Below are 115,343 nucleotides of genomic sequence, written 5' to 3' on the forward strand. Positions count from 1 at the left end.
GGTGCGAGAACGACGCGGTTCGACAGCGTGAGACTGCCCAGGGTGTAAGGGGTGAACAGAGTCTGTTTGGTCATCTGATGAATCTTCCGTGCCCGTGAATGGAGATCGGTGGGTGTGAAATTAGGATGATGATCGAAATCTAAACTGTCAACGGTTTTGATTATGGGCGACATCTATGTATCATCGGAGGCAGGAATTCCCGCTAAACACGAGGTATTGCACGTGAGAGTGACCAAGGCCCAGGCGCAGGCCAATCGAGAACACATCGTTGAGACGGCCTCAGAGCTGTTCCGTGAGCGTGGCTTTGACGGCGTCGGTGTGGCGGATCTCATGGCGGCTGCCGGTTTCACCCATGGAGGCTTCTACAAGCATTTCGGGTCGAAGGCCGACCTGATGGCCGAAGCTTCGGCCTGCAGTCTCGGCAAATCGTTGACAGGTGCCCAGGCGCTCGATGTCCCCGGTTTCATCAACGTCTATGTGAACAGAGAACATCGCGACGGACGCGGCAGCGGTTGCACCATGGCCGCACTGTGTGGCGACGCGGCACGTCAATCGGACGATGTGAAAGCCACGTTTGCCGAAGGCATTGAACGCACCCTGCAAACTTTGGGGGAAAAATATCCGACAGGGCCGGATGCTGGGGAGGGCGAGGGGAGAAAGAAAATGATCGACCTGCTGTCGCGTGCGCTCGGTGCAATCATCCTGTCACGCGCCTGTCCGGATGATTCCGCGTTGGCGGATGAAATCCTTGAGGTTTGCCGCGCCGAGATGCTTGCTTCGTTGCCGGTGTTGCCGGTCGATGAAGTGGAAACGCCGTAGAAGGGCCGATCCGCCCTGTTCGACGGCTTGAACGTCAGCCCGTTTCACACAGCCGTTTTTCGTGAATATGTACTCTATTGGTCACGATTTGTAAGACCTCGACAGGCTGAGTAAGCTACGCCCATGAATCAGCCATCGATATCTTCGCCCGGCCCACGTGGCCCAGTCGATCACGACATTCGTGATCAGATTGTCGCGGCAGCCAATGAACACTTCAGCCAATACGGCTATGGCAAAACCACGGTTTCCGATCTGGCCAGGGCCATCGGTTTTTCCAAGGCGTACATCTATAAATTCTTTGATTCCAAGCAGGCGATCGGCGAAGCGATCTGCTCAAATTGTCTGGGGCAAATGGTTGCAGCGGTCGAACAGGCTGTTAACGCAGAGGGGATTTCGCCGACCGAGCGTTTCCGCCGGCTGGTGAAGACCGTGATTGCCACGGGTGTGGACCTGTTCTTCAATGATCGCAAGCTTTACGACATCGCGGCATTCTCCGCAGCGGAGCGTTGGCCAAGTGCTCAGGTGTATGAGGAGCAGATCAAGCGCTTTATCTTCGACATCGTGCGTGAAGGGCGAGAGCTCGGAGAGTTCGAGCGCAAGACTCCGCTGGACGAGACCGTCGAGGCGATTCATCTGGCCCTGCGTCCCTTCGTCAACCCGTTGTTGCTGCAGCACAATCTCGATTTTATCGAGGTAGCGCCCACGCTGACCTCCAACCTCATTCTGCGTAGCCTGATGCCCTGACCTGAAAGCGATCTGGTGGTGCTGCTCAGCGTGCCGCTACAGGTTGTGATTCAGTGGGTTGCCAGCCCCCGCCCAGCGACTTGAATACCGCCACCGCCGCACGGGCCGATTCCGTCCGCGCCTGCGCTCTGGCGTCGGAGGCCTGCAGCAATGTTTCGTCGGCGTGCAGGACATCGATCAGGCTGGCTGTGCCTTTTTCATAGGCGGTGAACGAGGACTGGCGAGCTTGAGTCAGCGCCGCTTCGCCGCCGGTCAGGGTGGTGGTCTGGGTTCGCCGATGCACCAGTGAAGACAGCGCGTTCTCTACATCTTCGGTGGCACGCAGTACCGACTGGCGATAGGCCGCCAATGCTTCAGATTCCTGACCTTTGGCCTGATCGATCCGGGCGTTGATGCGTCCGAAGTCAAATAGCCGCCAGCGCAAACCCAGCACACCGGCCGACTGGCTTGCGCCGCCGGTGAAAAGATTGCCGCCGGATACGGCTGTCGCGCTGCCGAGCAAGGCGCTGAGTGAAAATTTCGGGTAGTACTCGGCAATCGCTTCACCGATACGCGCGTTGGAGGCCGCGAGGCGGCGTTCAGCCACGATCAGGTCCGGTCTGCGCCGCAGCAGATCTGCCGGTGTACCCAGCGCAGTCAGCGACGGCACATCGGGAATTTCGCCCTCACGTGCCAGTTGCGTGCGGTGAGTGCCGGGAGGCGTGCCGAGCAGCACGTCCATCGCATTCATGGCTGCCTCCAGACCGCTTTGCAGTACCGGAACGGTCGCCTCGACTTGCGACAACTCACCCTCGGCCTGGCGCACCTGATACTCCGCGGCCAGACCCTTGCCGTAAAGTAACCGGACCTTTTCCAGCAACGCGCGCCGGGTATCGACCTGCCGGTTGGCGATGTCCAGCCGCGCCTGCAATCCGCGCAGAGTGATGTAGATATCGGCCGTTTGCGCAGCGATCGCCAACCTCGTCGCCGTGACACCCGCTGCTGAGGCCTGATACTCAGCCAGTGCCGCCTCACGCCCGCGGCGCAGTCCGCCAAAGACATCGACTTCCCAGCCCGCCTCGAGATTGGCCTCGTAGGCATTGCCGTAACGGTCATAGCCAGGTGTTGAATTCAACACCTGGCCCAGTGGCGTCTCGACGGACTGATAAGCGCGTGCCGCCTGTGCGCTGATGTTCGCCGAGGGCAGCAGTGCTGCATTTGCGGCGCCCAGGCCGGCCTTGGCCTGGGTGACGCGCGCCGAAGCCTGTGCCAGATCCAGATTCTGCTGCAAGGCCTGGTCGATGAGGTCGGTCAGCAGCGGATCATTGAAGCTTTCCCACCAGGCGGCAAGGCTGTCCGGTGTCGATCCGGATCGCGGTTCGACAGCGGACTGCCCCAGGTAATGATCTGAAAGCGGGGCGTCTGGACGATGGTAATCCGGACCCACCGCACAACCTGCCATGAGGCTGGCGGTAACCAAAAGAGCAATCGGGCGCAGGGGAGGCATCGGCGTTCCTTAACGAGATTTTCGTGACCATATTACGTAATGGTCACAACGTGTCAATTAAGGCTTGAAAAGGCAATCACGGCATTAATGATAAAAGTGGAGCGTCGAATACCTCATGGAAAGTGACTGTTGACGACATTGGTCACAAGGATGAGAATATGATGGTCATCCTATTTCAGTAAGTGAACCTATGCGCCGGCTTCGAATTTCCCCTATTGCCGCATGCCTGTTGCCACTCGCCCTGGCGGCGTGCGGTGATTCCTCATCCGTTGCAGACCCGCGCACACAGGCGCCTCTGGTCAGGTTCACCGCCGTTCAGGCTGCGGTTGACGGTTCCCGCACCTTCACGGGGGTGGTGACGGCGCGCATTCAGGGCGATCTGGGGTTTCGCGTTTCGGGCAAGGTGCTTGAGCGTCTGGTTGACACGGGGCAGAGTGTCAAACGCGGTCAGCCGCTGATGCGGCTCGACCCCATCGACTTGGGGCTGCAGGCACGCGCGCAGCAGGAGTCGGTCATCGCCGCACGGGCCCGCGCCAGGCAGACAGCCGATGACGAAGCCCGCTATCGCACTCTGGTCAGCGCCGGCGCCATTTCCGCATCGGCCTACGATCAGATCAAAGCCGCCGCAGATACCGCCAAGGCCCAACTCAGCGCCGCTGAAGCGCAAGCGGACGTAGCTCGCAACGCTTCCGGTTATGCGGTGCTGGTTGCCGATGCCGACGGCGTTGTGGTGGAAACACTCGCCGAACCCGGACAAGTCGTCAGCCCTGGACAACCGGTGGTTCGACTGGCGCGGGCAGGGCAGCGCGAGGCCATCGTGCACTTGCCCGAGACCTTGCGCCCCGCAGCAGGATCCACCGCGCAAGCCACGCTCTATGGCGACGCCTCGGGTGCTGTTACCGCGAAACTGAGGTTGCTTTCCGATTCGGCAGATCGCACGACGCGTACGTTCGAGGCGCGCTACGTACTGGAAGGCGCGCTGGCCAATGCGCCGATAGGTTCGACAGTCACCCTCAGAATCGCCGAGGGTTCGACACCTGCCGCATCCTTGCAAGTGCCTGTTGCCGCGCTTTACGACGCGGGTCAGGGTCCTGGTGTGTGGATCATCGCCGGCACCCCGCCAACCGTGACCTGGCGAGCGGTTCAGGTATTGGGGTTGAGCGACGATTCGGCACGAGTCGCTGGCGATCTCCGGGTCGGCGAACAGATTGTGGCGCTGGGCGCTCACCTGTTACGCGAAGGTGAAGCAGTAAGAATGCCCGTGCCTGATGCGGCGACCGTTGCCGGGAGTCGTCCATGAGCGAGGGCCGATTCAACCTTTCTGCCATCGCCGTTCGCGAGCGTTCGATCACGGTCTTTCTGATTTTCCTGATCGCCGTTGCCGGCACCCTGGCGTTCTTCCAGCTGGGGCGTGCCGAAGATCCTCCGTTTACGGTCAAGCAGTTGACCGTCATCACGGCGTGGCCGGGGGCGACCGCACAGGAGATGCAGGATCAGGTCGCGGAGCCACTGGAAAAACGCCTGCAAGAACTCAAATGGTACGACCGCTCGGAAACCTATACGCGGCCAGGGCTCGCTTTCACGATGGTCTCGTTGCTCGATAGCACGCCGCCCTCGCAAGTGCAGGAAGAGTTCTATCAGGCGCGTAAAAAACTCGACGATGAAGCGATCAAGTTGCCGGCGGGCGTCATCGGGCCGATGGTCAACGACGAGTATTCGGACGTGACCTTTGCGCTGTTCGCCCTGAAAGCCAAGGGCGAGCCGCAGCGTCTGCTGGTCCGCGATGCGGAGTCCATGCGCCAGCGCCTGTTGCATGTGCCGGGGGTGAAGAAGGTCAACATCATCGGCGAACAAGCCGAACGAATATTTGTTTCCTTTTCGCATGACCGGTTGGCGACCCTGGGCTTGTCACCGCAGGACATCTTCGCCGCGCTGAACAGTCAGAACGCACTGACCCCGGCCGGATCAATCGACACCAGCGGGCCACAGGTTTTTCTACGTCTCGATGGTGCGTTCGACAAGCTGCAAAAAATCCGCGACACCCCTGTGATCGTGCAGGGGCGGACACTCAAGTTGTCTGATGTGGCGACGGTCGAACGCGGTTACGAAGATCCGGCCACCTTTCTGGTGCGCAATAACGGCGAAGAGGCGCTGTTGCTCGGTGTGGTGATGCGCGAGGGCTGGAACGGCCTTGATCTGGGCAAGGCGCTGGATGCCGAGACCGTCAGGATCAATGAGGAAACGCCCTTGGGCATGAGCCTCTCCAAGGTCACCGACCAGGCGGTGAATATCGACTCCGCCGTTGGCGAGTTCATGGTCAAGTTCTTTGTCGCGCTGCTGGTGGTCATGCTCGTCTGCTTTCTCAGCATGGGCTGGCGTGTCGGCGTGGTGGTCGCCGCTGCGGTGCCGTTGACCCTGGCGATCGTGTTTGTGGTGATGGCGGCCACCGGCAAAAACTTTGACCGTATCACCCTGGGGTCGTTGATTCTGGCGCTCGGGCTGCTGGTCGATGACGCGATCATTGCCATTGAAATGATGGTGGTGAAAATGGAGGAGGGCTACGATCGCATCAAGGCGTCTGCCTATGCCTGGAGCCACACGGCGGCGCCGATGCTGTCCGGAACCCTGGTGACGGCGATCGGTTTTTTGCCCAACGGTTTCGCTCAGTCCACCGCCGGCGAATACACCAGCAACATGTTCTGGATTGTGGGCATCGCTCTCATCGCTTCGTGGGTCGTGGCGGTGGCGTTTACTCCTTATCTGGGCGTGAAACTGTTGCCGGACATCAAGGCAGTCGAGGGTGGACATGCGGCGATCTACAACACGCCGCGATACAACCGCTTCCGCCGGGTTCTGACCCGGGTCATTGCGCGCAAATGGCTGGTCGCGGGCATGGTTATTACGCTGTTCTTCGTGGCGGCGGCAGGCATGGGCCTGGTGAAGAAACAGTTCTTCCCGACCTCTGACCGTCCCGAAGTCATGATCGAGGTGCAAATGCCCTACGGCACCTCCATCGAGCAGACCAGCGCCACGGCCGCCAAGGTCGAAGCCTGGCTGCGCCAGCAGGATGAGGCGAAAATCGTCACGGCCTATATCGGTCAGGGGGCGCCGCGTTTCTTCCTGGCGATGGCGCCGGAACTGCCCGATCCGTCGTTCGCCAAGATCGTGGTGCTGACCGACAGTCAGGAAGCACGGGAAACCCTCAAGTTGCGTTTTCGTGACGCGGTCGCTCAAGGGCTCGCCCCGGAGGCGCGTCTCAGGGCAACGCAAATCGTGTTTGGTCCTTACTCTCCGTTTCCGGTGGCCTACCGGGTGATGGGGCCTGATCCGGCCAAGTTGCGGGTGATCGCCGAGCAGGTGCGGGGCGTGATGCAGGACAGCCCGATGATGAGAACCGTGAACACTGATTGGGGGCCGCTGACGCCGTCGTTGCATTTCAATTTGGATCAGGACCGTCTGCAGGCTGTGGGGCTGACATCGACTGCGGTTGCACAGCAGTTGCAGTTCCTGCTCAGCGGAGTACCGATCACGGCGGTGCGTGAGGATATTCGTTCAGTGCAGGTCATGGGGCGGGCAGCGGGCGATATCCGGCTCGATCCACAGCAAATCGAAGGCTTCACCCTGGTCGGTGCGTCGGGGCAGCGGGTCCCGTTGTCGCAGATAGGCGAGGTCGATGTGCGCATGGAGGATCCGATCCTGCGCCGGCGTGATCGCACCCCGACCATCACCGTGCGCGGCGACATTGCCGAAGACTTGCAGCCACCGGACGTTTCCAGTGCGCTGCTGAAGCAACTGCAGCCGATCATCGAGAAACTGCCTTCCGGTTACCGGATCGAGCAGGCGGGTGCGATCGAAGAGTCCGGCAAGGCCGGCAAGGCGATCCTGCCGTTGTTGCCGATCATGATCGCCATGACCCTGGTCATCATCATTGTGCAGGTCCGTTCGATCTCGGCGATGATCATGGTGTTCCTGACCTCGCCGTTGGGCTTGATTGGCGTGGTGCCGACACTGCTGATCTTCAATCAGCCGTTTGGCATCAATGCGTTGGTCGGGTTGATTGCACTGTCGGGGATCCTGATGCGCAATACGCTGATTCTGATCGGTCAGATTCATCACAACGCGCAAGAAGGGCTGGATCCGTTTCACGCTGTCGTCGAAGCCACGGTGCAACGTGCGCGACCGGTGCTGTTGACGGCCCTGGCGGCGATCCTGGCGTTCATTCCCCTGACACACTCGGTGTTCTGGGGGACGCTGGCCTATACCCTGATTGGCGGCACACTCGTCGGCACCGTCATGACGCTGGTGTTCCTGCCCGCGATGTACTCGATCTGGTTCAAGATCGGTCCCGACGCCAGGGCGCCGACTGCAACAGTCAAACCGGTGTAGCGATTGGCGCCGGGAACATTCCGAGAGACACAGGGAGGCGGCAAGTCCCGAGAGCTCGCCGCCGTTCCTTGATTGCGGTTATCGATTACAGGGTTGAGATCGTACCGCCGTCGATACGGTGTTCGGAACCAGAGATCGATGCAGCCCGGGAGGATGCAAGGAAGACGATCAAGTCCGCAACCTCTTGGGGCTTGGCCGGCCTTCCCAGCGGGATTCCGCCTATCGATTCCATGACAATTCGTTTGCCGCCTTCGTAATCGGTTCCCGCTTGTTCAGCCAACCGCTCGGCAAACCTTACGGACGCCTCGGTCTCAATCCACCCCGGCGCGACACTCAGCACACGAACGCCCTTGGGCATTACTTCTTTTGCAAGAGACTTGCTGTAAGTGGTGAGAGCAGCCTTGGCGGCGGCGTAGGCGGTGGTGGACTCATACAGAGGCATCATGCGCTGGATCGAGCTCACATGGATGATGACGCCTGAGCCTTGGGCCAGCATGGATGGCAGTAATGCGCGGTCCAGGCGTACGGCAGGCATCAGATTCAGATTCAGTTCTGCCAGCCATTGCTCGTCACTGATGGCGGCAAAACCACCACCCGGCGTGTTTGACCCTCCGAGCACGTTGATCACGATGTCGACACCACCCCACATCTCGAGGACCGTCTGTGCGAGGTGAGCAACGCCTGTTGCGGTGGTCAGATCTGCACCGATATAGGTGACACCCTCCATCGGTGGTACTGACACGTCGCGCGCCGAGGTCGCCACCCTTGCGCCTGCCTTCACGAGAGTCTGAACGACTGCAGCGCCAAGGCCCATAGTGCCGCCGGTGACCACGGTGCGCAGGCCATCGAGTTGAAGGTCGAAGTTCATGCTGTTACCTCCAGCGATGCGATCAGGCCGCCTTCAAGACGAAAGCGGTACGACAGAACGGTCGGGCTGCCGGGGAAGTTGCCGCTAACCTTGGCGCGGACGAGTTGCGATCCGTCCTCTCGCTCAATGGTCAGGGGAACGGTGGTAGCGCTGTACTTGCGCGATGCCTCGGCCATGAGGCCCTTGATGGCATTGATACCCGCGTAGGTATGACCGAAGTCCGTCATGACGGCTTGCGCCGTGAAGCAATGCGCCAGTGCTTCGGGGTTATGTTCAGCCGCGAAGTAAGCGGCGATTGGTTCGGGCAGGGTCAAGACAGGCATGTTGTCGGCTCCATGGGGTCGGTGAAAGCCCTAGGATGCGTACCGGACAGAATTAATTGAATCGCCTAGAATCAGCATTGGTCATGTAGAGAACAATGCATAATGCGCGGATCCGAATTTGCTGAGCTAAAAGCCTTCGTGGCGATCGTCGAGCGCCAGAGCTTCGCTCGCGCGGCAGAGCATCTGGGGCTCTCACCCTCCGCACTCAGCCAGACCATTCGGCATCTCGAAGCTCGCCTTGGCGCACGTCTGCTCAATCGCACCACTCGCAGCGTTGCTCCCACGGCGAGTGGTGAGCTGCTTTACAGCCGTATCGCCCCCTTGTTTCAAGAGATGGCTGTTGCAGTCGCCGAAGCCAGTGAGGCAACAGGGCAGATAAGCGGCACGCTGCGTATCAATACGCCAGGGATCGCCGCCAGAACCCTCATTGCGCCTCGCCTGGCACGCTTCCATCAGGCCCACCCTGATGTGCTGCTCGACATTGTGGTGGACGACGCGCTGGCCGATATCGTGCGCGGCCGATTTGACGCGGGCATCCGTGTAGGTGGTCGGCTTGAGAACGATATGGTGGCCGTGCGCCTCACCCCGGACCTGGATATGGTCGCTGTGGCATCTCCGGACTACCTCGCACGTCGTGGCACGCCCCGGTCACCTGCCGAGTTGCAGGATCACGCTTGCATCAACTGGCGGTTGCAGATGGACGGCAGACCCTATCGCTGGGAGTTCCAGGAGCAAGGGCAGCCAATGGAGGTGGCGGTCGATGGCCCCGTCGTCACCAATCATCCCGACATCGGTATTGCTGCAGCCGTGCAGGGGCTCGGCATTGCGTACCATTTCAAGAGAGAAGGCGTGGGTGAGCTCCTGGCCGATGGGCGGTTGGTCCAGGTTCTCGCTGACTGGTCGATCTCGCGCCCAGGGCTGTTCCTCTATTACCCGAACAGACAGTATCGACCAGCCGCCCTGAGTGCGTTCATCGACTGTCTATTGGATCGCAACTCGTTTGATCGGCCCTGTGCCGAAAATCATCGGTGATAGGCGCCAGGTAATGGGATCGAGCATCTCAAACCGCGGCGGTAGCTTTGCAAAGAGTGTTCCCCACACCCGTTGAAGGTGCCCACGAAAGGCACCTTTTTCAGTTCCATCCCAATCTGGCCAGACTCAAAGCAAGTCTTCAGGCTGCATCGTCAAAATGATTTTCCCGACGTTCTCGGAAGACTCCATTCGTCGGTGAGCATCGGCAGCCCGTGATAACGCAAAGGTGCTATCGACGACAGGCTCAAGGCTTCCGGCCCCCTCAAAGCGATCAAGCCAGTGCTCGCGGAAGCGCTTGATCATGTCGTGCTTCTCCGGCTGCGTACGCGACTTCATCACCGTGCCGATGATTTGCAAATGGCGGTAAAGAATGTCCTCCAGCGCTACGGTCACGTTGCCGCCTGCGCCGAGGATGCCCACTTGAACCAGGCGACCGCCCTTTGCAAGGGACGCGATGTTGCGTGCGAAGTAGGGCGCCCCGATAAAGTCGATGATGACATCGACGCCGCGCCCCTGGGTTTTGGCAGCGATTACGTCAGCGAAATCCTGCGTCTTGTAGTCGATCGCCACGTCAGCGCCCAAATGCTCGACACGCGCCAACTTGCTGCCGTCGGTCGTCGCATACACCGTGGCACCCGTGGCGTAAGCCAGCTGCACCGCGGCAGACCCGACGCCGCCGGCGGCCGCATGAATCAACACTGAATCGCCGGCCTTGAGCCGAGCCAGATGCATCATCGCTTCATGGGCCGTGACGAAGACCTCGGGAATGGCTGCCGCGTGTACATAGTCAAGCTGCGCCGGGATGTGCATGGCCATGCGGTAATCGATGCGTGCCAGTTCGGCGTAGGCACCGCCACCGACCACGCCCATGATTCGATCTCCTGCTTCGAACCCCGTCACCGCGCTACCTTTCCCGATCACTTCGCCGGCGATTTCCAGACCGATGATCATTGAGTCGCCGAAATTCGGACGGCCGTACCCACCAGTCCGGTGAGTCAGATCCGCACGATTCACCCCGGCGGCATAGACACGTACCAGAAGGTCGTCAGGACGGACTTCAGGGCTGGCAACTTCTACGAGTTCGAGGACGTCTGGCGCACCAAACGCTCTGATGTCGATGGCTTTCATTCAGTTGTTCTCCTTTGCGCTGAACGTTGCGTTAGCGATCGCCGATGCGGTGATCGCGCCGGGGAAACCCACGTAAAAAGCCAGGTGGGTGATCGCTGCCGCCATTTCGTCCTGGGTCACACCGTTGGCAGCCGCCCGGCGTAAGTGAGCAGGCAACTCTTGCGAATGACCACCGGCAATCAACGCCGCCACGGTGATCAGGCTACGGTCGCGCGGGGACAGCGCCGGATCGCTCCAGATGAGTGGATAAAGCGTTGAGTCGACGAATTGCGACAGCTTTGGAGTGAACGCGCGCGCTGCTTCGCGAGGACTGCTGAAATTGATCCTGGACATGGGCGAGCTCCTTAAACCTGGCTGATGAATTTGTGGGTGAGATAGTGCTCGATACCTTCAATGCCACCTTCGGAGCCGTGACCGCTTTCTTTCATCCCGCCGAAGGGGAGCTCGGTAGCGACGATGCGGTATTGGTTGATCCCGATCATCCCGGCCTCCAATCCGTCCGCGACGTCAATGGCCGTGCGAGCGCTGGTAGTGAACGCATAGGCAGAGAGGCCGTAGGGCAGGCGGTTGGCTTCTCTCAAGCCATCAGCCAGTTCATCGAACGGCATCAGCACGGCGATGGGGCCGAAAGGCTCTTCGTGCATCACGCGGGCATCCATCGGCACATCCGCCAGAACCGTGGGTTGGAAGAAGTAGCCTTCGCCTGACAAGGCTTCACCACCGACCAATACCCGCGCACCTTTTTCGACGGCGTCGGCGACCAGTTCTTCCATCTTTGCCAATTGCCTCGGGTTGGCCAACGGTCCGACCTGGGTGTCAGGATGCAAGCCGTCGCCGATCCGCAGGGCCTGGGTCGCAGCGACAAAGTGATCAACGAAGGCTTGATAGGCACCACGCTGGATCAGAAACCGAGTGGATGAAATGCACACTTGCCCGGTGCCGCGAAAGCGGTTAGTGACGCCCTCAACGGCGGCTTTTTCAATGTCGGCATCTTCGAATACCAGCACCGGTCCGTGTCCACCCAGTTCGAGATTGGGGCAAGCCTGAGCAGATGCGCGTCGGCGCAATCCTGCACCGGCTCGGCTGGCGACGCTTCCGTCTGGGCGCATTGAACAAGAGCGGTCAGCGGCCATGGGCGTACAAGAAACCCGAGCACTGGGGCAGGGCGTCTGCGCTGCAGCGGGACGAGTTCGAGGAGCCGTGCTTCGATGATTAAGGCGATCGATATGGCCCTCAAACAATGGGCGCAGGAGCTGCACAGCGACGAGGTGGCCGCTGGTTACTCGGGCGGCAACATGGTTGCGATGATGATGGAAAGCGGCGGTCAGCTGGTGCGCGGACGGCGCGGGAGCCGAGTGCCGCTCGAGGCGTCTCTGGACATTGAGCGCATCGTCAAGAAACGCCTCGATCCTGAGTTGATGACGGTGGTGCAGGTGCATTACTTCCAGCCTGACGCGCCCTTGGCGGCACGTCTGACGCGCAGTGGCTGCACACGCAACGTCTACTATCAACGCTTGCATGACGCCCACATCGTGGTCGAGCACTTCCTCCTGGGGGAAGCGGCTTGATCGTGGGCATCCCTCTGGCTTACGCCGTCCCACCGACCCGCGTCCGTCCTACTGCTTTTGCAGCAATGGGACGGGCGCAGGCCCCGTCGTTGTTGGACTGTCCCACCGTCCCACCTTTTTTGCCTCCCACCCGTGTATGCGTAGCGGGCACAGGTACGCGCGTTCACGCGCACGCGTGCTTTTTAAATTTCTCTCTATACACGAGAAAAGAGAAAGAAAAGTAGGACGGTGGGGCAACGCCCCAATCTGCGGGGCTTTCAAACGTCCCACCTTGTTTTAGAGAAGTGGGACGTATGGGACGCCAGAAAAGCAAAAGCCAGCCGGGATAGATATTCACCGACATTCGTCAGCCGTTCACCAGACGTAAGCCACACATTCACCGGATGGCATTAAACCGGTCTTGCTGCCACCAGAATCGAGCTGTAAAAAGGGGCCATCTTCGATGGGTGCGACCGCAAAGCGCGGCAGGCCACCCACCACCCGACCCGGCCATAGCGCCGGGTCTTTTTGTTTAAGGGGCAGGGCAATGACGAACGAGCAACAGGCACTGGCAGAGATGCCGATCTGGTTGGTGATTGCCCTGTCATTGGTTGGCGGCGTATCCGGCGAGATGTGGCGCGCTGACAAGGACGGGGCAAGAGGCTGGGCGTTACTGCGCCGCCTCGCACTTCGCTCCGGTGCCTGCATTGTTTGCGGCGTGTCAGCGATGATGTTGCTGTTCGGCGCGGGCCTGTCGATCTGGACAGCGGGCGCCCTGGGTTGCCTGACCGCGATGGCCGGCGCGGATGTCGCCATCGGGTTGTACGAACGCTGGGTCGCCAAGCGGCTGGACTTGAGCGAGGTCGAGCCGAAGGCATGAGCCGGGCAGGCCGGGTAGGGCGCAGATTTCACGGGCCCTCCCCGAGGGCCGCCCCCTACACGGGTTAGCGAACTCGCGGAATCTCTCTAGCTGAAACGTGCGCAGGGATGTCCGTCTTTCCAAGGGGTAGGGACCAAGCAGTCGGTAGCCGCGTCGACCGTTCGGCACGTGAGACACAATCAAGCGCAACTTGGCTCATCAAATTGGGAACAATCTGATAGGAAGATTCTTACGATGCTTAGAGAATTGGAATTAGTACATATCGATTACCCCCTGACGGAAGGCAAGCTGATGACTCCTTTGCGTGACATCCAAAATTTTCAGCTAAAACTGATCGAATCAGCGTCGATTAGCGAAAGCTGCGCTGCGGACCTTTCAAGCATCTTGCGCAAACTCACGGCAGCTGAAGCTAGTAGCGTGCTCGAAATCATCGGTTTGTTACAAAGTGAGGCCGATAAGCTTCAAAAGCTGTCAAGAGACTTGACCGCCCAACGGTATACCGCGATTTTTTAATAAAAAATACGTATTCGCTCAGTCAACTAACGAATCATTTATTGACGACGAGCTTGAATCTCGATGTGGCAGTCAGAATCCACCGGGGACCCTGGGGATTTCCAAATGATACGGGGTCGGAAACCCGCGGGATCTTGTTAGTGGGAGGCCCGCCAGCTTACTGAAATTTCAATCATTGAAATCTTGAAAGGATTCATTGAAAAGCCGCTGAAAAGGAGGGCTTATGAGCACAGCTACGTACCTGTCAAAGAGCGCCTTCGCTGCGCACATCGGCCGATCACCGAGCTACATTACCTGGCTTAAGGAAAACGGGCGGCTGGTCTTGTCGCCCAATGGCAAGCAGGTCGACGTGCTGGCCACCGAAGCGTTGATCCGCGATACCGCCGACCCGAGCAAGGCTGCCGTCGCTGCTCGCCACCAACAAGATCGGCTTCAGCGGGATGTGTACAGTCACGTCGCAGCTCAATCCGAGCCGACGAACATGGCTGCGCCGCCGCCCACTGATCCTGCGCAAGGGCAGACTCCAGACTTTCAAAAAACGCGTGCGCATCGCGAGCACTACCTGGCGAGGATGGCTGAGATGGAGTTTCGCAAGGCGCAGGGGGAACTGGTGGAAATCAGTTTTGTGCAGAAAGCCGCTTTTGAAACGGCGCGATCGCTCAATCATTCGTTGATGAGTCTGTCGCCCCAATTGGCACCGCAGTTAGCTGCCCTATCGGATCCATGGGAAGTAGAGCGGCAGCTAACCGCTGCACTGCGCCAGCGGCTCAACGAGGCGGCTCAGGTGTCCAGCGACGACTTTGGCCTGACATTGAGTGAATGCTAAAAAGTATCCGCTGATTAGAGCTTATTCGGCTAGCCGAGTGAACACATAACGTCTGCTTTCGGCCTGTAGCGGTCAATCGACTCATCAGGTAGAGACGGCCCGGAAGCGGATGTCCATGATAGGTAGCTTTCAGCTCGAAATAGACTGCAGGCCGTTGAGGTCGGTTTCAGGCTGGAGCCGACTTCCACTCCCCTGATATGCCCGGCATTTCCATCAATGCAAATATTTTGCCGACGGTTGGGCCCAGTTGACTCTCCCTGCGTGCACCACGATCGATCCGGACGCTCTCAGGTTTTGTGATTCATAACCGCTTCCTCGGCTGTGGCTCGACCCCATATCACTCATCGTTGCGCGGCTACTCACGATGAACCGCAGCGATCACGCCGCACCCCGCGTCCGGTAGGTACGGGATGGTAGATATTAGTATCATAGGTAAAATAACCATTGACCCCGGATTGAGCATTAGCGCGAGTTTTCTGATGATTGCTGGAAATAGAGGAGCAAGGTGTCGACACGTCGTGAGTGATCTCACCCGGTGTGCCGAATTCTACGGTTTTCAACAAGCAGGTATTGTAATTCAAAGGTTGCCAGTGGTTGTAACTGGCAGAACAGCTGCGTGGTCTTAATAGCTGGTCACTGGAATTCAAGTACAGAGGCAGATCTGTCGCGCCTTGCCAAAGGTTTGGTTACGCGTCAGGTCGGTGCGGTTATTTTTGCATCCAGTACTCCGATTCCGGGCTGCAGTCCTGCACATGGTCGGTCAGCTTACGATGATTCTCTCGATGAGTAACCGTAGGTGGCGAGGGTGAAGCCGTTATTGGTGTCGGTGATTGTCTTTGCATAGATTGCGGGCACGCTGCCGCCCTAGGTAGTTTTGCGAATGCTTTGCAGGATGATCGCTTAACGTCCAGTGACATTGCGCCAATCGATGTGATTCTGGCGCGAGACCGGGTTCCGCCGATGCTGAAATTGGTTTTGGAGTAGAGTGCATATAAATATCTCATTGTTTCTAATAAGTCCGCCAAAGATTGCACCAGAAAACTTCAAAGTTTAATGACTCGTCCGAGATGATCAGCATTCTGCGATGCCTTCCGCTTTTCAAAAATCAGGGCTATCTGTTTTATTTATGCAGTTTCAAAGTATTAGTCTACATATAGGTCATTGTGAATCTTACGCTTGCGTTGGCCGTCCCGGCTTTAAGAGTTTCTCCGGATATCCTGACGTACGATGCAAGCAATGGAAAATCAGCGCTATCTTGGCCGGGAACATAGTTCTCGATGGTGTATTGATTTTTCATTTGAAGGAGCGTTCCGGTGCCGTTCATGAGCTTTATTCCCAATCCACCAGCGGTTGATTGTGGATCCAATGGAATGAAGCCTTCCTTTGGATCCTGTCCGGGAAGCGTGTCAAACGTGACTCTGACTGAATTGACTGCTTTGCCGCAACCTCTGACAAGAAGGTTAAACGGCACCGCTTTTGTGGTATCGCCGAATTTAGAAAGTTCATGTAGTTGGTAGTCGTCCCCCATTTTGACGTTGACGCTATCGACAGAGCAGGATGATGTGACCACCTTGATAGGATTCATTAAGTTAAAATTCACGAGGACGAAACCGTCGGCGGATTGCCAACGACCCAAAGGGCCCGCAGGAATAACCGTGCCAGGTTCTATTTCCCCAGTTTTTTTAATATAAAGCCTGTAGGGTCCATCATACCATACAACAGATACAACGCCCTTTTGAGGTATAATTAAATGTGGCTTGGCTGCAGAAAGTGGATATAAGGCTGTCCAGCCATCTATTACCACTCTAAATTCTAATCCCGGGATGTTCAGGGGGTATGTGTCCGATGCCGGGGTTGCGCCTCTTGAAGGATCTACTACAAAGCCTGTCGCTGTTCGTTGGTCGCAGGATGTTATTATATTTTCGCCTACTCCCACTTTAGCTATGTTCACAACGTTTACGTCAATACTGTCGGCAGCGACATCAACTGTGGCAGGGGCAGAGAAATTTATAGTCCGAGCCCCGGATTCAGTTGGTGGAGTTTTCTTGCTAATGTAGCAGTCGGCAAGTAATTCCGCACTGCTTAGCATTCCTATCAAAAGCAATAGAGCAGCTTCTTTTTTCATCGGGTTAATAGGTCTCTTTAGAATGGGGTTGGCATTTTTCGAATAATTTTCTTGATTTTGGCGGAGTGCCTTTTTTTTGTACATGAGAACTGTCTTGAGCTGTTTTTTAGCATGGCTGACAGAAGGCGAGTGGAGTTCAATCTAGATATCTTTGGATGTGCTGAACTGCAAAACAAGTTTCACGTCAGCCACGTTGCGTGCGATATGGGCGTATGTATGATCTATTGCAACCTAGGTGTGATTAAATAAGATTTTTCTGGTTTTCAGGGAGGGGCGAGTAGCCGCGCTCGCAATTATCGAGTGTGCGACGTGCCGTTCATCTACAAATTGTTTACGTTGGGTGACTGGCTGTATCTGGCAGTTCTCCCGCACTCTAATCCAGTACTCATGAATCGGAGTTGCGAGAGAGGTGTTATGAGGGGACCTTAGGCGTGCGTATCGACGCTTAGTGTCATTTGGATCAATGTTGCCTGCAGCGCGTGGAGGTTGCCAGCGCATACAGAAATTTGATTTTGAATCTCAATTGTTCTCTGAGTCTTCTCTTCCTCCGGCATATTCATTCTTTCGGTTTTGGCTAATTCTGCTTTGCGAGCTGCAAGTTGTTGCTGTATCTCGGTAATTTGTTTTTTTATCAGCTCGACCGCACTAATGGGTTGCTTGACCGCATTAACACCTTCCTCGCTGGAGTCAATTCTGAGCTTGTCGTCGTTTGTGGTTTTCTTCGTAAGTGATAGATGGTTTTGCGAGTCTGATTTTATAGGCTGGTTGTTCTCTGGCTTATTTTTATAGGTGTTTACGCTAATTGCGTTGATTTTTGGCATGGGTGATTCTCTCTGTCTATAGGGCGTTGTGACTATGGGTCTCAACAGTTGTGTGTGACTGCTCACTACGCCTTATAGTAATGAGGCTTTCAGATGTGGATATGAGAATTGTCTTGTTTTTAGGGGTTGCCCCGAGGTTGACGTCTCTCAGTCAAAACGCATTCGATCGGTCATCCGCTCCTGCTACGCTTCGATCAACTACAGTTACTTAATGTGATCTGATATATGCGATTTAGCGAATAATGCAAGTTTGAGGCGTGCGCCATGGTTTGACGCTCCAGAAACGACAAGGCTCTGAATCAATCAGAGCCTTGATGTTTAAGACTGACGAACCGAAGTTTATTATTTCGATATGTCTAGGCCTGCTGAGCAAGTAAGCCTGTAATGCTCATAATTCAGATCCTTCAATTTCTCTGGAAGCTTGTACGGAGCTGGGCAACTCTTTCCCTGCCACTTGATTGTGATGGTGCCTTCATCTTTGGTGACAAGAGCTAACGCCTTGCCGGTTGGGTCAGAAAGTGCCAGTTGTTTACCATCGGCGTCCATCAATACCGCTCCGAATGGAAGGGGATTGCCCCCCGCATCGTAGAGTTCGAACTGGATCCGTCTCCCTTTACTGCCTTCGAAGCGCGCGAGCACTACTGAACCTCGTCTCGGTACGAGTTGTTGCGTGGCGTTGTCCAACTCAATTTCACCGCCGAGATTTCGTGTGTCCAACGTCACCCAGTTCACCCGATAGGGCTGTGCGTTTGGCAGGACGGCATAGCCGTTGAGGCCGGTTTTTACGCCGGAGTAGCTGCTGACTTCTACCCCTGACATGCCAGGCACCTCTACCAGTGCGAATGTTTCGCCGACGGTCTGGCCCATGTTGATTCCCCCCGCGTGGGCCACGATCGATCCTGCCGCGCTCAGGTTCTGTGATTCATAACCGCTGCCTCGGCTGTAGCCCAATCCCAGATCACCCATCGCTGTCCGGGTACTCAGGCTAAGTGAGCCGGAGCGATCACCTTGCACGCTTCGCCCGGTCTGTACGGAGTAGTAGGTGTCACTGTCTTCGGTCAGATAACCATTGAGCCCGGCTTGCGTACTGGTGCCGGTATTCTGATGATTGCTGGAAATATAGGCGCGAGGCGCGCGAGGCGTCGATCCGAGCGGGAATGAGATCGAAACGCTCAATTGGGTGTCGTGAGTGGTGTCACCTCGTGTGCTGAATTCCTCGGTTTTACTCAAGCTGATGTTGTAGTTCAGGTCGCGCCAATTATTGTTGTAACCGGCAGAAAAGCTGCGCGAGCCACCGCGATCCCAATAGCGCTGATCACTGGCATTCAAATACAGCGAGCCGTACTGGCGCGCTTCGCCCAGGGTCTGGTTGACCGTGAGGTCGGTACGGGTTTTGGCGTTACCTGCGCGCCGCGTAGCGCCGGTGCTGGTGTCTTGAACGTGGTCGGTCAGCGTGCGGTAACCCTCGGTCGAATAACGATAGGCGGCGAGGGTGAAGCTGGTATCAGTGCCGGTGAAGGTCTTTGCATAGAGCGCGCGTACGCTGCTGCCCTGGGTCGTTTTGCCGAATGCCTTGCTGGACGATTGCGTGACGTCCAGTGACATCGCGCCAATCGAAGTGTTCTTCGCCGCACCGACTGAAAGCGCCTTGAAACCATTGCTCGCTTGAATGCCGGCAATACCTGTCAGGTTGCTGGTCAAGCCGTAGGCGAAAGTGCCGCCCAGGAAGGCCGGCTTGTCATAGCCTTCGCTGTTGTTGTTGAATTTGCCGCTCGACAGGCTGTACTTCAACTGTCCCTCGCGCACCATCGTCGGCAGGGCGGAGAACGCCTGTCGGGTGACCTTGCGCCGACCATCCGCCTCGACAATGGTGATCTCCAGATCGCCATTGGAACCCGATGGATAGATATCACTGATCTCGAACGGCCCCGGCGGCACGTTGGTGGTGTAAAGAATGTAGTTATCCTGGCGGACCTCGATCTTCGCATTAGTTTCAGCCACGCCACGAATGATTGGCGCATAGCCGCGCTCACTGTCTGCGCGCATGCCTTCATCAGACGCCACCTTGACACCTTGATAGCGCACGCTGTCGAACAGGTCTGAGTCGGAAAAGATTTCACCCGCACTCAGTTGCCCCTTGATCGCCGTGAGGTCGCGCTGGATGAACGTGCGGTTGCTGACAAACCGATTGGGCCGACCGGTAGAGCTGCTCAGGTTGGACTCGTTGCGCAAGCGCCAGGCACCGAAGTTGATGCCGTTGCGCAGCCCCAGATTATTGGAGATCTGCGTGGTGTAATCGGTTTTGCTGCGGGTACTGCTCAACTGATAGTTGATGAACCCGGCTGCCACCCCGTCGTCCCAAAGCTCCGGGTCTACATAGCCGCGCATGCCACGCGCCATGGCGGACTGCGGCACGCTTATATTGAGGCGCAGGCGGTTGGCATCGAAGCTGAGACTGGCTTGCTTGATCATCGCGGGGAGATCGTAGTGATCGGCAGGTTGTTGCTCATCAACTAGACCCTGCTCGCGCAGTTTGCGCATGTCCACACCCAGTTGCTGCAACAATTCCAGGGTGATGCGTGGCTCGACTTTGCCGTTGAGCGGGTTGGCCGCGAAATCAACGTCGCGGCGACCGACCAGCGTGCCGTTGCTGAACACGTCAACGCGATATTGGCCCGGCAGAACGCTGTTGGCATTCAACAAGGGTTGCAGATCGACCGCCGATGAACCTTCGAGAAACAAGGTATTGAAAGCTTCACCCGCGGCTGGGGCTTCGGAGCCTATGGCAAACCCACAAATGGCCATGTTGATGGCAAAGCACAATGGATGCAGGCAGCCCAACGCCGTTTTTTTTTTAAGGCGCGCAACGTGATGCTTTACACAACTTTCAGATGTGTGGTGTTGGGAGGAAAACATGCAATTTGCCTTATCAGTCCGTGTTGCTTCAACCGGAGTCCGGAACTTGTAAATAGCTTGTGAATTGGCGGGGTCGGGCAGGGAAGTTACTGGGGGGAAGCATCTTTCACGCGCTCAGCATGACTTTCGGTAGCACCGAGCGGTGCATCGAATCGTTGTTGTGCGCCGTAATCGTTAATAGCCGAAAAGGTCAGGCGTGGAGAACCGGGTGGCAACTCTTTCAAGTTGAACGACCGAACTTCGCCCGGAACGATCATTGTCGAATCAATCACCAACTCTGCTTTCTTTCCTGCAGCGACTTTCAGATCGGCCAGCGATACATGGTAATTGCTTTGATTTTTTACGTTCAGTGTCGACTTGCCCGCTTGAGTAACCAACTGCCATACAAGTTGCTCAGGCGCTTTCGCGGCGTCACCGGGTAGTCCCTGCGGGCGAAAGAAAACCTTGATGCGCTGACGCACCGCCAATTGCAGCGTGTTGACATCGGCAGCACTGGCCTGAGGGATTTCCTGGACGTTCAGCCACACCACTGACTCTTTGTCCGCAGGCATGCCACGGCCTTCATACAAGATCCTCAACAGTTGCTGTTGATTGGGCTCAAGCTTGGCCAGCGGTGGCGTTACCGCGAAAGGCGGCGCGCTGCCAGACGCGTCGCCGGCATCCAGCCACGATTGCGCCAGAATGGTTTGCCCGCCATTGCGCACGGTGACGTTGGCTTCTTTGTGCGCGCCATCGAAAATGATCCGGGTGGAACTCAAGGAAATGCTGGCGAATGCCGAGTGCGTCATCAACACTCCGGCAAGTCCCAGGCAAAGCGGAAAATAGCGACTTAACATAGTGTTCACCGATTAATTCAGGCTGGGAAGGACAGGGCACAGCGGCCCCGTCCAGGTATTGCGCGCTGCTTATTCGTATTCGAGAACGAACGGCAGAGTGGCGTTACCGGTACCGGCAGTAGCGGCGGTCTTGTCGCCGGTGGTGACGTAAGCAGCTGCGAACGACAGGGTGCCGTCGCCGCCAGTAGCGCCCTCGCCAGTCAGGCTGGTCTGTACTTTGGCAGTGGCTTCGGAGCTCAGGTCGATCAACTGGCCGTTGCTGTCCAACAGCGCGATACCTACGCCTTTGGCCGCATCAGTACCTTGCAGCTTGAGAACTTTCTTGCCATCAACCAGGCCCGAACCGCCGTTGACGGTTGGTTTGAACAGCATCGACACCTTGGTGCCGGCGTTGCAGTTCACTTTCAGGTTGAAATCGTTGGCAGCCACGCGACCAGCACCCGGGGCAGAATCGGTGCCCATGTCTTTGATCGATACGCTGCCCATGTCCACGGCAATCATCTTGTCGCTACCCGAAGCACCATCTACCGAGCACGCATCGTTGTTGATGACGCCAGTGAAACTGATTTGACCGCTGCCGCCCTTGACGGGTTTAGCTGCTTCTTCAGCCAGTGCACCAGTGGAGGCAGCCAGTACGGAAAGAGTGAGTACTGCGAAAGCGAACTTTTTCATGTTTATATCCGAAGTTATTGTGAAGTGCTGCATTGAAATGCCAGGCCATGTTAGGTTGATGATAGTGGTGGGTCTTTGAGATTTGTCTTAAACCGTAGCAAGTACGAACAAGTCAGCAATATCAAAGGTTTGCTTTTATGTTTTCAGTCGAATGTATGGCGGGCTAAATAAGACAATTCTCAAAGTCGCACCGGTTCTCTCCAGTTAATATTCGTGGACGCAGAAAATCTCAGTCAATGCAAAGTTTGCCGGCGATCTTTCTGTTTGAAAGATAATTCAGGGCTTTCGCTATTAATGGCTGATAGAAAGAGGTTCCGGTTTTGTGAACACGCTTCGTATATTGGTATTGGAAGATCACGCCTTCCAGCGCAGGGCTGCGGTCAGCGCGCTTAATGGTCTGGGTTACAAAAATATCTTTCAGGCGGCTGACGGCAAAGATGCGCTGGCTTTGATATCTCAGGCAGGGGGCGTGGACGTTGCGTTGTGTGACTTGAGCATGGCCGGGATGGATGGTTTGACCTTTTTGCGCCTGGCGAGAGAGGCTGGATTGATTCGTGCAGTGATCATCTGTAGTTCCCTGCCTGAAGACTTGTTGCGCACGGTTGATCGAATTGTAACGTTGCAGGGCCTGGAATTGCTCGGCAGTGTCGCAAAGCCACTGATGGTCGATGTGCTGGCGCCATTGCTCGCGCGCTATCGGCCGAACATTCAGGTCGATGCCAAAGTGGCGGAAAAACATCTCGATCAGCCTTCGGAGAGCGAAGTGCTCGAAGCGATACGTCGGCAGGAATTTCGAGCGTACTTCCAGCCCAAGTTTCATCTGCGCAGTGGTGAGGTGGATGGCGCCGAAGTGCTGGTGCGCTGGCAAAGCCCCAGTCGCGGGTTACTTTCACCGGGTATGTTCTTGCCAACGATCGAGCGTTGCGGGCTGCTTGATGAAATGTTTTTCAGCCTGCTCACGCAAGGTTTGAGCCTGCAACGTTTCGTGCAGTCGCACGGCAAACCGTTCAAGCTGGCATTCAATCTCGACGTGACGCAGATGGCCAACCCGAATCTTGTCGATCGGATCAAGGCGCTGTTGCGCATCCACGGCGCTTCCCCAGCCGGGCTGATATTCGAGCTGACGGAAACCGGCCTGCTGCAGATGCCCGAGATCAGCATGGAAAACATGGTGCGTCTGCGCATGCTCGGCTTCAGCCTGGCGATCGATGATTTCGGTGTCGGCTATTCTTCGCTGGAAAGACTGTGTCAGATGCCGTTCAACGAAATCAAACTCGACGCCGGCTTCGTGCAGAATTTCCAGCAGGCTCGCTACAGTGCAGTCATCCACGGTGCCCTAGCGTTGGCACGCGAGCTGGACATGCGTGTGGTCGCAGAAGGCATTGAAACCGCAGATCAAGTTCATCACTTGGCTCGGCTCGGTTGCCAGTGGGGGCAGGGCTTCTTCTATGCTCGACCAATGAATTGGGCGCATCTGGTCGATTGGCGTTTCGAGGGTCAAAAGTCGTCCTGGCGACGCGCAATAGGCGCGCCGGACGTGTGATGGGTGCGTGCGGCCTGAGTTTTGGGACAAAGCCCTATTTCGTCGCGTCTTCAAAACAATCATCATGTGAAGAGAAATCAATCAGATGCACCTGAAAGCTTCGGTGGTGCTCGGCATCTGCTGCAGTTACCAAGTTCTGATGATCCTCCAACTCTCCTCATCATGGAGCTGCGCATGCATTGGTCAGTCGTGAATCCGTTACGCGTTGCCATTCTTGATGATCACTCCCTCATACGTCTGGCCATGAAATCACGGCTGACTCGCGAAGCCGAGTTCAGTGTCGTGGGCGTGTACGGGAGCAGCGCGCAGTTGCTCGCCGGATTGCGCGAGATCGAAGTCGACCTGCTGATACTCGACTACAAGCTGCACGATGGGGAGCTGGATGGGCTTAACTTGATTCGCCTGCTGCGCAAGCAATATCCGGGCATGCGCATCCTCGTCTCATCCTCGGAAGAGCGCCCAGCGGTGGTGAATATGGCGATCGGAGCGGGCGTCAGTGGATTCTTCGGCAAGTCCCAGCCAGTCGATGATCTGATCACTGGCATCCGCTGCGCAGCATCCGGCCAGTTGTACCTGTCGTCGGCAATGGCCTTCGAGCTTGATGTGCTGCCTGTGTCGGTCGATGAGCCTGCTGGTGCCAATGATGACGGCGCAGCGCACAGCGACGATTTCCTGAGCAACCCTTTGCTGTCGCCGAAAGAGAAAGAAGTCTTGCGCTGCTGCCTCGAGGGTATGGGGGTGACGCAGATCGCTATGAAGTTCTCGCGCAGTCGTAAAACCATCAGTGGGCAAAAACAGGCCGCTTTCAAAAAGCTTGGCATTCGCGGCGATGCAGAGCTGTTCAAGTTGCAGCACAGCCTGACAGCCGACAACCAGGGATAACACGCTTATGTTTCATCTGTTGCGCGGTGTTTTGCTAGTCAGTGTGCTTTTCGTAGTCAGTAGCGGGTCGTTGTGGGCAGCAGAGCCGCGCACTCTGCAGGTGTTTGGTCGATCAGACTGCAAGGAGCTGCAGGTCGATCTGGATAATGAGGACTGGAGTTGGCTACGGCAAAAACGCAGCATCGTATTAGGATCGGCGCTTCCGGATTTCCCGCCTTATGTCATGACCGCAAGCGGTACACGCTATGAGGGTATTGCCGCCGACATCGCCTGCATTATTGGTCAGGCCCTGCATGTCGAAATTATCGTCAAGGCATATCCAGACCGTCGCGACGCGATGGCGGCGCTTGAACGTGGCGACATCGACATGTTGGGTAGCTCTAACAGTTTCGAGTTGATTGACGGCCTCGTCACGCTCAGCAAGCCTTATGTCGAAGATGTGCCGGCAATGTTCATGCGCGGCGATGATCGGCGACCGATGCCGGCCAATCTGGCCGGATTGCGTATTGCGGTCGCTGACGATTACCTGCCATCCAGTCAGTTGCATGGTTTGTATCCCAACGCCGAGTTCGTGCTTTTTCCGTCGAACGAGTTGGCACTGGCTGCGTTGGCGTTTGGCAAAGTCGATCTGTTTCTGGGCGACACGGTTTCCAGCAACTATCTGATCAATCTCAACTACTTCAACTATGTGCGCCTGCACTCTTTCGTCAAAACGCAAACCAGCGGTTTCAGCTTTGCCTTGCGCCGAGGTAATGATCAACTGTTGCGTCTGATCGACTCGGTCATTGAGTCGATGGGAGAGGGGAAGATTGCCGAAATATCCAAGCGCTGGTCCGGTGGGGGGGGAGCGCTGACACCCAAGCGTATTGACCTGACACCCGGCGAAGCACGCTGGCTTGAGCAGCACCCGGTCGCGCGGTTCGTCATCAATGACGATCAGGCGCCATTTGCGTTCTTTGATGGCGATGGCAACTTTGGCGGAATCGGCGCCGATCTGTTGGAACTGATTCAACGGCGCACGGGTTTGCAGATTGATGTCGAGCGCACCGACAGCTTTTCCAGCTTGAGCACGCGCCTGCTGGATGGCAGCGCCGATATCTCGTTGCTGACGCCAACCGTCTCCCGTGAAGTCGGTATGCGTTTCACCCATCCGTTCCTTGCCAGTCCCTTTGTGATCGTCACCACCAAGGACGCAGGCGGGCCTTCAAGCCTCCAGGAACTGCGCGGCAAGCGCGTCGCCGTCCCCGAAAGCTCGGCGGAGCGTGAGTTGCTCAAGGATTATCCCGACATTGAAATTGTCGACAGCGAGACAGTACTGGGTGCGCTGGCTGACGTGAAGGATGGGCGAGCGGACGCGATGATTACCACGCTGCACGGTGCGCGTTACTACATCGCTCATATCTACAGTGACAGTTTGCGTATCTCGAACATCGTCGGCATGAGCAAGGGCTTCCTCGCCTTCGCCGCCCGGCGCGCGGATACCGAACTGGTCAGCATTCTGAACAAGGCTCTGCTGAGCATTCCACCAGACGAACTCGACGTGATTCTCAACCGTTGGCGCCCCATCGCAGCGTTCTCGGGACTATCTTGGCGCGATTACAAGGTGTTGATCTACCAGATCAGCGCTGGCGCCTTCTTGATAATCATGGGATCGCTGGCGTGGAATTTCTATATCCGCCGGCAGATCCGCGAACGTAGTCGGGCAGAGCGCTTGCTCGGCGATCAACTGAAGTTCATGGGGGCGCTGATCAACGGCACGCCGCACCCCATTTACGTACGCGACAGGGAAGGTCGGCTTGTCACCTGCAATAACAATTATCTGCAGACGTTTGGCCTGTTGGAAAAGGACGTGATCGGCAAGACCGTGCTCGAAAGTGGCAAGCGCAATCGCCAGGAAGCGTTGCAATTTCACGACGACTATCTGCGCGTCATCGAGCGGGACGAACCTTACGAAGTGGATCGCACGCTGCACGTCGGTGATACCCGGCTGATCATTTATCACTGGATCCAGCCTTATCACGACACGACGGGCGAAGTCAGAGGTGTGATCTGTGGCTGGATCGACATCAGCGAACGCCGCGAACTGATCGAGGAGTTGCGTTCGGCGAAAGAGCTGGCTGACGAGTCGAGCCGTGCCAAAACCACATTTCTGGCCACCATGAGCCACGAGATCCGTACGCCAATGAGTGCCGTGATCGGCATGCTCGAACTCACTCTGAAGCGTGCCGAGCAGGGCCACTTCGATCGACCAGCGATTGAAGTGGCATACGACTCGGCGAAAGGCCTGCTGGAACTGATCGGCGATATCCTCGATGTGGTTCGAATCGAGTCTGGGCATGTCAGTCTTTCGCCGAAACGTGCCAACCTGCGCGAACTGGTGGAATCCGTGGCGCGAGTGTTCGACGGCTTGGCCAGGCAGAAGAGTCTGGTATTGAAACTCGATATCGACGCCACTGTCGGTTGCGACGTGCTGGTTGATCCGATGCGCTTCCAGCAGGTGCTCTCAAACCTGGTGGGCAACGCCATCAAGTTTACCGATACCGGGCATATCAGTGTCTCGATTCGCGGCCAGCGCCTTGCTGACGAACGTTTGCAAGTCGACCTCAAGGTCGAGGACACCGGCATCGGCATTTCCAGTGCCGATCTGCAGAATCTTTTCCAGCCGTTCTCTCAGGCCAATCACGGCCCCTCGAACAGGGGCGGCACTGGCCTGGGATTGGCGATTTCACGTTCGCTGTGCGAGTTGATGGGCGGGCGACTGAACATAACCAGTACTTTGGGCAAGGGCACGTGCCTGGAAGTATCGCTGTTCTTCAATATCCTCAGTCCGGTCGGCGGCAAGGTGCTGCCTGTTTCGGCCGTCCAGGACAAGCCAGTGCCGACGCTGCGGATTCTGGTGGTGGATGATCAGAGCGCCAACCGTCAGCTGCTGACTCAGCAGCTCAGCTTTCTTGGCCAGGCGGTGCGTGATGCCGCCGATGGAGCGCAGGCATTAGCACTGTGGCGTTCGGAACCGTTCGACATTGTGATCACGGACTGCAACATGCCGGTCATGAACGGCTACGAACTGGCCCGCACCATCCGCCAGGACGAACGCGACAGTGGTGGAGCGCCGTGTATCGTGCTGGGCTTCACAGCCAACGCGCAGCCGGAAGAAAAAGTGAAATGCCGTGAGGCGGGGATGGATGACTGTCTGTTCAAACCGATTAGCCTCAGCACCTTGTCGACCATGCTTGCCGGCTGGGAAAAAAACGTCGAAACCGAGCTAGTTGAGAGCCCGCCTGGGACGGGTATCAATGACCTGGGATCGATTCGCGAGCGTCTGAACGAGCTCACCGGAGGCGATCTCGACATGATGAAAGAACTGCTGCGCGAGGCGCTGTCGAGTTGTGAGAAGGATCTGGAGGAGCTGCATTCGCTGATACCGGAAAGCGATCCCGGTTTGTTGGCTGACCTGGCACATCGGATCAAGGGCGCGGCGCGCATTGTCGCCGAGCATCAGGTCATCGAGGCGTGTAACGACCTTGAGGCCGAGTGCGAAGCGCCGGTCATCGATCCACTGGATATCAATCGCACCGCGCTGAAGCTGGAGCATGCACAAGCTGATCTGATCAAGAAAATCAAACGGGTCGAGCTATGACCGTATTGGCGCAGGGCGCTGCTGATTGACCTTGCATTGAAGGGGGACGTTAAAGATCATTTTGAAACGGGCGATACCTTGGTTAATAACCATGGAGTTTCGCGATGATCATTCGACGTCCTTTATTGATTGCCTTTCTCTGCCTGCTTGGTTTCGACACCGTGAGCGCGGCCCAGTCTGCGCCCGTCAGCGGAGTGATTCGCTTCAGCGGACAGATTGTCGAGGCAAGTTGCATGGCGAGTGGTGCCAGCCGTGCCTCTGTTTCTGTCGAGCTGCTTGATTGTCCGCAGGCGAGCACTGGTCAGATTTTCTCGGTGACCAACGTCAGTGCGGTCGGGTGGGGTGAGCCGCGCCAGCAAGTGTTCGTGAAGATGATTGCCGATACCCACGAGCAGGAAAAATATTACGACCAGCGTTTACTGCTCACGGATAACAAGGGCCATCAGATAACGACAGGCAATTACATCGTGACGCTGACGCTGCCTTGATGGACTGAGAAGGAATGAGTTTGCGCTCCTTGTTTCAAGGTTACTGACAAAAAGGGGCGTTAATAATGAGAATTGTCTGGTTCGTATACGACCGTCCTGCGCGTCTGGCTTTGCGCCGCTCTCCACTGTTGCAAAAAACCTCCCTTCTAAAACCTTGAACCATGCCGTGCCCCGCTTGCGCGGGCTTGTCATAGCGGTGTGGTTTTTCTTTCAGCGATCCCTTCGTTATTTTGAGACAAGTCTCATATCGGACAGGCTGCCCCTTGGTTATTTTCTCGAAAGGAAGAATGGAGCTGCCAAAGGTGTCCGATGTTTCTTGAAAATAACCGAAGTCGATCCTTGCGGATCCTGATCGCCGATAACGACGTGCGTAGAGGCCAGTCGATTGAACAACAGTTCAACAAGTTGGGCTGTCTCAGTGTAGTGAACGTATGCACTTATCGTGACCTGAGAGTACTGACGTATTACTGCCCCCAACGGCTAAGCCTGGTCGTCGTCAATGCTGAGTTGCTCAACGAGATGGCGATGGATCCGCTCGATTTTTTTGGGGAAAACCCGCTGATTCGCCACCTGCTGATTTTCAACCCCAGTGATGATCATCAGTGGTCGAAGACCTTCTTCAATCCGCATCCGCAACGCTGGATGCGTCTGGTCTCGAAAATCAACCTGCCGCGATTGGCGGATTTTCTGATGCTGGCCGACCCGACGCTCAAGGAGCTGGCGGAGTCTGCTTCATCCGATTCCACGCTTCCTTCGGGCGCAATCCGCTAGCTTTTGCGCTTTCCCGTGCTAATCCGCTTGTGCTTTTAGGTGCTATTGCCCAGCGCCTGCTTTGCTGCCCACTCGTCTGCCCCATTGTCTTGAATACACTCTAAGGTAAGGCATCATGCTGCTTCGTAAACTCAATCTCGCTCCGCGTTCGGCGCTGTGTTTTGGCTTGTTCTGTCTCATGATTATCGCGATCGGACTGATCGCCTTGCAGCAAGTCGACTTGCTCAATAAGGCGGAGACCTACGTCGAGACGACCATCGTGCCAAGTATCAAGCTACTCGGACAACTGGATCGTGAACTCATTGAAATCAAGGGCAATAACGCCCGCTTGCGCAACCCTATCGAAACCCCTGAGCGCAAGGCCCAGGCCCTGATGGACATTCAGCAATCACGTCAACTCATCAAAAATCATCAACGAGCGCTCATTGATCTGCTGGCAACTGACGCTGGGCGTAAGTCGTTCGAGGAGTTCGCCAAAGCACAACAGGTCAATGACCAGGCGCAGGACCAATACCTTGAAATAGTGGCAAAAGGGCAGCTTGAAGCGGCCATTGCGCTGTCAAAGAATCAGATGCGTGCCGCCTCGGACGGCGTCCAGGTCGCGCTCAAGAAGCTGATTGCTCTCAATGAAATCGAAGCTTATGAAGCGGGCAAGCAGGCCGACAATGTCTACGAGCACACGCTGTTGATCGTCAGTGTGTTCATTATCATTGCTATCGGTGCTTCCTTGGCCCTGGCAGTGTTGTACACGCGCAGCCTGACGGTGCCGATTGCAGGCTCGCTGAGGGTAGCGGAATGCATCGCCGCCAACGATTTGAGCGAAACCATCGCGCTGGACGGTTCCGATGAGGCGGCGCAGATGCTTTCGTCGTTGGCCGCGATGCAGGCCAGTTTGCGTGATGCACTTATCATGATCCGTGACTCGTCCACGCAGTTGGCCGAAACCTCGGAAGTCATGCACGGGGTCACCGAAGATATTTCGCGTATCACTCAGCGTCAGAGTCATGAAATTGAAATGGCCGCCACTGCCGTGACGCAAATGAGTGCAGCGGTAGAACAGGTTGCGGACAACGCAGCATCGACCTCGCAACTGACGTCGGAATCCAGCGCCGCAGCCATCGCAGGTAAAACCCAAGTCAGCGAAACGGTCGCGGCAATCAATCTGATGGTTTCCAGCGTGCATAGCACCTCGGCAGAAGTGCAGGCGCTTTCTACGATGGCGAGCGATATCAGCAGCGTGCTGGACGTGATCCGAGAAGTCGCCGAACAAACCAATCTGCTCGCTTTGAACGCGGCCATCGAAGCGGCGCGGGCGGGTGAGGCGGGCCGGGGCTTTGCCGTGGTTGCAGATGAGGTGAGAGGGCTGGCTCAGCGTACTCAGAAATCGACCGAGGATATCGAGTCTATGGTCAGCTCTATTCAGTCGGGCACGAGCAGGGCAGTTTCTTCCATGAGCCACACCCGCTCTCAGGCTGAAAGAACACTCGAGATGGCCAACATCGCCGGCGAAGTGCTGACCGACATCACTGGCTCTCTGAATCTTATCAATGAACGAAACCTGTTGATGGCGACTGCGGCTGAAGAGCAGGCTCAGGTTGCGCGCGAAGTGGATCGTAGCCTGATCAGTATTCGCAACCTGTCTTGCGAAACTGCAGAAGGATCGAAACACACGGCGGTTGCATCGGCAGAGCTTTCGCAATTGGCGGCATCGCTGAATAAATTGACCAGGGAATTCAAGCTTTAAAGAGTGAGCAGCGAGCCCTGATCGCCAGGGCTTTTTGATTCGCAGTCAATCGTATTGTGCAGCGGGCGCCACCTCAGTTCTATGTTGGCGGTTCGGTTTGTGCCGTCAGTTGTTCAATGCAGGTAGCGAGTTGTTTTTCATAGCTTTCAAGCACCGCTTCGGCTTCAGCTTCGCGCTCATCACGCAAGCGAAAGAAGTCGTCGCGACTGAGCTGGTCCGCTACGAGTCGGATATTTTGCTCGATGATCGCGCACAGAGAATCTTCATCCTCTAACGCGGCGCTGATTTTCGCCGCGCGTTGAGTGTTTTCAAGCTCTGTCTTTGCCGTCTCGGCGGCTTTTGCCTGTTCCTTCGCTGTGAGCAGGTCGGTTTCCAGGGCCTGCTTTTGTTCTGCCAGACGCTTGAGTTCTGCGCTCATTGACTGGATGGTATCGGCGCGCTGTGTGAGCTGGATCTCCTGCTTTTGCACCACGGCCTTCAGTGGAAACAGATTGTTTAACTCATGACCGGCGGCGACAGTCATGGCGATCAGCGCCAGTGCCAGAATCGTCAGGCAGTAGATGGCTGCGTTGCTCTGGGGATTTGGGCTATTGAGGGTGTCGAGGGCTCTCACGGAATCGTTTCTCCTATCAAGAGTAGTCAGTGTAATGGCCGAGCTCCGCTACGGCTTTAAGACGAGTCTTAAATTGAGTTCTAGTTTTCCGGGTTGGTAAAAGACCGTTCGATAATGTGTCTGCTGTTCACTTGCCAGTTTTAATTGGCTGTTTTGAGTTGATATATAAGCTATGAGAATTGTCTTGTTTTTGAAAAAATAAACTTTTGCTCACGCGCTTTTTTTTCATTATCGTCGTGTTCCAGTTGGGGTTATTTACTGCCGATGAAATATTCGGGCTATCGTCAACCATCCAGTTATTTACATGCTGGGCAGGTTCAGAGAGATTGCTATGAGGTTATTCGATAAATTAATTTTCGGGCTCTTGTATATGCTGTCGTCAAAGGCAATGGCGGCGGTATGCGAGTTTTATCCCGACCAATCCAAGGGCAATCTCCAAGTTGTTCTTCCGGCCACGATCTCGGTGCCGCGGGACACGCCGAACGGCACGGTTATCTATGAAAGCCCAATCGTGACCCTGGGAGCCATTCCCAGCTCGTTCAGGTGCTCTGCGGTACACAATGAAGGGGTGCGCAATTCTGTGGGCACCACCGAAGCGGGCGCGCAGACTTTTCCCATTGGAAATACCGGCATCGGCTGGCAATGGGTTCGACCGCCATCGGGCAAACTATGGAAAGGCTTTCCGGGTGGCTCTGACGTTGCTGGCGGTTGGGGTTGGAATGGCAGTCAGCACATCTTGCGACTTGTGAAGACGGGGGAAATATCCGGTAGTGCGACGATACCCTCAGGCCAATTGGGGAACTTTGTCGCTGCTGAAATCGAGCCTTTGGCCATGAATACAACCGGCACGCGGGTCGTCTCACAGTCTTGTGAAACACCCGATGTGAAAGTTGATATGGGTAGCTATGACTTGAGCGATTTCCCCAAGAATGGTGCATATGCCAAGGAGCAATACTTTTCCCTCAATATGAAAAACTGTCCTACCGGAATAAACAACTTCCGATTTTCCTTTTCGCCCACTGCGGACAGCCCTATATGGGACGCTGGAAATGGCATGGTAAATCTGAACAGCACCTCAACTGCCAAAGGTTTGGCATTGCAGATGCGCTTCAGCGACGGGAAGTCACTCAAGCTGAATCAGAACTACATAGTGAAAGCGCCCACAGCGGAGGGCGGCAATGCGTTTGTTGACTTGCAAGCTCGCTTCGTGCGGATTGAACCCGCAAATTCACAAATGAGAGCGGGCAATGCCAATGCCGAAATTGCCTTTGTCGTTGAGTATCTATGAGGCGAAAAGCTTCTTTACCTCAGTCGCGATCATCGCAATTTCGAAAGGCTTGGGCAGCACCACGTCAAACTTTCAAAGAAAGGCATGAGAATCAGGTTACCGGCAATACGGGACAGGTCGTCGAAGCCGGAACACTTATGCATGTGCATGCATAAGTAGCAAACGGTGCTTATCAAGGGCACCGTTATTTATCGACCACTAGACCCGTTTCAAATCAAGTCTTCTGGCTGCATCGTCAGAATGATTTTGCCCACGTTCTCCGAAGACTCCATCCGGCGATGGGCGTCGGCAGCCCGTGCTAGCGCAAAGGTGCTATCGACAACCGGTTCAAGGCTTCCGGCACCCTCGAAGCGATCGAGCCAGTGTTCGCGGAAGCGCTTGATCATGGCGTGTTTCTCCGGTTGCGTGCGCGACTTCATGACCGTACCGATGATTTGCAAGTGGCGATAAAGAATGTCCTCCAGCGCCACCGTGACGTTGCCGCCACCGCCGAGAATCCCCACCTGAATGAGGCGGCCGCCGCTTGCAAGGGACGCGACGTTGCGGGCGAAGTAGGGCTCACCGATAAAGTCTATGATCACATCGACGCCGCGACCCTGGGTTTTGTCGGCGATCACTTCAGCGAAGTCCTGCGTCTTATAATCGATCGCTACGTCAGCGCCCAAATGCTCGACACGCGTCAACTTGCTGCCTTCAGTTGTCGCATACACCGTGGCGCCGGTGGCGTAAGCCAACTGCACAGCGGCAGACCCGACGCCGCCGGCGGCCGCGTGAATCAACACTGAATCGCCGGCCTTGAGCCGAGCCAGATGCATCATCGCTTCATGGGCCGTGACGAAGACCTCGGGAATGGCTGCCGCGTGTACATAGTCAAGCTGCGCCGGGATGTGCATGGCCATGCGGTAATCGATGCGTGCCAGTTCGGCGTAGGCACCGCCACCGACCACGCCCATGATTCGATCTCCTGCTTCGAACCCCGTCACCGCGCTACCTTTCCCGATCACTTCGCCGGCGATTTCCAGACCGATGATCATTGAGTCGCCGAAATTCGGACGGCCGTACCCACCGGTCCGGTGAGTCAGGTCCGCACGATTCACCCCGGCGGCATAGACACGTACCAGCAGGTCGTCAGGCCGCACTTCAGGATTGGCGACTTCGACGAGTTCAAGGACGTCTGGCGCACCGAATTCTCTGATGTTGATGGCTTTCATTCAGTTGTTCTCCGTTTCGCTGAACGTGGCGTTGGCAATAGCAGAAGCAGTGATGGCGCCAGGGAAGCCCACATAGAAAGCCAGGTGCGTGATCGCTGCCGCCAGTTCGTCTTGGGTTACACCGTTGCCAGCCGCGCGGCGTAAGTGGGCAGGCAACTCTTCCGAGTGACCAGCGGCAATCAATGCCGCCACGGTGATCAGGCTACGGTCGCGCGGGGACAGCGCGGGATCGCTCCAGATTTGCGGATAAAGTGTCGAGTCGACGAATTGCGCCAGCTTTGGCGTGAACGCGCGCGCGGCTTCGCGAGGACTGTTGAAGTTGATCCTGGACATGGGCGAGCTCCTTAAACCTGGCTGATGAATTTGTGGGTGAGATAGTGCTCGATACCTTCAATGCCACCTTCGGAGCCGTGACCGCTTTCTTTCATCCCGCCGAAGGGGAGCTCGGTAGCGACGATGCGGTATTGGTTGATCCCGATCATCCCGGCCTCCAATCCGTCAGCGACATCAATGGCCGTGCGCGCGTTGGAGGTGAACGCGTAGGCAGAGAGGCCGTAGGGCAGGCGGTTGGCTTCTCTCAAGCCATCAGCCAGTTCATCGAACGGCATCAGCACGGCGATCGGGCCGAAAGGCTCTTCGTGCATCACGCGGGCATCCATCGGCACATCCGCCAGAACCGTGGGTTGGAAGAAGTAGCCTTCGCCTGACAAGGCTTCACCACCGACCAATACCCGCGCACCTTTTTCGACGGCGTCGGCGACCAGTTCTTCCATCTTTGCCAATTGCCTCGGGTTGGCCAACGGTCCGACCTGGGTGTCAGGATGCAAGCCGTCGCCGATCCGCAGGGCCTGCGTCGCAGCGACAAAGTGATCAACGAAGGCTTGATAGGCACCACGCTGGATCAGAAACCGAGTGGATGAAATGCACACTTGCCCGGTCCCGCGAAACCGATTGGCGACACCTTCGATGGCGGCTTTTTCAATGTCGGCATCTTCGAATACCAGAACCGGTCCGTGCCCACCCAGTTCGAGGGTGATGGGCTTCACGCCTTCAGCCGCTCGTGCAGAGAGCAGGCGCCCGATGGGCACCGAACCGGTGAACGTCACTTTGCGGATGATCGGCGAGGCGATCAGATGGCTGGACACTTGATCCGGTACGCCAAACACCACTTGCAGCACACCCTTGGGCAATCCTGCATCGTCGAGTGCACGCGCCAGGGCCAGCGCTGTGGAGGGGCTTTCTTCACCTGGCTTGAGAATGACGCTGCAACCCGCGGCCAGCGCTGCCGCGAGTTTGCGTGCCGGGGTGATGGCCGGGAAATTCCACGGTGTGAATGCGGCCACCGGGCCGATGGCCTGGCGTTTGACTAGTTGCAGCACGCCTGGTCGATTGGCCGGGACCACACGGCCGTCGATTCGCCGGGCACTTTCGGCGAACCATTCGAAATACTCCGCCGCGCGGGTCACTTCATCCAGGCTTTCACCCAGCGGTTTGCCTTCCTCCAGGGTCATCTGCGCAGCAATCTGCGGTGCACGTTCGAGGATCAGGTCGGCGGCACGTTTGAGAATTTTTGCGCGTTTGTCGGGCACGGTTTGGCGCCATTGCTCGAAGCTCAGGCGAGTCACTGCCAGAGCGTGATCAAGGTCGTCTGCGGTGGAGAGTGGGACGCGTCCGATTTCCCGGCCGGTTGCCGGGTTAACAACGGCGGCAGTCTCGCGCCCTTCGGCGTTGAGCCATTCACCACCGATGAAAAGATAAAGCGGATCGTAGGAAGTCTTCATGATGTGGCCTTCAGTTGGTTGTGAGATTCGTATGAAGCTCGGTGCCTGATGGGCTGTGCCGCAGAGCCTGATCAGGAAGCTTGTGCAACCAAGTCTATGGAAGGAGGGCCCGTTGATTTAGTCGGGCCAAAGGGAATCATTGTTGTCTGCAGAGGTAATATCGGGCTGCGGGCCGACCGTGTAGCATCCTGAAAAAAGCGGTTATCACGGGTGTGCGCCAGATCCACAGGAAGGTCGCGATGGATAAGCTTTCGAACATGTCGGTGTACATAAAGGTTGTCGAGATGGGCAGTTTCACGGCCGTGGCCAACCATCTGGACTCCACGGTCGGTAACGTATCGCGTGCTGTATCTGCGCTTGAAAACGTGCTCGACGCACGTCTGTTGCAGCGCTCGACGCGGCGCCTGTCGGTCACCGATGCGGGGCGACGGTTCTATGAGCGCTGCACGAAAATTCTGGCTGATCTGGAAAGTGCCGAAGCCGAAGCCAGCAATGCGGCGCTGGAGCCTCGGGGAACACTGCGGGTGCATTGCGTCCCCGGGTTGGCTCGGCATCTGGTCACGCGGGCCGTGCTGGATTACCGCCAGCAATTCCCGGATGTGTCCGTGGATTTACTGCTTTCGCAACGCATGCCTAACCTGCTGGAAGACCAATTGGATGTCTCGATTCTGATCGCCCGAGCGCTACCCGATTCCGCATACGTCAGCCAAAAGATCGGTGTCAGCCATTGTGTTCTGGTGGCGTCGCCAGACTACTTGGCCCGGCATGCGCCTCTTGAGACGCCTGAAGATCTGCGTGATCACCAGTGTTTGCTGCTGGGTACGGTGGACTATGCGCGGGATGAGTGGCAGCTCAAAAGCAAGGCGGGGGACGCGACATTTATCCCGACAGGGCCGAGTTTCAGCGTCAACGATATGGATGCGATGGCGCTTGCCATTCGAGAGGGTGCCGGGATTGGCTTGCTGGCCGGTTTCACGGCCATCGACGATCTGCGCTCCGGCAAGCTGGTGCGGGTTTTGCCTGACTACCATACCTACGAGCGTAACGTATATGCCGTCTATACCTCGCGACAGTTCGTCGATGCAAAAATCACGCGTTTCATCGAAACGTTGAAAGATCAGGTTGGCAGTCAGCTGGCAGCCACGGCCAAAGCACTTATCGGTTGAAACGCTGCGGGGCAGAAAGTTATTTGCGCCTCGATGAAGCAACTTCCCGAGGCGCAATGATCGGCGAACAGGTTACTTAGCCCTGGCTGCACCGGCCCATGACCTTATAGGCCAGTACGTGTTGTTTGCCTTGTGAATCCTGGTAGGTCATGTGTGTCGGTACGACTGCACAAATATCCGGCACCGGGTCTTCAGAGATGACCTTGGCGACATCAAGGTGGGTGCCGTAGCCATATTGCTCGACCTGTTGATTCTTGGCATTACCGTCCTGTGCCGCTACCACAGAGCTGAAGCCCAAGAGTGCGACGATGATCATTGCAGTTTTCATGATGAGATTCCCTGAAGTAAGTGTGATCTTGCTGGCAGGACGAACTTTAGGCTCGAGGGGTTTGTGGAAACAGGAGCGAATCAGGGAAAGACTTTTCTACATTCCAAACACAATCGTCAGGTTTCGGACGTCAGAACGCTTGATTTTGGGACTGTCGGCTTTTGACTGAAAACCGCATGTTGAAGACAGCTGCCTCCCTCAGTTGCGAGGTGGAGGAACTAAATTTTTTGGGGGGCGCGCGCAGCCGTGTCGGAAGAGCAGGGGTGCGGAAATGACCGAAAAGATGCGCAAACCATCCTGAGGGAGAGGAGTCAAATTCCTGGATGCCAGAAACGACAAAGCCCTGAATAATCAGGGCTTTGTCGTACATAAGATGGCGGAGGCGATGGGATTCGAACTCATGGACCTGTTACAGTCGACGGTTTTCAAGACCGTTGCCTTAAACCACTCGGCCACACCTCCGTTGCGTTGCGGGCGCCATAATACCTGAATGAAACACACTGTCAAACTCTGTGCATGGCTTGTTACAGAGCGTCTGTTATGATCTTTGCGACTGAACGTTTCAAACCAACAGGAGTGTCGCCATGCGCGAACAGGATTACGCAGTTCACAACAGCGTGCAGGCTGAGCAGCTAGAGGTTAGCCGCGTCCTGCGCAACACTTACGGTCTACTGGCGCTCACCCTCGCATTCAGCGGTGTGATGGCGTTCGTGGCCCAGCAGATGCGGGTCGGCTATCCGAATATTTTCGTGGTGCTGATCGGTTTCTACGGGCTGTTCTTCCTCACCAACAAGCTCCGTGATTCCGCCTGGGGCCTGGTGTCGGCGTTTGCCCTGACCGGTTTCATGGGTTTCCTGCTCGGCCCGATCCTCAACCGTTACCTGGGCATGCAGGGCGGCGCTGAAGTGGTCAGCTCCGCGTTCGCGATGACCGCACTGGTGTTCGGTGGTCTGTCGGCCTACGTGCTGATCACCCGCAAGGACATGAGCTTCCTCGGTGGCTTCATCACCGCCGGTTTCTTCGTTCTGCTGGGTGCGACGCTGGCAAGCATGTTCTTCCAGATCAGCGGACTGCAACTGGCGATCAGCGCAGGTTTCGTGCTGTTCTCGTCGGTCTGCATCCTGTTCCAGACCAGCGCCATCATCCACGGCGGCGAGCGCAACTACATCATGGCGACCATCAGCCTGTATGTATCGATCTACAACCTGTTCGTCAGCCTGTTGCAGATCTTCGGCATCATGAGCCGCGACGACTGATCGCTGCACCGCTATAAACAGAAAACCCGCGAAAGCGGGTTTTTTGTTGCCTGCGAAAATGCGAGCAGGCGCTCAATTGATCTCGATGCTGCCGTCTGCCTGTTGCTTGTAAATCGTGTAGGGCAACAGCAACGTATCGAGCACTCCCGACACGGCTGCATCGACCAGCAGACCCGGCGTCGCGTTCTTGTAGTTGAACGCATCGACGTCATCCGGCTTTTCGGCGTGCAGCATGCAGAAATCGTACGTCACGCCACTGTAGATGCGCGGTACAGCGCCGCAGTAGGATTTTTTAGTCTTCAACTGGTCGGTGGAAGACTTATCGCTGAACGCCACGGTCTGCACCGTCCCGCACCCGGCCAGCATCAACATCGCCAGCATCATTGCCTGAATTTTCATACCGCCAATCCTTCGCCGGAAAAAACACAATCTACGCCGCTCACGCCATCGGCGGCAATCGTCGTTTCACCGGGGTCTTCTTGACGATCGCGGTATTGGTTTCCGCCAGCGTGTTCAGCCGGTCAAGCAGGGTGTCCAGCTGCTCCATCGAGCGCACATGCAGGCGCGCGATAAAACAGTCTTCTCCAGTGACCTTGTCACACTCGGTGAACTCGGGAATCGAAAGGATCTGCCGCTCCACTTCCTGCAACTGCCCCGGCAATGGCCGCACCCGGACAATCGCCTGCAACTGATAACCGAAGCACTTCGGGTCAATCTCTACTGTGTAACCCTTAAGCACACCACGCTCCTCCAGACGCCGCAGGCGCTCGGCCACGCTGGGCGAGGACAACCCGCTGATTTGCGCAAGGGCCTTGAGCGAGCGGCGCGAATCCTCCATCAGAGCTCCGATCAGGATCTGGTCGATATCGTCGGTCATACAAGAAACTCCCGCATTAGGCGAATGGCACAAACCACCCATGATAAAAAAGGCAGAAACCGAGTTTAGCCTGCTTTTTGCGCTGGAGAAGTTTCGGTCTCGCTTGGCATACTTTTGCCACACATTAAGGAGATTGATGATGGACAAAACAATCCGTCGCGGCTCATTCGAAATGACCGCCGCCATGCTGATATCCGGGACAATCGGCTGGTTCGTGCTGGTGTCGGGGCAACCGGTGCTGGACGTGGTGTTCTGGCGCTGCGTGTTCGGCTCCGGGACTTTGCTGCTGATCTGCGCCGCATTCGGCTTTCTGCGCCCAGGCATCCTGACCCGCACCACCTTCCTGCTGGCGGTGCTCAGCGGGGTGGCAATTGTCGGCAACTGGGTGCTGTTGTTCGCCTCGTATTCACGGGCCTCGATTGCCATCGGCACGGCGGTGTACAACGTGCAGCCGTTCATGCTGGTGGGGTTGGCGGCATTGTTTCTGGGCGAGAAGATCACCCTGCAGAAGCTGTTCTGGCTGGCGATTTCTTTCATGGGGATGCTGGCCATTGTCAGTGCCCATGGGGGGCAGGGCGAGGGTGGCAATGATTACCTGATGGGGATCGCGCTGGCACTGGGGGCGGCGTTTCTGTACGCCATCGCGGCATTGATCATCAAGCGTCTGACCGGCACACCGCCGCATCTGATTGCGTTGATCCAGGTCTGCACCGGGGTGTTGCTGCTCGCGCCATTCGCGCATTTTTCAGCGATGCCCGAGGCACCGAGTGCCTGGGCCAGTCTGGTGACGCTGGGCATTGTCCACACCGGTCTGATGTATGTGCTGCTTTACGGCGCGATTCAGAAACTGCCGACCGCATTGACCGGCGCGCTGTCGTTCATATACCCGATCGCGGCGATTTTCGTCGACTGGTTTGCCTTCGGCCACCAACTGCAAACTCTGCAATGGGTCGGCGTGGCGGCAATCCTGCTGGCAGCAGCCGGCATGCAACAGGGTTGGGGATTGAAGTCACGTCGTCTGCTCGCTCAGTGAATTCAGATCTCCTTGACCGCGGCTTTGAACAGTCCTCTTAGTTGTTGATTGCCGGCATCGACCAGATGGTTATCGTCGAAATACAACGGCACACCCTGCTTTGACCCCATGCAGTTACCGTCCGGACAAAGCAGCGGGGTCGGGTCCAGCACCTGTGCATTGCACCGTTTCGCCACAGTTTCAATGGCATCGTTGGCGATTCGGTTGCGTTGCTCGTAATCCTGCAACGGGATGGAAATATCGGCAGTGTCACCAAAAATGCGTTGATGCAGATTCAGGCCTTTATAGACGCTGAACGGCATCTCCGGGATTGGTTTGACGATGTAAACCGGATGGTTTTCGGCGATGGCGCACACGGTGTTCGCGTATTCAGCGACGTAGGCCTCGCTGAAAGACATTGGCTGCTGATCGGGAAAGCGAATCCGATAGCTGTTGTTACGACTCGGATCGGCATACAGCGCCGCTCTGCTGAACAGCACCACTGGAATTCCCGTGTATGAATTCTTCAATATTTGCAGTTTTTCGTGATTGAACGCCTGACATTTACGCTCGAGTGTTTTGTCGTGCATCTGGAAGTTCTGCAATGTCGGACAACCGCCCAGGGACCACGACAAAGCTGCTTGCGGATTATCCATCTGCACGGCAGCGGCGGTGGATTGCGCATGACTGTCGCCAAACAGAATGACTGACACCTCGCCGTTGCCCAGTTTGCAATCGGCTGCGCCATGGGCATTCGGGTGGCATTCCTGGGTATAGAGTTTGCTGGTGTACTCGGGTTGCCCGAAGTCGACAAAGGCAAAGCGCAGTGATGGGTGATTCTTGACCAGCGACGCCGTCGCGGCAGACACGACAACCATTCCGGTCACCCACGATGCATACCTGAAGAGCGTACCGCGTACCGACTTCATCGGCTTGATCCTGGATTCCACCAGGTAATACGACCCGGCACCCAGAACAAATGACAGCGACACTGCGCCCCAGACGTGTGACCAGCTATTGAGCAGGCCACAAGTGTAGAGAAGAACCACCAGTGGCCAGTGCCACAGATAAACCGAGTAGGAAATGGTGCCGGTCAATTGCAGTGGCTTGAACGTGCTGAAGACCGATCGGGTATTACCGTAGATCACCAGTACCGTGCCCACTACCGGTAACAGCGCCAGGTAACCCGGCCACAGATCCTGTTCCGAAAAACACAACACACTACCCAAGATGGCCAGCAACCCAACGCCTTCAGCAATAGATCCGTTGCGCTTGCTCAGTTGCAAGGGAAAGAGATACACCAGTCCGCCGGCAATCAATTCCCAGGCTCGGGTCGGCAGCATGTAGAAGGCAAACACCGGATCCGAGCGTGTGATGACAGTCGAGGCGGCAAAAGACGCAGCAGCCAGTATCAACAAGCTGTAGCGAGTCTTTTGTGCGCCCAGGCACTTGTAAAGCGCCATCAGCAGCAAGGGATACAGCATGTAGAACTGCCATTCGACTGACAGCGACCAGGTGTGCAGCAACCAGTTCTCGTGCAGCGGTGCGTCGAAGTAGCTGCCACCCTTGGCGAACATGAAGTTGGAACTGAACAGCAGGCTGCTTTTGATCGTTCTGATGACGTCGCGAAAGTCATCCAGCGGCAGAAAGACGAAACCGAACAGCAGCAGGGCGAGACACACCACTAGCAACGCCGGGATGATGCGTCGGGCTCTCGAGGCGTAAAACCCCAGTAACGAAAAACGCTGCTGTTCCAGACCGGTGAAGATGATGCCGGTCATCAGGAAGCCGGAAATGACGAAGAACACGTCTACGCCTGAAAATCCGCCGCCGAACCCTGGAACAGCAAAGTGATAGAGCACCACCGACAGCACGGCAAGCGCCCGCAAGGCATTGATATTCGTCCTGAATTGCATTGAAGCGTCCGTCCACGTCCATTGTGGAGGCGCATTGTAGAGAGTATGTCGAGTTTGTTACATCGGAAAAGTCTCAGATATTCCAGCGCGGCGCAGTCTTCGCCAGACGCTGGCGCATCTCGCCGATGTTGGCTGCCAGTTGTCGGGTCAGCAGACGGTAGCCATCCAGCGGGCTGTAAATCGGCGTGTCGAGGCTGGCGTCCGGCAATTCCACCGGACGTCCCAGTCGCTGGACCGCACCGGATTTCAACGCTCGGGCCATGCCGATCAATTGCACGCGAATGTGCCGGTGTTCGGCCTTGAGCGCCGCTTGCAGGTGCGTCATGGCGTCGGGGTCGTTGGCGTCCGGGCGGATGTTGCCGAGGATTTCCAGAGTGCTGATGCACATGCGCAGGTTGCGCTGGATAGCGTCCAGCTCGGTCATCGACACTTTGACTTCCTTGGACACAGAAGGCATCAGCGAACGCAGTTGCACCATCACCGCGTTCAGCCGGTTCATCAACTTCAAGTGTTCGTCGGCGGTCACCGGTTGGCCGCCGATGATCCGTCCGTACACCGTCGCGCAATCGCGCAGCGCGTCGGCCAGGTTGTAGCGCCACGAGTACACCGCGTACAGTGGCAGGGCGAACGAGAAGGCCAGGGCCAGGGCGATACCGATCAGGATATCGACCCCACGCCACAGCCCGTCGGTGATCGGGTTGTCGCCATGCCCGGCGACGATGAACACGGTGATGGCCGAGAGCAGGGCGGTGTAGCCGCCCTTGCCGATGGCGTGATACGAGAAGAATCCGCACACCACCGCCATCGCAAAATAGGTCAGCCACGGCATTCCCAGCCACGCCTGCTGCGCCACTATCAACAAACCGACGCCGGCACCGATCAAGGTCCCGGTGGCGCGTTCGGCGGCTTTCTTGCCGATGTTGCCGTGGTGCTGCAAGCCGCCGATCACCACCAGCATGGTCACCGACGCCCACTCGCCGTGGGGCAGGTTGATGCCGGTGGTCAGCAGGATCGTCGCCAGCAATCCCAGCGCGACCCGCACCGCGTGAATCGTTCGTGCATGGCGATAACGTCGATACGGGTCGAGCAATGGCCGCAGGATCCGCCGCAACAGCGGCGGCCAACGGTGGGGGCTGAAAGTGCTCAGCGCTGATTCCTCCTCAGAAGATGTAGTCGGTGGCGATGAAGTTCGAATCGCGCCCGCGAATGATTTCGCTGATCAGATCCTTGTTGGGTTCCTGGAACTTGGTCGCCACCAGCGTACGGATCGAAAACACTCGCAGCGCATCGTGTACCGACAGCGTGCCTTCGGCGGAGTTCTTGCGCCCGTTGAACGGGTAGGTGTCCGGGCCGCGCTGGCACTGGGCGTTGAGGTTGATCCGCCCGACCTGGTTGGCGAAGGTGTCGACCAGGCGGCCGACCGCCACCGGGTTGGTGCCGAAGATGCTCAGTTGCTGGCCGAAGTCCGATTCCAGCACGTAGTCGATCACGGTATCGAGGTGACGGTACGGCACGATCGGCACCACCGGGCCGAACTGTTCTTCCTGATAGACACGCATCTGCGGCGTCACCGGGTACAACACCGCCGGGTAGAAGAACGAGGCCCGCGCTTCGCCGCCATTCGGGTTGACCACCTGGGCGCCTTTGCTCTGCGCATCAGCCACCAGCCCATGCAGGTAATCGACCTTGCCTGACTCTGGCAGCGGCGTCAGCGAAACCCCGCTGTCCCATGGCATGCCTGGTTTGAGGCTGGCCAGTTTGGCGTTGAATTTCTCGATGAAGCTGTCGACCACATCCTCATGCACAAACAGGATTTTCAGCGCGGTGCAGCGCTGGCCGTTGAACGACAGGGAACCTGTGACCGCTTCGCTGACCGCGTTGTCCAGATCCACCTCGGGCAGGACGATCCCGGGGTTCTTCGCATCCAGGCCCAGCGCGGCACGCAAACGGTGTGGTTTCGGGTGCAGCTTTTTCAGGTCGCTGGCGGCCTTGTTGGTGCCGATGAAGGCGAAGATGTCGATCTTGCCGCTGGCCATCAGCGCGCTGACGGTCTCGCGGCCGCTGCCGTAGATCACGTTGATCACGCCGGTCGGGAAGCTGTCGCGGAAGGCTTCAAGCAACGGGCGGATCAGCAGCACTCCGAGCTTGGCCGGTTTGAACACCACGGTGTTACCCATGATCAGCGCCGGAATCAACGTGGTGAACGTCTCGTTCAGGGGATAGTTGTAAGGGCCCATACACAGCGCCACGCCGAGCGGGACGCGGCGGATCTGGCCGAGGGTATCCTGCTCCAGCTCAAAACGGCTTGACCGGCGGTCGAGTTCTTTCAGCGCATTGATGGTGTCGACGATGTAGTCGCAGGTGCGGTCGAACTCTTTTTCCGAGTCCTTGAGGTTCTTGCCGATTTCCCACATCAGCAGTTTCACCACGGCGTCGCGCTGTTGGCGCATGCGCCCGAGGAAGGCTTCGACGTGCTGGATGCGCTCGGCCACACGCATGGTCGGCCACAGGCCCTGGCCCCGGTCGTAGGCGCGGACGGCGGCGTCGAGGGCGGTGAGGGCGGTGTCGGCGTCCAGCAGCGGCGTGCTGCCGAGGATCACTTGTTCGTCGCCGTTGTCGCCGTGCAGATAGACTGGGCTGCGCACGGTGGCGAGCGGGCCGTCCCAGCGGCGCAACTGGCCATCGACCAGGTATTCGCGTTGCTCGACCTGACCGTCGAGGCGGTATTTTTCCGGGATGTCGCTGACAGAAGGGAACAGGTTGCCAAGGATGTTTGCTGTGGTCATGTCGCTACCCCGTAGAAGATGTCGGCGGGCCGATTGGAAAAGGCTTTACAGGTTATACGCCTGAATTCACTGAAATTTAAACCCGCAAATGTCACGGGAATGTCACGCAAGGCGTAAGCCCTGACTGGCCCCGGATGCCCCCCTCGCTGTCCCGCAATGCCCTCAACCCGCCGCCTTCGCTGCCTTAAGGTGTGATCACAACAATAAGCGGCACCTCACGCGAGGATCTTTATGCGGGCATCCCGATTCACCTGGCTGCTGATGCTGGCCGTTGCACTGGCCGGTTGCGGCGAAGACGCCAACTCCCCGACCTCATCCGGCATCGCCCCTGGGGCCATGCCCTCCGACCCGGCGCTGGCGCAGATCTACGCCAACAGCTGCCAGCTCTGCCACGCCAACCCCGCCGCCAATGCGCCGCTGACCGGTGACCGCAAGGCCTGGGAACCGCGCGTCCAGCAGGGCGCCGACACGCTGCTCGACCACGCCATCAACGGCTACAACGGTATGCCGCCGATGGGCCAGTGCGTCGAGTGCTCGGAAGACCAATTCCTTCAGTTGATCGGCTTCATGGCCGACCAGCCGCTCCCACAATAAGGACCCTGGCATGCCGATAGATCTGACACGCCGGCAGTTGTTGCAACGGGCAAGCATCGTCGGCGCGTTCAGCGCGCTGGCTTCCAATCCGGCGCTGGGCCAGTTGATGCGCGCGCCGCGGCTGATTCCCTGGCGCAACTGGTCGGGCGGGCAGAGTTGCCTGCCGGCGGCGCGGGTGGCGCCGAAGAATCTCGATGAGCTGACGACGGTCATTCAGCAGGCACCGGGCAAGATTCGTCCGGTCGGTTCGGCGCATTCCTTCAGTGCGCTGGTGCCCACCGATGGCACGTTGCTGTCGTTGAGCTATTTCAATGGTCTGCTCGATCACGACCCGAAAACCCTGCAAGCCGAATTCGCCGCGGGCACTCCGATGTCGCGCATGGGCGTGCCGCTCAAGGACATCGGCCAGGCCCTGCAAAACATGGCCGACATCGATTACCAGACCCTCGCCGGGGCGATTTCCACCTCGACCCACGGCACCGGCAAAACCTTCCAGTCCTACTCGGCCCACGTCTGCGGGCTGCAACTGGTGACCGCCAGTGGCGAGGTGCTGGATTGCGACAGCCAGCGTCATCCCGAAGTGTTCAACGCCGCCCGGGTATCCCTCGGCGCGTTGGGCGTGGCCACCAAAATCCGCCTGCAAAACCGCCCGGCCTATCGCCTGCGGGAAACCCAGTGGATCGCCAAGACCGAAGAACTGCTCGAAGACCTGGACAAGAACACAAGCGAAAACCAGCACTGGGAAATGCTCGTCGTCACCCATTCCGATTACGCCTTGTCGATCGCCCTCAACGAAACCACCGACCCGCCCACGCCGCCGATCCCGCCCGAAGAGGAGGGCGGCAACGAGTTCGTGATGTTGATCGAGAAGATCGACAAGTACGGCAGCGATTTCCCGAACCTGCGCAGTTCGCTGCTCAACAGCCTGCGGCATCTGGCGAGTTTCGACGACCGGGTCGGCGACTCGTTCGACATCTACGCCAACGTGCGCACCGTGCGTTTCAACGAGATGGAATATTCGGTGCCCGCCGAACACGGCCCGGCCTGCCTGCGCGAGATTCTCAAACTTATCCGCGACAAAGACCTGCGCACCTGGTTTCCCATCGAGTACCGCTACGTGAAGGCTGACGACATTCCGCTGAGCATGTTCGAAGGCCGCGACAGCTGCTCGATCTCGGTCCACCAGCATTACCAGATGGACCATCACAACTTTTTCGCCGCCGTCGAGCCGATCTTCTGGAAGTACAACGGCCGCCCGCACTGGGGCAAGTTGCACACGCTCAATGCCCACACGCTGCAGACGCTCTATCCGCGCTGGCAGGAATTCATTCAGGTACGCCAGGCGCTGGACCCGAACGGCAAGTTTCTCAACGGGCATCTTTCGTCGATTCTGGGGGTGAGCTGATGGCGGTCAATCGACGTGATTTCGTGCTGGGTACGTTGGGTGTCGGTGCCTTGCTGGTGGGCGTGGGTGCGTGGCTGCGGCCGGGGGATCGCGGCGGGCCTTACAGCGACTATTTCCGAGCGCTGAACAACGAACTCAAGGCCAACGGCCCGATGCGCCCGGTGTTGCTGATCGATCTGGATCGCCTCGATCACAACATCGACGTGGTGATGCGCTCGGTCAAACGCACGGGCAAGCAGTTGCGGCTGGTGGAGAAATCCCTGCCGTCACCGGGGTTGCTCAGCTACATCGGCCAACGGGCGGGGACGCAGCGGCTGATGTCGTTTCATCAGCCATTTCTCAATCACGATGCGGTGACGTTCCCGCAGTCGGACATCCTGCTCGGCAAGCCCTTACCGGTACGCTCGGCTGAGCTGTTCTATCAAACCCACAAAGGTCCGTTCGACCCGACGAAGCAACTGCAATGGCTGATCGACAACCCCGAACGCTTGCAGCAATACCTCGCGCTGGCCCAGGGATTGGGCACGCGGATGCGGATCAACATCGAGCTCGACGTCGGCCTGCACCGGGGCGGCGTCAGTGACGTGAACGTGCTCGGGCAGATGCTCACGCTGATCGCCGCCAACCCGCAGCACCTGGAGTTCGCCGGCTTCATGGGCTACGACCCGTTCGTGGGCATGGGCGTGCCGGGGATTCTCGGTTCGCCCGAGGAACTGTTTGCCAAGGTGATGGTGATTTATCAGCGCTGCGTCGACTTCACCCGGCAGCAATATCCGGCGCTGTGGCATGACGGCTTGTGCCTGAACACCGCCGGCAGCCCTAGTTATCGCATGCATGAAAACGAACACCTGAGCAGTGAAGTGTCGGTGGGGACGGCGATGCTCAAGCCGACGCATTACGATCTGCCGTCGCTGGTTGAACATGAACCTGCCGCGTACATCGCCACGCCGGTGCTGAAAAGCACGGGGGCGGTGAATATTCCGGCGCTGGATGACAAGTCGAAACTGTTTTCGTGGTGGGACACCAACCAGCGGCAGACCTTTTTCATCTACGGCGGCAACTGGATGGCCGAGTTCGAATCACCGCCGGGATTGCAGAGCAATGGTGTTTACGGCCGTAGCTCGAATCAGGAGATGGTCAATGGTTCGAATACCGTGGGGCTGACGGTGGAGGATCAGGTTTTTCTGCGGCCGACTCAGACTGAGGCGGTGTTGCTGCAGTTTGGTGATTTACTGGCGGTGCGCGGCGGCAAGATTGTCGATACCTGGCCTGTGTATACCTGAAGGTTATTCGGGTTTGAACCCTGGCAAGCCTTGCGATGAACGCCATTCTTTTATGGTTCGGGTTATTCCTTCCGCTGAGTCGTCGGCCTCGGGCAGCGGACGATAGATCAGGTTCATCTTCTCCGGATGCCCGACGATCTTGTTGAAGTGGCGAACCAGCAAGTCGGCGCGGGAATCAGAAGGCGCCTGGTCCTCTTTGAATATTTCTTCCAGAAAACTAACGAACTCGCGCTCCGTGTATTCAGAAATGTTGTTTTTGATAAAGGGATCCTTCATTTTCTTTCCTTAATTCTGATGTACGTCAATGTGGTTTCGAGGTGTGTTAACTCGCATGTTATCGACGTCGTAAACCGGACCACCCTCTGAAATCAGCGCCACGTGATGTATCTCATGCGAGATCCTTGAGCCTGCCACATCCGAAATATCGACACGCGGGGCTTTTCCTGCTCGCATACGATCCAGATCCCTGCGCGAAAACTGGGAACTCAATTCCGGCCTTTTCGATACGGCGGTCCAGAACGCTCGTCGGAATGTATCGAAGCTGGAGAAACGACGTCCTCTTAATTGACTGGCCATATTGGTTGGAATTGGCGCTCCGAGTCCGGAACGGGCAGTGTCGAGCCATCGTCCCTCCACATCCTCACCCACCCCCGTCACAATCCCCGGCTCATACCGCGTGCTGAGCACCACATAAATCGGTGCCAGCCCCGCATCCGCCGGAAACCAGACGATTGCGTCGTGATAATCCGGCGGATGCTGCGGATTAACGAGGATGCGGTCAGTCTTCTCGCCCGGCGGATACACCCAGATCGTCGGCAGCGGCGGGGCGCCTTCGAGGGCCGGGATGGAGGGGGCGTCATCGGGGTCGGCGGCGGGTGTCCAGGTCAGCCCGATGCCGTGGCCGAGGTCGGCGACGAAGTGTTCGCCTTCTTGCCGGGCTTTGATGACCGGGACGAACTCCCAGTCCTTCTTGCCACCCGTGTAGAAGCCGTAGGCACTGATGGAGCCGTCGGGCAGTGTCTTGGCATTGAAGCGCACGCGGGTACGGCCGCTGGTGAGCTGCGCGTATTGTTCGTTGGTGTAGAAAGCGCTGTCGGACGAGATATCGGTGTTGGGGATCAACAATGCCAGGGTGCCGGCGGCACTGGCGCCGCTCAGCAGGCTGAGCCCGAGCGAACCACCGAGCCGTTGCCCCAGCGCCCGACCGGTGCCGGAGCCCGCCACCCACTTCAACGGAACGCCTTCAGCGCTGATTGGCACCTGACTGCCGAGGACGGCCCACTGACCATACTCGGCCAACCGTTCGGTCGGGATGAAACCGGCCGGATTGTTGTGATCGATCACGCCGTCCGAAAGGTTGCAGCTTTTGGCGAACACACAACCCCGACCGGGCGCTTGCGGACGCTGCTCGATCTGGCGCAAGTACCGCTCTTCATGTGCCTGCTGGCGAGCGATGATTGCGTCGTAGGTCGCTTCGCGGGCTTTGAATTCGGCGAACTCGGTCGATGTCATGTCCCGTGGGACAAGCCTGCCGTGTCCGGCGCCGCCATTGCCGCCCCGGTATTCCCAGACCTGGGGAATGTCCTTGTCCCGCGCCATGGTTGTTTATCTGTAGATAACGGAAGAAGCCCGCAACCTAACTGGGACGCCCCCTACTGGCGTTAGGACCTTTCCTAAAAGATGCGCGGAAATTTCCTGTTTCGGAGTGTTGCGGCCATGATCCGAAGACCCACTCGATTTTCGTAATGAAGCTTTTATGACAAAAGTTCGGTAGCACATCGCCAGTCCGGTCATGCCTATGTAACGCGCTTGAGGGGCCCTGAGGGGCGCTTTTCACAAGCCGAGGCGGGACGCCGGGAGTGAGGCAATGGGGACTATGGAACGCTACTCGAAAGTGGGCATGCAGGAACTCGATCAACGCCTGTCGAAGATCGTCGAGGCCGCGCGCAAGAAGCCGGTTTCGGTGTATCGCTACGGCGCGCCGTGGGTCTGGATCGTGTCGCAGGATGACTGGCAGGGCGCCTTGAAAGAGGTTTCCAGCTACATTCCGCCGGGTCATTCGCTGGTGCTGCTGCGCCCGCAGATCGACGATTTGCTCGACGCCCACCGCGACCTCCTGCACGACCTCAATGCCCGGCCCGGCATGCTGATCGCTCCGCAGACGGTCATGCACATCCTGCTGCTGCAACTGCTGTATTCGGTGCCCAGCGAGCAGCAGCTCTACGAACAGCTCAATTACAACCTGCTGTTCCGCTGGTTCGTCGGCCTGGGCCTGAACCAGAAAGTCTGGAGCTTCAACGTCCTCAGTCGCGACATCGCCACGCTGCTCAACGAGCCGCGTGCGGTGCAGCTTATCCAGAAAATCATCGGTGAAGTGTTCTGCGGCGCGCTGCTGCAAATGCCCGAGTTCTCCTTGAACTTCGCGCTGCTGCACACCTGGCTGGGCAAGCACGCCGCGGTCCCGCACGTCAGCAATTAACAACGCCAGTCATTGACGCACACGCAAGGCGCAAAAGCGCCAACAGGTCATCGCGAATTTCAGGGGGTAGTGTGGAGCAGATTTTCACGTCACGGCTGGCGCTGTGGGGCTGGCTGCTGGTGACGGCCGGCGCGCAGCCGGCGTTCGCCGAAGAGGCCGAGAACGCAGCGGCGCAGCGTCTGGTGGACGTCAACGAATACTTCGTGCGCGGCAACACCGTGCTCGATGCGCGGGCCATCGAAGAAGCGGTGTACCCGTTCCTCGGCCCGCAAAAAGCCTTGAGCGACATCGAAGGCGCGCGGGATGCCCTGCAAAAGGCCTATCAGGAGCGCGGTTATCAATCGGTGTTCGTCGAACTGCCGGAGCAGGCGGTGGCCGACGGCATCGTCTACCTGCAAGTCAGCGAAACCAAGGTCGGCCGGGTGCGGGTGGTTGGCGCCAAACACTACTCGCCGCTGGATATTCGCGACAATGTCCCGGCGCTGAAGGAAGGCGAGGTGCCGGACTTCGCCAAGGTTCAGGGTGAACTGGCGCAGCTCAACAAGACCCCGGGTCGGCAGGTGATGCCGCTGGTGCGCGAAGGCCAGCGCCCCGGCACCATGGATGTGGACTTGCAGGTCGAAGACCAGAACCCGTGGACCGCCAGCGTGGGGCTGAACAACGACTACAGCGCCGACACCGAAAAACTGCGCACCGTCACCAGCCTCGGCTACAACAACCTCTGGCAGCTGGGGCACAGCGTCAACCTGACGTTCTTCACCGCACCGCAGGAGACCGACAACGCCAAGGTCTGGTCCGGCTCTTACACCGCGCCGCTGACCGAGCGCTGGAGCGTGCAGTTCTCCGGTTACCAGTCCGACAGCAACGTCGCCACCATCGGCGGCAGCAACGTGCTCGGCAAGGGCCATTCCTACGGCGTAGCGGCGATCTACACGATCCCGTCCAGCGGCAACTGGTCGAACTCGCTGTCGGCCGGCATCGACTTCAAGGACTTCGACGAACGCCTGACCCTGTCCGGCGAGAGCGACAAGGTGCCGCTCAAATACGCACCGTTCACCTTCGCCTACAACGGCTATCGCTACAGCGAAAAGAGCCAGCTCGGCCTGGGTCTGAGCCTGGTCGCCGCCACCCGCAGCATCTTCGGCTACGGCAGCTCCGACGAAGACTTCGACTACAAACGCTACCGCGCCAACCCGAGTTTCGCCGTGCTCAAGGGCGATACCAACTTTACCTGGACCTTCGACAGCGACTGGCAGAGCGCGAGTAAAGCCGCGTTCCAATTGGCGTCGGGGCCGCTGGTTTCCAACGAACAATTCTCCGCTGGTGGCGCCACTTCGGTGCGCGGTTATCTGGCCGCCGAACGCACCGCCGATGACGGCTTCCTGCTCAGCGAAGAGCTGCGCACGCCGTCGCTGGCCAAGTACGTCGGCGGCTGGATGCAGGACTGGCGCTTCTACGCCTTCGCCGAGGGCGCGCAACTCTACCTGCGCGACGAACTGCCGGACCAGGACGCCAATTACGCCCTGGCCAGTGTCGGCCTCGGCACCCGCGCCAGCCTGAGCAAATGGCTGTCCGGCAGCCTCGACTGGGGCTACCCGCTACTCGAAGGGCCGAACACCTCGAAACAGGAATCGCGCCTGCACTTCAACCTTCAGGCCACTTTCTAACAAGGAGCACCTCCATGCAGCGCCTTTTCCTTTCGTTGTTGATCTGCCTGGGCTTCGTGCTCCCGGCCACGGCTCAGGCCTGGTGGCAAGACGACTGGCATTACCGCAAACAGATCGCCGTCGACACCACGCCGCAAGGTGCCGCGATCAATCAGGCCCTGGGCCGCACCGCGCTGTTGGTGCGCCTGCACACCGGCAATTTCACCTTCGACGGCGTGAAGGAGGACGGCTCGGACCTGCGCTTCGTTGCCGCCGATGACAAGACCGTGCTCAACCACCAGATCGAAAGTTTCGACGCGCTGATGGGCATGGCGCTGATCTGGGTCGATGTGCCGAATGTCGAGGGCGGTCAGCGTCAGGACATCTGGATGTATTACGGCAACCAGAAAGCCCCGACCACCGGCAACGGCCAACTGACGTTCGATCCGAATTACACCGCGCTCTATCACTTCGACGGCGCCACCGGCACTCCGGCGAAAGACACCACTGCTTACGGCAACACCGCGCAGAGCGCGACCGGCGCAAGCATTGACGGCGTAGTAGGGCGGGCCTTGCAGTTCAGCGGCCAGCCGTTGCGGTTGCCGGCCAGTCCGTCGTTGCAGCACAACGCTGGCAGCGCGTTCACCTTCAGTGCCTGGCTGCGACTGGATCAGGCCAATGGCGAGCAACTGATCCTGGCCCGCCGCGAAGGTGCCAACAGCCTGCTGGTCGGTGTGAATCAGGGCGTGCCGTTCGTGGACATCGACGGCCAGCGCGCCGTCGCCACGCAACCGCTGAATCCGGGCCAATGGCAGCACGTCGCGCTGACCGCCGAAGGGGCGAAAGTGACGCTGTACATCAACGGTCGCGAGGGTGCGACACTGGCTCAGGCGATGCCGGCGTTCAACTCGGTCATGGCCATTGGTGCTGATCTTTCCCCGAGCGCTTTTCAGCCGTTCGTGGGTGCCATCGATGAATTGCGCCTGTCGAAAGTCGCCCGTCCGGCGCCGCTGTTGCTGGCCGACGCCACTTCCCAGGGCGCCGAGTCGAAACTGGTGGCTTACGGCGTCGATGAAGAACAGTCCGGTTTCGGTTTCGGCAGCCTCGGCTTCCTGCTCAACGCGGTGCCGGTGGACGCCTGGGTGATCATCGCGGTGCTGGTGCTGATGATGTTCCAGTCGTGGATCATCATGCTGCGCAAGAACCGCACCCTCAGTCGCGTCACCGCCGCCAACGAAGATTTTCGCGTGCAGTTCGCCAAGGTCGGCACCCGCCTGGAAATGTTCGCCGACGACACTCAACTCGCCCAGCGCCTGCAGCACTCGCCGCTGTGGCGTCTGTATCAAGTAGCGGTAAAAGAGATCCGCACCCGCCGCGAGCAGGGCGCCGATACCTCGTCGGTTTCCGCTGCAACCATCGAAGCCATCCGCTGCTCGATGGACGGCGTGCGCACCCGGGAAAACCAGCAGCTCAGCTCGAAACTGTCGACCCTGTCCAACGCCATCGCCGGCGGCCCGTACATCGGCCTGCTCGGCACCGTGCTGGGGATCATGGTGGTGTTCCTCGGCACGGCCATGGCCGGCGATGTCAACATCAATGCCATCGCGCCAGGTATGGCCGCAGCCTTGCTGGCGACCGCCATGGGCCTGTTCGTAGCGATCCCGGCGCTGTTTGGCTACAACCGCCTGATCACCCGCAACAAGGAAGTCAGCGCCGACATGCGGGTGTTCGTCGACGAGTTCATTACCCGGCTGGCGGAGATGCACGGCGAAGGCCAGTCCAGTGAAGCGGCGCATCAGCGCGGTCATCACGCCAACCACTCCGTACCGGCCTGAGGAGCAAAGACATGGCGTCCGTAAATGCCTCCCACGACGATGACGAAGATGCCGCAGTGGACAGCATCAACATCACGCCTCTGGTGGACGTGCTGATGGTGGTGCTGGTGATGTTCATCCTCACCGCCACCGCGCAGGTCTCCGGGATCCAGATCAACCTGCCCAAGGCCAGCGCCGCCGTGTCGCTGTCCGAGGCCAAGACCAAGGCGATTTCGGTCAACGACGGCGGCCAGGTGTTCCTCGACGCCTACCCGGTGACCTTGCCGGAGCTGGAAGAACGCCTGCGCATCGAAAAAGCACAGAACCCGGACTTCCCGGTGATCGTGCGCGGCGACGCTACGGTGCAGTACCAGAAAGTCATCGAAGTGCTGGACCTGCTGCGCCGGCTCGAACTGTCCCAGGTCGGTCTCGTTACCGGCAAACCGACGCAGGGCTGAGTGATGACTGCACAACTGCCAATCGAGCCTTTGCCGGTGAAAAAGTCGCCACTGCGCTACGTGAAGTGGGGCGCCGGGCTGCTGCTGGGCGCCGTCGCGGCGTTCCTGTTGTGGCAGTGGGCCAACGACATGAGCGGCATCCGCCGGGAAGCGCCGAAGGTGCCGACGATCATTCCGTTGCCGCCACCGCCACCACCGCCGCCGGAAAAACCGCCGGAGCCGGAAACCCCGGTGGAAGAAAAAATCGTCGAGCCCGAGCCAACGCCCGAACCGCAAGAGGTCAAGCCCGAGGAAGAGGCACCGCCATCGCCGGCGGACGACCTGGCCAACCCGATGCAAATGGACGGCGACGCCCAGAGCGGCAGCGACGCCTTCAACATCGGCGCGGGCAAGGGCGGCGGCATGGCCGGTTCCGGCGGCGGGCGACTGGGTAATGGCACCTACAGCCAGTTCCTGGCGTTCACTTTCCAGAAGCTGCTGCGCGAGAACCCCGACCTGCGCAACCTCGCGTTTTCGCTGCAGGCCGATGTGTGGCTGAGCAGCGTCGGCGAGATCACCCGGGTCGAGCTGATCAAGTCCAGCGGCAACCCCGAGATTGACAGTCAGGTGCTGGCCGCCTTGCGTAACGCGCCCCACCTGAGCGAACGGCCACCGGCCTCCATCACCTTGCCTGTGCGCATGTCCCTGCAAGGGCGACGTCCGGGTTAACCGAATTCATAAAGCTGTATGAAAAGGAGTTGTGTGCAGATGATTTCCAACGTGAATCGATTGTCCCTGGCGGTCGGCATGGTCATCGCGACCCTGGTCGGTCAGGCTGCGGCAGCGCCTGCGCCCTCGGAGAACGCCACGATCAATCTGATCCGCTTGCTGGTCGAGCAGGGCATTCTGAAACAGGACAAGGCCGACGCGCTGATCGCCCAGGCCCAGAACGAAGCGGCCCAGGCCAAGCAGGCTGCGGCGTCTACTGCCGTGGCGGCCGGGCCGGTCGCAGCGCCTGGCGATGTGCGGGTGCAATACGTACCGGCTGCGGTGCGCGACCAGATCCGCGATCAGGTCAAGGCTGAGGTTATGGCCACCGCCAAGCAGGAAAACTGGGCCGCGCCCAATACGTTCCCGGACTGGGCGTCGCGCATCAGCTTCGACGGCGACATTCGCCTGCGTGACGAATCGCGCTATTACTCGGGCAGCAACAGCAACGAAATCGTCGACTTCGCCAAGCTCAACAACAACGGCCCATACGACGTGAACCCCAACAGCAGCACCGCGTTGCCGCCGTTGCTCAACACCCGCGAAGACCGCGAAAACCTGTTCCGCCTGCGCGCCCGGCTGGGCATGAAAGCGGTGATCTCGCCGGAATGGACCGCCGGCATCCGCATCGGCACCGGCTCGGACAACAACCCGGTGTCGACCACCCAGAACCTCGGCGGCGGCTTCTCGAAAAAGGACATCTGGCTCGATCAGGGTTACCTGACCTGGAAGCCGTCGGATGAACTGACCCTGACCGGTGGCCGCTTCGCCAACCCGTTCATGTCCACCGACATGCTGTATTCCAACGACCTGAACTTCGACGGTGTGGCGGCGATTTTCGACCACAAGCTCAGCCGCGACTGGGGCGTGTTCGGCACCGTCGGCGCGTTCCCGGTGGACTACACCAACGACACCACCACCAGCAACGGCTTCGACAAGGAAGAAAGCGACAACAAATGGCTGTACGGCGCGCAGATCGGCGCCAAATGGGCGATCAACAGCAACAACCGCTTGAAAGGCGCGCTGGCCTACTACCGCTTCGACGACATCGAAGGCCAGCGCTCCAGTCCTTGCGAACCCTGGGCCGGCGCACCGGGCTGCGACAGCGACGGCACCCGCGCAGCATTCATGCAGAAGGGCAACAGCGTGTTCCTGCTGCGTGACATCACGCCGAACCCGCTCAACCCGACCACCACGCCGCAACCGCAATTCGTTGGCCTGGCGTCCGAATTCAACCTGCTGGACCTCAACGTGGTGTGGGACGCCGACCTGCCGGAAGACTTCAAACTGCGCAGCCAGGGCAACTACATCCACAACCTCGGCTACGACGAAGGCGACATGCGCAAGCGTTCGGCCGGGCAACTGGTCAACAACCTCGACAGCAACGGCAACATCGAAAGCGGCGCCAATGCGTGGATGGTCCAGTTCACCCTCGGCAACGCGCTGGAGCTGAAGAAGCAGGGCGACTGGAACCTGTTCGCCGGCTACAAGTACATCCAGCCGGACGCCTTGCCGGACGGCTTCAACGATTCGTCGTTCCACCTCGGCGGCACCAACGCCAAGGGCTACTTCCTGGGCGGCAATTACGGCCTGGCGAAGAACGTCTACGCCACCGGCCGCTGGCTGAGTTCGGAGGCGGTGTATGGCGCGCCGTTCGACATCGACGTCATGCAGCTTGAGATCAACACGCGCTTCTAAGCGCGGGGAGAGGGTTATGAAAATCCGCTTTTTATGGCTTGGACTCGGGATGTTGATCGCCACCGGGGCGAGCGCCGAAGGCATGGAGGAACGCCTGCGCACCCAGTTGCGCAGCACCACCCAGCAGCTGCAAACCCTGCAAAGCCAGCAGGCCCAGGCCAGCGCCGCGCAACTGGCGGCGCAGAACGAAGCCAAGGCTGCACAGGCGCAAATCAAGCAATTGACCGCCGAACTGGCCAAGGCCAAAGGCCTCGCCGAGCAACTGGCCGGGCAGCAGCAAGCCTTGCACAGCCAGGCCCAGGCGCAAGTCGCGGCCAGCAACGAGCAGACCGGCAAGTTCAAGAAAGCCTATGACGAGTTGTTGGTCATGGCCCGTGCCAAAGAGGCAGAACGGTCTAAGCTTCAAGCGCAATTGGCTGAACGTGACACACAAGTGCAGCAATGTTCGGTCAAGAATCAGCAGATGTACGGCGTGGCCAAGCAGATTCTCAGCGCCTACGAAAACATCGATGTGGCCGAGGTGATGAAGATCCGCCAGCCCTTCGCCGGCAGTGCCCGGGTCAAGTTCGATGAACTGGCTCAGGGCTTTGGCGATGAACTGTACAAGACTCAATTCGATGCGCCGCAAGCCGCGATCGCGCACTGATTAAAAGACTCATGGACAAGGAAGAAGTAATGACTCAATTGATCTCCCACGTATCCCCGCAATCCCTGACCGACGTGCTGCAAGCCGCCGGTTACCGCGTCAACCAGACCGAACAGAACGGCATCGTCCAGTTGCTCAGCGCCAGCCAGGGCATCGGCTATGCCGTGCGTTTCGGCAACCCTGCGGTGGTGGAGCAGGGCAGCTACGTCGACTTCACCTTCAGCTGCGCCTTGCGCGTGCAGGGTGAGTTGCCGGCGGGTGTGGCCGAGCAGTGGAACGCAACACGCCGGTTTGCCCGGTTGTCGTTGCAGGGCGAGTTTCTGGTGATGGAGATGGACGTGGTGGTGGCCGCTGGCGTCAGCGGCGATTACCTGCGCGGCAACCTGGAATTGTGGGATCGCCTGTTGCAGGAGTTCATCGTTTACCTGCGTGATTTCACCCAGAACGCAGCTGCCGCCCAGGCGCCAAAAGTTGAGCAAGAGGAAGTCGCGCTGTGACAAAACCTGCCATGGTAATCAGCGCCGCTGCGGTGGCGCTGTTGGTGGTCGCCGTGGCGCTGGTGGTGCGGCCGGGCAATGACCCGGTCGCCGCCCAGCAACCGGCGCCGGTCATTGCGGCCAACAGCGGGCCTGCGGTGGCGCGGTTGGGCAATCAGCAGGTGTCGCCGGAGGAATTGCAGGCGCTGCTGGCGGCCGTTCCACCGCAAACTCGCGAGCAACTGCGCGGTAATCGTGAGGCGCTGGAGCGCTGGATTCGTTCACGCCTGGCCGAAAAAGCCGTGCTGGAACAGGCCGACGCCCAAGGCTGGGCGCAGCGTCCGGAGGTAGTTCGGCAAACCCGTGCAGCCACCGAACAGATCGTGTTCCGCGACTATTTGCAGTCGGTGAGCCAAGTGCCGGCGGATTACCCGAGCGCTGCTGAATTGCAGCAGGCATATGACGCGGGCAAGGCCAACTGGCAGACGCCGGCGCTGTATCGGGTCAGCCAGATTTTCCTCGGGGTGAATGAGCCACAGAACCTTGAGGCGGTGCGCAAGCAGGCGGCGGAGTTGAGCAAGAAAGCCCAGGCAACTTCGGCGGACTTTGCAGCACTGGCGAAGGAGTTTTCTCAGGATCGCCTCACCGCTGAACGTGGTGGAGATACCGGCCTGCAACCCTTGCAGCAACTGGTGCCGGAAGTGCGTGGTGCGGTGGCGCGGCTCAAAGTCGGCGCGGTCTCCGATCCCGTTCAAAGCAGCGCCGGTTTCCACGTGATCAAACTCACCGAACAACAACCGGCCCGCACCGCGACCCTCGACGAATTGCGTGATCAACTGACCCAGGCCTTGCGGGCACAGCGTCAGGAACAGATCGCCCAGGCGTATCTGGACGGCATGCTCAATACCGCAACGCTGAGCATCGACGGGGCTGAGCTCAACAAGGTGCTGGAGACCAAACCCTAAGCGCGGCACACCAAAACAAAGATCGACAGGGAGTCATCGATGTCATTCACCGAACCCGCAGCACGACCGAGCAGCGCCGATTTCCGCTGGCCCCGGGACAAGGACGAACCCTGGCTGGCGCAAGCCGCAACCCTGGACGGCGACGTCGCGCAATACTTTCTGGTCAGCGCCCGTTGCGGCTGCTTCATGCAGGCCGCCCGCAGCCTCAACGTGCGCTCGACCCTGCTGCGCAAGCAACTGGCGCAGCTCGAACAGCAACTGCAATGCGCACTGTTCAGCTTTCAGGGCAGCGCGCTCAGCCTGACCCGCGAAGGCCAGCAATTGCAGGCGCAACTGATCGCTTTGGCCCACGAACGCAAGCTGCCGGTGATTGAGCAGCCCTTGATCAGGCTGGCCGTCGCCGAGTCGATCCTGCATGACATCCTTGGCCGCGACCTCATCGCACTGCTGCGCCGCAACGCCAGCGTGCGCCTCGAGATCATCGCCCTCGACAGCGAACTGGCCCTGCGCGCGGTCAGCGCCGACATCGTGCTGTGGCTCGCCCACGGCGAAGCTCCGCACCCCGGCCCGACCTTCGCCACCAGCGAACCGCAACGCCTGGCGCAACTGGAATACCAGCCGCACATCGCCAAACGCTATTCGCGCGTGACTGCACGCCCGGAAAGCCCCGATGACCTCGCCGATTTCATGCTGGTGCAATGGCAGCACGATCGGCAGATCGACAGCTTTCGGCCGTGGAATGAACTGGTTGAACAGCGTCTGGCGGGCGTGGTGCAGATGCAGTCTTACGAGCTGATGCTGGAGATGATCCGGTGCAGCGCGTGCATCGGGTTGCTGCCGATGTACATGAGCCGGTTTGATCGCGGGTTGGTGGCGTTGCCGGGGTTGTTTGAGGAGGCGATGCGGTTGCAGGCTTGGTTGGCGGTGAACAGTGAATCGCAGGAGGTTGAAGAGGTGCAGGTACTAGTGGAGTTGATACGGCGGACGTTCAATGAGCGACAGGAGTGGTTTGAATAGCTGCATAAATTTTGTTCTGGTTTTTTAAACAGACTCAAAAAACGGCCCATGCAGGGCCGTTTTTGGTTTCAGCACTCAGGGCCGCGGCTCAGCCGCCAACTCCAGATTATCCAGCGCCCGATTCACCGCCAGTTCCCCCAGCATGATCAGCTGCGCAATCCCCAGCAGCACAGCAATGGCGCAAGCCGTTGTGGCTTGCCGGACGTTTCGGTCAACGGCTTTAAACAGTCGTGGCGAATCCGTGAAGAAGCGGTTTACAGTGACCGGCCACGCACTGATCCAGGAGGGATCTTTCATGCCTGAGCACAACCCCGCCATTCACCTCGAGCGCTACAACGAATCCCACGTCGAGGGCATCACCGCGCTCTATAACGACCCGGCCGTGACCCGGCAGGTGTTGCAGATGCCGTTTCAGACCACCGAGGTCTGGCGCAAACGCCTGGCGCCGGACAACGAGCGGGTGGTGCAACTCGTGGCGCTGCATCAGGGGGTGGTGATCGGCAATCTGGGGCTGGAGCAGTATTCACGGATTCGCCGCAGCCATGCGGGCAGTGTCGGCATGGCCGTTGCGGTAGCGTGGCAGGGCAAGGGTGTCGGTTCGAAGCTGTTGGCAGCGGCGCTGGACATCGCCGACAACTGGATGAACCTGCACCGGGTCGAGCTTTCGGTGTACGCCGATAACGAGGCGGCCATCAAGCTCTATCGCAAGTTCGGCTTCGAAAACGAGGGCCTGTTCCGCGATTACGCTGTGCGTGACGGGCAATGGGTCGACACCTTGAGCATGGCGCGGCTGCGCAAACGCTGACCTTCTATCCGTCAATGGTCGAGAGGACGACCGGGTAGGCAAATGACTTGCACGGTCGTCATCGGCATCTGCCATGCTCAAAGTCCGCAGCACCGCTCCTTGAAGGAACACCGCAATGGACGACGTACAGCAACTGGGCGAAATGCTTCGCCACTATGCCGACAGCGAAGCGCACAAGAAGCAATTGTTCGAGACGCAATCGGCGACCTGGGCCACACGGATTACCGAGTTGTTCGGGCAGATCCAGCAATGGCTGGAGCCGGTGCAGGCGCCGGGGTTGCTGGAGGTCAGTCGCGAGGCTTATGTGGCGTTCGGGCCGAGCACGCCGGTTGAGACCTCAACCTTCAAGACTGAAAAACTGAGCATCGTGATTGCCGGCAAACCGGTGGAGTTCGTGCCGGATGTGATGGGCAGCGGTGGACAGATTTCGCTGGCGGTGGTGGGGCTGACGGCAGCGCGTTATGGGAGTGTTTCGTTGGTGGGGCTGCCGGGTGGGGAGTGGCAGTGGCGCAAGACCAATGGGTTGAAGGATCCGGATACCTTTGCCTTCGATGCGAATTTTCTCGCGCAGCAACTGCAGAGCCTCATCCCTCGCGACCGCACCTAAGATCAAAAGCCTACCCCCTCATCGGAACGCCGCCCGCCCAACCCCTCCCCCAAGGGGGCGAGGGGGAAAGGGAGCAGATCTTCGTGGTTGTCAAAAACTCAGTTCACGGGGAAAGGGCAGTTCTTCGTTGTTGATATTGCATTCACCTTCGATTTTTCAGGTCGGCGTAACTCGAAAGTACAACCCGGTCAGTTCCCTCTCCCTCTGGGAGAGGGCTAGGGTGAGGGCCGCGCGGCTGACACACCTCACATCTCAAGATTTACCCACCCCGGCTTCGCCACCTCCGGCGCCACCGCTTTCACGGTTTTACCGGTAGCCAACTCAACCCGCCGAGCCACCTCCGGATCATCCGCAAACGGCGTCAGACTCGCCTCATCCAGACTCTCGGCCGTCTCGTGCCGCAGGCAGTACTCAACCGCCAGCCACAGAAACACCACGCCCAACACATTCAATAAAACATCGAACATGACCAGCTCCCTTGATCAGGCGATCTGCGCTTCACGATGGGCGAGTGCAACGTCGGCAACCCGTACCGTGCGCCACACGTTATAGGCCATCAGCAACATGCCGCTGAGGAAGAACACCCCGCCGGCAAAGCGCACGATGAACCCCGGATGACTGGCTTGCAGCGCTTCGACGAACGAATAGGTCAGCGTGCCGTCCTCGTTGATCGCCCGCCACATCAGGCCCTGAGTAATGCCGTTGACCCACATCGAAGCGATGTACAACACCGTGCCAATGGTCGCCAGCCAGAAGTGCAGGTTGATCAGCGGCGTACTGTGCATGCGCTCGCGGCCAAACACCTTGGGCACCATGTGATAGGTTGCGCCGAAGGTGATCATCGCCACCCAGCCCAGCGCCCCGGCGTGGACGTGGCCGATGGTCCAGTCGGTGTAGTGGGAGAGGGCATTGACGGTCTTGATCGCCATCATCGGCCCTTCGAAGGTCGACATGCCGTAGAACGCCAGCGACAAAACCAGGAAGCGCAGGATCGGGTCGGTGCGCAATTTATGCCACGCGCCGGAGAGGGTCATCATCCCGTTGATCATCCCGCCCCAGCTCGGCGCCAGCAGGATCAGCGACATCGCCATGCCCAGCGACTGCGCCCAGTCCGGCAGTGCGGTGTAGTGCAAATGGTGCGGGCCGGCCCAGATGTACAGGGTGATCAGCGCCCAGAAGTGCACGATCGACAACCGGTACGAATACACCGGTCGATTCACCTGCTTGGGCACGAAGTAATACATCATCCCGAGGAACCCGGTGGTCAGGAAGAAGCCCACCGCGTTGTGGCCGTACCACCATTGCACCATCGCATCGGTAGCCCCGGAATACACCGGATAGGACTTGAACCAGTCCACCGGAATCGACAGGTGATTGACCACATGCAGCATGGCAATCACCAGGATGAACGCGCCGAAAAACCAGTTACCGACGTAGATATGCTTCGTCTTGCGCTGCACCACGGTGGTGAAAAACACCACGGCGTACGCGACCCAGACCACCGCCATCCACACCGCGCCGGAGAATTCGATCTCGGCGTATTCCTTGGTGGTGGTGTAGCCCAGCGGCAGGGTGACCAGCATGATCACGATCACCGATTGCCAGCCCCAAAAGGTGAAGGCTGCGAGTTTGTCCGAGTACAGCCGCACCTGGCAGGTACGCTGCACCGCGTAGTAGCTTGCGGCGAATTGCGCGCTGCCGGCGAAACCGAAAATCACCAGGCTCGTGTGCAACGGTCGCAAGCGGCCGAAGGTGGTCCACGGCAAGTCCAGATTCATGTCCGGCCATACCAGCTGCGAGGCGATCCATACCCCCATCGCCATGCCCACGACACCCCAGAAAACAGTCGCGATGACGAATTGGCGGACGACCTTGTAGTTATAAGCCTGTCCGATTGTTGCTGTGCTCATGGTCAGTTCATCCACGGTTGCAAAGTCTTGCCAGGCCACCCGGTCTGGCTCGAACTGCACTGTAGAAACCCCACCGGAAACAAAACAGGCTCAGGAATTGATCATTTATGCGGATCAGATCCAGGCGCTGCCTGCGGCCATCTGCCGCGTCCTGATACGGTTTTTATGCGTTCAGGTGAATCTGTTGTGCACTGCGCCGTTCGTCCATAGTCGTAAAAAATCCTGTGGGAGCGGGCTTGCTCGCGAATGCGGAGTGTCAGCCAACAAGTCAGTTGCCTGACACTCCGCATTCGCGAGCAAGCCCGCTCCCACAGTTTTAACCGTGATCAAAACTGATGAGGTAGCCGCTGCATGTACCAGTACGATGATTACGACCGGGCGCTGGTGTTCGAGCGCGTTGCGCAATTTCGCGATCAGGTCGAGCGCTTCATGGCCGGGGAGTTGAGCGAAGAAGAGTTCCTGCCGCTGCGCCTGCAGAACGGTCTGTACCTGCAAAAGCACGCCTACATGCTGCGGGTGGCGATTCCCTACGGCACTTTGAGCGCCGAGCAGATGCGCACACTGGCAAGCATCGCCCGGGACTACGACCGTGGTTACGGCCACTTCACCACCCGGCAGAACATGCAGTTCAACTGGATCGAACTGCACGAGGTGCCGGACATTCTCGAGCGTCTGGCCCAGGTCAACATGCATGCGATCCAGACCTCGGGCAATTGCGTGCGCAACATCACCACCGAAGCCTTCGCCGGGGTCGCGGCAGATGAACTGATCGACCCGCGTCCGCTGGCGGAAATCCTGCGGCAATGGTCGACGATCAACCCGGAATTCCTGTTCCTGCCGCGCAAGTTCAAGATCGCCATCTGCTCGGCGAAGCAGGATCGCGCGGCGATCATGATGCACGACATCGGCCTCTACCTTTACCCCGGTCGCGACGGCCAGATGCTGCTGCGGGTGATCGTCGGCGGCGGTCTGGGGCGCACGCCGATTCTCGGTCTGCAAATTCGCGATGGCCTGCCGTGGCAACACTTGCTGTCTTACGTCGAGGCGGTTTTGCGGGTCTACAACCGTCACGGCCGACGCGACAACAAGTACAAGGCGCGGATCAAGATTTTGGTCAAGGCGCTGGGCATCGAGGCGTTCGCCAAAGAGGTCGAGGAGGAATGGCAACACCTCAAGGACGGCCCCGCGCAGTTGACCGAAGCTGAATACCAGCGGGTCGCCAGTGCCTTCGTGCCGCCGAGCTACCGCACGCTGGCGGGTACCGATCTGGATTTCGGCACGCACCTGGCCGACAACCCGGCGTTCGCCCGTTGGGTCGCGCGCAACGTTCAGCCGCACAAAGTGCCGGGCTACACCAGCGTGGTGCTGTCGACCAAACCGGGCCTGGCCTCGCCGCCGGGGGACGTCACCGATGCGCAGATGCAGGCCGTGGCCGAGTGGTCCGAGCGCTTCGGTTTCGGCGAAATCCGCATCGCCCACGAGCAGAACATCGTCCTGCCGGATGTGCCCAAGTCCGAGCTGTATGCGTTGTGGCAACTGGCGAAAGAGCACGGGCTGGGCGCCGCCAACGTCGGCCTGCTGACCGACATCATTGCCTGCCCCGGCGGTGATTTCTGTGCGCTGGCCAACGCCAAGTCGATCCCGATAGCCCAGGCGATTCAGGCGCGTTTCGACAACCTCGATTACCTGCACGACCTCGGTGACATCAGCCTGAACATCTCCGGCTGCATGAACGCCTGCGGCCATCACCACATCGGCAACATCGGGATTCTCGGCGTCGATAAGAACGGCAGCGAGTGGTACCAGATCACCCTCGGTGGCGCGCAAGGCAAGAACAGTGCGCTGGGCAAAGTCATCGGCCCGTCGTTCAGCGCCGCCGAAGTACCGCAGGTCATCGAGCGGATCATCGGCACCTTCGTCCGTTATCGCGAAGCTGAAGAATTGTTCGTCGATACCGTGGCGCGCATCGGACTGGAGCCGTTCAAGGAGCGGGTCTACCCGAAAGCGTTGGAGGCCTCGGTATGAACAATCTGCTGCGGATGGAGGCGAGTGGGGCGCGGATCGTGCCCGATGATCCATGGACGTTGATCCGCTCGCCTGAAACGGCTGACAGCACTGAAATGCTGATTCTGCCGCTGGCCCACTGGCTCGAATCGCCCTCGACCCACGCGGTCTGGCTGGGCCCTGACGACGGCGTCGAAAGCCTGTTGCCATGGCTGACCTCACTGCCACTGATCGCCCTCGACTTCCCGAGCTTTCGCGACGGCCGCGCCTACAGCCAGGCCTATCTGCTGCGCAGCCGCTTCGGCTGGAAAGGTGAGTTGCGCGCCATCGGCGATGTACTGCGCGATCAACTGAGCCACATGCGCCAGTGCGGTTTCGACAGCTTCGCCGTGCGCGAGGACAAGTCCGCCGAAGATGCGCTCAAGGGCCTGGCCGGGATGAGCGTGTTGTACGGGCGCTCGGTGATCGAGCCGCGACCGTTGTTCCGGCGCAGGTGATGCAGGGGAAACCCTTAGAACCCTGATGAATCGGGGATTTTTCCTTGGGTGGATGGTGGCCTTTTGGTAGAGTCCCCGTCGCCAGCGGGTTTTCGGCTGGACGACGGAACGAAGAAGGGAGTCTGATCAGTGAGTCCGGGCAAAAAAATTCTGGGCATCACCGCGTTGCTGCTGATGGTGACGCTGTGGGCCGGTTACATCTATGTGTTCAACGAAAACCGTGGCGGTCAGCTCGGTGGTGTCGGCGAAAGCACCGCCTGGTGCGGCACACCGCCGAATTCGGAAGCGGCGCTGCTGGGCAAGGATCAACTGACCCTGCGCATCACCAACAACCTGCGCGGCGAGTTCATGCTCAGCGGCGCGGTGGTGGTCTCCGAACGTACCTTCAACCGCTATGACCTGGGCCGCAACGAACTGCGTCTTCGCCTGGAACCGTTGCAATGGTCGTTTGGCGTCACGCCGATCTTCCTCGAACAGGTGAAAGTCCTGCCCCTGAGCCGCAACCTCGCCTCGACCGACAAGAGCGCCTTCGCCGAACTCGAATCGCGGCCGATCAGCGTCCAGGGCCGGGTCACCGAGTTTCCTTTCGACACCTATCGCTACGGCTACAAGCCAGTCCTGTATTACCTCAAGGGTAGCGAGCGCATCGACCTGCGCTTCAAGAACATCACCACGCTGATGGAGATGTCCAACACCTTCACGCCGATCCAGAAGTACAACCGCGCCGACTACATCAACGAGAAAAACTCGATGATCCGCGACGAGGACTACAAGGCCTACGGCCCCCACGAATGCGCATTCAGCGTCGAGCGCAAAGGCTCGTTCAAGGTCGTGGTGCTGTTGATGCTGCTGGTGCTGTGCCTGCCGTTGCTGCTGGTGTTCTACCGCGATGAGCCGGGGATCGACTTCCTTGCCACGCTGGTGGGGATTGGCGTGGTGCGCACGGTGCTGGTGGGGCCGGTGCAGGATTTCCAGCTGTACAACATTGATTTTCTGTTCGGTGCGGCGATTCTGCTGGTGGGCACGGTGTCGCTGATCAAGGCGATGCGGGCCAACAGCCGGCGGGAGATGGCGTTGCGCAGCGGAGAGACTTCGAGCTGGTAGAAGAAGGCCTTGAGCACCCGTGATGGTCCGGACCTTTCAAAGGTCCGGGCCCGGCGTTGCGCAATGTTGGGGTTTCTGATCGCAAACGGCGCGAATTTAGCTATACCTGTAACTCCCCCGACGCAATAAATTCGGCCTTCCGACAGGAGTTACAGCATGAAGCTAGCCGTAATGATGAGCACCCTGTGCATTGCCACGCTGGGCGTGGTGGGTTGCTCCAGCAAAACCGTCGCACCCGACGAGTACTCAGGCTTCCTCAAGGACTACAGCCAGCTGAGGGAGGCCAAATCCCCGTCGGGGGCCGAAGTGATGCGCTGGATCGACCCGAAAGTCGACATCGGCAAATTCACCAGCTTCTACGTCGAACCGACCCAGCTCTATCCCAAACCGCAACCTACCGTGAAGATTCCGCAGCAGACCCTTAACGGCATCACCAGCTATTACGATCAGGCGCTCAAGCGTGAACTGGGTAAATCCCTGCCACTGGCCTCAGGCCCCGGGCCTGGTGTGATCGTGGTACGCGCGGCGATCACCGCCGTGAGCAGCAAGACCGAAGGCCTGCATGCTTATGAGGTGATTCCGGTGGCATTGGTGGCGGCAGCGGTCAGCACCGCCAGCGGCATTCGCGATCAGGAAACCACGTTGGCGACCGAAGCGGTGTTCCTCGATGGCGGCACCAACAAGGTGGCGGCGCAGGTGGTGCGCAAAGGCACCGGCAAACCGCTGGAAAACGATTCGCAGGTGATGAAGGCCGATGACGTGAAAAGCGTGATCGATGGCTGGGCGGCGGATCTGCATCAGTCCTACCTCAAGCTCAAGGCCAAGTAAGACCGGCACGCCGGGTCGCCCCTGAGGGCGATCCGGCGTGTGCACTGCGTCAGAAGCTGGCGCGGGCCAGGCGGTTGTAATGGCTGAGCAAGCCGTCGTAACGGCGGGTCACGGCGTAGTAGTCCTCGCTCAAACGCTCGGGCTTGGCGTGGTTCTGCCAGTCGGCTTGCAGGGTGTTCAATGCTTCGAGATAGTTTTGCCCCGGCTCGCCGATGCGCAGCCACAGGTCCCGTGCGGCATCGGTCTTGTTCTGGAATCCACCCGTACGCGGCGCGAGGTAGGGTTCGCGACGGTTCCACGCCTGTTGCAGCTTTGCGGTGGTGTCGGCCAGCAACTTCGGGGTCAGGGTGCGGTTTTTCATCGCTTCGTCGAGCACGTCGATGGTCTCCCGCGCCTGAATCATGTACGCCAGCAAGTCCCAGTGAATGTCCCGGCCCAGACGCGCTTCGATCAGTTTGAGCTGTTCGGCACGTTGCGTGGTGTCGATGGGCAGCAAGCTTTGCCGCAGAGCTGTCGAGGCGCCGATATACTCCTGTGAAACGCGCTCGATCGCAGCCAGCTCTGCAGGGGAGGGCTGTTGCGACCCGGAGCTGAAGCTCGCCTCTCGGTAAAACCGCGTGGGTGCAATGGTGGTCGTGACGTGAGTCAGTGCCTGGACATACTCGTTGGCCTGTCGCGCCAGTTCAGGCTGCCAGGCCAACAGTTCGAGTTTTTCCGTGAGGCCCTGACCGCAGACATCGCGCTGAATGTCTCGCACATTGAACGCGTCGCTGTCGTCGAAATCATTGAGACTCTTCAACCAGCGTTGGTCGCGGGGCAAGGGCGGTTGAGGGTTCTTGTAGCGGTCGTAGGCCACTCGCCATTGCACGTCGATCCGGTTGACGCAGGCGATCACCGGGCTCAGGGCATTGGCTTGGGCGGTGATCGGTGCATCGCGCTCGTCCAGCCAGAGGTCCAGCTGAAGGAACGGGCGGGTCGCGCCCGTCAGCCCCATGATCACCAGCGCGAAGAAGATCCCGACGCAAAACATCACTCTGGTGGTCATGGGCGCGCCTCCTTGCCGTACCACTGTTCAACGGTGGCTGGTGCGCTGCATTCGGCGGTGGTGGCCGGCAAGCGGCTGCACAAACGTTCGGTCCAGGGTTGCAGGCCCTGATTGCGATTGACCGTGCCTTGGCTGGCGACCACTTTGAATACGCCGAGCACGATGGCTAAAACCAAGATTCCGAGGATCGTCACGCCGACTTTCACGGCAGGTTGGTTCTCTTCCCAGGACCCCCGTGGCCTGGACTGCCAGCGGCGCACCAGTCCGAAGGTCGCCAGGGTCAAGGCATACACCCCGCCGGCAATCGGGCCGAAAAACCAGCTGAGCCCGGCCACCATCAACGCGCCGGGCACCAGGTCGCGCAACACGCCGAACGGCGGCGAGTCTTTGAGGGATCCGGGGCAAAGAACAGCGCTGAGCCGGTCATCCAGCCGCCATACGCGATGGGCGACGTTGTGCACCAGCCAATTGAGCCCGGCCACGATCACGCCGAACACCACGGTCGAGATCATGACGATATTGATCAGCCCGCTGAGGCGCAGGCCCAGCGGAATGTAATGGGTGAACGCACCGATCAGGCAGGCCAGCACAACGCCCACATACGTCGGCCAGTCATTGAAGCTCAGTTCCCAGCTTTGCCAGAAAAACGCGGTGCCGCCGGGCATCTGTGCGCAGACCTTGGGGTGATTGGCGTACAGCTCGGAACTCAACTTGCGGCACTGCGCCCAATCTTCTTCGCGCAGGCGTCGGGCCAGCGCGCGGCGGGCACTGAATGAGCCGGTGCCCAGCAGCAGGCGGGCGGCGCGGTGTTCGGGGGTGACGGCGGGCTCCGTGGCCAGTTGTTGCTGGTGAGCCAGGAAAAGCGGCGCATTCTGGCGAGCCAGCAGGCGTTGCCATTCGCCGTCAGGGCAGGGATTTCCCGTGCAGCCGTGCCAGCCTTGATTGTTGCGCACCCGTTCGAAAATCTCGGGAGACCAGACCGGGGCATCCAGCAGTAAATGGCTGAGCATCCGGTTGAACCATTCCTGTTGCAGTGCAATCGCGAGCCAGTTGTGCTCCCCGCAACGCTCGTAGGCCTGGAGGAAACCTTCAACGTCTTCGCGTTCAAGGGCATCGTGCATCGGTTGCACAATGCGCGCGCGTTGTCGATCCAGCAACAGGTCTATCGATATGTGGTCGAGTTCGAGGCGTTGCCAGGCGCTGAACCAGAAGAAAGTCGGGATGGCCCAGTCCACCAGCGTCTGCGAAGTCTCGGGGTGTTCAATGCAATGATGCAGCACCGTGTCTTCGAAGATGTGCGCGCAGCCCTCTTCGCGGGTGATGGCAAGGCGACGGTTCAGCTCTTCGATGCCGAGCCCGTCCAGCGGGCGGATCGCCAGTTTCAGGGCATCGACCTCGACCACGGTAAGACCGCTCAGGTCCCAGGACTCTTGAATGTCCTGATTCTGCTCCTCATCCTGCTCTTCGTACCGCTGCCATGCCTTGTAGGCCAGCGCCTGCTCATAAGCATCGCGCAGCCGCTGGAAACCCTCGGGATCGTCGTCGGGGCGGGTCTGTTTAAGCAGGACGGCATATTGGCGTTTGATCGTGCGCACATCGGCGTCGGCCGATAGGCCAAGGACGGTCCAGCAACTCATTGCGATGACAACTCCATAAAAAACGCGACGCGATCCAGTGGTGGCATTGTGATGTTGCGCACCCTACCTGTTTCGCGTCGAAAAGTCCCCGTGTCTCGCTCAGTCGTCACCGGCCTTACGGAAAATGCTGACGTGCTCGATTCGGGGCTTCAGTGTTTTTTGGCTTGCTCGCGTATGCGTTCTTCCTGCTCGCGCAGTTCCGGGGTGAACTCGGCGCCGAAATCTTCCGCGCTGAACACTTGGCGAATCTCGATTTCCGATTCAGTGCCCGGCATGGGATTCGGGCAACGCTTGACCCACTCGATAGCTTCCTCTTTGGACTTGACGTCCCAGATCCAGTAACCGGCGATCAGCTCTTTGGTCTCGGCGAACGGGCCGTCGATCACGCTACGTTTTTCGCCACTGAAACGTACGCGGGCGCCTTTGCTGCTGGGGTGCAAACCGTCGGCTGAAACCAGGATGCCGGCCTTGGCCAATTCTTCGTTGTAGTTGCCCATGTCGGTCAGCAACTGTTCGCTGGGCATCACGCCGGCTTCGGAATCGTGGCTGGCTTTGACAATGATCATGAAGCGCATGGTGTTTCTCCGCAGGTGAGTGGGGGATTCATGGCTTAGTCGAACGGGCCGGGCTTGAATCGACAGATAGATCAAAACGTCAGCACTGTCATTCACCGGCTATGCCCCTCAAAAATGGCTTCCTCGGCGCTAGTTTTTAATGGTTATTGAAACGCTACTTAATATGCTTGGATGATATAAAAAACTGTCATTTATAACAGTTGGATAAACGCGTTGCTGGATATAGGTTGAACTTTTAACAGGCGAGTTTTAGTTTGCCGAAAATTTCCTGATGGTACATGTTGAAAACATCTACGCAAATGGAGAAAGTCATGAGCACGGACAGACCGAAAGATGATACTGCGCAAACCAGAAATGTACTGGTTCCTTTATTAAAGGAGGCTATCGCAGCCTCCCGGTACCAGGCTGTCGATATCACATTAACTCCGGCAACGGGAAAGGAAGGTCCCGGCGAACGGGAGCCGCTTCAAACCGGAGAGAGAATGCTTACGGCACAAACCGGCGGCATTCACCCATTTCGCGGAGAAATGTATTTCAAATGGCGATCCTTGGATGCAGGGGTTCGATTTGAAACAATTGAATACAGGATTGATAAGGGAAATAACAGCGGAGGAAACAGTGCCAATGTTGGAGCTATTCTCGCTGGCGGGTCTCTAGCCATTGCGGAAATAGACAACGGTATTCAAGACAGGGAATGGCATACCTTGGCCACCAATCTCGATGTCATCCGGTCCAGCACGATCCTGCTCGCAGCCACTTTCGTATTTGATAAAAGCTGGGCTGATGATCCCGAGGCTAGTGCAATCGATACTATCACCCCCTGACTTGGTGATGGCTTGAGTGGATGGGGAGCCGCCGATACTGATCACAGCATGCCACTGTTGGTTCAGTATCGGCATAGGCTGCAGACGTCATTTCGTGGTTAACTTCGGCCTCGAGATTCTCACCCATAACATTCAGAAGGACTCCGTTCATGGCTCAAGTCACGCTCAAAGGCAACCCGGTTCAAGTCAACGGCCAACTGCCACAAGCCGGTTCCAAGGCGCCAGCCTTTTCCCTGGTAGCCGGCAATCTGTCCGACGTCACCCTGAAAGACTTCGCCGGCAAGCGCAAAGTGCTGAACATCTTCCCAAGCGTCGACACCCCGACCTGCGCCACCTCCGTGCGCAAGTTCAACGCTCAGGCCAACGACATCAGCAACACCGTGGTGCTGTGCATCTCGGCTGACCTGCCGTTCGCCCAGGCGCGTTTCTGCGGTGCCGAAGGCCTGGAAAACGTACAAAACCTGTCGACCCTGCGCGGCACCGAGTTCCTCGAGAACTACGGTGTGGCCATCGCTGACGGCCCGCTGAAAGGCCTGACCGCCCGTGCGGTGGTTGTACTGGACGAAAACGACAATGTCCTGCACAGCGAACTGGTCAAGGAAATTGCCGAAGAGCCTAACTACGAAGCGGCGCTGTCCGTTCTCAAGTAAGCGCTTTTACAATTGTTAACGGCCTGGCTCTGTCCAGGCCGTTTTCATTTGTGTATCAGTGTTTTGCCTCACACCTTGAAACGTAAGTGGAAGGTAAATTGCCGGTAAAGCTGCTTTGCTAAATCCCGGCCAGTGCTTATCGTTCAGCCTCCCGTAAAAGAAGCCCACGCGCCCAATGGTTAATCACTCCATGCAATCGTCTTCCCGAAACTCCCGTCGCTGGCTGCTGAGCCTGCTTGTCTTGCTGGTCATTGCCGGTCTGTGCTGGAAATTCTGGCCCGCTGGTTCGGCCCACAAGGAGGGAGGCGAGAAGGCGCAGGCCGGCCATACCGGCCGTTCGGGGATGATGCGTCCGGGCTTCGGCGGGGCGGCGGGGCCGATTCCGGTGCGCGTGGCGCCGGCAGTCACCGGGGACTTCCCGCTGTACTACAAGGCCCTCGGTACGGTCACGGCGCTCAACACCATCAATGTGCGCAGCCGGGTCGGCGGCGAACTGGTGAAGATTTATTTCGAGGAAGGGCAAATGGTCAAGGCCGGCGACCTGTTGGCGGAGATCGACCCGCGTCCGTACCAGAACGCCTTGCTCCAGGCTGAAGGCACCTTGCTGCAGAATCAGGCGCAGTTGAAAAACGCTCAGGTCGATGTCGAGCGCTATCGCGGCCTGTACAAGGAAGATAGCATCGCCAAGCAGACGCTGGACACCGCCGAAGCCCTGGTCGGCCAGTATCTCGGCACCGTGAAAACCAATCAGGCGGCGGTCAACGACGCCAAGCTCAATCTCGAATTCACCAAGATCCGCGCACCGATTGCCGGTCGCGTCGGTCTGCGTCAGCTCGACGTCGGCAATCTCGTGGCGGCTAACGACACGACCTCCCTGGCTGTGATCACCCAGACCCAACCGATCAGCGTGGCTTTCACCCTGCCGGAAAACAGCCTGGAAACCGTGCTCGCCCGCTACCGCAGCGGCGCCAAACTGCCGGCGGAGGCCTGGGATCGTGGCGACACCAAACTGCAGGCCACCGGTGTGCTGCAAAGCCTCGACAACCAGATCGACGTGACCACCGGTACCCTGAAATTCAAGGCGCGCTATGAGAACCGCGATCAGTCGCTGTTCCCCAACCAGTTCGTCAACGTTCACCTGCTGGCTGACACCTTGAAAGGTGTGGTACTGGCTCCGTCGGCTGCCATCCAGTTCGGCACCAACGGCACCTTCGTCTACGCGCTGGACGGCGACAAGAAAGTCACCATCCGCCAGTTGAAGATCGGTGCCAGCGACGGCGAAAACACGGTAGTCACCGAAGGTCTGGCCGCCGGCGACCGGGTGGTGCTGGAAGGCACCGACCGTCTGAAGGAAGGCAGCGAAGTGGAAGTGGTCAACGACAGCAAGGATGTGCCGACCACCCCGACCGAACACCTGCAAGGCAAGTCCGCCGCCACCGCGCCTGATGCCACCGTCACCGACAAGGCCAAGAAGGGCGCATGAACATTTCGCGTCTGTTCATCCTCCGCCCGGTCGCTACCACGCTGAGCATGCTGGCCATCGTGCTGGCCGGTCTGATCGCCTATCGCCTGCTGCCGGTTTCGGCCTTGCCGCAGGTCGATTACCCGACCATCCGGGTCATGACTTTGTATCCGGGCGCCAGCCCGGACGTCATGACCAGTGCCGTCACCGCGCCGCTGGAACGTCAGTTCGGGCAGATGCCGGGCCTCACGCAAATGGCCTCGACCAGTTCCGGCGGCGCGTCGGTGCTGACCCTGCGGTTCAGCCTCGACATCAACATGGACGTCGCCGAACAGCAGGTGCAGGCCGCGATCAACGCCGCGACCAACCTGTTGCCGACCGACTTGCCCGCGCCGCCGGTGTACAACAAGGTCAACCCGGCGGACACCCCGGTGCTGACCCTGGCCATCACCTCGAAAACCATGTTGCTGCCCAAACTCAATGACCTGGTCGACACGCGCATGGCGCAGAAGATCGCCCAGATCAGCGGCGTCGGCATGGTCAGCATTGCCGGCGGCCAGCGTCAGGCGGTACGGATCAAGGTCAACCCTGAGGCCCTCGCGGCCAACGGCCTGAACCTGTCGGACGTGCGCACGCTGATCAGTGCGTCCAACGTCAACCAGCCCAAGGGCAACTTCGACGGCCCGACTCGGGTGTCGATGCTCGACGCCAACGACCAACTGACGTCGCCCAAGGATTACGCCAACCTGATTCTGGCCTACGCCAACGGTGCGCCGCTGCGGCTCAAGGATGTCGCGCAGATTGTCGACGGCGCCGAGAACGAGCGTCTGGCGGCGTGGGCCAACCAGAATCAGGCTGTTCTGCTGAACATCCAGCGTCAGCCGGGCGCCAACGTGATCGAGGTGGTTGACCGGATCAAGGCGCTGCTGCCAAGCATCACCGACAACCTGCCGGCCGGTCTCGACGTGGTCGTGCTGACCGACCGCACCCAGACCATCCGCGCTTCTGTCACCGACGTGCAACATGAATTGCTGATCGCCATCGCACTGGTGGTGATGGTGACGTTCCTGTTCCTGCGCCGCGCCAGTGCCACGATCATTCCGTCGGTGGCCGTGCCGCTGTCGCTGATCGGTACGTTCGGCGTGATGTACCTCGCCGGCTTCTCGGTCAACAACCTGACGCTGATGGCACTGACCATCGCCACCGGTTTCGTGGTCGACGATGCGATCGTGATGCTGGAGAACATCGCGCGTTTCATCGAGGAGGGCGACAGCCCGATGCAGGCTGCGCTCAAGGGCGCGAAGCAGATCGGTTTCACCCTGATTTCCCTGACCCTGTCGCTGATCGCGGTACTGATTCCGTTGCTGTTCATGGCCGACGTCGTGGGGCGGTTGTTCCGCGAATTCGCCATCACCCTGGCGGTGGCGATCCTGATTTCCCTGGTGGTCTCGCTGACCCTGACGCCGATGATGTGCGCACGTCTGCTCAAGCGTGAGCCGGAAGCCCATGAGCAGGGCCGTTTCTACCGCGCCAGTGGTGCGTTCATTGACTGGATGATTGCCGCTTACGGGCGCAAGTTGCAGTGGGTGCTCAAGCACCAGCCGCTGACCCTGCTGGTGGCCATCGGCACGCTGGCCCTGACCGTGTTCCTTTATATGGTGGTGCCCAAGGGCTTCTTCCCGGTGCAGGACACCGGGGTGATCCAGGGCATTTCCGAAGCACCGCAGTCGATTTCTTTCGCGGCGATGGGCGAGCGTCAGCAGGCGCTGGCCAAGGTGATTCTGGAAGATCCGGCGGTGGAAAGCCTGTCGTCCTACATCGGGGTCGACGGTGACAACGCCACGCTCAACAGCGGCCGGTTGCTGATCAACCTCAAGCCCCATGGTCAGCGTGATCTGACCGCTACCGAAGTGATTGCCCGCCTGCAACCGCAGCTGGACAAACTGGTGGGCATCCGTCTGTTCATGCAGCCGGTGCAGGACCTGACCATCGAAGACCGCGTCAGCCGTACTCAGTATCAGTTCAGCATGTCGTCGCCGGATTCCGAATTGCTCAGTCTGTGGAGCGGCCGTCTGGTCGAAGCACTGGCCCAGCGCCCGGAGCTGACCGACGTCGCCAGCGACTTGCAGGACAAGGGTTTGCAGGTGTTCCTGGTGATCGACCGCGACGCCGCTTCACGGCTGGGCGTGTCGGTCTCGAATATCACCGATGCGCTGTATGACGCGTTCGGCCAGCGGCAGATTTCGACCATCTACACCCAGGCCAGCCAGTACCGCGTGGTGCTGCAGGCTCAGGCCGGAGAGAAGATCGGCCCGCAGGCGCTGGATCAGATTCACGTCAAGACCAGCGATGGTGGTCAGGTGCGGTTGTCGAGCCTGGCCCATGTCGAGGAGCGGCAGGCGCAACTGGCGATTACCCACATCGGCCAGTTCCCGGCGGTGATGATGTCATTCAACCTCGCACCGGGCGTGGCGCTGGGGCATGCGGTGGACATCATCGAACAGGTGCAGAAGGACATCGGCATGCCGATCGGCGTGCAGACCCAGTTCCAGGGCGCCGCCGAAGCGTTCCAGGCGTCGTTGTCGAGCACCTTGCTGCTGATTCTGGCGGCGGTGGTGACCATGTACATCGTGCTCGGCGTGCTTTACGAGAGCTACATTCACCCGATCACCATTCTGTCGACCTTGCCGTCGGCGGCGGTCGGGGCCTTGCTGGCATTGCTGCTCAGTGGCAATGACCTGGGGATGATCGCGATCATCGGCATCATTCTGTTGATCGGTATCGTGAAGAAGAACGCGATCATGATGATCGACTTCGCCCTCGACGCCGAACGCACCCAGGGCATGGCGCCGGAGCAGGCGATCTATCAGGCGGCGCTGTTACGCTTCCGGCCGATCCTGATGACAACGCTGGCTGCGCTGTTCGGCGCGGTGCCGCTGATGCTGGCCACCGGTTCCGGCGCTGAATTGCGTCAACCGCTGGGTCTGGTGATGGTCGGCGGGTTGCTGGTGAGTCAGGTGCTGACGCTGTTCACCACCCCGGTGATCTACCTGTACTTCGATCGTCTCGGCCGGCGCTGGGGCCGTGCTCCTTCGGCCGTGGAGCCGGTGGAACAGCCATGAACCTGTCCGGTCCTTTCATCAAACGCCCGGTGGCGACCATGCTCCTGAGCCTGGCGATCATGCTGCTGGGCGGTGTGAGCTTCGGTCTGCTGCCGGTGTCGCCGCTGCCGCAAATGGATTTCCCGGTGATCGTGGTGCAGGCCAGCCTGCCCGGCGCCAGTCCGGAAGTCATGGCGTCTACCGTGGCCACGCCGCTGGAGCGCTCGTTCGGCGCCATCGCCGGCGTCAACACCATGAGCAGCCGCTCCAGCCAGGGCTCGACCCGGGTGATTCTGCAATTCGACCTCGACCGCGACATCAACGGCGCGGCGCGCGAAGTGCAAGCGGCGATCAACGCCTCGCGCAACCTGCTGCCGAGCGGGATGCGCAGCATGCCGACCTACAAAAAGGTCAACCCGTCGCAGGCACCGATCATGGTGCTGTCGCTGACCTCGGATGTGCTGGAAAAAGGCCAGCTCTATGACCTGGCGTCGACCATCCTGTCCCAGAGCCTGTCCCAGGTGCAGGGCGTCGGTGAAGTGCAGATCGGCGGCAGCTCGTTGCCAGCGGTGCGCATCGAACTCGAGCCCCAGGCGCTGAACCAGTACGGCGTGGCACTGGACGATGTGCGCAAGACCATCGCCGAAGCCAATGTGCGCCGGCCCAAGGGCTCGGTCGAAGACGACCAGCGTCTGTGGCAGATCCAGGCCAACGACCAGTTGGAGAAAGCCAAGGATTACGAATCGCTGATCATCCACTACAACGGCGGGGCGGCCCTGCGTCTGAAGGACGTGGCCAAGGTCAGCGACGGCGTGGAAGACCGCTACAACAGCGGTTTCTTCAACGATGACGCGGCGGTGCTGCTGGTGATCAATCGCCAGGCCGGCGCCAACATTATCGAGACGGTCAACGAGATCAAGGCGCAGCTGCCGGCGTTGCAGGCGGTTCTGCCGGCCAGCGTCAAACTGAATCTGGCGATGGACCGTTCGCCGGTGATCAAGGCCACCCTGCACGAAGCGGAAATGACCCTGCTGATCGCCGTCGCGCTGGTGATTCTGGTGGTGTTCCTGTTTCTCGGCAATTTCCGTGCGTCCCTGATTCCGACATTGGCGGTGCCGGTGTCGCTGGTCGGCACCTTTGCGGTGATGTACCTCTACGGATTCTCGCTGAACAACCTGTCGCTGATGGCGCTGATTCTCGCCACCGGGCTGGTGGTGGACGACGCCATCGTGGTGCTGGAGAACATTTCCCGGCACATCGACGAAGGCGTCAAACCGATGAAGGCCGCGTACCTCGGGGCCAAGGAAGTCGGTTTCACCTTGCTGTCGATGAACGTCTCGCTGGTGGCGGTGTTCCTGTCGATCCTGTTCATGGGCGGGATCATCGAAAGCCTGTTCCGCGAGTTTTCCATCACCCTGGCCGCGTCCATTGTGGTGTCGCTGGTGGTTTCCCTGACGCTGACCCCGATGCTCTGCGCCCGCTGGCTCAAACCCCATACACCGGGCGAGGAAAACCGCCTGCAACGCTGGAGCCGCCGCACCAACGACTGGATGGTCGGCAAATACGCCACCAGCCTCGATTGGGTGTTGCGTCATCGGCGCCTGACCTTGCTGAGCCTGATCATCACCGTCGGGGTGAACGTTGCCCTGTACGTGGTCGTGCCGAAAACCTTCATGCCGCAGCAGGACACCGGCCAGTTGATCGGTTTCGTGCGCGGTGACGACGGCCTGTCGTTCAGCGTGATGCAGCCGAAAATGGAGACCTTCCGCCGCGCGGTGCTCAAGGACGAAGCGGTCGAGAGTGTGGCCGGGTTCATCGGTGGCACCAACGGCACCAACAATGCCTTCATGCTGGTGCGCCTGAAACCGATCAAGGAGCGCAATATCTCGGCGCAGAAAGTCATCGAGCGCCTGCGCAAGGAAATGCCGAAGGTGGCCGGTGCGCAGCTGATGCTGATGGCCGACCAGGACCTGCAATTCGGCGGCGGTCGCGAGCAGACTACCTCGCAGTACAGCTACATCCTGCAAAGTGGTGATCTGGGTGAGTTGCGCGAGTGGTACCCGAAAGTGGTCACCGCGCTGCGGGCCTTGCCCGAGCTGACCGCCATCGACGCCCGCGAAGGCGCGGGTGCGCAGCAGGTGACATTGATCGTCGACCGCGATCAGGCCAAACGCCTGGGCGTGGACATGGAAATGGTCACTGCGGTGCTTAACAACGCCTACAGCCAGCGGCAGATTTCCACGATCTACGACAGCCTCAACCAGTATCAGGTGGTGATGGAGGTCAATCCGAAATACGCCCAGGACCCGGTCACGCTCAAGCAGGTCCAGGTGATCACCGCCGACGGTGCACGAATTCCGCTGTCGACCTTCGCTCACTATGAAAACAGCCTGGAAGACGACCGGGTCAGCCACGAAGGCCAGTTTGCTTCCGAGAGCATTTCCTTCGACATGGCCGAAGGCGTGACGGTGGAGCAGGGCAGCGCCGCCATCGAACGGGCGATTGCCAAGCTCGGTCTGCCGGAAGACGTTATCGTGAAAATGGCCGGCACCGCCGATGCCTTCGCCGCTACCCAGAAGAGCCAGCCGTTCATGATCCTCGGTGCGCTGCTGGCGGTGTATCTGGTGCTGGGCGTGCTGTATGAAAGCTACATTCACCCGCTGACGATTCTGTCGACGCTGCCTTCGGCCGGGGTCGGTGCCTTGCTGTCGATCTATGTGCTGGGCGGCGAGTTCAGCCTGATCTCGCTGCTCGGATTGTTCCTGCTGATCGGCGTGGTGAAGAAGAACGCGATCCTGATGATCGACCTGGCGCTGCAACTGGAGCGTCATCACGGCATGGCGCCGCTGGAGTCGATCCGCAGCGCCTGTCTGCAACGTTTGCGGCCGATCCTGATGACCACGCTGGCGGCGATCCTCGGCGCCTTGCCGTTGCTGCTCAGCCGGGCCGAAGGCGCGGAAATGCGCCAGCCGCTGGGCCTGACCATCATCGGCGGGCTGATTTTCAGCCAGGTGCTGACCCTTTACACCACGCCTGTGGTTTACCTCTATCTCGACAAGTTGCGCCATCGTTTCAACAAATGGCGTGGCGTGCGCACCGATGCCGCTCTGGAAACTCCGCTATGACTGACCGTTCGCTTATCAATCTGGCCACTGTCCGCGGCTCGCGCCTGCTGAGCCTGTCTCTGTGCGTGGCGATGCTCAGTGCCTGCGCCGTCGGCCCGGACTACCAGCGCCCGCAGACCGCCGAAATCGCCCAGTACAAGGAAGCCGAAGGCTGGCGTCAGGCCAACCCGAGCGATTCCCTGGCGCGCGGCGCGTGGTGGGAGCTGTATGGCGACCGTCAGCTCAACCAGCTGATCGAGAAACTCAACAGCTCCAACCAGACCGTCGCCCAGTCCGAGGCCCAGTACCGTCAGGCCCAGGCCTTGGTGCGCAGTGCGCGCGGCGCGTTTTATCCGAGTATTGATCTGAGTGCCGGCAAGACCCGTTCCAGTCAGGGTACCGGTAGCAGCAGTTCAAGCCTGAGCAGTTCCTCCAGCGGTATTCGTGACACTTACAGTGCGCAACTGGGCGTGAGTTGGGAAGCCGATGTCTGGGGCAAATTGCGCCGTGGCCTGGAAGCCAATGAGGCCAGCGCTCAGGCGAGCTATGCCGATCTGGCGGCGATGCGTTTGAGCCAGCAATCCGAGCTGGTGCAGAACTACCTGCAATTGCGGGTGATCGATCAGCAGAAACGCCTGCTCGAATCGACAGTGGCCGCTTACGAGCGCTCGCTGAAAATGACCATGAACCAGTACAACGCCGGGGTTTCCGGGCGGGACGCGGTGGCGCAGGCGCAGACCCAGCTGAAAACCACTCAGGGTGATCTGGTGGACCTGATCTGGCAACGGGCGCAGTTCGAAAACGCCATCGCGGTACTGACCGGCCAGCCGCCGGCCGAATTCAATATTGCCGAGACCCAGGACATTCCCAAGCTGCCGCAAATTCCGCTGAGCCTGCCGTCGCAGTTGCTCGAGCGCCGTCCGGACATCGCCTCGGCGGAGCGCTCGGTGATCGCCGCCAACGCCAACATCGGCGTGGCCAAGGCTGCGTACTACCCGGATTTCAGCCTGAGCATGAGCGGTGGCTACAGCAGCAGTACCTCGCAGAACCTGATCAGCCTGCCGAACCGCTTCTGGTCGGTAGGGCCGAAAATGACCCTGCCGCTATTCGACGGCGGCATCCGTTCGGCCGAAGTCGACCGCACCGAAGCGGTGTACGACCAGACCGTGGCCAAATACCGCCAAACCGTGCTTGATGGCTTCCGCGAGGTGGAAAACTATCTGGTGCAGTTGAAGGTGTACGAAGACGAAGCGGTCGTGCGCCAGGAAGCCCTCGATGCGGCACGGGATTCCCTGCGTCTGACCGAAAACCAGTACAAGGCCGGGGTGATTGCTTATCTCGATGTGGTGACGGTGCAGGCGACGGCGTTGAGCAACGAGCGCAGTGTGTTGAACGTGCTGCAGAGCCGTTTGATCGCCAGCGTGCAGTTGATTGCGGCGCTGGGCGGTGGTTGGGATGGGCAGTTGGAAACCACTGATAACCGCTAGCCTGTTGATCGTTCCCACGTCGAGGCGTCGAACCGTCCGCGTGGGAATCCCTCAACGGACGCTCCGCGTTCGGCTTTGGAAGGGACGCGGAGCGTCCCGGGCTGCATTCCCACGCAGAGCGTGGGAACGATCTGCGGGCGAGGGCGGACGCTCTGTCAAAGCAGCACTCCAGAGCCTTGTCCGACGATCAAACAAGCGTTTCATCGGGTTGATGGCCATTTGATTACTTTGTCAGTGCGTTCTTCTGCGCAATCAGTACAATCGGCGCATTTGGCCCCGCGGAGAACGGACGCAGTACGGCGGGGTGGTCACGAGAATTCCCATGCTCATCGGTAGCTACTCCTTCACGCTGGTTTTCATTTCGCTGTGTGTGGCGATCCTTGCTTCCTACACCGCGCTCGATCTCACCGGGCGCATTGCCACTGCCAAGGGCCGCGCCGTGCATTTATGGACGGCCGGCGGGGCGTTTGCCATGGGCATCGGCGTCTGGTCGATGCACTTCATTGGCATGTTGGCGTTCAAGCTGCCGATCAGCCTCGGTTACGACATTTCGATCACGGCGCTTTCATTGCTGATCGCCGTGCTGTCCTGCGGTTTTGCCCTGTGGCTGGTCAGTCAGCCGAAACTGCCGGCCTGGCAACTGGCCTTTGGCGCGTTGATCATGGGCGCCGGCATCAGCGCCATGCATTACACCGGCATGGCCGCGATGCGCATGCAGCCGGGCATCGACTACGATCCGACACTGTTCGGCGCCTCGTTGTTGATCGCTGTCGGCGCTTCGGCGGCAGCGCTGTGGATCGCCTTTCGCCTGCGTCAGCACTCGCCTTACGTGCGGCTGTTTCGGGCCGGGGCGGCGATTGTCATGGGCGTGGCGATTGTCGGCATGCACTACACCGGCATGGCGGCGGCGCGGTTTCCCGACGGCAGTTTCTGCGGTGCGGCACTCAGCGGCCTGAACGGCAACGGTCTCGACAATCTGGTACTGATCACCACGCTGGCGGTGCTGGCCATCGCGCTGCTGACCTCGATTCTCGACGCGCGCCTGGAAGCCCGCACGGCTGATCTGGCCCATTCATTGACCGTGGCCAACCGCGAACTCACCCAACTGGCGTTGCACGACACCCTGACCGGCCTGCCCAACCGCATGCTGCTGGATGACCGGATCAATCAGGCGATGAAAAAGGTCAACGAGCAGGGCGGCTGTTTTGCGCTGATGTTCATCGATCTGGACGGCTTCAAACCGGTCAACGACGCTTTCGGTCACCACATGGGCGATCAGTTGCTGCGCGAAGTGGCGGTGCGTCTGCGCGAAGATTTGCGCAGCCTCGACACGCTGGCGCGGATCGGCGGCGATGAGTTTGTCCTGCTGGTGCGCCTGACCGAACCCAACGATGCGCTGGGTCTGGCGGCGCGTCAGGTCGGCTTGATCGCCCGGTCGTTCCGGGTCGCCGAGCATGAGTTGCAGATTTCCGCCAGCGTCGGCATTGCCCTGTACCCCGGCAACGGGGAGAGCGCCCAGGAACTGCTGATGAACGCTGACGCCGCGATGTACCACGCCAAGGGCGGCGGCAAGAACGGTTACAGCTTCTTCGACGTTTCGATGAACAGCAACGCGCGCAAGCAACTGCAATTGCTGCAGGACTTGCGGGCGGCGCTGGAGCATGGCGAGTTCAGCCTGCATTACCAACCCAAATTCCATGCGGCCGACGGTCGTCCGGTCGGTGCCGAAGCCTTGGTGCGCTGGGAGCACCCGACCCAGGGCATGCTGATGCCGGACAAGTTCATCGATCTGGCGGAGAAGACCGGGCTGATCATTCCGATTGGCGAGTGGGTGCTCAATGAGGCCTGCCGGCAGATGCGCGAGTGGTACGTACTGGGCTACACCGACTGGCGAATTGCGGTGAACCTGTCGGCGTTGCAGTTCTGCCATGCAGGGCTGGTAAGCAGCGTGGCCAAGGCCTTGGCCACCCATCATTTACCGGCCAACAGCCTGACCCTGGAAATCACCGAAACCACCGCCATGAGTGACGCCGATGCGAGCATGACGGTGTTGCAGGAACTGTCCGACATGGGCGTCGACCTGTCCATCGACGACTTCGGCACTGGCTACTCGAGTCTGATGTACCTCAAGCGTCTGCCGGCCAACGAGTTGAAAATCGATCGCGGTTTCGTCCGCGATCTGGAACACGACAGCGATGACGCGGCCATCGTCTCGGCGATCGTCGCCCTCGGTCAGGCGCTGGGGCTGCGCATCGTGGCTGAAGGCGTGGAAACCGATTCGCAGCAGGACTTCCTGACGCAACTGGGCTGCGATTCACTGCAAGGTTATCTGCTCGGTCACCCGATGCCGGCGGATCGCTTCCTGCAGGACATCGTGCGCGGCAAACAATTGGCGGTGAGCTGAGCCGCTAATCGCAGGTCATGCAAAACCCTGCAATGACGGTTATTCTTGCCCCGACTGTTACGTGTGCATCGGGGGAAAGGCCAGCATGGATAAAGTCATTGTGATCACCGGCGGCGGTCGTGGAATCGGCGCCGCCACCGCGCTGTTGGCTGCCGAGCAAGGCTATCGGATCTGCATCAATTACCAGACCGACGAACAGGCCGCTCACCACGTGCTGGACCAGGTGCGTGAGCGCGGCGCCACGGCCATCGCCGTGCGTGCCGATGTCAGTATCGAAGACGAAGTGATCGCGCTGTTCAACCGGGTCGACAGCGAACTGGGCCGCGTCACCGCCCTGGTCAACAACGCCGGCACCGTGGGGCAAAAATCCCGGGTCGACGAAATGTCCGAATTCCGCATTCTCAAGATCATGAAAACCAATGTGCTGGCGCCGATCCTCTGCGCCAAGCACGCGATCCTGCGCATGTCGCCCAAACACGGCGGGCAGGGTGGCAGCATCGTCAACGTCTCCTCGGTCGCCGCGCGGCTGGGCTCGCCGAATGAGTATGTCGATTACGCGGCGTCCAAAGGCGCGCTGGATACGTTCACCATCGGTCTGTCCAAGGAAGTGGCGGGCGAGGGGATTCGGGTCAACGCGGTGCGTCCGGGTTACATCTATACCGACTTCCACGCCTTGAGCGGCGACCCGGATCGGGTCAGCAAGCTGGAGTCGGCCATTCCGATGGCCCGGGGCGGGCGGCCGGATGAAGTGGCGGAGGCGATTGTCTGGTTGCTGTCGGACAAGGCTTCGTATGCCACCGGGACTTTCGTCGATCTCGGCGGCGGGCGCTAAGCCCGATCTTTCTATTGCAGCGACCGACCTAATCGCCAGCAGGCTGGCTCCCACATTTGGAATACATTTCCCTGTGGGAGCCAGCCTGCTGGCGATTGCAATCGATCAGGCAATATCTATTCCTCAAAACGACCGCACAATCCGCCCCAGCGTCTCCATCGCCTTCTCTGCATCCTCGGTCCACGGGCTGCCGTAGTTCAATCGAATGCAATTCCTGAAGCGCTGGGTCGGCGAAAAGATCGGCCCCGGCGCGATGCTGATCCCCTGCGCCAACGCCATCTGAAACAACTTCAACGAATCCATCTGCGGTGGCAGTTCCAGCCACAGAAAATAACCGCCGGCGGGTTGGCTCACGCGCGTCTGCGCCGGGAAGTAGCGGGCGATGGCCGCGAGCATCGAGCTTTGCTGTTCTTCCAGGGCATAGCGCAGTTTGCGCAGGTGACGGTCGTAGCCGCCGTGTTGCAGGTAGTCAGCGATGGCTGCTTGTGCGGGCATCGAGGCGCACAGCGAGGTCATCAGTTTCAGTCGTTCGATCTTTTGCGCGTAGCGGCCGGCGGCGACCCAGCCGATGCGGTAGCCGGGGGCCAGGCTCTTGGCGAAGGAGCCGCAGTGCATCACCAGCCCTTCGGTGTCGAAGGCCTTGGCCGGTTTCGGCGCCTGCTGGCCGTAATAGAGTTCGGCGTAGACGTCGTCTTCGATCAGCGGCACCTGATGCTGTTTCAGCAGTTCCACCAGTTCCTGTTTCTTGGCCTCGGGCATGGTCGCGCCCATCGGGTTCTGGAAACTGGTCATGCACCAGCAGGCCTTGATCGGGTGTCGTTCCAGTGTCTGGGCGAGCACGCCGAGGTCGATGCCGTCGCGCGGGTGCACGGGGATTTCCACGGCTTTGAGCTTCAGGCGTTCCAGCACTTGCAGGCTGGCGTAAAACGCCGGGGCTTCGATGGCCACCAGATCACCGGGCTCGGTCACGGCTTGCAGGCACAGGTTCAGCGCTTCGAGTGCGCCGTTGGTGATCAGCAGTTCTTCCATCGGCAGCATCAGGCCGCCGACCATGTAGCGCAGGGCGATCTGCCGGCGCAGTTGCGGGTTGCCCGGCGACATGTCGGTGACCACCATGCGCGGGTCCATCTCCCGCGCGGCGCTGGCCAGCGAGCGGGACAGGCGTTGCAGCGGAAACAGGGTCGGGCTGGGGAATGCCGAGCCGAACGGCACGGTGCTTGGGTCTTTGATCGACTCGAGCACCGAGAACACCAGCTCGCTGACGTCGACCTTGGTGGACTCGTTGACCTGGCTGCTGATCACCGGCTCCGAGAACGGGCTCGGGGCGTGGGTATTGACGAAGTAGCCGGAGCGCGGGCGGGCGCGGATCAGGCCGCGACGTTCCAGCAGGTAATAGGCCTGGAACACCGTGGACGGGCTGACGCCGTAGGTCTGGCTCGCGTAGCGCACCGACGGCACCCGCTGACCGGGGCCGAGGACGCCGGAGCGGATCAGTTCAGCGATGTCGTCGGCGAATTTTTCGTAGCGTTTCATCGGGGGCCTTGGTACGTGGTGTTTGGTGTTTTTGTGGTGGGTCAGTGGCATCAGCCCTCACCCTAGCCCTCTCCCAGAGGGAAAGGGGACTGATCGTGGGATGCTTAAGAATTACGCCGACATGAACGTGCTGCAGTGAATCCATAGTCGACTCGATTTTTCAGGTCGATGTACAACTCCTTACACCTCGGTCGGCTCCCTCTCCCTTTGGGAGAGGGCTGGGGTGAGGGGGGAGATTCTAACGGCTCACCGATTCATCGGCGCAACAAACCGGCTCTTCGCCACGCTATAAATCCCCGGCTCATCACTGTCGGCAATCTTGAAGCTCAAGGTCTGCGAGCTGCTGGCCGGGCGTTCGGAGGTCATCGCCACCGACACCGGCACATCGACGATCTCGCCTGGCGCCAGGCTCAGTTCGGTCTTGCCTTGCAGCTGGAAGCCGTCGCCGTCCACCAGCGTCAGGTTGTATTCCTGGCGTTGCTGGGTCTTGTTGATGACCTTGAGGGTGTAAATGTTTTCGATCTGGCCCAGACCGTTTTCACGAAACAGACCACGGTCCTTGGTCACGTCCAGCGACACCATTGGTCGTTCCACCAATGCCAGGGCGAGGGCGCCGATCATCACCACCAGCACCGCGACGTAGCCGATCAGGCGCGGACGCAGCAGATGGGTCTTGCCACCCTGCAACTCACGCTCGGAGGTATAGCGAATCAGGCCGCGAGCGTAATTCATCTTGTCCATGATCGAATCGCAGGCGTCGATGCATGCCGCGCAGCCGATGCATTCCATTTGCAGGCCGTCGCGGATGTCGATGCCGGTCGGGCAGACCTGCACGCACAACTGGCAGTCGATGCAATCACCGAGACCGGCCTCGGCCGGTTTGATCTCGCGTTTGCGCGGGCCCCGGTTTTCGCCACGGGCGGCGTCGTAGGAAATCGCCAGGGTGTCCTTGTCGAACATCACGCTCTGGAATCGCGCATACGGGCACATGTGCATGCACACCGCTTCACGCAGCCAGCCGGCATTGATGTAGGTGGCGGCGGTAAAGAACAGCACCCAGAACAGACTGACGCCGCCGATCTGCAGGGTCAGCAGTTCTTCGGCCAGCGGCCGGATCGGGGTGAAGTAGCCGACGAAGGTCAGGCCGGTCAGCACGCTGATTGCCAGCCACAGCGTGTGCTTGGCCGCACGCCGCGCCAGTTTGTTCAGGCTCCAGGGCGCCGCCTGCAATTTGATCCGCTGGTTGCGCTCGCCTTCGGTGATCTTCTCGCACCACATGAAGATCCACGTCCACGAACTCTGCGGGCAGGTGTAGCCACACCAGACCCGGCCGGCGAACACGGTAATCGCGAACAGGCCGAACGCGGCGATGATCAGCAGCGCCGAGAGCAGAATGAAATCCTGCGGCCAGAAGGTCGCGCCAAAGATGTGGAACTTGCTTTCGGAAAGGTCCCAGAGCACCGCCTGACGTCCGCCCCAGTTCAGCCATACCGTGCCGAAGAACAGCAGAAACAGAAACCCCGCGCCGCTCATGCGCAAGGTGCGGAACAGGCCGGTGAAGCTGCGGGTGAAGATCTGGTTGTCGCTGGTGGCGTGTTTCGCCTTCATTGGGCGCGCCGGTACTTTTTTTATCCGGGGAGATGCTTCTACGGTTCGGACGGGGATTCGTTCGCTCATGGTCGTTCGCTCATCAGCCTCCATCAGGCCAGGGAACTATGAGCGCCGATCTGTTTGCATAACAGACTCAGATATTTCAATAAAAAGCGTATCAGATGGGCTGTTCTGCCATGCCTGCGACAACTTGAAGCAGCCCGCAGGCCAAAGCGCAGAGGCCTATCCCAGAGCTCTGCGCCGGTTGTTGATCGAGGTCAGTCAAATCACCGAATCACTGTCGTCGGCCTTCAGGTGTTTGCGCCCATCCCGGGCGCCTGCGACGGTCAATGCGTCCGCTTCGGCTTCGGTGACGTAGATGCGCCGTCCTTCCACCTCGACGAACGACATGGCTTTTTCGCTATCTGTCTTTACTTCCAGCGTGTCGCAGATCCGAATCTCTTCACCATTTTCCACGGTGAAAAAACAGACTTTCGATTCCGGATTGCTTTCATCGATACGAAGGGGCATGGGGCTGTCCTTTTTCACAGGGGATCTCAACAGTTAGGGTGCGCGGTTTAGCAGATCGTTCTACGCAACCGATTAATGGTCGGCGCTGTCCATCCTTTATCAACTCATAACAAGGACTGGACGATGAACGCCTGGTGGCATGAAGTGTGGGAAACACTGCAAGCGGAATTCGCCGACATCGGCGATGCGTCGCAGCTGACCCGGATCACCGTGCGCCTGTTGATGGCGGCCATATTGGGCGGGATTCTAGGGTTTGAGCGCGAGCACAAGGGCAAGGCCGCCGGGGTGCGAACGCACATGCTGGTAGCCCTTGGCGCGGCGTTGTTCGTGCTGGTACCGCAATTGTCCGGTTCCCAGGCCGACGCGATGAGCCGGGTGGTGCAGGGCGTGATTGCCGGGATCGGCTTTCTCGGCGCCGGCACCATCCTCAAGAACCATGAAGGCGACGAAGGCCACGTCAAGGGCCTGACCACCGCCGCCGGCCTGTGGATGACCGCCGCCATCGGCGTCGCGGCCGGTCTGGGCCGCGAGGCGACGGCGGTGCTCAGTACGTTGCTCGCGTTGGGAATATTCAGTGTCATGCCGCGGATCGTCAGGGTCTTCGAAAAGGATCACATCGAGAAGGACCGCATCGAGAAAGACCACAACGACCTACGCTGATCAGACGATTACCGGCGGCATGGTCGTCGGCGGTTCTTCCTTGGGCGGTGGCGTGGTGCCAGGCGGCTCCTGTTCAGGGATCGGTTGCGGTTCGGTTTCGGGCAGGGTCGGTTTGTCGATGTTCGGATCGGGTGTTTCAGCGGGAATTGGAATAGTCATCGGGTGAACCTCCGTGTGGCACTTGGCGTGGGACGTGCTTAAGTGGATTGACCACTTCACTGCGAAATCGATCCGATTTTGTAGCGCGGCAAATCCCTGTGAACTTTTCCCGGCGACGGCCGCTCGGAACCTGAGAGAGTTCATCCGGGCCCAGGCCCGACCGTGACCGCCAAACAGGCAAACGAGCGTCCTTGGGGCGTTAAGGAGAGATGCTCAATGACTGCTGAAAAACCTTCCGAACAGAGCTACAACCCGCACATGCCGCTGTCGCAGGCCTTGCTGTTGCCGCGCATCGTCATTGAAAACACCATGCCGACCCTCGACGGCGGGCAGTTTGCCGTCAAGGCGATCGCAGGTCGGGAGATCGTGGTTACCAGCAAGGTGTTCGCCGACGGTCACGACAAACTGGCGGTGCGCATCCGCTGGCGCGAAGAGGGTGACGAGACCTGGCAGACCGAAGTCATGAGCGATCAGGGCAACAATGGCTGGCGCGGTGTGTTTCAGCCGCAGCGCATGGGCCGTTATCTGTTCCTGATCGAGGCGTGGATCGACCAGTTCGCCAGTTTTCAGTACGAACTGGAGAAAAAGCACACCGCCGGTGTCCCGGTCAGCCTCGAGCTGCAAGAGGGACGCACCATGGTGCAGCAGGCCGCCGAGCGCAGCGAAGGTCAGCTCAGCGAACAACTGGCCGGCTTGCACCACGAATTGTCCGGCCTGCTCGAAACCGAGCAGGTCGCGTTGTTTCTGCACTCGCGCAGTGCGCAACTGATGGCCGAGGCCGATCACCGCGCCTACTTGAGCCTCAGCCCGGAATTCCCGGTGGACGTCGAGCGCGAATTGGCGGAATTCGCCAGTTGGTACGAACTGTTTCCCCGCTCGATCACCGACGATCCCACCCGCCACGGCACCTTCAATGACGTGCACTCGCGCCTGCCGATGATTCAGGACATGGGCTTCGACGTGTTGTATTTCACGCCGATCCACCCGATTGGTCGCAGCCATCGCAAGGGTCGCAACAATTCCCTGACCGCCGGCCCGGACGATCCCGGCAGTCCGTATGCGATCGGCAGCGAGGAGGGCGGCCACGAAGCGATTCACTCGCAACTCGGCACCCGTGAGGACTTCCGTCGGCTGGTGGCCGCTGCCGCTGACCATGGTCTGGAGATCGCTCTCGACTTCGCCATTCAGTGTTCCCAGGATCACCCGTGGCTCAAGCAGCATCCGGGCTGGTTCAACTGGCGGCCGGACGGCACGATCAAATACGCGGAGAACCCGCCGAAGAAATACCAGGACATCGTCAACGTCGACTTCTATGCACCGGAAGCGATTCCGAGCCTGTGGGTCGAGTTGCGCGACATTGTGGTCGGCTGGGTGCAGGAGGGCGTGAAGATCTTTCGCGTCGACAACCCGCACACCAAGCCGCTGCCGTTCTGGCAATGGTTGATCGCCGATGTCCGTACGTTGTACCCGGAAGTGATCTTCCTCGCCGAGGCTTTCACCACCCCGGCGATGATGGCGCGGCTGGGCAAGGTCGGTTACACCCAGAGCTACACCTATTTCACCTGGCGCAACACCAAGACCGAACTGGCGACCTATTTCAGCGAGCTGAATGAGTCGCCGTGGCGCGAGTGCTACCGGCCCAACTTCTTCGTCAACACTCCGGACATCAACCCGGCGTTCCTGCATGAGTCGGGACGTCCCGGATTCCTCATCCGCGCGGCGCTGGCGACCATGGGCTCGGGCCTGTGGGGCATGTACTCGGGGTTTGAACTGTGCGAATCGGCGCCAGTGCCGGGCAAGGAGGAATACCTCGATTCCGAGAAGTACGAGATCCGCGTCCGCGACTTCAACCAGCCCGGCAACATCATTGCCGAGATCGCCCAGCTCAACCGCATCCGCCGCCAGAACCCGGCGCTGCACAGCCATCTGGGCCTGAAGATCTACAACGCCTGGAACGACAACATTCTGTATTTCGGCAAGCGCAGTGCGGACGGCAGCAACTTCATTCTGGTCGCTGTCAGCCTCGATCCACATAACGTGCAGGAGGCGAATTTCGAGCTGCCGCTGTGGGAAATGGGCCTGCCGGACGATGCCACCACCCACGGCGAAGACCTGATGAACGGCCATCGCTGGGACTGGCACGGCAAGTACCAATTCATGCGGATCGACCCGGCGTATCAGCCGTTCGGAATCTGGCGGATCACTGCCTGAACACAGATCCCCTGTGGGAGCGAGCCTGCTCGCGAATGCGGGCCAACATTCAATACATAGCTTGCCTGCCAACCCGAATTCGCGAGCAGGCTCGCTCCTACAGTGTGCTCATCGTTTGCGAGCCAAGTGATCGGCTCACCGTGTTTATAGAATTGAACAGGAGTTTCACATGGCGAAGAAACCCAAGGCTGCCACCTTCATCAAAGACCCGCTCTGGTACAAGGACGCGGTTATCTATCAAGTTCACGTCAAATCCTTTTTCGACTCGAATAACGACGGGATTGGCGACTTTCCCGGCCTGATCGCCAAACTCGATTACATCGCCGATCTTGGCGTCAACACCATCTGGCTGTTGCCGTTCTACCCCTCACCACGCCGCGACGACGGTTACGACATTGCCGAATACCGTGGCGTCCACAGCGATTACGGGACGATGGCCGACGCCAAACGGTTCATTGCCGAAGCACACAAGCGTGGCCTGCGGGTGATCACCGAGCTGGTCATCAACCACACCTCCGATCAGCACCCGTGGTTCCAGCGAGCGCGCAAGGCCAAGCCAGGCTCGGCGGCGCGGGACTTCTACGTGTGGTCGGATGACGACCAGAAATACGACGGCACCCGGATCATTTTTCTCGACACCGAAAAGTCCAACTGGACCTGGGACCCGGTGGCGGGCCAATACTTCTGGCACCGCTTCTATTCACACCAGCCGGACCTTAATTTCGATAACCCGCAAGTCATGAAAGCCGTGCTGTCGGTCATGCGCTACTGGCTGGACATGGGCATCGACGGCCTGCGCCTGGATGCTATTCCGTACCTGATCGAGCGCGATGGCACCAACAACGAAAACCTCCCGGAAACCCACGACGTCCTCAAGCAGATCCGCGCCGAGATTGACGCCAATTACCCTGATCGCATGCTGCTGGCCGAAGCCAACCAATGGCCCGAAGACACCCAGCTGTATTTTGGTGATACCGACGCCGAGGGCGTGAATGGTGACGAATGCCACATGGCGTTTCACTTTCCGCTGATGCCGCGCATGTACATGGCGCTGGCCCAGGAAGATCGCTTCCCGATCACCGACATCCTGCGCCAGACCCCGGAGATCCCGGCCAACTGCCAATGGGCGATCTTCCTGCGCAACCACGATGAACTGACGCTGGAGATGGTCACCGACAAGGAACGCGACTACCTGTGGAATTACTACGCGGCCGACCGTCGCGCACGGATCAACCTCGGCATCCGCCGGCGTCTGGCGCCGTTGATGGAGCGTGACCGCCGCCGCATCGAACTGCTCAACAGCCTGCTGCTGTCGATGCCCGGCACGCCGACCCTGTATTACGGCGATGAGATCGGCATGGGCGACAACATCTACCTCGGCGACCGCGACGGCGTGCGTACGCCGATGCAATGGTCGATCGACCGCAACGGCGGCTTCTCTCGCGCCGACCCGGCCAGTCTGGTGTTGCCGCCGATCATGGACCCGCAATACGGCTATCAATCGGTCAACGTCGAAACCCAGGCCGGCGATCCGCATTCGCTGCTGAACTGGACCCGACGCCTGCTGACCGTGCGCAAGCAATCCAAGGCGTTCGGTCGTGGCACCTTGAAGATGTTGTCGCCGGCCAACCGTCGCGTTCTGGCCTACACCCGCGAATACACCGGGCCGGACGGCAAGCACGAAATCATTCTGTGCGTAGCCAACGTGTCACGCAGTGCACAAGCGGTGGAACTCGACCTGTCGGCTTACGTCGGCATGGTGCCGGTGGAAATGCTCGGTGGTAACGCGTTCCCGCCCATCGGCCAGCTGAGTTTCCTGCTGACCCTGCCGCCTTACGGGTTCTACTGGTTCGGCCTGGCGGCGGAAAACCAGATGCCGAGCTGGCACGTGGAACCTGCGCAGAGCCTGCCGGACTTCACCACGCTGGTGCTGAAGAAGCGCATGGAGGAACTGCTCGAAGCACCGTCCCGGGCCACCCTCGAGCAGGCGATCCTGCCGAGCTGGCTGCAGAACCGCCGCTGGTTCGCCGGCAAGGACGCTGCCATCGAACAGGTGAAACTGGCCTACGGCGTGCGCTTCGGTGATGCGCAGCATCCGGTGTTGTTCAGCGAAATCGAAGTGCAGAGCGGTGGGCAGACCAGCCGATATCAACTGCCGTTCGGCTTTATTGCCGAAGATCAGGTCGGGCCGGCATTGCCGCAGCAATTGGCCCTGGCCCGTGTGCGCCGGGTTCGCCAAGTTGGGCTGATCACCGATGCTTTCAGTCTTGAAGCATTTGTTCGCGCGGCGCTGCAAGGCATGCAGAGCGGCACGGTGCTGGAATCCAGTGATGGCGAGATCCGTTTCGAGGCAACGCCGCAACTGGAAAAACTCGGCCTCGGTGCGGAATCCGAAGTGCGCTATCTGTCCGCCGAGCAATCCAACAGTTCGGTGGTGATCGGCAACAGTCTGGTACTTAAGCTGATCCGAAAAGTCGCTTCTGGCGTACACCCGGAACTGGAGATGAGCGCTTACCTGACCGCGGCCGGATTTGCCAATATCTCACCGCTGCTGGGTTCGGTGATTCGTCGGGACGGGAAGGGCGAAGACAATCTGTTGATGATTGCACAGGGCTACCTGAGCAATCAGGGCGACGCCTGGGAATGGACGCAGAACAACCTCGAACGTGCACTGCGCGACGAACTGGCCGACGCGGTGTCCGAGCAGGCGCAGCACTACAACGCCTTGGGTGAGCTGAAGGATTTCGCCGGGATGCTCGGCCAGCGTCTGGGGGAAATGCATCAGGTATTGGCAGCGCCGAGCGACAACAAGGACTTCGCGCCGCAAGTCAGTTCGGCCAAGGATGCCCAGGCGAGCGGCAAGGATGTCGCGGCGCAGGTCGAACATGCCCTGAAGCTCCTGAAGCAACATCAGGGCGAACTGGACGCGGCGGATCAGAAGCTGGTCGCTCGTTTGCTCGACAACAAGAAAACCATCCTTGCCCACGTGCAGGAACTGGCCAAGCAATCCGCCGGCGGTCTGCGGATCCGTGTCCACGGCGACCTGCATTTGGGGCAGGTGCTGGTAATCAAGGGCGATGCCTACCTGATCGACTTCGAAGGTGAACCGGCGCGGCCACTGGCCGAACGCCGAGGCAAGCACAGTCCGTACAAGGACGTCAGCGGGGTGCTGCGCTCCTTCGACTATGCCGCGGCGATGGCGCTGAATGTGCACAACGTCGACAACAGCCCCGAGGCCGAAGCCGCGCGTCGGCGGGTCACGGAGCGTTACCTGCGTGAAGCCCGGGAAGCATTTCTCCAGGCATATCGTCAGGCGGCAGCTAGTCTTGATCATGCCTGGCAAGATCCTGAAGGTGCCGACGCCGCACTGGCGTTGTTCGGTCTGGAGAAAGCGGCCTACGAAGTGGCCTATGAAGCCGAAAATCGCCCCACCTGGCTGCCCGTGCCGCTGCACGGTCTGTACGGGTTATTGACGGGGCTCAAACCCTTTTCCGATCTTGGTGGAGAGTAGTCATGAGTTTCTCGAACAGGGAACAGGGTCACGCTAAAGAAAGATTGCTGCCCACTGCAAAAGACATTGATGCCTTGGTGCGCGCAGAACACCACGACCCGTTTTCCATTCTTGGCCCCCACGGCGATGGCGCCGGCGGGCAGTTTATCCGGGCGTATCTGCCCGGCGCGTTGAGTGTTGCTGTTGTCGATAAAAACAGTGGCGAAGAACTCGGTCCGCTGGAGGCTACCGAAACGCCGGGGCTGTTTGTCGGGCGTTTCGAGGGCGCGCGGCCGTACCTGTTGCGCACCCGCTGGGCCGGTGGTGAACAGGTCGCGGAAGATCCCTACAGCTTTGGTCAGTTGCTCGGTGAAATGGACTTGTATCTGTTCGCCGAAGGCAATCACCGCGACCTCAGCAGTTGCCTCGGCGCGCAGCTGAAAACCGTCGATGGCGTCGACGGTGTGCGCTTTGCCGTGTGGGCGCCGAATGCCCGGCGGGTGTCGGTGGTCGGCGATTTCAACGTCTGGGACGGCCGGCGGCATCCGATGCGCCTGCGACATCCATCCGGCGTGTGGGAGTTGTTCATTCCGCGCCTGCAGGCGGGCGAGCTGTACAAATACGAAATCCTCGGTGCTCACGGCATCCTGCCGCTGAAGGCCGACCCGATGGCACTGGCCACCAGCCTGCCGCCGGACACTGCGTCAAAAGTCGCCGCACCGTTGCAGATCGACTGGCAGGATCAGGACTGGATGAACGGCCGCCACGAGCGACAGCAGCACAGCGCGCCGCTGTCGATCTATGAGTTGCACGCCGGATCCTGGCAGTGCGAACTCGATGATCTGGGCGAAGTGGCACGCCAATACACCTGGCCGGAACTGGCCGAGCGTTTGATTCCGTATGTGAAGGAGCTGGGTTTCACCCACATCGAACTGATGCCGATCATGGAGCACCCGTTCGGTGGTTCCTGGGGTTATCAGTTGCTGTCGCAATTCGCTCCGAGCGCGCGTTACGGCACACCGGAACAGTTCGGTGACTTCATCAATGCCTGCCACCAGGCCGGCATTGGTGTGATTCTCGACTGGGTGCCGGCGCATTTCCCCACCGATACCCACGGTCTGGCGCAATTCGATGGCACGGCGTTGTATGAGTACGGCAACCCGCAAGAAGGTTTTCATCAGGACTGGGACACGCTGATCTACAACCTGGGCCGCACCGAAGTGCACGGCTACATGCTGGCGTCGGCGCTGCACTGGTTGAAGCATTTCCACGTTGATGGGCTGCGGGTCGATGCGGTGGCGTCGATGCTCTATCGCGATTATTCGCGCAAGGCCGGCGAGTGGGTGCCCAATCGTCATGGCGGTCGCGAGAACCTGGAAGCCATCGACTTTCTGCGGCATTTGAACGACGTGGTGGCACTGGAAGCGCCGGGCGCGCTGGTGATCGCCGAGGAGTCCACAGCGTGGCCGGGCGTCAGCCAGAGCACCCAGCAGGGCGGTCTCGGTTTCGCTTACAAATGGAACATGGGCTGGATGCACGATTCGCTGCATTACATCCAGCAGGATCCGGTGTACCGCGCCCATCACCACAACGAGTTGAGTTTCGGTCTGGTCTACGCCTGGTCCGAGCGGTTCATCCTGCCGATTTCCCACGACGAGGTGGTGCACGGCAAGCATTCGCTGATCGACAAGATGCCCGGTGATCGCTGGCAGAAATTCGCCAATTTGCGCGCCTACCTGAGCTTCATGTGGACCCATCCGGGCAAGAAGTTGCTGTTCATGGGCTGCGAGTTCGGTCAGTGGCGCGAGTGGAACCACGACCAGCAACTGGACTGGTATCTGCTGCAATATTCGGAACACCAAGGCGTGCAGAAACTGGTCGGCGACCTCAACCGGCTCTACCGCGAAGAGCCAGCGCTGCACGAGCAGGACGATGCGCCGCAAGGCTTTCAGTGGTTGATCGGTGATGATGCGATCAACAGCGTTTACGCCTGGTTGCGCTGGAGCAAGGACGGCACGCCAGTGCTGGTGGTGGCCAACTTCACCCCGGTGCCGCGCCAGTCGTACCGGGTCGGTGTGCCGTTTGCCGGGCGCTGGAAGGAATTGCTCAACAGTGATGCCGACACCTACGCCGGTTCTAACTATGGCAATGGTGGCGGCGCGTTCACCGAAGAGGTGGCTAGCCATGGGCAGGCGTTGTCGCTGGAGCTGAACCTGCCGCCGCTGGCGGTGTTGATCCTTAAACCCGAGGCCTGACCCCACGCTCCGTATGATCGTTCCCACGCTCGCGTGGGAACGATCATACGGGTGCTCACCAGCGCATCCGGATCCCCAGGCTGCCAATCAACCCGTTCAGGTCGTTGTCGTCCACGTCGCTGCTGTAATCGGCGCTGACGTACAGGCTCACCGTCGGTGTCATCCTCGCCACCAGCCCCAGGCCGACTTCCACGGTCGAGGACTTGCGGCTGCTGCTGATCTTGTCCACCTGATCCAGCGTCACCGTGTTGCCGGTATACACCGTGTGCCACAGGTTCGTGCGCACGTAGGGTTCGACCGGCAAGCCATTCAGGTCATAGCTACCTTTCAAGCGCGCACCGACTCGGCCGCTCCAAGATGAAATATCGCTGGAAGACGCATTGCCCGAGCCCGCATAGGGCGTGTCCAGGGTGATGCGCTGGTTGATCAATTGCGCCTGCGGTTCAACCACCCAGTTTTCACCCAGACCGATCGGGAATCCGCCTTCCACCGACAGCGTCATCGCGCTGCCTTCGGTGGCTAGGCGTGCGCCTTGCTCGTTACGGCTGAAACCGCTGACCCGGCCGCCACTGGCCGACAGGTCGACGTGCCAGCCTTGTGGGCCAATCAGGCTGTAGTAAGCGCCCAGGCTCTGGCCTTGCAGGTTGAGAGTGTCGGTGGTCGGGTCGGCGAGGGCGCGGCTGGTGATCAGGCCGTTGCCATTGCCCCGGATCTGATTCACACCGCCGATCAGGCCGACTTGCTGGGTGTGCCCACTGCTGCTTTTCAAGGTCAGTACGGCGGGCCCCTTGAAGTCGCCGGTGCCGGGCATGGCGAAGCCCGAATTGATGACGTCGGTTTGCGCCTGACGGGACGTCGGACCGTAAAGATGCTCCCAGGCCGAGGGGGCGAGGTCTTCGGTAATCAGGTTCGTCCCGCGCAGATCCGGCTGTGGGCTGAGCCGTTGCGGGCCCGGAGTCACGACCGTGGCGGGGAGGGTCATGACGGGAATGTCCTGGCGATACCAGGGTGTTGCTTCGTCCGCCACAGGACCCGCCTGCGCCTCCATGGACGAGCACAGCAAGATAGAACTTGAAACGGTGCAAAAGGTAACTTTGATCTCTTGTGAGGTGAGTGAGGTTTTCATGGAGGTCTACCTTGCTAGCGCATGCAGTATCTCGCCTTGGCGTCTCTCCTACCCCGAACGAGGGGCGACCGAATGGAGCGTGGCGAACCCGTGGCCGCCCGTTTTGACGAGTGACCTGGGGTTCGCCCCGAGTAGTATTTCCGGGGGTAGTAAGGTAGAGCTAAGAAGACCCCAGCCCTTGCGTCAAGAAATTGGACGATGAGCGGTCGGGTCAAAACGGGTGATGCAAGTTTTTGTTTTTCCGCACTTATCTAAGTTCTTGTTTGTAGAGCTAAACGCTGTGGAAACCGCGAGGCAGAGATCTTTTGCAACCGACAGTCGGTCTGCGAAACCGGGCCTGGCGACCAATTTCGCATCGTTGCGTATGTAAGGACAGCTGTCAGTATCGCGCTATAAATGCACTTCAACCGCCAGCGGCAAATGATCCGAAAGATGCGTCCACGGTTTGTTGCCGAGGATCTGCGGGTCGTGGCTGCTGGCATTGCGCAGGTAGATCCGATCCAGTCGCAGCAACGGGAAGCGCGCGGGATAGGTCTTGGCCGGGCGGCCGTGGTGGCGTTCGAAGGCTTCGTGCAGGTAGTCTCGGCGGGCGAGGGCGACGTTACCCTGCAACTGCCAGTCATTGAAGTCGCCGGCGATGATCACTGGCGCATCGTCGGGCAGGGATTCGAGCAACTGGCAGAGCAGCTGCAACTGCAATTGCCGATGGCTTTCGAGCAGGCTCAGGTGTACGCAGATGGCATGCACTTCGGCATGTCCCGGCACATCCAATATGCAGTGCAACAGCCCGCGCCGTTCCGGGCCGGTGATCGAGACGTCGAGATTGCGATATTCGCGGATCGGGTATTTCGACAGCAGGGCGTTGCCGTGATGGCCATCGGGATAGACCGCATTGCGGCCGTAGGCAAAGTCACTCCACATACTGTCGGCAAGGAATTCGTACTGCGAGGTTTGCGGCCATTCGTGGTAGCGGCTGGAATGCCGCTCGTGTTCGCCCACCACTTCCTGCAGAAACACCAGATCGGCCGAGGTGCTGCGCACCGCTTCACGCAGTTCCGGAAGGATGAAACGTCGATTGAGCGCGGTGAAACCCTTGTGCGTGTTGACCGTCAGCACCCGCAGGCGATGGATGGAGGACGGGGTGGAAGTCTGCGCGTCGACGACATGACGCTTGGGATCGCTGGACACGTTCACTCCTCTGAATCATGACTGCCTGTTCATGCGACTGATCCGGGCGCGGGCAGTTCACTTTGACTGGCTGCCCGCGCCCGATGGACTGTCAATCGACGAAGACGATCTCGTAGGGCAGGCGCATGCGCTCCAGAATTGACTTGGGCAGCAGCGGCGCGATACCGATCGCCGGTTCGCCATTGAGCTGGCTGGCGTAGGCATGGGTGGCGTGGCTCTTGCGCGCAACAGTCCAGGTGTCGAGCCGCAGCTTGCGCGCGCGATGCCACGGGATCTGCGCTTGCTCCCGTTCTGGCCAGTGCCAGGCCCAGACCGGGACATCATGGTAGGTTGCGCCGGCCAGTTGTGCAGCCTTCGCACTGGCCCGGCCGACCACTTCATGATCGGCGGTGCCATCTTCGCACCAGGTGCTGAAGACCACATCACCGGGGCGCAGATAGCGGGCGATGAATTCGGTCAATTGAGATTCCTGATCGTGCAGGGCGTTGTCAGTGAAACCGCCGCGCACCCATTTCAGGCTGTGCATCGGCAAACCGAGGCGGCGCAGGGCTTCGACGCTTTCCTGCGGGCGGAAAACGCTCAGGCGTTTTTCCGACCACTGGCGCGAGCCCGGATGACTGGCGCTGCCATCGGTGATCGACAGCAGTTGCAAGGGATGTCCGAGGCTGGAAAGCAGTTGCAGCAAACCGCCGCAGGTCACTACTTCATCGCCGGGGTGCGGGGCGATGACCACGGCGCGGGCGCCGGGTGGCACCAAAGTGTGGGTATTGATGACGGGAATGTTGTCGAGCTGCGGGGCGCTGTTCCAGATCTGCGCCGGCAGGCCGCTCTCGCTGAGGGATAACGGTTTCATGAGTGATACGTCCTTGTTGTGTCTCGCCCTCAGTCGCACAAGCGCCGGTCTCCAGGCGTGTTCGACCCGTGAAGGCTGGTGGATAGCCCTGCAGCGCTCCGAACCCTGGATTGCTGCGCAGCAGAGTATTGCTCAAGACGGGCGGTTCGTCGCGTCACAGATCAATCTGATCCGCTTTTTTTTATTCAGTCTGTGCCAACTGTCGCAGAAAGTCGCCAAATCCGCCGCGTGCACGACTGTCCAGACGGGCGCTGGTAATGACCTGTGGCCGATGACTCCAGGCGATGCTGGCCCCGCAAAGCTCCAGTTGGCGCACCAGCCGCACATCTTCGTCACAGGTCAATGGTTCGAAGCCTCCGGCACGCACGTAAGCTTGTGCGCTGACGCCCAGATTGGCGCCATGGATGTGCCGGTGTCCTTCGCAGGCCTGGTAATGACCGTGATAGCGAATCTGCGCGGCTTCATCGAAGGTGTCATGCCAGCGCTCGACCGTCACCGTGCCGCACACGGCATCGGTGCCTAATCCCAGTTGTTCCACCAGCCAGTCTTCGGCGACGCGGCTGTCGGCGTCGGTGCAGGAAATCCAGCGAGCACCCCGATCAAGCAGCTGTTGCGCACCGATGGCTCGGGCCTGGCCGACATTGCGTGCCTCGATGCTCAGCGCCCGCACAGGGTACTGGCTGACGATATGCGCCGAACGGTCGGTGCAACTGTCGAGCACCACCAGGATCTCCACCGGTTCACCTGCCAGCATCGGATGCCCGGCCGCGCGCAGGGCGGCCTGCAGGCAGTCATCGAGCCACTCTTCTTCGTTGTGTGCCGGGATCAGGATGCCAATCATCGCAAACCCTCCAGCGCGGCCACCGAACGCGGTTCGCGGCTCCAGACTTCCAGCAGGAAATCTGCCTCCTGATGCAGGACCAATCGTGACAGGTGCAACTGTTCATGAATCAGGTCATGGACCTGGCGAGCATTGAGCGGGCAGCCATCGATGGGCGGGCGCCAGTGACAGGCCAGCAATTGACCGTCTGCCGTCAACGAATCGCTGATGCGACGGATGACCTCTGTCAGATCCTGTCGATCAAGGTAGTAGCCGATTTCGCTGAATACGATCAGGTCGAATTTTTCCTCAGGCCAATCAACAGGGAGGCGACCCTGTCGCACCTCGGCGTGGTCGAACAGGCTCAGCCGGGTACGCGCCAGATTCACCGCGGCGGCGCTTGTATCGCAGCACAACAGTCGATCACAGCGTTCGGCCAGCGCGGCACTCAGTTCACCGTTGGCGCAACCCGGTTCGAAGATCGCGCGGTAATGCGGGCGGGGCAGTGCCGCCAGGGTCACCAGGCGTTTACGCTGCTCGTACCAGCGCTGGCGAAATCCCCAAGGGTCGTTATTGCCGGCGAACAGGCCTTCGAAGTAACGATCCTCGACGCTCATAGAAAGACCACCTCGAACGGTTGCAGCAAACGGTCGATGACATAGGGCGCGAGCACCGGTGGCAGTCCCGCGTCGGGATCACCCTCCAACTGACTGGCGAAGGCATGCACTGCGTGACGCTTGCGTGCGACCTGCGCCGGGCTGAGCAGAATCTTGCGCGCCCGTTCCCAGGGCACGATGGCGTCTTCCGGCGTCGCCCAGTGCCAGGTCCAGACCGGCAGTTCGTGGCAAATTGCACCCACACGGCGCGCCGCCTCGATGCTGGCACGGCCGACAGCCTCATGGTCGCTGTGGCCGTCTTCGCGCCAGGTGGTGAAGATCACGTCGTCGGGTTGCAGGTAGCGGGTCAAGTAGTCACACAGCATCGACTCGCGCGCGGCGACCTGAGTGTCGGGAAAGCCGCCGCGCAGCCATTGCACCTGATGCATGGGCAGGCCGAGACGACGCAGGGCTTCGGCGGATTCCTGCGGGCGCACCACACTCAGGCGCTCCACCGGCCAGCGCTCCGAGCCCGGATGGCTGGCGCTGCCGTCGGTGACCGAAATCAGTTGCAGGGTGCGGCCCGCCGCTGCGAGCTGTTGCAACAGCCCGCCGCAACCGAGCACCTCGTCGTCCGGATGCGGCGCGATCACCACCGCCCGCGATCCTGGCGGAACCAGGTCGAGAATGTCGATGCTCTCCACCGCTGCCAGATGACGCGAGCCCTGCCACTCATGCAAGGAGGTTCCTTCACCGATGATCGGATTGCGGTTCATAGGGCCCAACCCTCGCGCGGTTGCTGCGCAGCCAGTTGGCCCAGTACTGCCAGATCCCGTTCGGCATGGCTCTGGCGCAGATACACCGGCAGGTCGGCCGCCAGGCGGGCAAAGTGCAGGTCCTTGCAGAACGGCCCGGCGCCAAGTGCCCGGCCAGTCTCGCGCATGACCTGTGCAGCGGCGTCCTCGACCACGGCACGCACACGCCGGGCCAACAACTCGGCGTCGGCTCCGGGATTGCTGTCGATGTTAAGGGCACTGACACGCAGCACCTGTGCGGCGCCGTGCAACGCGCTGTCGACGGCGCCGAGACTGGCCAGTGCGTGCGGTTCTTCACGCCGCGCACAGTGCTGGCGCAAGCGTTCGCCGATCTCCCTCGCGGCGCCGTACCAGCACGCGGCGATCCCGATCCCGCCATGCCAGAAACCCGGACGTTGCAGGTAGTCGCCAGGATCGCCGATCGCCTGCGCCTCGACCTCATCGAACAGCACCTCGACGCTGCCGGTGGCGGCCATGCCGACCGCTTGCCAGCCTTGATCGGTGACGGTCACACCCGGTTGGTCGAGGGCCACGGCCACCAGTTGCTGATGATCGTCCTCATCCCACGCCGTCAGCAGGGCATGACTGAGCACTGCCGCCCCGGAGCACCAGGCCTTGCGTCCATTCAACCGCACCATTTGCCCCGAACGGCTGACCCGAACCCGCGCCTGCGGTGGTTCAGCCGCCCACATGCCCCACGTGCTGCCGGGCGTCGGCGAGCCACCGAGCTGCTCGATGATCGTCAGCGCGTCGGTGTGACCTTCATAGAGTTTGCACAGCCCCAGATCGTGCCCACCGACCTCGGACAGCCGTTGCCAGCGCTCCAGCGTACGACCGCTACCGGGTAACGGCAGGCGATCGAGGCCGGCCTCGACCAGTTGCCGCAGACACAGGCCGAGGGCGGCAGTGTCGCGGTAGTCCGGCGCGTGCCGTGAGAGATAGACGGGCAAGTCCATGTCAGTCCTCTTCTTCGCGTTGCAGTTCAAACAGCAGCAGCGAGCGTCCGGTGACCGAGTACTCATGACCGAACTCAAAACGCTCCTGGCCACGGATCGATGGCTGGTTGGTATCGATCATGCACGTCCAGAAACTGCCTTCAGGCACTTCCGGCAAGGTGAAGTTGACGATGTCGTGATGGGCGTTGACCACCAGCAGCAACGTGGCGTCGCCACCCTTGCGGCGGATCCCGGTTTCCTGGGCACGGCCGTCAAGCAACATGCCCATGCAGCGATTCTGCGCGTCATGCCAGTGTTCGGTGGTCATTTCCGTGGCGTCCGGCGCAAGCCAGGTCACGTCCTTGACGCCGATGTCCTCGTTGTATTCGCCGACCAGGAACCGCCCGCGTCGCAGGATCGGATACGCCAGGCGCAGCTTGATCAGGCGTTTGACGAACTTCAGCAGCGCTTTGCCGTCCTCGCTCAGGTCCCAGTTGACCCAGCCGATTTCGCTGTCCTGGCAATACGCATTGTTGTTGCCGTCCTGGGTACGAGCGAATTCGTCACCGGCCACCAGCATCGGCGTGCCTTGGGACAGCAACAGGGTGGCGAAGAAGTTGCGCATCTGCCGGTGGCGCAGTGCATTGATTTCCGGATCGTCGGTAGGGCCTTCGACGCCGTGGTTCCAGGACAGGTTGTTGTTGCTGCCGTCCTGATTGTTTTCGTCGTTGGCCTCGTTGTGCTTGTCGTTGTACGACACCAGATCGTTGAGAGTGAAGCCGTCGTGGGCGGTGACGAAATTCACCGACGAATAAGGCCGGCGACCGCGCTGGTTGAACATTTCCCCGGAGGCGGTCATGCGGCTGGCGAAGTCGGCGAGCTGGCCGTCGTCGCCTTTCCAGAAGGCACGCACGGTGTCGCGGAACTTGTCGTTCCACTCGACCCAGCCCGGCGGGAAATTGCCGACCTGATAACCGCCGGGGCCACAGTCCCAGGGCTCGGCGATCATTTTCACTTGGCGCAGCACCGGATCCTGGCGGCAGGCCACGAGGAAACTGTGCCGTTCATCAAAGCCGTCGTGATAGCGACCGAGGATGGTCGCCAGGTCGAAGCGGAAGCCATCGACGTGCATTTCACTGGCCCAGTAGCGCAGCGAGTCGGTGACCATTTGCAGCACGCACGGGTGGCTCAGGTCGAGGGTGTTACCGGTGCCGGAATCGTTGATGTAGAAGCGCTTGTCGTCCGGCATCAAGCGGTAGTACGAGGCGTTGTCGATCCCGCGCATCGACAGGGTCGGGCCTTGCTCGTTGCCTTCGGCGGTGTGGTTGTAGACCACGTCGAGAATCACTTCGAGATTGGCGTCGTGCAGGTGCGCGACCATTTCCTTGAACTCGGCAATCTTGCCGCTGGCCAGATAGCGCGGATCCGGGGCGAAGAACGCGATGCTGTTGTAGCCCCAGTAATTGGTCATGCCCTTGTGCAGCAAGTGCTGGTCATTGACGAAGGCATGGATCGGCAACAGTTCGACGGTCGACACCCCGAGTTTGCGGATGTGCTCCAGCACATCGTCGACCATCAACCCGGCAAACGTGCCGCGCACATTCTCCGGCACCGAAGGGTGGCGCATGCTGATGCCGCGCACGTGGGTCTCGTAAATGATGGTCTTGTCCCACGGCACGCTGACGCGATGGTCGTGGCCCCAGGTGTGCGCCGGGTCGATGACTTTGCACTTGGGGACGAAGGGCGCGCTGTCGCGCTCGTCGAAACTGAGGTCGGCGTCCGGGTGGCCGATGGTGTAGCCGAACAGCGCTTCGGACCATTTCAATTCGCCCACCAATTGCTTGGCATAGGGGTCGATCAGCAACTTGTTGTGGTTGAAGCGGTGGCCGTTGGCCGGGTCATAGGGTCCGTAGACCCGGTAACCGTAGATCAGTCCCGGATGCGCATCGGGCAGATAGCCGTGGTAGATCTCGTCGGTGTATTCCGGCAGTTCGATGCGTTCGAGTTCGACTTCGCCGGCATCGTCGAAAATGCACAGCTCGACCCGGGTGGCGTTGGCGGAGAACAGCGCGAAGTTCACCCCCAGACCATCCCAGGTCGCGCCGAGCGGGAAGGGCAGGCCTTCACGGATGCGCGAGGGTTCGGCGTGCGCGGCGGGCTCGGCTTTCTTTGGACGGGTCATAGGTGCTCCTGCAAAAAATCGGGGGGTAGGTGTTTTTCGAGGACGAGCGAGCCCTCGGTGGCGAGCGAACCCGCCACACGGTTATTCAAATCAATGGTTCGGGGGGCGTCAGACCGCAGGCGGCTTGCGCGGCGCGCGGGGCTTTTTCTCGGTGGCTTTTTCGCCCGGAGGAATCACTTTGGCAGCACCGGCGGGCTTGGCCTTCGTCGTGGTGGCTGTCTTGGGTTTGGCAGCTGTCCCTTTGCCGTCGAGCGCTTTGCTGGTGGCGGTCTTGCCGGCGGTTTTACTGCCGGCGGCTTTTGGCGATTTTTTCGGCGCCAATGCCTCGGCTTCGGCCAGTTTGCGCGCCATCTCCCAGTGGCGGGCGTCCTGGCCCTCGGGTTTACCTTCGGATTCCCAGATCTGATAGGCGAATTCGCGGATGCGTTTATCGTCGGTACTCATCGCAATGCTCCTGAACTGAACTCATGCTGCTAGACGTGTTGGATAAGCAGATTGACCGGGAAATCCCCCAGCGCGGCGCTGACCTTCAGCTCCCTGTTTTTTGTGACTGCGGTGCTCGAAAAAAGTCCCTTCGGATTTTCGTCAGAGGCGTCGAACGGTAAAACCACCCGCGTATCGCCCCAGCGCAGCGCGTCAACCATCGGCACAGCACTGTTTTCCAGCAAGGTTGCGCAACGGATCGGCACGATCACGATGATCCGTCGCTCCCCATGCTCGCGGGCAAACGCGAGCACGTTGTGCGCCTGGCTGCCCAGCACCTCGAGGGCCTGGTACGAACCCTGGCGAAACAACTCGGTGTGGTCGGCGCGCAGACGCAGCACCTCGGCGATCAATGCTTGCTTGATTCGCCCGTCGCGCCAGTTCGCCAACAGTTCCTGAACCGGCCCGGGTGCCTCCAGCGCCTGCTGCCTGGCGGCGTAGTCCACTGGCCGGCGGTTGTCCGGGTCGACCATGCTGAAGTCCCAGAACTCGTTGCCTTGATACAAGTCCGGCACTCCCGGCACGGTCATGCGCAGCAAGGTTTGCGCCAGACCGTTGAGGGCGCCGGCGGCGGCGATGCTGTTGACGGTCTTGGCCAGCGCTCCGCGCAGCAGTTCGCCTTCAGGAGCCAGCAGTAATTGTTCGGTGAACGCCTGGGCTGCGTTTTCGTAGGCTTCGTTCGGCGCGCTCCAGCTGCTTTGCAGCTTGGCTTCGCGCAGGGCTTTCTGCTGCCACTGCCAGACACGTTTGGCGTAATCGGCGAAGCCCGCCTGATCGTCGTCACGCAGGTCCAGCGGCCAACTGCCGAGCAGCGCCTGATAAAGGATCAGTTCGTCCGCAGACGACGGCAGCTGATCGTCATTGCGCAGCGGCCGGGCGAGGGCGCGCCACAGCTCGATCTGTTCGGCGTACCAATGGCTGCGCTCGCTGAGCACGGCCAGCCGCGCGCGGGTGTCTTCCCCGCGTTTGTGGTCGTGGGTGGCGGTGGCCAACAGATTGTCGGGAAAGCTCTCCAGACGTTGCAGGTTCACCGCGTGAAAGTCGCTGACCGGCGCACTGAACTGCTCGGTGTTGTAGCCGACGTCATTGCGCGACAGCAGCACCGCCGAACGATACAGCGCGGTGTCTTCCACCGCTTTGGCCGCGGCCGGCGAAGTGAGCTGCTGAAAGCGCACGCAGGCATGGCGCAGGATTTTGCGCGAGCGCCCACGGGGTTTGCGCCGCCATGGCTGACCACCGAGCCAACCGGCTACGGAGTCCAGCACTGGCCAATCGGCTTCGCTCAATGTCTGCCGTGCACCGTCCATGGCCTGCTGGAAAAACACCTCGTCCCGGGCCGAGCGGCCCATCGGGGTGATGTAGGTGCGATAGACCGGGAAGTGCACGATCAGCGCCTGCAACACCCGGCGGATCGAGCCGAGCGTGAGGTCGCGGGTCATCAGGTCGTCGCGTGCCACTTGCAGCAGGGCCTGGGCGACGCTTTCGCAATCGCTGGCCAGCGAGCCGTTGAGGATCTGCTGGCGCGCCAGTTGGGCTTCTTCGATGAACGCGGCGGGGCGCTCGGTACGGCGTTGCCACAAGTCACCGAGCACGTGTTCGCCGTCCGGGTCGTGTTGCAGCAGCGACAGCTGGTTCATGAATTCGTAACCGGTGCTGCCGTCCACGGCCCAGTCGGTGGGCAGGGTTTCGCCGTCGCCGAGAATTTTCTCGACGTAGATCGGCAAGTGCCGGCCCGGCGCCAGGTGATCGAGGCGGCGGCGCAGCTTGCGGCAGTAACCGCGTGGGTCGGCGAGGCCGTCGATGTGGTCGATGCGCAAGCCGTCGATCAAGCCCTCGCCGATCAACTGGAAAATCTTGCCGTGGGTGGCCTCGAACACTGCCGGACGCTCGACTCGCAAACCGCCGAGTTCGTTGATGTCGAAGAAGCGCCGCCAGTTGATGTCATCCGCTGCCGTGCGCCAGCTCGCCAGACGATAACTTTGCCGCTCCAGTAATTGGTGCAGACGCTGAAAACCGTCTTCGGTCTTCGAATCGTAGTGCGTCAGGTTGCGCTCAATGGCCTGCAGAATCTGCGGGTCGCTGGCCAGTTGCTGAAGTTCTTCCTTGAGCGGAATCGCCAGCGCGCGAGCGTCGGTCTGATAACTGAGCGCGCTGAAACGTTCAGCGAGGGCCCTGAGGGCTTCGTTCGGTGTGTCAGCGGACCTGAGCAGTTCGCCGTAGTCGCCGGGGCAGATGGGGAAGTGATGCTCGTAATGCTCGACATGGAAGGTGCCACTTTCGGCGTTGAACACCAGCGGCAGAGTCGCGTCCTGCAACGCGACGCCATAGTCACTGCCGAGAAACGGCAACAGCAACTGGCCTTCCATCAATGGGTCGGGCGAGTGCCACTGAATGTCGAAGAACTCGCCGTAGGGGCTGAGCCGTCCCCATTCCAGCAGATCGAGCCACCACGGGTTGTCCCCGCCACCGACTGCCATGTGATTGGAGACGATGTCGAGGATCAGCCCCATACCGTGCTCGCGCAGGCTGGCGACCAGACGACGCAAGGCTGGCTCGCCGCCGAGTTCCGGATTGACCCGGGTCGGGTCGACCACGTCGTAGCCATGCATGGAGCCGGCGCGCGCGGCCAGCAGCGGCGAGGCATAAATGTGGCTGATGCCGAGTCGAGAGAAATACGGCACCAGCGGCACCGCCTGATCAAGGGTGAAACCGCGATGAAATTGCAGGCGAACCGTGGCGCGCAGTGTCGGGATAGGCAATGCACTCATTGGTCACGCTCGGCTGCTTGAAGGCGGGCACACGCCAATAGTTCCAGGCGTCTTGCGGCGTCGACACCGTCGAGCAGTGTCTCACTGGTGGCCGGCAAGCGGCGCGACCAGTTCGGGTGGGTGTCGATGGTGCCGGGCAGGTTGGCCTGTTCGTCGAGCCCCAGCGCATCTTCCAGTGGCAACAGCACCAGCGGCGCGCGAGTGTGGCCGAGGAAACGCACAGCGGCGTCGACCACCTGATCGGCCTCGTGGGATTCCTCGCGAAAGTTCTGCGGGTCCTGGCTCAAGGCACTGCGCAGGCCTTCACGCTCGCGTTCGCGGTAACGGCGCCAGTCGATTTCGCCGTTGGCATCGACCAGCCCGAGCCGCGCGTTCCAGTCGATGTCGCGGCCATGCCACCAGCCGTTGAGCGTCGGCAGATCGTGGGTGCTGGTAGTGGCCAGTGCGTTGTCCGGCCAGTCGAGGATCGGTTTGAAATGGGTGTTGTCCTGTTCGAACAACAGCACGCGCATGCCGAGCATGGCGCGGGCGATCAGTTTCTCCCGCAGGCCGTCGGGTACGGTGCCGAGGTCTTCACCGAGCACTATCGCTTGATGACGATGGGATTCGAGGGTCAGCAGACGCAGCAAGTCGTCCACCGGGTAATACAGGTACGCACCGTCTGCCGGGGCGGAACCGTTGGGGATGACCCATAACCGTTGCAGGCCCATGACGTGGTCGATGCGCAGCCCGCCGGCGTGGGCGAAGTTGGCGCGCAGCATCTCGATAAACGCGCGAAAACCGTTGCGCACCAGGCCTTCCGGGGAAAACGCGGAAATACCCCAGCCCTGTCCGGAGCGATTGAGAATGTCCGGCGGCGCACCGACGGTCAGCGAGGCGAGCAGTTCGTCCTGAAAACTCCAGGCCTGGCTGCCGGCGCCGTCGGCACCCACCGCCAGGTCAGCGATCAGGCCGATGCCCATGCCGGCGCTGCGAGCGGCGGTCTGGGCACGTTCCAGGCAGCGGTGAATCAACCATTGGCAGAACGCGAAGTAACTGATGCGCTCGGCGTATTCCTCGGCAAATGCGCCGAGCGCTGCGCCGCGCGGGTCGTGCCAGTGTTCCGGCCATTCGCGCCAGTCGAGGCTCTCGCCACGGGCGGCGCGCATTTCCTGGATGGCTTCGAAGCGGCAGTGGTTTTCCAGCGCTTCACCGCCGGCATCGCGGAAACTGGAGAAGTCGGCATGCAGCGGGTGTTCGCCGTTGATGAAACCGTCGTACAAGGCTTGCAGCAGTTTCAGTTTGGCTTCGGCCGCTTTCGGCCAGTCGACCAGTTTCAGGTCTTCCAGTTGCTTGAACTGGTCGGTCAGGCCGGCGGCGTCAATCGCATCACGCAGCGCGCGCTCGCCGAGGATGGTCCCCGGTGCGGCATACAGCGGATTGAGAAACAGCCGACTGGACGGCGAGTAAGGGCTGTAGCGCCCGGTGTCGGCGCTGAACATCGCATGCAACGGGCTGATCGCCAGTGCATCGGCACCCCGTTCGCCGGCCACCCGGGCCAGTTCTTCCAGGGCCTGGGTATCGCCGAAACCGCCATCGCCAGGGCGACGCAAACCATAAAGCTGCACGCTCAGGCCCCAAGCGCGCGGGATCGGACTGTCCACCGCGTCGCCCACGCTGAAGCAGCGTTCCGGCGCCACGGCCAGGGTGAATTGCTGATCGGCGATGTGCACTTGCTGATAGCCGACCGGAATCTCTCCGGGCAGTATCGACTCCGCATCAAGCCGCAGGCTCAAGCGCGAGCCATCTTCAAGGTGAATCTCACAAGGGGTTTCTGGTTCGAAATAGCGGGCCAGATCCAGGCCCTTGCCGAGATCGGCAGTAAGCAGTGGCGGCAGTTGGCGATTTTCCTGTACCTGCTGCAGTTCAAGCAGGCTGGCGTCGATTTCCTGGGCAGTGCCGGCCGGGTGGCCGAGACCGATCAGCACATTGCGAAGCACGGCCGGGGCGACTTTTTGGGCTCGCCCGTTGGCGTCGATCCAGTCGACGGCAAGGCCGGCTCGGCTGGCGAGAATTTCCAGTTGCGCATCGCTCATAGGCGCTCTCCATCCAAGGGGGGCAAAGGGGTTGCGGCCGTGAGGCTGACGAGCGCGCAATACGGGGGCAGAAGGCCCTTATCCGACATCTCGGCAGCGGGGGGCTGTTGAAACAGCCACACCGCGCCGGTCCGTGGAGGGTTGACCACTGCCGTCCCGCTGAGGTTCAGGTCAATTCGCAACTCACTGCCATCGCCCAGACGCCAGCGTGCGCTGACCGCACCACGGCCCAGCATTTGCGCGCCAAGGGCCTGGGTGCCGGACAGGTTCGGGATGATGTAGCGGTGACGCAATTGCAGCAGGTGACGATAGAGCTCATTCGTTGCCTGCTGGCGCGGTGTGCCATTACCGGACCGCGTTGGCCGCGAGGCGTGGAAGGTCGATTCGGCGTTGGGGTCGGGTATCCGTTCGCGCTTATGCGGGTCGGTGAACGCACTGAATGCAGCGAACTCGTTACGACGGCCTTCTCGTACCTGTTTCGCCAGTTCGCCGTGGTGGCTGGTGAAGAACAGAAACGGTTGCTCGGCGGCATATTCATCGCCCATGAACATCAGCGGAATCATCGGCGACAGCAACAGCAGCACCGTCGCCGCCTCGAGCGCGCGCGGATCGGCCAACTGATGCAGGCGCTCGCCGAAGGCACGGTTGCCGATCTGGTCATGGTTTTGCAGAAACAGTACGAAGGCAGTGGACGGCAGATGCTCGCTCGGTTCGCCGCGTGGTTCGCCGTGGCGGGTGATATGCCCCTGAAACACGAAGCCCTGGCTCAGGCAGCGGGCCAGTTGCTCGGTCGGTTGCAGAGCGTAGTCGGCGTAGTAGGCATCGGTTTCGCCCGTCAACAACACATGCAAAGCGTTATGGCCGTCGTCATTCCATTGGGCGTCGTAATTTTCTTCCAGCAGGCTCGATTGGTTGAGTTCGTTCTCGACGGTCAACCATACATGACGGGCAGGGTCGACCTGTTGGCGGACACGCTGCGCCAGTTCGGGCAGGAAGTCCTGACTTTCTATTGCATGGACGGCATCCAGGCGCAAACCGTCGAAACGGTATTCCAGCAGCCACATCAGTGCGTTTTCGACGAAGAAGTCCCGCACCTCACGACGGCGAAAGTCGATGGCCGCGCCCCAGGGGGTGTGTTTGTCTTCGCGGAAAAAGCCCTTGGCGTAGCGATGCAGGTAGTTGCCGTCCGGACCGAAATGGTTGTAGACCACGTCGAGAATCACCGCCAGACCGTGGCCATGGGCGCTGTCGATCAGATGCTTGAGCTGTTCCGGAGTGCCATAGGAGGCTTGTGGCGCAAAATGCAGTACGCCGTCATACCCCCAGTTGCGATAGCCGGGGAATTGTGCGATCGGCATCAGTTCGATAGCGGTGATGCCCAGGGCGGCCAGTCGGGCCAGATCCTTTTCGACCTCATCGAATCCGCCTAGCGCACCCACATGCAACTCGTAGATCACCGCTTCATTCCACGGCCGACCTCGCCACGTTACGTGTTGCCATGGATAGGCGTGGGGATCGACCACCACGCTGTGACGGTCGATATCACCGTCCTGCGCCCTGGAGGCCGGGTCGGGCACCTCCAGTTCGCCGTCGATGTTGAAGCGGTAGCGGCTGCCGGCAGGGCAGCGGGTCTTGATGACAAACCAGCCATCGCCCTGGGGCAGCATAGGCAGCGACTGGCCGTTGCCCAGCTCGACGCTGACGTAAAACGCATCCGGCGCCCACAGCGCAAATTGTGTGTGGTCGGCATCCAGCATGATCGCGCCGTGGGGCCAGCTTTCAGGTGTCCGTGACGGCATTGTTGTAAAGCTCCCTGGTTATTTGTGGTGCGTTTTTCCCAGCGACTTGGCCACCAGTTGTTCGTAGAGTTCGGCGTAGGGTTCGACCGCCTTGCACCAGTTGAATGGCGCGGCCATTGCCCGGCAGCGCATGGCGTTGAGCAGTTCGGGAAAGGCAAATACTTTGAACGCGCGGCTCAGGGCTTCGCGGTAGCTGTCGGCGGTCGATTCGTTGAACAGGAAACCGGTGACACCGTTTTCGATGGTGTCGGCCAGCCCGCCGGTGTTGCGCGCGACCGGCAACGAGCCGAAGCGCTGGGCGTACATCTGGCTAAGACCGCACGGTTCATAACGCGACGGCATCAGCAGGAAATCGCTGCCGGCGAACATCCGCCGGGCGTCGGTTTCGTTGAAGCCGATGCGCACGCCGATCTGGCCGGGGAAGCGCAGCGCCAGTTCGCGCATGGCTTGTTCTTCTTCCGGCTCGCCACGGCCGATGATTGCGATCTGGCCACCGTTCTGCACGATGTATTCCGACACCGCCTCGGTCAGGTCGAGGCCTTTTTGATAGACCAGCCGCGAGACCACGGCAAACAGCGGACCTTCCGATTGTTCCAGGCCGAACAGTTCGCGAACGTGGGCGGCATTGACCGCTTTGCCTTCCCAGTCGCCGATGGCGAACGGTGCGAACAGGTGCGGGTCGGTGGCGGCGTCCCAGCTTTCATCGATGCCGTTGGGGATGCCGCTGAGCAAACCTTGCTGGGTCTTGGCGGCGAGAAAACCGTCGAGACCGCAGCCGAAATCCGGTGTGGTGATTTCCTGCGCGTAGGTAGCGCTGACCGTGGTGATATGGCTCGAATAGGCCATGCCGGCCTTGAGGAACGACATTTTGCCGTAGAACTCCATGCCTTCCTGTTGCAGGGCATGGGCGGGAATCCCGAGTTCCGGGCACGAGCCCAGGCTGGTCACGCCTTGATAAGCGAGGTTGTGAATGGTGAACAGGGTCGGCGTGCGTTGCCCGCGCCAGTGCATATAGGCAGGCGCGAGACCGGCCGGCCAGTCGTGGGCGTGCACCAGATCCGGGCACCAGTGGATTTGCGCGAGGTTGGCGGCGATATCGGCTGCGGCCAGACCCAGACGAGCGAAGCGAATGTGGTTGTCCGGCCAGTCGCGACCATTGTTGGCGCCATACGGGCCACCGTCACGGGCGTAGAGTTCAGGGCAGATCAAGACATAAATGACCAGACCGTCGGGCATGTCCATGCGCCCGATCTTGCAGGGTGGCAGTGCAGCGTGGCCACCCAGTTCGCCGATGATGTGGATCGGATTTTCGCTGTTCATGACCTGCGGGTAACCCGGGATCAATACCCGCACGTCATGCAGATGTGCCATCGCGCGGGGCAGGGCGGCAGAAACGTCTCCCAGACCGCCGGTTTTCACCAGATCGGCGATTTCCGAGGTCACGAACAACACTTTTTTCTTGTTGGGGTTCTGACTGGCTATCGGCGTCAGTGTCTTGGTGATCGGGACGCTGATCGATCGGCTGCCGGGAACGCTTAAAGTGCTCGATTCACCCATCGGCTGATGAGCCCGTTCTCCCTGAATTTCCAATGCCGCACTGATCATATGAATCTCCCGTCTTTTTGATCTGATTCTTGTCTTGAACATGCGATGTCCATGGCCAGGTCCTGTGGCCGGGCGCAAACACGCCACGCATGAGTGAGCAAATCGCTACCCAACACGTGCAAGCAGAATGGGTGAGGGGGCCATTGCAAGACTTGAACCAGTCGCTTTGGCCCTGCCTATCAGATGACCCGCCGCGATCTGCAAAAGTTTCGACGAATTTTTGACTTTGTGACCGGCCGGTTTTACCCCGCGAAAACCAGTCTAGGCCAGATCCTAGAGCGGGCCAGGGCAATTGGATGAATTGTTCGACAATCTGTTGCACGCTCACGAAATCCGTGGCT

95 protein-coding genes, 1 tRNA gene and 4 pseudogenes (1 of these 100 only partly in view) are annotated in these 115,343 nt (G+C 59.9%); 52 read left to right on the forward strand and 48 right to left on the reverse strand.

The features are described from left to right. A protein-coding gene (locus ACKUG4_RS01315; RefSeq protein WP_445433223.1) for an alkene reductase crosses the window boundary here: on the reverse strand, positions 1-74 show its 5' portion. 1,027 nt of this gene lie to the left of the window's left edge; only the first 74 of its 1,101 coding nucleotides appear in the window; it begins with the start codon at positions 72-74; the stop codon falls past the left edge of the window. Positions 75-222: 148 nt separating this feature from the next. Here ACKUG4_RS01315 and ACKUG4_RS01320 point away from each other — a divergent pair, with 148 nt between their 5' ends. Together ACKUG4_RS01320 and ACKUG4_RS01325 are read left to right on the forward strand one after the other, a co-directional pair. Next, positions 223-819 (forward strand): TetR/AcrR family transcriptional regulator, encoded by a 597-nt coding sequence (locus ACKUG4_RS01320; RefSeq protein WP_445433471.1) that lies wholly within the window; start codon positions 223-225, stop codon positions 817-819. Between the two features lie 123 nt (positions 820-942). Then, positions 943-1,563: a TetR/AcrR family transcriptional regulator gene (locus ACKUG4_RS01325; protein WP_236190443.1), complete on the forward strand. Its 621-nt coding sequence runs from the start codon at positions 943-945 to the stop codon at positions 1,561-1,563. Positions 1,564-1,588: 25 nt separating this feature from the next. Here ACKUG4_RS01325 and ACKUG4_RS01330 read toward each other — a convergent pair whose 3' ends face one another. Further along, on the reverse strand, positions 1,589-3,049 hold the full coding sequence (locus ACKUG4_RS01330; protein ID WP_445433224.1) for an efflux transporter outer membrane subunit: 1,461 nt from the start codon (positions 3,047-3,049) through the stop codon (positions 1,589-1,591). A 190-nt stretch (positions 3,050-3,239) separates the two neighbouring features. Between ACKUG4_RS01330 and ACKUG4_RS01335 the strand changes: the two genes are divergently transcribed. Both ACKUG4_RS01335 and ACKUG4_RS01340 read left to right on the forward strand, forming a co-directional pair. Continuing rightward, the gene (locus ACKUG4_RS01335) at positions 3,240-4,349 is read left to right on the forward strand and encodes an efflux RND transporter periplasmic adaptor subunit (RefSeq protein ID WP_445433225.1); all 1,110 of its coding nucleotides are present in this window, start codon (positions 3,240-3,242) and stop codon (positions 4,347-4,349) included. After that, positions 4,346-7,435 (forward strand): efflux RND transporter permease subunit, encoded by a 3,090-nt coding sequence (locus ACKUG4_RS01340; protein WP_445433226.1) that lies wholly within the window; start codon positions 4,346-4,348, stop codon positions 7,433-7,435. Before ACKUG4_RS01335 ends, ACKUG4_RS01340 begins: the two co-directional genes overlap by 4 nt. A gap of 85 nt (positions 7,436-7,520) precedes the next feature. On the opposite strand, the gene ACKUG4_RS01345 is transcribed toward ACKUG4_RS01340, so the two are convergent. Next, positions 7,521-8,303 carry an SDR family oxidoreductase gene (locus ACKUG4_RS01345; RefSeq protein WP_445433227.1) on the reverse strand — a complete coding sequence of 261 codons (783 nt, stop codon included), beginning with the start codon at positions 8,301-8,303 and terminating at the stop codon, positions 7,521-7,523. Continuing rightward, on the reverse strand, positions 8,300-8,626 hold the full coding sequence (locus ACKUG4_RS01350) for a nuclear transport factor 2 family protein (RefSeq protein ID WP_445433228.1): 327 nt from the start codon (positions 8,624-8,626) through the stop codon (positions 8,300-8,302). Before ACKUG4_RS01350 ends, ACKUG4_RS01345 begins: the two co-directional genes overlap by 4 nt. Before the next feature lie 102 nt (positions 8,627-8,728). Between ACKUG4_RS01350 and ACKUG4_RS01355 the strand changes: the two genes are divergently transcribed. Continuing rightward, positions 8,729-9,658, forward strand: a complete 930-nt coding sequence (locus ACKUG4_RS01355) for a LysR family transcriptional regulator (protein ID WP_445433229.1) — start codon at positions 8,729-8,731, stop codon at positions 9,656-9,658. Between the two features lie 126 nt (positions 9,659-9,784). Here ACKUG4_RS01355 and ACKUG4_RS01360 read toward each other — a convergent pair whose 3' ends face one another. From ACKUG4_RS01360 to ACKUG4_RS01370, 3 genes and pseudogenes are all read right to left on the reverse strand, one after another. After that, a complete protein-coding gene (locus ACKUG4_RS01360; protein ID WP_085667139.1) occupies positions 9,785-10,786 on the reverse strand; it encodes an NAD(P)H-quinone oxidoreductase in 1,002 nt (333 codons plus the stop codon). Continuing rightward, a complete protein-coding gene (locus ACKUG4_RS01365) occupies positions 10,787-11,119 on the reverse strand; it encodes a carboxymuconolactone decarboxylase family protein (RefSeq protein ID WP_445433230.1) in 333 nt (110 codons plus the stop codon). It lies immediately after the preceding gene. Between the two features lie 11 nt (positions 11,120-11,130). Continuing rightward, positions 11,131-11,862, reverse strand: a pseudogene (locus ACKUG4_RS01370) (aldehyde dehydrogenase family protein); the annotation flags it as partial. Between ACKUG4_RS01370 and ACKUG4_RS01375 the strand changes: the two are divergent. The 5 genes and pseudogenes from ACKUG4_RS01375 to ACKUG4_RS01395 all read left to right on the forward strand — a co-directional run. Next, positions 11,820-12,002: pseudogene (locus ACKUG4_RS01375) on the forward strand (hypothetical protein); the annotation flags it as partial. The pseudogenes ACKUG4_RS01370 and ACKUG4_RS01375 overlap by 43 nt on opposite strands. Then, positions 11,995-12,354, forward strand: coding sequence for a PA0613 family protein (locus ACKUG4_RS01380; protein WP_134023329.1), 360 nt, complete (start codon positions 11,995-11,997; stop codon positions 12,352-12,354). The pseudogene ACKUG4_RS01375 and the gene ACKUG4_RS01380, both read left to right, overlap by 8 nt. Before the next feature lie 526 nt (positions 12,355-12,880). Next, positions 12,881-13,213 (forward strand): phage holin family protein, encoded by a 333-nt coding sequence (locus tag ACKUG4_RS01385; protein WP_445433231.1) that lies wholly within the window; start codon positions 12,881-12,883, stop codon positions 13,211-13,213. A 234-nt stretch (positions 13,214-13,447) separates the two neighbouring features. Then, positions 13,448-13,726 (forward strand): hypothetical protein, encoded by a 279-nt coding sequence (locus tag ACKUG4_RS01390; RefSeq protein WP_445433232.1) that lies wholly within the window; start codon positions 13,448-13,450, stop codon positions 13,724-13,726. Positions 13,727-13,949: 223 nt separating this feature from the next. Further along, on the forward strand, positions 13,950-14,552 hold the full coding sequence (locus ACKUG4_RS01395; protein ID WP_445433233.1) for a terminase small subunit: 603 nt from the start codon (positions 13,950-13,952) through the stop codon (positions 14,550-14,552). Positions 14,553-15,699: 1,147 nt separating this feature from the next. On the opposite strand, the gene ACKUG4_RS01400 is transcribed toward ACKUG4_RS01395, so the two are convergent. From ACKUG4_RS01400 to ACKUG4_RS01420, 5 genes are all read right to left on the reverse strand, one after another. After that, on the reverse strand, positions 15,700-16,761 hold the full coding sequence (locus ACKUG4_RS01400) for a fimbrial protein (RefSeq protein WP_445433234.1): 1,062 nt from the start codon (positions 16,759-16,761) through the stop codon (positions 15,700-15,702). Between the two features lie 341 nt (positions 16,762-17,102). Then, the gene (locus ACKUG4_RS01405; RefSeq protein WP_445433235.1) at positions 17,103-17,498 is read right to left on the reverse strand and encodes a hypothetical protein; all 396 of its coding nucleotides are present in this window, start codon (positions 17,496-17,498) and stop codon (positions 17,103-17,105) included. A gap of 342 nt (positions 17,499-17,840) precedes the next feature. After that, positions 17,841-20,303: a fimbria/pilus outer membrane usher protein gene (locus tag ACKUG4_RS01410; protein WP_445433472.1), complete on the reverse strand. Its 2,463-nt coding sequence runs from the start codon at positions 20,301-20,303 to the stop codon at positions 17,841-17,843. Positions 20,304-20,500: 197 nt separating this feature from the next. Next, positions 20,501-21,250: a fimbrial biogenesis chaperone gene (locus ACKUG4_RS01415; protein WP_445433236.1), complete on the reverse strand. Its 750-nt coding sequence runs from the start codon at positions 21,248-21,250 to the stop codon at positions 20,501-20,503. Between the two features lie 69 nt (positions 21,251-21,319). Further along, the gene (locus ACKUG4_RS01420) at positions 21,320-21,922 is read right to left on the reverse strand and encodes a fimbrial protein (protein WP_445433237.1); all 603 of its coding nucleotides are present in this window, start codon (positions 21,920-21,922) and stop codon (positions 21,320-21,322) included. A 322-nt stretch (positions 21,923-22,244) separates the two neighbouring features. On the opposite strand from ACKUG4_RS01420, the gene ACKUG4_RS01425 reads away from it, so the two are divergent. The 7 genes and pseudogenes from ACKUG4_RS01425 (at position 22,245) to ACKUG4_RS01455 (ending at position 30,990) form a co-directional block, all read left to right on the forward strand. Then, a complete protein-coding gene (locus ACKUG4_RS01425) occupies positions 22,245-23,465 on the forward strand; it encodes an EAL domain-containing response regulator (RefSeq protein WP_445433238.1) in 1,221 nt (406 codons plus the stop codon). A 174-nt stretch (positions 23,466-23,639) separates the two neighbouring features. Next, positions 23,640-24,347: a response regulator gene (locus tag ACKUG4_RS01430; RefSeq protein ID WP_445433239.1), complete on the forward strand. Its 708-nt coding sequence runs from the start codon at positions 23,640-23,642 to the stop codon at positions 24,345-24,347. Between the two features lie 7 nt (positions 24,348-24,354). Continuing rightward, positions 24,355-27,987: a transporter substrate-binding domain-containing protein gene (locus ACKUG4_RS01435; RefSeq protein ID WP_445433240.1), complete on the forward strand. Its 3,633-nt coding sequence runs from the start codon at positions 24,355-24,357 to the stop codon at positions 27,985-27,987. A 104-nt stretch (positions 27,988-28,091) separates the two neighbouring features. Continuing rightward, the gene (locus ACKUG4_RS01440; protein ID WP_445433241.1) at positions 28,092-28,475 is read left to right on the forward strand and encodes a type 1 fimbrial protein; all 384 of its coding nucleotides are present in this window, start codon (positions 28,092-28,094) and stop codon (positions 28,473-28,475) included. A gap of 339 nt (positions 28,476-28,814) precedes the next feature. After that, positions 28,815-29,246 (forward strand): hypothetical protein, encoded by a 432-nt coding sequence (locus ACKUG4_RS01445; protein WP_445433242.1) that lies wholly within the window; start codon positions 28,815-28,817, stop codon positions 29,244-29,246. A 115-nt stretch (positions 29,247-29,361) separates the two neighbouring features. Further along, positions 29,362-30,135: pseudogene (locus ACKUG4_RS01450) on the forward strand (MCP four helix bundle domain-containing protein); the annotation flags it as partial. Positions 30,136-30,261: 126 nt separating this feature from the next. Then, positions 30,262-30,990, forward strand: coding sequence for a methyl-accepting chemotaxis protein (locus tag ACKUG4_RS01455; RefSeq protein WP_445433473.1), 729 nt, complete (start codon positions 30,262-30,264; stop codon positions 30,988-30,990). Between the two features lie 79 nt (positions 30,991-31,069). On the opposite strand, the gene ACKUG4_RS01460 is transcribed toward ACKUG4_RS01455, so the two are convergent. After that, positions 31,070-31,603 (reverse strand): hypothetical protein, encoded by a 534-nt coding sequence (locus tag ACKUG4_RS01460; RefSeq protein WP_445433243.1) that lies wholly within the window; start codon positions 31,601-31,603, stop codon positions 31,070-31,072. An 832-nt stretch (positions 31,604-32,435) separates the two neighbouring features. Here ACKUG4_RS01460 and ACKUG4_RS01465 point away from each other — a divergent pair. Next, entirely contained in the window at positions 32,436-32,891 is a 456-nt protein-coding gene (locus ACKUG4_RS01465; protein WP_445433474.1) for a fimbrial protein, read from the forward strand. Between the two features lie 209 nt (positions 32,892-33,100). On the opposite strand, the gene ACKUG4_RS01470 is transcribed toward ACKUG4_RS01465, so the two are convergent. The 3 genes from ACKUG4_RS01470 to ACKUG4_RS01480 are packed head-to-tail and all read right to left on the reverse strand — an operon-like array spanning position 33,101 to position 35,883. Then, positions 33,101-34,102, reverse strand: a complete 1,002-nt coding sequence (locus ACKUG4_RS01470) for an NAD(P)H-quinone oxidoreductase (protein WP_445433244.1) — start codon at positions 34,100-34,102, stop codon at positions 33,101-33,103. After that, positions 34,103-34,435, reverse strand: coding sequence for a carboxymuconolactone decarboxylase family protein (locus ACKUG4_RS01475; RefSeq protein WP_445433245.1), 333 nt, complete (start codon positions 34,433-34,435; stop codon positions 34,103-34,105). A gap of 11 nt (positions 34,436-34,446) precedes the next feature. Further along, positions 34,447-35,883 (reverse strand): NAD-dependent succinate-semialdehyde dehydrogenase, encoded by a 1,437-nt coding sequence (locus tag ACKUG4_RS01480; RefSeq protein ID WP_085611761.1) that lies wholly within the window; start codon positions 35,881-35,883, stop codon positions 34,447-34,449. A gap of 239 nt (positions 35,884-36,122) precedes the next feature. Between ACKUG4_RS01480 and ACKUG4_RS01485 the strand changes: the two genes are divergently transcribed. Beyond that, entirely contained in the window at positions 36,123-37,049 is a 927-nt protein-coding gene (locus ACKUG4_RS01485) for a LysR family transcriptional regulator (RefSeq protein ID WP_039772208.1), read from the forward strand. Between the two features lie 76 nt (positions 37,050-37,125). Here the strand turns inward: ACKUG4_RS01485 and ACKUG4_RS01490 are convergent, their stop codons facing one another. Together ACKUG4_RS01490 and ACKUG4_RS01495 are read right to left on the reverse strand one after the other, a co-directional pair. Further along, positions 37,126-37,377: a DUF2790 domain-containing protein gene (locus tag ACKUG4_RS01490; RefSeq protein WP_064596091.1), complete on the reverse strand. Its 252-nt coding sequence runs from the start codon at positions 37,375-37,377 to the stop codon at positions 37,126-37,128. Between the two features lie 374 nt (positions 37,378-37,751). Beyond that, positions 37,752-37,839 (reverse strand) — tRNA-Ser (locus ACKUG4_RS01495). 122 nt (positions 37,840-37,961) lie between these two features. Here ACKUG4_RS01495 and ACKUG4_RS01500 point away from each other — a divergent pair. Then, the gene (locus tag ACKUG4_RS01500; RefSeq protein WP_007955123.1) at positions 37,962-38,633 is read left to right on the forward strand and encodes a Bax inhibitor-1/YccA family protein; all 672 of its coding nucleotides are present in this window, start codon (positions 37,962-37,964) and stop codon (positions 38,631-38,633) included. A 72-nt stretch (positions 38,634-38,705) separates the two neighbouring features. On the opposite strand, the gene ACKUG4_RS01505 is transcribed toward ACKUG4_RS01500, so the two are convergent. Both ACKUG4_RS01505 and ACKUG4_RS01510 read right to left on the reverse strand, forming a co-directional pair. Then, positions 38,706-39,032 (reverse strand): YceK/YidQ family lipoprotein, encoded by a 327-nt coding sequence (locus ACKUG4_RS01505; RefSeq protein ID WP_064596208.1) that lies wholly within the window; start codon positions 39,030-39,032, stop codon positions 38,706-38,708. 40 nt (positions 39,033-39,072) lie between these two features. After that, on the reverse strand, positions 39,073-39,510 hold the full coding sequence (locus ACKUG4_RS01510; RefSeq protein ID WP_064381847.1) for an Lrp/AsnC family transcriptional regulator: 438 nt from the start codon (positions 39,508-39,510) through the stop codon (positions 39,073-39,075). A gap of 139 nt (positions 39,511-39,649) precedes the next feature. On the opposite strand from ACKUG4_RS01510, the gene ACKUG4_RS01515 reads away from it, so the two are divergent. Continuing rightward, the gene (locus tag ACKUG4_RS01515; RefSeq protein ID WP_064596212.1) at positions 39,650-40,543 is read left to right on the forward strand and encodes a DMT family transporter; all 894 of its coding nucleotides are present in this window, start codon (positions 39,650-39,652) and stop codon (positions 40,541-40,543) included. Positions 40,544-40,545: 2 nt separating this feature from the next. Here the strand turns inward: ACKUG4_RS01515 and ACKUG4_RS01520 are convergent, their stop codons facing one another. The 3 genes from ACKUG4_RS01520 to ACKUG4_RS01530 all read right to left on the reverse strand — a co-directional run bounded on the left by ACKUG4_RS01520 (position 40,546) and on the right by ACKUG4_RS01530 (position 45,224). Then, a complete protein-coding gene (locus tag ACKUG4_RS01520; protein ID WP_445433246.1) occupies positions 40,546-42,438 on the reverse strand; it encodes an acyltransferase family protein in 1,893 nt (630 codons plus the stop codon). A 73-nt stretch (positions 42,439-42,511) separates the two neighbouring features. Beyond that, positions 42,512-43,552 (reverse strand): FUSC family protein, encoded by a 1,041-nt coding sequence (locus ACKUG4_RS01525; RefSeq protein WP_178076469.1) that lies wholly within the window; start codon positions 43,550-43,552, stop codon positions 42,512-42,514. Between the two features lie 46 nt (positions 43,553-43,598). Continuing rightward, entirely contained in the window at positions 43,599-45,224 is a 1,626-nt protein-coding gene (locus ACKUG4_RS01530; protein ID WP_192564817.1) for an NADP-dependent glyceraldehyde-3-phosphate dehydrogenase, read from the reverse strand. 231 nt (positions 45,225-45,455) lie between these two features. Here ACKUG4_RS01530 and ACKUG4_RS01535 point away from each other — a divergent pair, with 231 nt between their 5' ends. The 3 genes from ACKUG4_RS01535 to ACKUG4_RS01545 all read left to right on the forward strand — a co-directional run bounded on the left by ACKUG4_RS01535 (position 45,456) and on the right by ACKUG4_RS01545 (position 48,506). Then, entirely contained in the window at positions 45,456-45,818 is a 363-nt protein-coding gene (locus ACKUG4_RS01535; protein WP_445433247.1) for a c-type cytochrome, read from the forward strand. Between the two features lie 76 nt (positions 45,819-45,894). Next, positions 45,895-47,223 carry a D-arabinono-1,4-lactone oxidase gene (locus ACKUG4_RS01540; protein WP_445433475.1) on the forward strand — a complete coding sequence of 443 codons (1,329 nt, stop codon included), beginning with the start codon at positions 45,895-45,897 and terminating at the stop codon, positions 47,221-47,223. Between the two features lie 74 nt (positions 47,224-47,297). Then, positions 47,298-48,506: a DSD1 family PLP-dependent enzyme gene (locus tag ACKUG4_RS01545; RefSeq protein ID WP_445433476.1), complete on the forward strand. Its 1,209-nt coding sequence runs from the start codon at positions 47,298-47,300 to the stop codon at positions 48,504-48,506. 3 nt (positions 48,507-48,509) lie between these two features. On the opposite strand, the gene ACKUG4_RS01550 is transcribed toward ACKUG4_RS01545, so the two are convergent. Next, complete coding sequence (locus tag ACKUG4_RS01550) at positions 48,510-48,782, reverse strand: bacteriocin immunity protein (protein ID WP_445433248.1); 273 nt, start codon at positions 48,780-48,782, stop codon at positions 48,510-48,512. 9 nt (positions 48,783-48,791) lie between these two features. Next, complete coding sequence (locus ACKUG4_RS01555; protein ID WP_445433249.1) at positions 48,792-50,105, reverse strand: S-type pyocin domain-containing protein; 1,314 nt, start codon at positions 50,103-50,105, stop codon at positions 48,792-48,794. A 268-nt stretch (positions 50,106-50,373) separates the two neighbouring features. On the opposite strand from ACKUG4_RS01555, the gene ACKUG4_RS01560 reads away from it, so the two are divergent. From ACKUG4_RS01560 to ACKUG4_RS01605, 10 genes are all read left to right on the forward strand, one after another. Continuing rightward, positions 50,374-50,985: a transposase gene (locus tag ACKUG4_RS01560; RefSeq protein WP_445433250.1), complete on the forward strand. Its 612-nt coding sequence runs from the start codon at positions 50,374-50,376 to the stop codon at positions 50,983-50,985. A 71-nt stretch (positions 50,986-51,056) separates the two neighbouring features. Next, positions 51,057-52,652, forward strand: a complete 1,596-nt coding sequence (locus ACKUG4_RS01565; RefSeq protein ID WP_085611750.1) for a ShlB/FhaC/HecB family hemolysin secretion/activation protein — start codon at positions 51,057-51,059, stop codon at positions 52,650-52,652. Positions 52,653-52,666: 14 nt separating this feature from the next. Continuing rightward, positions 52,667-54,466: a DUF2341 domain-containing protein gene (locus ACKUG4_RS01570; protein ID WP_445433251.1), complete on the forward strand. Its 1,800-nt coding sequence runs from the start codon at positions 52,667-52,669 to the stop codon at positions 54,464-54,466. Between the two features lie 11 nt (positions 54,467-54,477). Continuing rightward, on the forward strand, positions 54,478-54,903 hold the full coding sequence (locus ACKUG4_RS01575) for an ExbD/TolR family protein (protein ID WP_007955109.1): 426 nt from the start codon (positions 54,478-54,480) through the stop codon (positions 54,901-54,903). Between the two features lie 3 nt (positions 54,904-54,906). Then, positions 54,907-55,611, forward strand: a complete 705-nt coding sequence (locus tag ACKUG4_RS01580; RefSeq protein WP_103386885.1) for an energy transducer TonB family protein — start codon at positions 54,907-54,909, stop codon at positions 55,609-55,611. Between the two features lie 39 nt (positions 55,612-55,650). Next, positions 55,651-57,348 (forward strand): putative porin, encoded by a 1,698-nt coding sequence (locus ACKUG4_RS01585; protein ID WP_007955107.1) that lies wholly within the window; start codon positions 55,651-55,653, stop codon positions 57,346-57,348. Between the two features lie 16 nt (positions 57,349-57,364). Further along, positions 57,365-57,994 carry a DNA repair protein gene (locus ACKUG4_RS01590; RefSeq protein ID WP_445433252.1) on the forward strand — a complete coding sequence of 210 codons (630 nt, stop codon included), beginning with the start codon at positions 57,365-57,367 and terminating at the stop codon, positions 57,992-57,994. 29 nt (positions 57,995-58,023) lie between these two features. Further along, positions 58,024-58,491 (forward strand): YbjN domain-containing protein, encoded by a 468-nt coding sequence (locus ACKUG4_RS01595; RefSeq protein ID WP_445433253.1) that lies wholly within the window; start codon positions 58,024-58,026, stop codon positions 58,489-58,491. Continuing rightward, positions 58,488-59,435 (forward strand): peptidylprolyl isomerase, encoded by a 948-nt coding sequence (locus ACKUG4_RS01600; protein WP_445433254.1) that lies wholly within the window; start codon positions 58,488-58,490, stop codon positions 59,433-59,435. Before ACKUG4_RS01595 ends, ACKUG4_RS01600 begins: the two co-directional genes overlap by 4 nt. Positions 59,436-59,474: 39 nt before the next feature. Then, a complete protein-coding gene (locus tag ACKUG4_RS01605) occupies positions 59,475-60,452 on the forward strand; it encodes a LysR family transcriptional regulator (RefSeq protein WP_445433255.1) in 978 nt (325 codons plus the stop codon). Between the two features lie 75 nt (positions 60,453-60,527). Here ACKUG4_RS01605 and ACKUG4_RS01610 read toward each other — a convergent pair. Further along, positions 60,528-60,620 (reverse strand): annotated as a pseudogene (locus ACKUG4_RS01610) (DUF6124 family protein); the annotation flags it as partial. A gap of 127 nt (positions 60,621-60,747) precedes the next feature. On the opposite strand from ACKUG4_RS01610, the gene ACKUG4_RS01615 reads away from it, so the two are divergent. Both ACKUG4_RS01615 and ACKUG4_RS01620 read left to right on the forward strand, forming a co-directional pair. Beyond that, positions 60,748-61,257: a GNAT family N-acetyltransferase gene (locus ACKUG4_RS01615; RefSeq protein ID WP_443525503.1), complete on the forward strand. Its 510-nt coding sequence runs from the start codon at positions 60,748-60,750 to the stop codon at positions 61,255-61,257. A gap of 115 nt (positions 61,258-61,372) precedes the next feature. After that, positions 61,373-61,864, forward strand: coding sequence for a hypothetical protein (locus ACKUG4_RS01620; RefSeq protein ID WP_445433256.1), 492 nt, complete (start codon positions 61,373-61,375; stop codon positions 61,862-61,864). Positions 61,865-62,109: 245 nt separating this feature from the next. On the opposite strand, the gene ACKUG4_RS01625 is transcribed toward ACKUG4_RS01620, so the two are convergent. Next, the gene (locus ACKUG4_RS01625; RefSeq protein ID WP_064596255.1) at positions 62,110-62,331 is read right to left on the reverse strand and encodes a hypothetical protein; all 222 of its coding nucleotides are present in this window, start codon (positions 62,329-62,331) and stop codon (positions 62,110-62,112) included. 15 nt (positions 62,332-62,346) lie between these two features. Then, positions 62,347-63,774 (reverse strand): cytochrome-c oxidase, cbb3-type subunit I, encoded by a 1,428-nt coding sequence (gene ccoN, locus ACKUG4_RS01630; protein WP_236190478.1) that lies wholly within the window; start codon positions 63,772-63,774, stop codon positions 62,347-62,349. A 351-nt stretch (positions 63,775-64,125) separates the two neighbouring features. On the opposite strand from ccoN, the gene nirA reads away from it, so the two are divergent. The 4 genes from nirA (at position 64,126) to ACKUG4_RS01650 (ending at position 68,207) form a co-directional block, all read left to right on the forward strand. Then, complete coding sequence (gene nirA / locus ACKUG4_RS01635) at positions 64,126-65,799, forward strand: nitrite reductase NirA (RefSeq protein WP_445433257.1); 1,674 nt, start codon at positions 64,126-64,128, stop codon at positions 65,797-65,799. Beyond that, positions 65,796-66,275, forward strand: a complete 480-nt coding sequence (locus tag ACKUG4_RS01640; protein ID WP_445433258.1) for a DUF934 domain-containing protein — start codon at positions 65,796-65,798, stop codon at positions 66,273-66,275. The genes nirA and ACKUG4_RS01640 overlap by 4 nt, the downstream gene beginning before the upstream one ends. Positions 66,276-66,404: 129 nt before the next feature. Beyond that, entirely contained in the window at positions 66,405-67,379 is a 975-nt protein-coding gene (locus ACKUG4_RS01645; protein ID WP_445433259.1) for a hypothetical protein, read from the forward strand. A 156-nt stretch (positions 67,380-67,535) separates the two neighbouring features. Next, the gene (locus ACKUG4_RS01650; protein WP_064596259.1) at positions 67,536-68,207 is read left to right on the forward strand and encodes a DUF3313 domain-containing protein; all 672 of its coding nucleotides are present in this window, start codon (positions 67,536-67,538) and stop codon (positions 68,205-68,207) included. Positions 68,208-68,256: 49 nt separating this feature from the next. On the opposite strand, the gene ACKUG4_RS01655 is transcribed toward ACKUG4_RS01650, so the two are convergent. From ACKUG4_RS01655 to ACKUG4_RS01665, 3 genes are all read right to left on the reverse strand, one after another. After that, positions 68,257-69,252, reverse strand: a complete 996-nt coding sequence (locus tag ACKUG4_RS01655; RefSeq protein ID WP_445433260.1) for a DUF3829 domain-containing protein — start codon at positions 69,250-69,252, stop codon at positions 68,257-68,259. Beyond that, positions 69,249-70,889, reverse strand: a complete 1,641-nt coding sequence (locus tag ACKUG4_RS01660) for a J domain-containing protein (RefSeq protein ID WP_445433261.1) — start codon at positions 70,887-70,889, stop codon at positions 69,249-69,251. Before ACKUG4_RS01660 ends, ACKUG4_RS01655 begins: the two co-directional genes overlap by 4 nt. A gap of 149 nt (positions 70,890-71,038) precedes the next feature. After that, positions 71,039-71,464, reverse strand: a complete 426-nt coding sequence (locus ACKUG4_RS01665) for a YciI family protein (RefSeq protein ID WP_064596264.1) — start codon at positions 71,462-71,464, stop codon at positions 71,039-71,041. Positions 71,465-71,775: 311 nt separating this feature from the next. On the opposite strand from ACKUG4_RS01665, the gene ACKUG4_RS01670 reads away from it, so the two are divergent. From ACKUG4_RS01670 to ACKUG4_RS01705, 8 genes are all read left to right on the forward strand, one after another. Continuing rightward, positions 71,776-72,288 carry a hypothetical protein gene (locus ACKUG4_RS01670; protein ID WP_064596265.1) on the forward strand — a complete coding sequence of 171 codons (513 nt, stop codon included), beginning with the start codon at positions 71,776-71,778 and terminating at the stop codon, positions 72,286-72,288. Positions 72,289-72,437: 149 nt separating this feature from the next. Further along, positions 72,438-72,938: a thiol peroxidase gene (gene tpx, locus ACKUG4_RS01675; protein WP_011333939.1), complete on the forward strand. Its 501-nt coding sequence runs from the start codon at positions 72,438-72,440 to the stop codon at positions 72,936-72,938. Positions 72,939-73,113: 175 nt separating this feature from the next. Next, positions 73,114-74,421, forward strand: a complete 1,308-nt coding sequence (locus ACKUG4_RS01680; protein WP_085611729.1) for an MdtA/MuxA family multidrug efflux RND transporter periplasmic adaptor subunit — start codon at positions 73,114-73,116, stop codon at positions 74,419-74,421. Next, positions 74,418-77,522 (forward strand): MdtB/MuxB family multidrug efflux RND transporter permease subunit, encoded by a 3,105-nt coding sequence (locus ACKUG4_RS01685; RefSeq protein ID WP_445433262.1) that lies wholly within the window; start codon positions 74,418-74,420, stop codon positions 77,520-77,522. The genes ACKUG4_RS01680 and ACKUG4_RS01685 overlap by 4 nt, the downstream gene beginning before the upstream one ends. Beyond that, entirely contained in the window at positions 77,519-80,626 is a 3,108-nt protein-coding gene (locus ACKUG4_RS01690) for an efflux RND transporter permease subunit (protein WP_064596272.1), read from the forward strand. The genes ACKUG4_RS01685 and ACKUG4_RS01690 overlap by 4 nt, the downstream gene beginning before the upstream one ends. Continuing rightward, on the forward strand, positions 80,623-82,092 hold the full coding sequence (locus ACKUG4_RS01695) for an efflux transporter outer membrane subunit (protein ID WP_064596274.1): 1,470 nt from the start codon (positions 80,623-80,625) through the stop codon (positions 82,090-82,092). The genes ACKUG4_RS01690 and ACKUG4_RS01695 overlap by 4 nt, the downstream gene beginning before the upstream one ends. Positions 82,093-82,414: 322 nt before the next feature. Continuing rightward, positions 82,415-84,496, forward strand: a complete 2,082-nt coding sequence (locus ACKUG4_RS01700) for a putative bifunctional diguanylate cyclase/phosphodiesterase (protein ID WP_445433263.1) — start codon at positions 82,415-82,417, stop codon at positions 84,494-84,496. 85 nt (positions 84,497-84,581) lie between these two features. Then, positions 84,582-85,328: an SDR family oxidoreductase gene (locus ACKUG4_RS01705; protein WP_007955033.1), complete on the forward strand. Its 747-nt coding sequence runs from the start codon at positions 84,582-84,584 to the stop codon at positions 85,326-85,328. A gap of 123 nt (positions 85,329-85,451) precedes the next feature. Here ACKUG4_RS01705 and mapR read toward each other — a convergent pair whose 3' ends face one another. The 3 genes from mapR to ACKUG4_RS01720 form a co-directional block, all read right to left on the reverse strand. Continuing rightward, positions 85,452-86,861 carry a GntR family transcriptional regulator MpaR gene (gene mapR, locus ACKUG4_RS01710; RefSeq protein WP_236190494.1) on the reverse strand — a complete coding sequence of 470 codons (1,410 nt, stop codon included), beginning with the start codon at positions 86,859-86,861 and terminating at the stop codon, positions 85,452-85,454. Positions 86,862-87,107: 246 nt separating this feature from the next. After that, complete coding sequence (gene ccoG / locus ACKUG4_RS01715; protein WP_445433264.1) at positions 87,108-88,538, reverse strand: cytochrome c oxidase accessory protein CcoG; 1,431 nt, start codon at positions 88,536-88,538, stop codon at positions 87,108-87,110. Between the two features lie 195 nt (positions 88,539-88,733). Further along, positions 88,734-88,982: a DUF3203 family protein gene (locus ACKUG4_RS01720; protein WP_085667114.1), complete on the reverse strand. Its 249-nt coding sequence runs from the start codon at positions 88,980-88,982 to the stop codon at positions 88,734-88,736. 123 nt (positions 88,983-89,105) lie between these two features. Between ACKUG4_RS01720 and ACKUG4_RS01725 the strand changes: the two genes are divergently transcribed. Further along, positions 89,106-89,642 carry an MgtC/SapB family protein gene (locus ACKUG4_RS01725; protein WP_039768121.1) on the forward strand — a complete coding sequence of 179 codons (537 nt, stop codon included), beginning with the start codon at positions 89,106-89,108 and terminating at the stop codon, positions 89,640-89,642. Here the strand turns inward: ACKUG4_RS01725 and ACKUG4_RS01730 are convergent, their stop codons facing one another. Further along, on the reverse strand, positions 89,643-89,801 hold the full coding sequence (locus tag ACKUG4_RS01730) for a hypothetical protein (RefSeq protein WP_165369575.1): 159 nt from the start codon (positions 89,799-89,801) through the stop codon (positions 89,643-89,645). Between the two features lie 216 nt (positions 89,802-90,017). Here ACKUG4_RS01730 and ACKUG4_RS01735 point away from each other — a divergent pair, with 216 nt between their 5' ends. The 3 genes from ACKUG4_RS01735 to glgB all read left to right on the forward strand — a co-directional run bounded on the left by ACKUG4_RS01735 (position 90,018) and on the right by glgB (position 97,757). Continuing rightward, a complete protein-coding gene (locus tag ACKUG4_RS01735) occupies positions 90,018-92,012 on the forward strand; it encodes an alpha-1,4-glucan--maltose-1-phosphate maltosyltransferase (protein WP_445433265.1) in 1,995 nt (664 codons plus the stop codon). Positions 92,013-92,181: 169 nt separating this feature from the next. Continuing rightward, complete coding sequence (gene treS / locus ACKUG4_RS01740; RefSeq protein ID WP_445433266.1) at positions 92,182-95,523, forward strand: maltose alpha-D-glucosyltransferase; 3,342 nt, start codon at positions 92,182-92,184, stop codon at positions 95,521-95,523. 2 nt (positions 95,524-95,525) lie between these two features. Beyond that, positions 95,526-97,757 (forward strand): 1,4-alpha-glucan branching protein GlgB, encoded by a 2,232-nt coding sequence (gene glgB / locus ACKUG4_RS01745; protein WP_445433267.1) that lies wholly within the window; start codon positions 95,526-95,528, stop codon positions 97,755-97,757. Between the two features lie 55 nt (positions 97,758-97,812). Here the strand turns inward: glgB and ACKUG4_RS01750 are convergent, their stop codons facing one another. The 13 genes from ACKUG4_RS01750 to glgA all read right to left on the reverse strand — a co-directional run bounded on the left by ACKUG4_RS01750 (position 97,813) and on the right by glgA (position 115,002). Next, the gene (locus tag ACKUG4_RS01750) at positions 97,813-98,883 is read right to left on the reverse strand and encodes an autotransporter outer membrane beta-barrel domain-containing protein (RefSeq protein WP_445433268.1); all 1,071 of its coding nucleotides are present in this window, start codon (positions 98,881-98,883) and stop codon (positions 97,813-97,815) included. Positions 98,884-99,273: 390 nt separating this feature from the next. Next, positions 99,274-100,071, reverse strand: coding sequence for an endonuclease/exonuclease/phosphatase family protein (locus ACKUG4_RS01755; protein WP_064600802.1), 798 nt, complete (start codon positions 100,069-100,071; stop codon positions 99,274-99,276). 91 nt (positions 100,072-100,162) lie between these two features. After that, positions 100,163-100,924, reverse strand: a complete 762-nt coding sequence (locus ACKUG4_RS01760; RefSeq protein WP_445433269.1) for a PIG-L deacetylase family protein — start codon at positions 100,922-100,924, stop codon at positions 100,163-100,165. Between the two features lie 181 nt (positions 100,925-101,105). After that, positions 101,106-101,765: a glycosyltransferase family 2 protein gene (locus ACKUG4_RS01765; RefSeq protein WP_443525544.1), complete on the reverse strand. Its 660-nt coding sequence runs from the start codon at positions 101,763-101,765 to the stop codon at positions 101,106-101,108. Then, the gene (locus ACKUG4_RS01770) at positions 101,762-102,361 is read right to left on the reverse strand and encodes an SAM-dependent methyltransferase (RefSeq protein WP_064596295.1); all 600 of its coding nucleotides are present in this window, start codon (positions 102,359-102,361) and stop codon (positions 101,762-101,764) included. Before ACKUG4_RS01770 ends, ACKUG4_RS01765 begins: the two co-directional genes overlap by 4 nt. Beyond that, the gene (locus tag ACKUG4_RS01775) at positions 102,358-103,116 is read right to left on the reverse strand and encodes a PIG-L deacetylase family protein (protein WP_445433270.1); all 759 of its coding nucleotides are present in this window, start codon (positions 103,114-103,116) and stop codon (positions 102,358-102,360) included. The genes ACKUG4_RS01770 and ACKUG4_RS01775 overlap by 4 nt, the downstream gene beginning before the upstream one ends. After that, a complete protein-coding gene (locus ACKUG4_RS01780) occupies positions 103,113-104,111 on the reverse strand; it encodes an acyl-CoA dehydrogenase family protein (RefSeq protein ID WP_445433271.1) in 999 nt (332 codons plus the stop codon). Before ACKUG4_RS01780 ends, ACKUG4_RS01775 begins: the two co-directional genes overlap by 4 nt. Position 104,112: 1 nt before the next feature. After that, positions 104,113-106,272 carry a glycogen debranching protein GlgX gene (gene glgX, locus ACKUG4_RS01785; RefSeq protein ID WP_064596299.1) on the reverse strand — a complete coding sequence of 720 codons (2,160 nt, stop codon included), beginning with the start codon at positions 106,270-106,272 and terminating at the stop codon, positions 104,113-104,115. Between the two features lie 108 nt (positions 106,273-106,380). Beyond that, complete coding sequence (locus ACKUG4_RS01790) at positions 106,381-106,716, reverse strand: DUF2934 domain-containing protein (protein ID WP_085611710.1); 336 nt, start codon at positions 106,714-106,716, stop codon at positions 106,381-106,383. Positions 106,717-106,745: 29 nt separating this feature from the next. Then, positions 106,746-109,523 (reverse strand): malto-oligosyltrehalose synthase, encoded by a 2,778-nt coding sequence (locus ACKUG4_RS01795; protein WP_445433272.1) that lies wholly within the window; start codon positions 109,521-109,523, stop codon positions 106,746-106,748. Then, complete coding sequence (gene malQ, locus ACKUG4_RS01800; RefSeq protein WP_236190511.1) at positions 109,520-111,598, reverse strand: 4-alpha-glucanotransferase; 2,079 nt, start codon at positions 111,596-111,598, stop codon at positions 109,520-109,522. The genes ACKUG4_RS01795 and malQ overlap by 4 nt, the downstream gene beginning before the upstream one ends. Next, positions 111,595-113,397 carry a malto-oligosyltrehalose trehalohydrolase gene (gene treZ / locus ACKUG4_RS01805; RefSeq protein ID WP_039768135.1) on the reverse strand — a complete coding sequence of 601 codons (1,803 nt, stop codon included), beginning with the start codon at positions 113,395-113,397 and terminating at the stop codon, positions 111,595-111,597. The genes malQ and treZ overlap by 4 nt, the downstream gene beginning before the upstream one ends. 18 nt (positions 113,398-113,415) lie before the next feature. Further along, complete coding sequence (gene glgA / locus ACKUG4_RS01810; RefSeq protein ID WP_039768136.1) at positions 113,416-115,002, reverse strand: glycogen synthase GlgA; 1,587 nt, start codon at positions 115,000-115,002, stop codon at positions 113,416-113,418. Positions 115,003-115,343 lie beyond the last annotated feature (341 nt).

Origin of the sequence: Candidatus Pseudomonas auctus (assembly GCF_048654275.1) — a bacterium.
GTDB lineage: Bacteria > Pseudomonadota > Gammaproteobacteria > Pseudomonadales > Pseudomonadaceae > Aquipseudomonas > Aquipseudomonas pharyngis.

Coding starts and splice junctions, on each gene's coding strand:
- ACKUG4_RS01325 (WP_236190443.1), top strand. CDS start 943: ATGAATCAGCCATCGATATCTTCGCCCGGCCCACGTGGCCCAGTCGAT.
- ACKUG4_RS01330 (WP_445433224.1), bottom strand. CDS start 3,049: ATGCCTCCCCTGCGCCCGATTGCTCTTTTGGTTACCGCCAGCCTCATG.
- ACKUG4_RS01335 (WP_445433225.1), top strand. CDS start 3,240: ATGCGCCGGCTTCGAATTTCCCCTATTGCCGCATGCCTGTTGCCACTC.
- ACKUG4_RS01340 (WP_445433226.1), top strand. CDS start 4,346: ATGAGCGAGGGCCGATTCAACCTTTCTGCCATCGCCGTTCGCGAGCGT.
- ACKUG4_RS01345 (WP_445433227.1), bottom strand. CDS start 8,303: ATGAACTTCGACCTTCAACTCGATGGCCTGCGCACCGTGGTCACCGGC.
- ACKUG4_RS01350 (WP_445433228.1), bottom strand. CDS start 8,626: ATGCCTGTCTTGACCCTGCCCGAACCAATCGCCGCTTACTTCGCGGCT.
- ACKUG4_RS01355 (WP_445433229.1), top strand. CDS start 8,729: ATGCGCGGATCCGAATTTGCTGAGCTAAAAGCCTTCGTGGCGATCGTC.
- ACKUG4_RS01360 (WP_085667139.1), bottom strand. CDS start 10,786: ATGAAAGCCATCGACATCAGAGCGTTTGGTGCGCCAGACGTCCTCGAA.
- ACKUG4_RS01365 (WP_445433230.1), bottom strand. CDS start 11,119: ATGTCCAGGATCAATTTCAGCAGTCCTCGCGAAGCAGCGCGCGCGTTC.
- ACKUG4_RS01380 (WP_134023329.1), top strand. CDS start 11,995: ATGATTAAGGCGATCGATATGGCCCTCAAACAATGGGCGCAGGAGCTG.
- ACKUG4_RS01385 (WP_445433231.1), top strand. CDS start 12,881: ATGACGAACGAGCAACAGGCACTGGCAGAGATGCCGATCTGGTTGGTG.
- ACKUG4_RS01390 (WP_445433232.1), top strand. CDS start 13,448: ATGCTTAGAGAATTGGAATTAGTACATATCGATTACCCCCTGACGGAA.
- ACKUG4_RS01395 (WP_445433233.1), top strand. CDS start 13,950: ATGAGCACAGCTACGTACCTGTCAAAGAGCGCCTTCGCTGCGCACATC.
- ACKUG4_RS01400 (WP_445433234.1), bottom strand. CDS start 16,761: ATGTACAAAAAAAAGGCACTCCGCCAAAATCAAGAAAATTATTCGAAA.
- ACKUG4_RS01405 (WP_445433235.1), bottom strand. CDS start 17,498: ATGCCAAAAATCAACGCAATTAGCGTAAACACCTATAAAAATAAGCCA.
- ACKUG4_RS01410 (WP_445433472.1), bottom strand. CDS start 20,303: ATGGCCATTTGTGGGTTTGCCATAGGCTCCGAAGCCCCAGCCGCGGGT.
- ACKUG4_RS01415 (WP_445433236.1), bottom strand. CDS start 21,250: ATGTTAAGTCGCTATTTTCCGCTTTGCCTGGGACTTGCCGGAGTGTTG.
- ACKUG4_RS01420 (WP_445433237.1), bottom strand. CDS start 21,922: ATGAAAAAGTTCGCTTTCGCAGTACTCACTCTTTCCGTACTGGCTGCC.
- ACKUG4_RS01430 (WP_445433239.1), top strand. CDS start 23,640: ATGCATTGGTCAGTCGTGAATCCGTTACGCGTTGCCATTCTTGATGAT.
- ACKUG4_RS01435 (WP_445433240.1), top strand. CDS start 24,355: ATGTTTCATCTGTTGCGCGGTGTTTTGCTAGTCAGTGTGCTTTTCGTA.
- ACKUG4_RS01440 (WP_445433241.1), top strand. CDS start 28,092: ATGATCATTCGACGTCCTTTATTGATTGCCTTTCTCTGCCTGCTTGGT.
- ACKUG4_RS01455 (WP_445433473.1), top strand. CDS start 30,262: ATGGCCGCCACTGCCGTGACGCAAATGAGTGCAGCGGTAGAACAGGTT.
- ACKUG4_RS01465 (WP_445433474.1), top strand. CDS start 32,436: ATGAATACAACCGGCACGCGGGTCGTCTCACAGTCTTGTGAAACACCC.
- ACKUG4_RS01470 (WP_445433244.1), bottom strand. CDS start 34,102: ATGAAAGCCATCAACATCAGAGAATTCGGTGCGCCAGACGTCCTTGAA.
- ACKUG4_RS01475 (WP_445433245.1), bottom strand. CDS start 34,435: ATGTCCAGGATCAACTTCAACAGTCCTCGCGAAGCCGCGCGCGCGTTC.
- ACKUG4_RS01480 (WP_085611761.1), bottom strand. CDS start 35,883: ATGAAGACTTCCTACGATCCGCTTTATCTTTTCATCGGTGGTGAATGG.
- ACKUG4_RS01485 (WP_039772208.1), top strand. CDS start 36,123: ATGGATAAGCTTTCGAACATGTCGGTGTACATAAAGGTTGTCGAGATG.
- ACKUG4_RS01490 (WP_064596091.1), bottom strand. CDS start 37,377: ATGAAAACTGCAATGATCATCGTCGCACTCTTGGGCTTCAGCTCTGTG.
- ACKUG4_RS01500 (WP_007955123.1), top strand. CDS start 37,962: ATGCGCGAACAGGATTACGCAGTTCACAACAGCGTGCAGGCTGAGCAG.
- ACKUG4_RS01505 (WP_064596208.1), bottom strand. CDS start 39,032: ATGAAAATTCAGGCAATGATGCTGGCGATGTTGATGCTGGCCGGGTGC.
- ACKUG4_RS01510 (WP_064381847.1), bottom strand. CDS start 39,510: ATGACCGACGATATCGACCAGATCCTGATCGGAGCTCTGATGGAGGAT.
- ACKUG4_RS01515 (WP_064596212.1), top strand. CDS start 39,650: ATGGACAAAACAATCCGTCGCGGCTCATTCGAAATGACCGCCGCCATG.
- ACKUG4_RS01520 (WP_445433246.1), bottom strand. CDS start 42,438: ATGCAATTCAGGACGAATATCAATGCCTTGCGGGCGCTTGCCGTGCTG.
- ACKUG4_RS01530 (WP_192564817.1), bottom strand. CDS start 45,224: ATGACCACAGCAAACATCCTTGGCAACCTGTTCCCTTCTGTCAGCGAC.
- ACKUG4_RS01535 (WP_445433247.1), top strand. CDS start 45,456: ATGCGGGCATCCCGATTCACCTGGCTGCTGATGCTGGCCGTTGCACTG.
- ACKUG4_RS01550 (WP_445433248.1), bottom strand. CDS start 48,782: ATGAAGGATCCCTTTATCAAAAACAACATTTCTGAATACACGGAGCGC.
- ACKUG4_RS01555 (WP_445433249.1), bottom strand. CDS start 50,105: ATGGCGCGGGACAAGGACATTCCCCAGGTCTGGGAATACCGGGGCGGC.
- ACKUG4_RS01560 (WP_445433250.1), top strand. CDS start 50,374: ATGGGGACTATGGAACGCTACTCGAAAGTGGGCATGCAGGAACTCGAT.
- ACKUG4_RS01570 (WP_445433251.1), top strand. CDS start 52,667: ATGCAGCGCCTTTTCCTTTCGTTGTTGATCTGCCTGGGCTTCGTGCTC.
- ACKUG4_RS01575 (WP_007955109.1), top strand. CDS start 54,478: ATGGCGTCCGTAAATGCCTCCCACGACGATGACGAAGATGCCGCAGTG.
- ACKUG4_RS01580 (WP_103386885.1), top strand. CDS start 54,907: ATGACTGCACAACTGCCAATCGAGCCTTTGCCGGTGAAAAAGTCGCCA.
- ACKUG4_RS01585 (WP_007955107.1), top strand. CDS start 55,651: ATGATTTCCAACGTGAATCGATTGTCCCTGGCGGTCGGCATGGTCATC.
- ACKUG4_RS01590 (WP_445433252.1), top strand. CDS start 57,365: ATGAAAATCCGCTTTTTATGGCTTGGACTCGGGATGTTGATCGCCACC.
- ACKUG4_RS01595 (WP_445433253.1), top strand. CDS start 58,024: ATGACTCAATTGATCTCCCACGTATCCCCGCAATCCCTGACCGACGTG.
- ACKUG4_RS01605 (WP_445433255.1), top strand. CDS start 59,475: ATGTCATTCACCGAACCCGCAGCACGACCGAGCAGCGCCGATTTCCGC.
- ACKUG4_RS01615 (WP_443525503.1), top strand. CDS start 60,748: ATGCCTGAGCACAACCCCGCCATTCACCTCGAGCGCTACAACGAATCC.
- ACKUG4_RS01620 (WP_445433256.1), top strand. CDS start 61,373: ATGGACGACGTACAGCAACTGGGCGAAATGCTTCGCCACTATGCCGAC.
- ACKUG4_RS01625 (WP_064596255.1), bottom strand. CDS start 62,331: ATGTTCGATGTTTTATTGAATGTGTTGGGCGTGGTGTTTCTGTGGCTG.
- ccoN (WP_236190478.1), bottom strand. CDS start 63,774: ATGAGCACAGCAACAATCGGACAGGCTTATAACTACAAGGTCGTCCGC.
- nirA (WP_445433257.1), top strand. CDS start 64,126: ATGTACCAGTACGATGATTACGACCGGGCGCTGGTGTTCGAGCGCGTT.
- ACKUG4_RS01640 (WP_445433258.1), top strand. CDS start 65,796: ATGAACAATCTGCTGCGGATGGAGGCGAGTGGGGCGCGGATCGTGCCC.
- ACKUG4_RS01650 (WP_064596259.1), top strand. CDS start 67,536: ATGAAGCTAGCCGTAATGATGAGCACCCTGTGCATTGCCACGCTGGGC.
- ACKUG4_RS01655 (WP_445433260.1), bottom strand. CDS start 69,252: ATGACCACCAGAGTGATGTTTTGCGTCGGGATCTTCTTCGCGCTGGTG.
- ACKUG4_RS01660 (WP_445433261.1), bottom strand. CDS start 70,889: ATGAGTTGCTGGACCGTCCTTGGCCTATCGGCCGACGCCGATGTGCGC.
- ACKUG4_RS01665 (WP_064596264.1), bottom strand. CDS start 71,464: ATGCGCTTCATGATCATTGTCAAAGCCAGCCACGATTCCGAAGCCGGC.
- ACKUG4_RS01670 (WP_064596265.1), top strand. CDS start 71,776: ATGAGCACGGACAGACCGAAAGATGATACTGCGCAAACCAGAAATGTA.
- tpx (WP_011333939.1), top strand. CDS start 72,438: ATGGCTCAAGTCACGCTCAAAGGCAACCCGGTTCAAGTCAACGGCCAA.
- ACKUG4_RS01680 (WP_085611729.1), top strand. CDS start 73,114: ATGGTTAATCACTCCATGCAATCGTCTTCCCGAAACTCCCGTCGCTGG.
- ACKUG4_RS01685 (WP_445433262.1), top strand. CDS start 74,418: ATGAACATTTCGCGTCTGTTCATCCTCCGCCCGGTCGCTACCACGCTG.
- ACKUG4_RS01690 (WP_064596272.1), top strand. CDS start 77,519: ATGAACCTGTCCGGTCCTTTCATCAAACGCCCGGTGGCGACCATGCTC.
- ACKUG4_RS01695 (WP_064596274.1), top strand. CDS start 80,623: ATGACTGACCGTTCGCTTATCAATCTGGCCACTGTCCGCGGCTCGCGC.
- ACKUG4_RS01700 (WP_445433263.1), top strand. CDS start 82,415: ATGCTCATCGGTAGCTACTCCTTCACGCTGGTTTTCATTTCGCTGTGT.
- ACKUG4_RS01705 (WP_007955033.1), top strand. CDS start 84,582: ATGGATAAAGTCATTGTGATCACCGGCGGCGGTCGTGGAATCGGCGCC.
- mapR (WP_236190494.1), bottom strand. CDS start 86,861: ATGAAACGCTACGAAAAATTCGCCGACGACATCGCTGAACTGATCCGC.
- ccoG (WP_445433264.1), bottom strand. CDS start 88,538: ATGAGCGAACGAATCCCCGTCCGAACCGTAGAAGCATCTCCCCGGATA.
- ACKUG4_RS01720 (WP_085667114.1), bottom strand. CDS start 88,982: ATGCCCCTTCGTATCGATGAAAGCAATCCGGAATCGAAAGTCTGTTTT.
- ACKUG4_RS01725 (WP_039768121.1), top strand. CDS start 89,106: ATGAACGCCTGGTGGCATGAAGTGTGGGAAACACTGCAAGCGGAATTC.
- ACKUG4_RS01730 (WP_165369575.1), bottom strand. CDS start 89,801: ATGACTATTCCAATTCCCGCTGAAACACCCGATCCGAACATCGACAAA.
- ACKUG4_RS01735 (WP_445433265.1), top strand. CDS start 90,018: ATGACTGCTGAAAAACCTTCCGAACAGAGCTACAACCCGCACATGCCG.
- treS (WP_445433266.1), top strand. CDS start 92,182: ATGGCGAAGAAACCCAAGGCTGCCACCTTCATCAAAGACCCGCTCTGG.
- glgB (WP_445433267.1), top strand. CDS start 95,526: ATGAGTTTCTCGAACAGGGAACAGGGTCACGCTAAAGAAAGATTGCTG.
- ACKUG4_RS01750 (WP_445433268.1), bottom strand. CDS start 98,883: ATGAAAACCTCACTCACCTCACAAGAGATCAAAGTTACCTTTTGCACC.
- ACKUG4_RS01760 (WP_445433269.1), bottom strand. CDS start 100,924: ATGAAACCGTTATCCCTCAGCGAGAGCGGCCTGCCGGCGCAGATCTGG.
- ACKUG4_RS01765 (WP_443525544.1), bottom strand. CDS start 101,765: ATGATTGGCATCCTGATCCCGGCACACAACGAAGAAGAGTGGCTCGAT.
- ACKUG4_RS01770 (WP_064596295.1), bottom strand. CDS start 102,361: ATGAGCGTCGAGGATCGTTACTTCGAAGGCCTGTTCGCCGGCAATAAC.
- ACKUG4_RS01775 (WP_445433270.1), bottom strand. CDS start 103,116: ATGAACCGCAATCCGATCATCGGTGAAGGAACCTCCTTGCATGAGTGG.
- ACKUG4_RS01780 (WP_445433271.1), bottom strand. CDS start 104,111: ATGGACTTGCCCGTCTATCTCTCACGGCACGCGCCGGACTACCGCGAC.
- glgX (WP_064596299.1), bottom strand. CDS start 106,272: ATGACCCGTCCAAAGAAAGCCGAGCCCGCCGCGCACGCCGAACCCTCG.
- ACKUG4_RS01790 (WP_085611710.1), bottom strand. CDS start 106,716: ATGAGTACCGACGATAAACGCATCCGCGAATTCGCCTATCAGATCTGG.
- ACKUG4_RS01795 (WP_445433272.1), bottom strand. CDS start 109,523: ATGAGTGCATTGCCTATCCCGACACTGCGCGCCACGGTTCGCCTGCAA.
- malQ (WP_236190511.1), bottom strand. CDS start 111,598: ATGAGCGATGCGCAACTGGAAATTCTCGCCAGCCGAGCCGGCCTTGCC.
- treZ (WP_039768135.1), bottom strand. CDS start 113,397: ATGCCGTCACGGACACCTGAAAGCTGGCCCCACGGCGCGATCATGCTG.
- glgA (WP_039768136.1), bottom strand. CDS start 115,002: ATGATCAGTGCGGCATTGGAAATTCAGGGAGAACGGGCTCATCAGCCG.